The organism is Rhodovulum viride, assembly GCF_003265965.1.
Lineage (GTDB): Bacteria > Pseudomonadota > Alphaproteobacteria > Rhodobacterales > Rhodobacteraceae > Rhodovulum > Rhodovulum kholense.
Genome location: NZ_MUAV01000011.1, coordinates 1 through 112642, shown reverse-complemented (window position 1 = coordinate 112642; position 112642 = coordinate 1). Strand labels below are relative to the sequence as shown.

Sequence of the window (112642 nt, the reverse complement as noted above, 5' to 3'; positions counted from 1 at the left end):
TGACCGACAGACATGGCCTCATGACCGACAACCCCACCCCGCTGTCGAGCCGGTTCGGCTGGCCGCTGCTGAGCAATCGCAAACCCGATGTCGAGCTGGACAAGGTCCGCGATCACCCGCTGTCAGACGCGCTGAACCTGCCATTGCTGAGCCAGAAACAGGGCTCGTCGACCGAGCTGATGACCGACAGCCCCACCCCGTTTTCCAGCCGGTTCGGCTGGCCGCTGCTCAGCGGGCGCCGCTCCGACCTCGAGCTGATGACCGACAATCCGACGCCGTTCTCGGCCGCCCTGGGGCTGCCGCTTCTCAGCAAAAGCGAAACCGATGTCGGGACCGACCCGAAAGGCGGCAGCACCTCGCACCGGCCCTGGACCGCACGCCAGGGCTCCGGCTCGGACGGTCCGGTCGCGAAATTCTTCCGGCAGATCGTCACCGGCGAAGTCCAGAAGTGAAAGGCAGGCGATGCGGGGTTCAGCCCCGCTTCGCCTCGATCGCCTCCCAGATCCGGGCGGCGATATTGACCTTGTCGAAGCGCTCCAGCTCCTGGATGCCGGTGGGCGAGGTCACGTTGATCTCGGTCAGATGATCGCCGATCACGTCAATACCCACGAAAACCTGACCGGCCTCCTTCAGCGTCGGGCCGATGGCGGCACAGATCTCCAGATCGCGGGGCGTCAGATCCGCCCGTTCGGCACGGCCCCCCACATGCATGTTCGACCGGGTCTCGCCCTCGGCCGGGACCCGGTTGATGGCTCCGACTGGCGCGCCGTCGACCAGAATGACGCGCTTGTCGCCCTTGCGAACCGCAGGCAGGAATTTCTGCGCGATCAGCGGCTCGCGGCTTAATCCCGAGAAAAGCTCATGCAACGAGGCCAGGTTGCGATCGTCGGGGTCGAGCCGGAAGATCCCGGCCCCGCCATTGCCATAAAGCGGCTTGAGGATGATGTCTCCGTGCAGGTCCTTGAAGGCCCGCAGCGTTGCCAGATCGCGGGCGATCACGGTCGGGGGGATAAGCTCTGGAAAACGAAGAACCAGAAGCTTTTCCGGAAAATTGCGCACCCAGAACGGGTCGTTCACGACGAGGGTGCCAGGCGCCAGATGTTCCAGAAGATGCGTTGTGGTGATGTAGCCCATATCGAAGGGCGGGTCCTGCCGCAGCCAGACGACATCATAGGCGCCAAGATCGACCTCCTGCTCCGGCCCCAGTGTGAAATGATCACCCCGCACCCGGCGGACCTCCAGCGGCCAGCCCCGCGCCATGACGCGCCCGTCATTCCAGAAAAGCCGGTCTGGAGTATAGTAGAACAGGCTGTGCCCGCGTGCCTGCGCCTCTTCGGCAATCCGGAACGTGCTGTCCGCGTCGATATTGACGGCCCCGATCGGGTCCATCTGAATGGCAACCTTCAACGGCATCTGGTGCTCCCTCGCCCGGCCTTCCCCACCGCCGCCCGTCGCGCGGGCGCCACGGCGCCCGCTCTGGATGGCCGAGCCGCCAAGGATTTGCAACCGCGCTTAGGCGCAGAACGCGTTCTCGAGAATATCGACCTCGCCGATCCCGTTCACCAAAGCGACATCAAAGCGAATATCGGTGAGTTGCCCCTTCGGCTCGTCGGCCAGAAATTCCTGCGCGGCCGTCATCACCCGAACCATCTGCCGCCGCGTGATCCGCTCCGCCGCGCGAGCGAAGCTTCGGCTGGCCTTGACCTCGACGAAGACGAGACCGTCGCCGTCGCGCGCGATCAGATCGATCTCGCCGCCGCCACCGCGCCAGCGGCGCGCCACGATCGCCATGCCGCGCCGTTCATAGCCGCGGGCAACGCAATCTTCGGCCGAGACCCCAGAATGATAAGACACAGTTCCGCTCACAATCCGCCCTCCAGAGCTACGCCTTGGCCTCCCGGTCGAGGGCTGCGCGATAGACCTGCCGCCGGGGCAGGTCCAGCGACGCGGAAACCTCGGCCACCGCATCCTTGACCGAGAGCCGCGCCAGAGCCTCGTCAAGCGCGGCCTCAAGATCTGCGGCCTCGGCCTGGCGTGGCAAAGCCCGCCCGACCACAAGCACGATCTCGCCCTTGACCTCGCGCCCGGCAAAGGCCTGGGCAAGGTCCGCGAGCGTGCCGCGCGAGATTTCCTCGAACCGCTTGGTCAGTTCCCGACAGACCGCAGCCTCGCGATCCGGGCCGAGGGATACCACCATTTCCTCTAACAGTCGGCTAATGCGCCTGGGCGATTCGTAGAACACCAGCGTCGCTGGCACCGAAGCGAGATCGTCCAGCATCCGGGCGCGCGCTCCGGCCTGGGCGGGAGGAAAACCGGCAAAAAGCACCCTGTCGCTCGGCAGCCCCGCCACCACCAGCGCCGCCAGCATCGCCGAGGGCCCGGGCGCGGCATGCACCGCAACCCCGGCCGCGATGGCGGCGCGCGCCAGCGGAAAGCCGGGGTCCGACACCATCGGCGTCCCCGCCTCGCTGACGCAGGCGACCGACTTGCCAGAGGCCGCCATTCCGACCAGGCCATCCCGAACCGACGGCGCCGAATGGTCGTGATAGGCGATCAGCGGCCGGTCGCCCAGCGCAATCCCGTGGATCTGCATCAGGTGCCGCGCCGTGCGTGTGTCTTCGGCAGCAAGAACATCGGCCGAAGCCAGAATATCCAGCGCTTTCAGCGTGATATCGCGCGCGGCACCGATCGGCGTAGCGACGAAATAAAGCCCCGGGGGCAACGGATTGCGCAGGATTTCCAAGGATTCTTTTACCTGTCTGACGTTTACTTGCCCCGCCGATCCGCATAGGGTCGCCGTCGAGACCGCCCCAGTGAAGGAGAGGGTCATGATCGCCGTTTTTCGCGCCTGCCGCAAGCGGTTGGCTCCCGTCCTGGAACCGGTCCTGGCGCCGATCCTGGGCTTGGCCACCCTTGCTCTGGTCGCGGCCTGCCAGCCGTCAGGACTGGGAGGCGGCCCCTCGATCAATGCCTCGAAACCGGTTCCTGTGGCGCTTCTGGTGCCCCACGGGTCGGGCACATCGGGCGATGAGGTGGTCGCGCGCAGCCTTGAGAATGCGGCGCGGCTTGCGATTTCCGACCTCAAGGGCGTACAGATCGACCTTCGCGTCTACAATACCGCGGGCAATCCCGAAATCGCCGCGAAGGTCGCGGCCGAGGCCGCCTCGGACGGGGCCAAGATCATCCTCGGTCCGCTTTATGCCCAGTCGGCCAATGCCGCAGGCCTGGCCGTCGCCCGGCGCGGGATCAACGTGCTGAGCTTTTCCAACAATACCCAGATCGCCGGTGGCAACGTCTTCGTGCTGGGACCCACCTTCGAGAATACCGCCGACCGGCTGGCCCGCTATGCCATGGCCCAGGGCCGAAGCCAGGTCATGATCGTGCACGACCCTGACGTGGCGGGCGAGGCCGGGCGGGCGGCCATCGCCTCGGCCGTTGCGCGAAGCGGCGGCACGGTCGCGGCAACCGGCAGCTACGAGCTGTCGCAGAACGGCGTCGTGCAGGCCGTGCCCGGTCTGGCCCGCAAGGCCCGCGACTCGGGCGCCTCGGCGATCTTCTTCACTGCCAGCACCGCGGGCGCGCTGCCCCTTCTGGCGCAGCTCCTGCCGGAGAACCGCGTCGATCCCGCCGAGGTCAAGTTCATCGGGCTGACGCGCTGGGATATTCCGCCCTCGACGCTCGCGCTGCCGGGCCTTCAGGGCGGCTGGTTCGCCCTGCCCGATCCGGGCGTTTCGGACCGGTTCGAACGGCGCTACATGGCCGCCTATGGCGAGCCTGCCCATCCCGCCGCCGGCCTTGCCTATGACGGCATCGCCGCGATCGGCGCCCTTGCCAGCCAGGGCCGCAGCGATGCGCTGACGGTCTCAGGGCTGACACAGCCTTCGGGCTTTGTCGGTGTGAACGGCGTGTTCCGCCTGCGCTCCGACGGCACGAACGAGCGGGCCTTGGCCGTGGCCGAGATCCGCGACAACCAGGTGACCGTGATTGACCCCGCTCCAAGAAGTTTCGGCGGCGCAGGCTTCTAGCCCGTCCAGATCCCGCCGCGCAGACCCGGCGCCGGACAGCCTGATCTGTCCGGCGTCCGACATTTTCGACATGGCCTCCTTCGAGGCCGAACTGACCCGCCTGACCGCCGAGGGGGTCGACCCCAAGGCGCTGCGCGGTGCCGTGGTGCAGTATCTGGCCGAGGCCCGGCAGAAAGGCCGCGAGGTCATCGCCGCGGGCTTCGCCGAACGGCCCTTCGACGCGGGCCCGACCGTGCGCGCCTATACCTGGCTGACCGACTGTCTGCTGCGCGCGACGATGAAAGTCTCTTGCGAGGTCCTGCACCCGCGCCCCAACCCGACCGAGGGCGAGCGCCTCGCCGTCTTCTCGGTCGGCGGCTACGGCCGGGGCGAGATGGCGCCCCATTCCGATGTCGACCTGCTGTTCCTGACCCCCTACAAGCTGACCGCCTGGGCCGAGAGCGTGATCGAATCCATGCTCTACATGCTGTGGGACCTGCGACTGAAGGTCGGCCATGCCTCGCGCACGGTGAAGGATTGCGTCCGGCTGGGCCGCGAGGATTACACGATCCGCACGGCCTTGCTGGAAAACCGCTTTCTCGGCGGCCACGAGCCGCTGGACAAGGCCCTGAACACCGCGCTCTGGGACGATCTCTTCAAGGGCACCGCCGCCGAATTCATCGAGGCCAAGCTGGCCGAACGGTCCGAACGGCTGCGCAAGCAGGGCGGTCAGCGCTACGTGCTGGAACCCAACGTGAAAGAGGGCAAGGGCGGGCTGCGCGATCTGCAATCGCTCTACTGGATCGCGAAATACGTCTATCGCGTCGACCGCGCCTCGCAACTGGTCAAGCTTGGCTTCTTCACCAGCGACGAGTTCAACGGCTTCGTCGAGGCCGAGCGGTTTCTCTGGGCCGTCCGCTGCCATCTGCACCTGATCGCCGACCGGGCGATCGACCAGCTGACCTTCGACATGCAGGTCGAGGTGGCGGCGCGGATGGGCTATGCCGACCATGGCGGGCGCCGCGCGGTCGAACATTTCATGCAGGACTATTTCCGCCACGCCACCACGGTTGGCGACCTGACCCGGATCTTCCTGACCAAGCTCGAGGCGGCCCATGTCAAGAAAGAGCCCGCGCTGATCGGGCTGTTCCGGCGGCGCCGCAAGGTGCCGAAGGGCTACGAGATCGTGCAGAACCGCATGAACGTCTCGGACCCCAAGGCGTTTCTGGCCGATAAGCTGAACCTTCTGAAGATCTTCGAAGAGGCGCTGCGGACCGGCACGCTGCTGCACCCCGACGCGATGCGGCTGATCCAGGCCAATCTGCGGCTGATCGACGACGAGGTGCGCAGCGACCCCGAGGCCCAGCGGATCTTCCTCGATCTGCTGCTGAAACACGGCAACCCCGAACGCTCGCTGCGGCGAATGAACGAGCTGGGCGTGCTGTCGGCGCTGATCCCGGAATTCGAGCCCATCGTGGCGATGATGCAATTCAACGTCTATCACAGCTACACGGTGGACGAGCATACCATCCAGTGCATCTCGACGCTGGCCCAGATCGAGCGCGGCGAACTGGTCGAGGAACTGCCCATCGCCAGCCGCATCCTGAAGGACGGCGTGAACCGGCGCATCCTGTATGTCGCGCTGCTGCTGCACGATATCGGCAAGGGCCGGCCCGAGGATCATTCGGTACTGGGGGCGCAAATCGCGCGCAAGGTGGCGCCGCGGCTGGGGCTGAAGGCCGAGGAATGCGAGACCGTCGAATGGCTGGTGCGCTATCACCTGCTGATGTCGGACATGGCGCAAAAGCGCGACCTGTCCGATCCTCGGACGGTGCGCGACTTCGCCAAGGCGGTGAAGACCCGCAAGCGGCTCGATCTGCTGACGGTGCTGACGGTCTGCGATATCATCGGGGTGGGCCCGGGCACCTGGAACAACTGGAAGGCCCAGCTGATCCGCAGCCTTTACCGTGAGACCGTGACCGCGCTGGAAGGCGGGCTGGAGGACATCAACCGCGAACGCCGCGAGGCTGAATCGAAACGCGCGCTGCGCGAGGCGCTGGCGGGCTGGGATGCCAAGGAGCTTCGGCAGGAGACCGGGCGCCATTACGGGCCCTACTGGCAGGGCCTGCCGAGCGGTACCCATGTGGTGATGGCCAACCTCCTGCGCGGCATCAGCAATGACGAGATCCGGATCGACCTGGCCGAGGATGCCGACCGCGACGCCACCCGCGTCTGCTTTGCGCTGTCGGACCATCCGGGGATCTTTTCGCGGCTGGCGGGGGCGCTGGCGCTGGTCGGCGCCAATGTCGTCGACGCGCGCACCTATACCACCAAGGACGGCTACGCCACAGCCGCCTTCTGGGTCCAGGACGCGGACGGGTCGCCCTACGACTCCTCGCGGCTGTCCCGGCTCAGCCAGATGATCGAAAAGACCCTGATGGGCGAGGTGCGCCCGCGCGAAAAGCTTGCCGACCGCGACAAGGTCAAGAAGCGCGAGCGCGGATTCAAGTTCCCGACCTCGATCACCTTCGACAATGACGGGTCCGAGATCTACACAATCATCGAGGTCGATACCCGCGACCGGCCGGGGCTGCTGTACGACCTGACCCGGATCTTCGCGACCTCCAACATCTACATCGCCTCGGCGATGATCGCGACCTATGGCGCGCAGGTGGTCGACAGTTTCTATGTGAAGGACAGTTTCGGGCTGAAGCTCTATTCGAAATCCCGGCAGGAGTCGCTGGAACGCAAGCTGCGCGAGGCCATCGAGAAGGGCACCGAGAGGGCCTATAACTGATGCAGCCGATCCGGCTGGTGTCGGGCTTTCTGACCGTCGGCGTCTGGACCCTGGCCAGCCGCATCCTCGGTTTTGCCCGCGATATCCTGATCGCGGCCTATCTGGGCACCGGACCGGTGGCCGAGGCCTTTCTGGTGGCCTTCTCGCTGCCCAACATGTTCCGCCGCTTCTTCGCCGAGGGCGCGTTCAACATGGCCTTCGTGCCGCTCTTCTCGAAGAAGCTGGAACGGGACGAGGGCGCGCTCGACTTCGCGCGCGACGCCTTCACCGGGCTGGCGACGGTGCTGATCGGCTTTACGCTGCTGGCGCAACTGGCGATGCCCGTGCTTGTGCTGGCCATGGCGGGGGGCTTCGCGGCCGATGAGCGGTTCGACATCGCGGTGGTCTATGGCCGCATCGCCTTTCCCTATATCCTCTTCATTTCGCTGGCGGCTCTTCTGTCGGGCGTGCTGAACGCGACCGGCCGCTTTGTCGCTGCGGCCGCGGCCCCCGTCCTGCTGAACGTCCTGCTGGTCGGCGCCATGCTGCTGGCGGCCACGATGGGCTGGCCGGTGGGCGACGCGCTGGTCTGGACGGTGCCGCTGGCCGGGATCGCGCAGATGGCGCTGGTCTGGACCGCCGCTGCGAAGGCCGGGTTCCGGCTGACCCTCCGCCGCCCCCGCCTGACGCCCGAGTTGCGGCGGCTGGCCATCATCGCGGCCCCGGCGGCGCTGGCGGGGGGCGTGGTGCAGGTCAACCTGCTGATCGGACGGCAGGTCGCCAGCTTCTTCGAGGGCGCGGTGGCGTGGCTATCCTATGCCGACCGGCTGTACCAGTTGCCGCTGGGCGTGGTCGGCATTGCCATCGGTGTCGTGCTCTTGCCCGATCTCTCGCGCCGTCTGGGCGCGGGCGACACGGCGGGCGGGCGCGACGCCTTCAACCGCGCGGGCGAATTCGCGCTGGCCTTGACCGTGCCCGCCGCCGTCGCGCTGGCCACGATCCCCGGCCCCATCGTGGGCGTGCTGTTCAGGCGCGGCGCCTTCGATCAGGCGGATGTCGCGGCCACCGCGCTGGCGGTCGCGGTCTATGGCGCGGGGCTCCCGGCCTTCGTGATCCAGAAGGTGCTGCAACCGCTCTTCTTCGCGCGGGAGGATACGCGGCGGCCGTTCTATTACGCGCTTGGCGCTCTGGCGGTGAATGCGGGCGTCGCGATTGGGCTGGCCCCGGTCTTCGGCTATATCGCGGCGGCCTGGGGCACCACGCTGGCCGGCTGGGCGATGGTCGCGCTGCTTTGGTACGGATCGCGCCGCTATGGTGCGGCGGCCGAAATCGACGCGCGGCTCAGGCGCCGGGCCGGGCGGATCATGCTGGCCTCGGGGCTGATGGGGGCGCTGCTTTGGGGCGCGGCCCGCGCCGCCCAGCCCTGGCTGGCCGAGGGCGGGCTGCGCTATCCGGCGCTGGCCGGTCTGGTGGCGCTGGGGATCGTTTCGTATTTCGGGCTGGGCCACGCTTTGGGCGCGTTCCGCCTGTCCGAATTCCGCCGGGCGATGCGCCGTCAGCGGTGACGGATCTTCGCCCGCACCCGGGCCCAGCCGCCGGGGCTGACCAGGAAAGACAGCACGAACCCGGTGCAGAACCCGGCCAGATCGGCAACCCAGTCCATCGACCCGCCGAAAAGCAGGCTGAAGAGAAGCTGGATGCCCAGCAGCACCCCGATCAGCGTGAAGGCCCGGTATTGCGTGGCCCCTGTCCCCGCCAGCCGCACCCACATCAGGAAGGTGAAGGCGCCGATCAGCCCGTAGACCGCAGGATAGCCGCCGATCAGCGGCACCGGGCTGTCGATCAGAAGCCCATAGACCGCCGCCCCGACGATGGCCGCGCCGAAAAAGACGAAAAGCACGGCCCAGGCGCGGAACACCTCGCCCACCATCTTGCCCAGCGCGAGAATGAAGACCACGACGAAGACCGCATGGGTCACGCTGCCATGGATGAAGGGATAGGTCACAAAGCGCATCAACTGGTCGGCCGGAAACTGGCCGGTCTTCAGCATCCAGTCGAAGACCTGCCCCGAGAAGCCGTAATCGCGGATCGCCTCCATCCGCCAGCCGACCGCGCCCGGCCCGCCCGCAAGCCCGCGCTCGCCGAGGCTCAGCACCGCCTCCATCGCGATCACCGGCAGGGTCAAAAGCCAGACCACGGCGGGCAACGGGTTGATCGGCGGAGCGTTGGGATCGGACTGCATGCGACACGGGCCTCGGTTGACGCTGTTCCCCTGCATCGGTAAGCGAGCGGGGCGTGAAATTCCAGACGGAGATGAACCGATGGCCGAGGTGGTCCACACACCGCGAGTCTTTTCCGGCATCCAGCCCTCGGGCGGGCTGACGCTGGGCAACTACCTGGGCGCGCTCAAGCGCTTTGGCGAGACTCAGGACCGGGGCGACATGCCCACGATCTATTGCATCGTCGACATGCATGCGATCACCGTCTGGCAAGATCCCGAAAAGCTGAACCGCGCCACGCGCGAGCTGACCGCGGGCTTCATCGCCAGCGGCATCGACCCGACCAAGTCGATCCTGTTCAACCAGTCGGCGGTGCCGGGCCACGCCCAGCTGGGCTGGATCTTCAACTGCGTCGCCCGGCTGGGCTGGATGCAGCGCATGACCCAGTTCAAGGACAAGGCCGGCAAGAATTCCGAAAACGTGTCGCTGGGGCTGTTCGCTTATCCCGCGCTGATGGCGGCCGACATCCTCGTCTATCATGCCACCCATGTGCCGGTCGGCGAGGACCAGAAGCAGCATGTGGAACTGACCCGCGACATCGCGATCAAGTTCAACAATGACTATGGCACCGATTTCTTCCCGGTGCCGGAGCCGGTGATCGAGGGGGCCGCGACCCGGGTCATGTCCCTGCGCGACGGCACCAAGAAGATGTCGAAATCGGACCCGTCCGACATGAGCCGGATCAACCTGACCGACGACGCCGATGCCATCGCCAAGAAGATCAAGAAGGCCAAGACCGACCCCGAGCCCCTGCCCGAGACCCTCGAGGGGCTGGAGGGTCGGCCCGAGGCCCGCAACCTCGTCAACATCTATGCCGCTCTTTCCGGCAAGACCGCGGACGAGGTGGTGGCCGAGTATGCCGGTCAGCAATTCGGCACCTTCAAGCCCGCGCTTGCCGATCTGGCGGTCGAGCGGCTGTCGCCGATCTCTTCCGAGATGAGCCGCCTGATGCAGGACCCGGCCGAAATCGACCGCATCCTCGCCCATGGCGCCGAGCAGGCCAACGCCATCGCCGAACCCATCGTGCGGCGCGCCTATCAGATCGTCGGCATGGTCGGCGCCTGAGGCATTGCAAAATCGCACATACCGCGTGAGTTTCCATGCGGTACGTGCGCACCATGCGGGATGCTACCTTTCGACCCGAAAGGAGACACCCCATGCCCCCCATTCCGCCTGAAACCCGCATCGGCCATATCCATCTGAAGGTGGCCGATCTGGACCGTGCCATGGCCTTCTATTCCGGCGTGCTGGGTTTCGAGCTGCAACAGCGCTACGGCTCCGGCGCCGCGTTTCTCTCGGCCGGCGGCTATCACCACCATATCGGCCTGAACACCTGGGACAGCCTTGGCGCGACGCCGCCGCCCCCGGGCCATACCGGACTTTATCACACCGCGATCCTCTATCCCGACCGCAAGAGCCTCGGCACCGCGCTGGCGCGCGTGCTGGCAGCAGGTATCCCGATCGACGGCGCGGCCGATCACGGTGTCAGCGAGGCCATCTACCTGACCGATCCGGACGGCAACGGAGTCGAGCTTTACCGCGACAAGCCCGAGGCCGACTGGCCGCGGGACGCTGCGGGCAACCTGCGGATGGTCAATGACCGGCTGGACCTGCAGGCGCTGCTGGACGAGGCCGACCCGGTCCCCGGCGGCGAATTCACAAAACGGACTCCGGCCTGACACAAAACGGAATCGCTCGCCGCACAGGGTTGGGCGGTCGGGTTCCGCTACGGTACCGTTTATCCGGGGGCCGCCTCGTCATCCCCAAGTCCGGCGCATCCGCCCGTTGCGCCAGTGCCCGCGGACTGCGAGACCCGATCCGCCCCCGGCCGCCCCGCCGGGGGCGCGTCTTTTCTGCCGGGGCGTCCGCTTGGATGGTGGCGATGTTCTGCGGTCTGGACGCTCCCGCGGCCCGGGTCTAGGGTGCGCGACGAATTTCCGAAGAGGTACGCCATGGCCACAGGCACGAATATTCGCACATATTACAACGGGACCTGGCACCGGGGCGACATTCCGGTGATGTGCGCCGCCGATCACGGGTCCTGGCTGGGCACCACGGTCTTCGACGGCGCGCGCTATTTCGAGGGCATCGCCCCCGATCTTCAGGCCCATTGCGACCGGATCAACCGCTCGGCCGAGGCGCTGATGATCACCCCCACTATCGCCGGCGACGAGATGGCCGAGATCGTTTGGGAAGGGCTGAAGACCTACCCGGCCGATGCCGCCGTCTATATCCGGCCGATGTACTGGGCGCTTGAGGGCGACTCGCTGGGCGTCGCGCCGAAGCCCGGCGCCACCGGCTTTGCGATCTGCCTTGAGGAAATCCCGATGGCCGCGCCGGGCAGCGCCACGACAATGACGACGACGCGCTTCCGCCGCCCGACGCTGGACTGCGCCGTGGTCAATGCCAAGGCGGGCTGTCTCTATCCCAACAACGCGCGGATGCTGGCCGAGGCACGCGCCAAAGGCTTCGGCAATGCGCTGGTCGCGGATGCCCTGGGCAATGTCGCCGAGACCGCGACCGCGAATGTCTTCATCGTCAAGGATGGCGAGTTCTTCACCCCCATCGCCAACGGCACCTTCCTGGCCGGGCTGACCCGCAAACGGCATATCTCGAACCTGACGGCGGCGGGCTACAAGGTTCATGAAACCGTGCTGAGCTTTGACGATGTACGCCAGGCCGACGAGGTGTTCCTGTCGGGCAACATGATGAAGGTGACGCCGGTCAAGGCCTTCGACGATGTCCAATACCAGCCCGGGCCGCTGACCGCGAAGGTGCGCGAGCTGTATTGGGACTGGGCCCATTCGGCCGCCTGATCCCGGCCCCGGCGACGGGGAATAATGGGTATTTAGGCCAAGAAGAAATCAGCAGGTCAGGCCCGTCTCCCGCGGACGGGCCTGCGGCAGGAGGGGGGAGTTGCCAGCGCGCGGCCGGTCGGTCATGCTGAGGCGCGGTTCCCGGAGGAGGCCCCGATGCGCAAGTTTCTGGTGGTGCTGGACGACAGCCGCGAATGTCTGAACGCGATGCGCTTTGCCGCGCTCCGGGCCGCGAAGACGGGCGGCGGGGTTCAGATCCTGTCGGTGATCGCGCCCGAGGAGTTCAACCACTGGATCGGCGTCGGCGATCTGATGCGCGAAGAAGCCCGCGAACGGATCGAGGCGCATTTCGAGGTCTTCGCCAAATGGATGCGCGACCGGCAGGGGATCGACCCCGAACTGGTGATCCGCGAGGGCGAGGCGGTGCCCGAGATCCTGGCGCAGATCCGGGAGGATTCCGAGATCGGCGTGCTGGTTCTGGGCGCGGGCACTGACAGCAAGGGGCCGGGGCCGCTTGTCACCCAGCTGACCCGCGGGGCGGGAAGCCTGCCGATCCCGGTGACGATCGTGCCCGGCGGGCTGTCGAAGGAACGGCTGGAAGCGGTGTGCTAGGCACGCCCTCCGAGGCGCTCCAGAGACCGCGCAAAGCGGCCCGCAGTTGCACAAAAGTTGACAAATCAGCCTGTCGGGCGCATATCCGAGCGCAAAGCTAAGGAATAGGCACATGTTTATCCAGACCGAATCCACTCCGAACCCCGCCACGCTGAAGTTCCTGCCCGGGCAGGCGGTGCTGGAGGCGGGAACGGCGGACTTTCCCTCGGCCGAGACCTCCGGAGCCTCGCCGCTTGCGACAAGGATCTTCAGTGTCGAGGGCGTGCGCGGGGTCTTCTTCGGCACCGATTTCGTGACCGTGACCAAGGCCGAAACGGTCGACTGGGATCATATCAAGCCCGCGATCCTCGGCGCGATCATGGAGCATTTCCAGTCCGGCCAGCCGGTCATGACCGGCGAGAACGCCGAGGCGGGGCACGCCGACCATGACGGGCCGGATGGCGATATCGTGCGGCAGATCAAGCAGTTGCTCGATACGCGCGTGCGTCCGGCCGTGGCTCAGGACGGCGGCGACATCACCTTCCACGGCTTCGACCGGGGCGTTGTCTATCTGCACATGCAGGGTGCCTGCGCGGGCTGCCCGTCCTCGACGCTGACCCTCAAGATGGGCATCGAGAACCTGCTGCGGCACTACATCCCCGAGGTTACCGAGGTCCGTCCGGTCGCCGACGCGATGTGATGGGCCGCGCCCTCGCACCGATCCTCGCCTTCGACACGTCCGGCCCCTATTGTACCGCGGCCCTGCTGCGGGACGGGGTGGTCTGCTTGTCGCGGCACCGGGACATGGCGCGCGGCCAAGCCGAGGCGCTGATGCCGCTTCTGTGCGAGATGCTGGCCGAGGCCGGGCTGGGCTGGTCCGATCTGGGCGGACTCGGCGTCGGTGTCGGCCCGGGCAATTTCACCGGCATCCGCATATCGGTCGCCGCGGCGCGGGGGCTGGCGCTGGCATCAGGCGTGCCGGCCGTGGGCGTCTCGATGTTCGAAGTGCTGCGGCGCACCCAGCCCGACCCGGCCCCCGATCTGCTGAGCCTCGAGGCGCCGCGCGGATTGGCCTATGTCCAGCCGCGATCGCGCGGCGTGCCGGGCCCCGCCCGGATGATCGCGCCCGACACCCCCGACGAGGCGGCGCTGCTGGACGCCGCGGGCGCCCGTCATGTCACGGGCTTTGCCGCCCGCCAGATCGGCACCGCACTCGGCATCGGCTGGACCGAGGCCGCGCCCACCGAGATTGCGCCCCGGATCGCCCGTGCGGCCGCCGAAATCCTCGCGACCGGTGCGATGCCGATGCGTCCGGCGCCGCTTTATGTCCGTCCCGCCGATGCCGCGCCGCCCGCCGATCCGCCGCCGGTGATCCTGCCGTGATGCCCGATGCAAGCCGGGGCCTGAGTTCCGGCGCCCTTGCCGATCTGCATGCGCGGTGCTTCACGACGCCCCGCCCCTGGAGTGCCGCGGAATTCGACGACCTGCTGGCAACACCTGGGACCTTTCTTTGCGGCGATGCGCAGGGCTTCTCGATGGGCCGCGTGGCCGCTGGCGAGGCCGAGCTTCTGACCATTGCGGTCGCCCCCGAATGCCGCCGGACCGGCCTCGGCCGCGCCAGGCTGGACGGATTCGAGGCCGAGGCGCGGGCCCGCGGCGCGCAGGAAGCCTTTCTTGAGGTGGCGGTCGACAATGCGGCGGCCTGCGCGCTTTACACGGGCGCGGGGTTTGTGCTGGCCGGGCGGCGGCCGCGCTATTACGGCACGCCCGACGGCCGCCGCATCGATGCTTTGGTGATGCGCAAGGCGCTGCCCGCGAATTCCTAAAATCCGGTTGACGCCCGCCCTGGCGGGCGGCCTTAATCGGGGCGGGCAAACGGCCTCCCCGGGCGCGCAGGATCGCCCCCGAGGCCGGCCAACCAACCGGGAGAAATCTGGATGACGAACACGCAGAAGGTTCTGGGCGCCGCGGCCGCTCTGGCGCTGACCGGAGGCACCGCGCTGGCCGACCCGGCCCTGATCTACGATCTGGGCGGCAAGTACGACAAATCCTTCAACGAGGCGGCCTTCAATGGCGCCGAACGCTGGAAGGCGGAGACCGGCGGCACCTATCGCGAGATCGAGCTGCAATCCGAAGCCCAGCGCGAACAGGCGCTGCGCCGCTTTGCCGAGGCCGGGCTGAACCCGATCGCGATGACCGGCTTTGCCTTCAAGTCGGTTCTGGAAGAGGTCGCGGCCGATTATCCCGACACGAAATTCGAGATCATCGACGATCTGGTCGATGCGCCAAACGTGCGCTCGATTGTCTTTGCCGAACATGAGGGCAGCTATCTGGTCGGAATGATGGCCGCCATGGCGTCAAAATCGAACACCGTGGGATTCGTCGGCGGCATGGACATCCCGCTGATCCGGAAATTCGCCTGCGGTTATGCCCAGGGCGCGAAGGCGGTCGACCCCGAGACGACGGTTCTGCAGAACATGACCGGCACCACGGCCGAAGCCTGGGCCGATCCGGTCAAGGGCAGCGAACTGGCTCGCGCCCAGATCGGCCAGGGAGCCGACGTGATCTTTGCCGCAGCGGGCACCACCGGGCTTGGCGTGTTGCAGGCCGCCGCCGATGAGGGGATCCTGTCGATCGGGGTCGACAGCAATCAGAACCACCTGCATCCGGGGCAGGTTCTGACCTCGATGGTCAAGGGCGTCGATGTCGCCGTCTACAGCGCCTTCAAGGCGGGCGATGCGCTGGAAACCGGCATGTTCCGGCTTGGGCTGGCCGAAGACGGCGTCGGCTATGCGATGGACGACAACAACAAGGACCTGGTCACGCCCGAAATGATCGACGCGGTCGAGGCCGCCAAGGCCAGGATCATCTCGGGCGAAATCGCGGTGCATGACTACATGTCTGACAACACCTGCCCGGTGAAGTAGCCCGCATGGCAGGGGCAGCGGACGCCGGGGCCGACACATCCTCGGCCCCGGCCATCGAATTGCGGGGCATTTCCAAGGCGTTCGGGCCGGTCCGGGCGAACCGCGACATCTCGCTTGTGGTGCAGCGGGGCACGATCCATGGCATCGTCGGCGAGAACGGCGCGGGCAAGTCGACGCTGATGTCGATCCTTTACGGCTTCTACAAGGCAGATGCCGGCGAGATCCTGATCGGCGGGCGTCCGGTCCAGATCGGCGACAGTCAGGACGCGATCCGCGCGGGCATCGGCATGGTGTTCCAGCATTTCAAGCTGGTCGAGCCCTTCACCGTGCTGGAAAACGTGATCCTGGGGACCGAGGACGGGGCGCTTCTGAAACCCTCGCTGGCCAAGGCGCGCGGCACACTCCGCCAGCTGGCCGCCGATTACGAGCTTGAGGTTGATCCCGACGCGCGGATCGAGGATCTGGGCGTCGGCATGCGCCAGCGGGTCGAGATCCTGAAGGCGCTGTATCGGCAGGCGGATATCCTGATCCTCGACGAACCGACCGGGGTGCTGACACCCGCCGAGGCCGATCACCTTTTCCGGATATTGGAAAACCTCAAGTCGCAGGGCAAGACGATCATCCTCATCACCCACAAGCTGCGCGAGATCATGGCCGCAACCGATACGGTTTCCGTCATGCGGCGTGGGGAGATGACTGCCACCTTGCGGACCGCCAGCACGAACCCCGCCGAGCTGGCCGAGCTGATGGTCGGGCGAAAGGTCTTGTTGCGAATAGACAAGTCTCCGGCTCGGCCGGGCCGCACGGTGCTGGAGATCGAAAAGCTCTGCGTCACCGATGCGCAGGGCATCGCCCGGCTGTCCGACGTGTCGCTCAGCGTCCGGGCGGGCGAAATCCTCGGCCTTGCCGGGGTGGCCGGAAACGGCCAGTCGCATCTTCTGGAGGTGCTGGGCGGCATGCGGCCCGCGACCGGGCATGTCCGGATCGACGGCAAAGAGCTTGATCTGTCGGGGCCGGGCTGCGACGGGCGCTCGCGCCGCGCGGTGGGCATCGCCCATGTGCCCGAGGACCGCCAGCGCGAGGGGCTGATCATGCCGTTCCATGCCTGGGAGGATTCAGTCTTCGGCTATCACACCGACCCCGCTCTGCAGAGCGCGCCGGGTCTGATGGACAATGCCCGCATCCGCAGCCATGCCGAGGACCAGATGGCGCGGTTCGACGTGCGGCCGCCCAATCCCGATCTGGCAGCGCAAAGCTTTTCCGGCGGGAACCAGCAAAAGCTGGTTCTGGCGCGCGAAATCGAACGCAATCCCGACCTGTTGCTGGTCGGTCAGCCGACCCGCGGCGTCGATATCGGCGCCATCGAGTTCATCCACCGCCGCATCCTCGAGTTGCGCGATGCGGGCAAGGCGGTTCTGCTGGTCAGCGTCGAGCTGGACGAGATCCTGGGCCTTTCGGACCGGATCGCGGTCATGTGCGGCGGGCGGATCATGGGCGAGCGGCTGACCTCGGAAACCGACGAGACCGAACTGGGCCTGATGATGGCCGGAATGAAGGGAAAGGCCGCCTGAGATGAGCGCGATGCCGAAATGGGCCGATCTGGTCCTCATTCCGCTGATCAGCCTGTCTCTGGCCGCGCTGCTGTCGGCGCTGGTGATCCTCGGCATCGGCGAGGACCCGGTCGCGGCCGTCAGGATGATGGTCACCGGCGCGCTCGGCTCGACCTATGCCTGGGGCTACACGCTTTACTACGCGACCAATTTCATCTTCACCGGGCTTGCGGTCTCGGTCGCCTTCCATGCGCGGCTGTTCAATATCGGCGGCGAAGGGCAGGCAACGCTGGGCGGGCTGGGCGTGGCGCTCGTTTGCCTTGCGCTGCCCTGGCCGCATTGGGCGCTGGCCTTGCCGGCGGCGGCCCTTGGCGCGGCGCTGTTCGGCGCGGCTTGGGCGGCCATTCCGGCCTGGCTGCAGGCCCGGCGCGGCAGCCATATCGTCATCACCACGATCATGTTCAATTTCATCGCGGCCTCGCTTCTGAACTATCTGCTGGTCAACGTGCTGCGCCCGGTGGGCTCGATGGACCCGTCGACCGCGCGGTTCGGCGAGGGCACCCATCTGCCCACGCTGCATGACCTGCTGGCTCCGCTTGGCATCGCCTTCTCGAAGGCCGCGCCCGCCAATATCAGCTTTCTGCTGGCGCTGGTGGCCTGCGCCGCGGTCTGGATGCTGATCTGGCGGAGCCGCCTTGGCTATGAAATCCGCGCGCTCGGCCATTCCGAACCGGCCGCGATCTATGCCGGCATCAGGCCCGTGCGCACGGTGATGTGGGCGATGCTGATCTCGGGCGCGCTGGCCGGGCTGATGGCCGTCAACACCGTGATGGGCGAGGCCGAACGGCTGGTGCTGAACTCGGTCGAGGGGGCGGGCTTCATCGGCATCGCCGTCGCGCTGATGGGACGAAACCATCCCGCGGGCGTCTTTCTCGCCGCCATCCTTTTCGGCTTTCTCTATCAGGGCGGGGCCGAGCTGGCGCTTTGGACCGACATCCCGCGCGAGCTGATCGTGGTGATCCAGGCACTGGTGATCCTGTTTACCGGCGCGCTCGACAACATGGTGCGGATGCCGCTGGAACGGCTGTTCCTTTCGCTCCGGAAAGGGCGCGCGTGATGGATTTTCCGACGCTGCTGCAAGTGCTCGATTCCACCGTCCGGCTGGCCACGCCGCTGTTGCTGGCCTGCCTCGCGGGGCTCTTTTCGGAACGCTCGGGCATCTACGATATCGGGCTCGAGGGCAAGATGCTGGCCGCGGCCTTCTGCTCGGCCGCGACGGCGGCGGTGACGGGCTCGGTCTGGCTGGGGCTGATGGCCGGGATCGGCGGGTCGATGGCCCTGGCCGGGCTGCACGGGCTGTCGGCCATCACCTTCCGGGGCAACCAGCTGATTTCGGGCGTCGCCATCAACTTTCTGGCAGCCGGGCTGACGGTGGTGCTGGCGCAGGACTGGTTTCATCAGGGCGGGCGCACGCCCTCGCTGCTGGGCGGCGCGCGATTCGAGGCCATCGCCCTGCCCTTCGCCGAGACGCTGCGCCCGGTGCCGGTGCTGGGCCCCGTCTATGCCGAGCTGATCTCGGGTCACACGCTGCTGGTCTATGTCGCCGCCCTGCTGGTTCCGGCCAGCTGGTGGGTGCTGTACCGGACGCGCTTCGGACTGCGGCTGCGCGCGGTCGGCGAAAACCCCGAGGCGGTCGATACCGCGGGCGTCTCGGTCCAGGCCACGCGCTATGCGGCGGTGGCGATCTGTGGGCTTCTTTGCGGGCTGGCGGGGGCCTATCTGGCGACCGCGCTGCAGGCGGGCTTTTCCAGGGACATGACCGCCGGGCGGGGTTATATCGCGCTGGCAGCTCTGATCTTTGCGAAATGGCGGCCGTGGCAGGCTCTGGGCGCGACGCTTCTGTTCGGGCTGCTGCAGGCCATTGCGCTGCGCTATCAGAACATCGAGCTTGGCGGGGTCGGCCTGCCGGTCCAGGTGATGGATGCGCTGCCCTATATCCTGACCGTGGTAATCCTCGCGGGCTTCGTCGGACGCGCAATCCCTCCCCGCGCAGGCGGCGAGCCCTATGTGAAAGAGCGGTAAAATCTGACCCCGCCGGGCCGCGCATCCTTGCCAGGACCGGGAGAGGCGCTTTAGGGACCGGTCATGCAGATCTACCTACCCATCGCCGAGGTTTCCGTGAACGCCTTCGTCCTGCTGGGACTGGGCGGGATCGTCGGCATCCTGTCGGGGATGTTCGGCGTCGGCGGAGGGTTCCTGCTGACGCCCCTGCTGTTCTTCATCGGCATCCCCCCGGCAGTCGCGGTGGCGACCCAGGCGGCGCAGATCGTCGCCTCGTCGATCTCGGGCGTGCTGGCGCATTTCCGGCGCAAGACGGTCGATCTGCGCATGGGAACGGTGCTGCTGGCGGGCGGCATGTGCGGCGCGGTGCTGGGGGTCTGGATCTTCAACCTGATGCGCGGCATCGGCCAGGTCGATCTGCTGGTCAAGCTCTGCTACGTGGTCTTCCTGGGCGTGATCGGCGCCCTGATGTTCGTCGAGAGCCTTGCCGCCATCAACCGCACGCGCAAGGGCGTCGTGCGCAAGCGCAAGCAGCGGACCTGGTTCGACGCCCTGCCCTTCAAGATGAAGTTCCGCACCTCGGGGCTGTATCTCTCGGCGATCCCGCCGCTGATCGTGGGTGCCTTCGTGGGCGTGCTGTCGGCGATCATGGGCGTCGGCGGCGGCTTCATCATGGTGCCTGCGATGATCTACCTCTTGGGCATGCCGACCAAGGTGGTGATCGGCACCTCGCTGTTCCAGATCATCTTCGTCAGCGGTTTCACGACGATCCTGCATGCCACGACCAACCACACCGTCGATCTGGGGCTGGCGCTTCTGTTGCTGATCGGGGGCGTGGTCGGGGCCCAGATCGGCACCGGCATCGGGCTGAAGATGAAGGCCGAACAGTTGCGCATCTGGCTCGCGATCCTGGTGCTGGCGGTCTGCGGCAAGCTCGCGCTCGATCTGCTGATCGAACCGGCCGAGCTTTATTCGATTGCCGAGAGGGTGCGCTGATGGTCTGGCGTCTGATCGTCGTGCTGCTGCTGACCGCCCTGCCCGCCCGGGCCGAGCAGGTGGTGGCAGGACTCAGCCAGACCCGGGTGTCGATCACCACCAATTTCGCGGGCTCCGAGATCCTGATCTTCGGTGCCGTCAAGCGCGACGCCCCCGCCCCCGAAGGTCCCCCACTCGAGGTGGTGGTAACGGTGGCCGGGCCCTCGACGCCCGCCACCGTCCGCAAGAAGGACCGCCGCGTCGGGATCTGGGTCAATACCGAATCCGTCCGGATCGCGGCGGCGCCCAGCTTCTATGCGGTGGCCACGACCGCGCCGTTGGATCAGGCCCTGTCCCAGACCGAGGACCTGCGCCACAAGGTGTCGATCCCGCGCGCGATCCGGTCGGTGGGCGCCACCGAAGAGACCGCCGAAGCGCAAAGCTTCATCGACGCGCTGATCCGCATCCGGTCCGAGACGGGGCTTTATCAGGAGCTGCCCGGAGCGGTCGAACTGGACGAACAGACCCTGTTCCGCACCTCGATCGCGCTGCCCTCGAACCTGACCGAGGGGGACTATGCCACCCGGATCTTCCTGACCCGGGGCGGCGATGTGGTGGACGCCTTCGAGACCACCATCGGCGTGCACAAGGTCGGGCTTGAACGCTGGACTTACCTGCTGGCCCACCAGCATCCGCTGGCCTATGCGATACTGTCGCTCGGCATCGCCATCGCCGCGGGTTGGGGGGCCTCGGCCGCGTTCCGGATGATGAAAAGCTGATCAGCCGCGCCCGATATAGGGCATCGTCGTCGCCATCACCGTCATGAACTGCACATTGGCCTCGGGCGGCAGGTCGGCCATGTGCAGGACCGCACGCGCGGCATGGGCGACATCCATGGTGGGCTGCACCGGCCGGCCCTCGGCCCGCGCGCGTTCCGTCAGGTCCTCGACCAGCGCGGTGCGGGCATTGCCGATGTCGATCTGCCCGCAGGCGATCCCGAAAGGCCGCCCGTCGAGGCTGAGCGTCTTGGTCAGCCCGGTCACCGCATGCTTGGTCGTCGTGTAGCAGACCGAGCCCTCGCGCGGGACATGGGCCGAGAGCGAGCCGTTATTGACGATCCGCCCGCCCTGTGGGTCCTGCGCCCGCATCCGCGCGAAAGCCGCGCGCGCGGCCAGGAACATGCCGCCGACATTGACCGCCAGCACCTGCGCCCAGGCAGCCGGATCGATTTCGTCGATCGAACCCGAGGGGCCGAAGGTGCCCGCGTTGTTGAAGAGAACGTCCAGCCGCCCGGCCCAGACCATGAAGGCGTCGAAGGCGGCCTCGACCTCCCCGGCATCGGTCACGTCGGCGGGCAGCGGCAGCGCACCCTCGTGCCCCGCCGCGATCTCGTCCAGCAGATCGGCGCGGCGGGCCAGAAGCCCGACCCGCCAGCCATTGGCCAGAAACAGCTCGGCCGTGGCGCGGCCGATGCCGCTGCTGGCGCCGGTGATCATAATCGTCCTTGCGGTCATGGGCGCGCCTCCTCGGCGGTCAGGGTCAGGGGCGCGGGCGCGGCCACCAGATCGTCGGCCGTCAGCGCGCGGGTCGGTCGCGCCAGCCGGTAGCGCGTGACCCAAAGCAGGCGCTCCTCGGCGCGGGTGATCGCGACATAGGCCAGCCGCTTCCAGAGCGGCTGGCCCGCCTCGACCCGGCCCGCCCGAGCGGCCGCGTAAAGATCGGGGGCAAAGACCTGCACCGCAGGCCATTGCGACCCCTGCGCCTTGTGGATCGTCACCGCCGCCCCGTGCAGGAAGGCCGCACCCATGGTGGCGGCATAGGGGATGAAGGGTTCCTCTTCGTCGGGCAGTTCGATCTTGACGATCGAAGCCACCGACAAGCGCGGGTCCTCGGCGCCGATCACATGCATGATCGAGAAGCCCGGCTTGCGCCCCGCCCCCACATAGATCACCTGCGCGCCCTTGATCAGCCCGCGCGCCTCGAGGTCGATCCGTTTCTTGCGGTGTTTCAGCGGCAGCTCGATCCCGTCGCAGATCAGCGGCTCGCCCGGCAACAGCGCGTCCTCGGGCGCGCCATGGGCCTGGCGGAAGGCGTTGATCAGCCGGATGCGGGTGGCGTTTCGCCAGACCAGCACCGGCGAGCGCGCCATCAGGTCGGAATCGACCCGGGGCGCCAGCTCGATCCGGGGGTCGCGGGCGGCGGCGTCTTCGACCATCCGTTCAAACCGCTCGAAATCGACCTCGGGGTCGGCCAGCGCATGGGCAAGATCGAGGATCGGGTTGTCGTCCTCCTGCCGGTGGATGCGGTGCAGCTCCAGCGTCTGCGGCCCGGCCAGCCGGTCGAAGACCATCTTGCCCGACTGGTTGACCGGGGCGAGCTGCGCGGGATCGCCAAAGAGAACCAGCGCGGGGAAAAGTTCGCGCAGATCGTCGAACTGGCGTTCGTCGAGCATCGAGGCCTCATCGACGAACCCAATATCCAGCGGGTCTTCGCGCCGCTTCCAGCCTTTGATGAAATCGCTGCCCTTAAGCCCCGCCGCCGCCAGCGCCCCGGGGATCGAGGGCACCGAGGCATAGAAGGCCTGCGCCCGGTCGAGCGCCGCATCCGTCAGTTCCTCGATCTCGGGGCGGTCGCCCTCGCCGGTCAGCCATTCGGCGATCTTCTCGTATTCGGGATCATAAACGGGTGTGTAGATGATGCGGTGGATCGTGGTCGCGGGCACGCCGCGCTGGCGCAGCACGCTGGCGGCCTTGTTGGTCGGCGCCAGAACCGCCAGCGTCCGGCGGTCCTTGCGGCGCTTGCCCTCGTAGTCGCCCGAGACGATCTCGACCCCCGCCTCGACCGCGGCGCGCACCAGTTCCGCCAAAAGCAGCGTCTTGCCCGATCCGGCCTTGCCGGTGACTGCCAGAACGCCGGTCTTGCCCTCGGTGCGGGCGCAGAGAGTCGCGTCATCCAGATCGACGCCAAAGCCGCGCAGCATTCCCGCCACGCGATCATGGGCTTCGGCCTGGTCCTCGGAAAAGCGCAGCGCGGGCACGGTCATGGGCGCAGCCTACAGGCCGCGCCCGTCCGGTGCCAGCGCGTTCAGGCGACGGCGAGTTCCCGTTGCGCCGGGGTCGGCGCCGAGAACGAGGCGCGGAACCAGTCGAGCGAGGTCTCGCGCCCGATGCCGAGGCGCGCCAGGGTGCGGGGCCAGGCGGCCTCCTGCATTTCCCACAGGCCCACGCCGATGCGGTCGCGGCCCTCGCCCGAGGTGCCGATGACATCCGGCTCGACCCCCATCAGGCGGTAGATCCGTTCCATCCGCGGGTCGAAGACAGCGACGAAGTGGTCGACCGCGAACTGGGCCATCACCTCGCCCGCGCCAAGCACCAGCCCGGCCGAAACCTCGCGTCCCGCATCGGGTGCCAGACAGAACCGGGTGCATTCCCAGATCAGCGGGCTTTCGATGCGCGCGCCGCCGGTCACATGCAGGAAGTGTTCGTTCACCATCGTCCGCCCGGTCGTGGGAAGAAACCGCATCGAGCCGCCATGCCGTCCGTCGGGTTGTTCCCAGATCACGTAAAGCGGGTTCAGGGCGTCATACTGGTCGCGCTCTTCGCCCTTGTCGTTGACGCTGACAGCCCAGCCGAGACGGTCATGGAACTGAAGCGCGCGGTCCCTGAACATGGTGTCGCGCAGAAGCGGGAACTTGTGAAGGTCGACACCGTAGATGTAACGCAGCATGATTGGTAGCCCTCTGCCGATCACTTGATGGGCTCAGGCTACGGAGAGCTTGGTTACCAGCGCGCTAACCAAGCGCCCCCTAACGTCACGTCAGGGGAATATTTCTTTTCCTAACAGATAGTTAAGCCTAGACGACGATCAGACCGGCACTCAGGGCACGGGCCACCGCATGGGTCGTGTTCAGGGCTCCGAGCTTGTGGCGGGCGGTCTCGACATAGACCCGCAGCGTGTGTTCGGAGATCGAAAGCTCCTGCGCGGCCTGAGCCCGGCTCATGCCCTTGGCCAGAAGCGTCATCGCGCTGAGTTCGCGCGGCGACAGCGCAGCCCGCGGCCCCTGATCGGCCGATTGCTCGAATTCCAGCGCCTTCTTGTTGAAGTCATGGGCGATCAGGATCAGGTCGCGAAGATTGAGCTGTTTGAACATGTCCCAGGATACATCGGAACAACTGTCGTTCACGGTAAAGAGCGCGAACTGCCCCTTGGGTCCATGCAACGGGATAGACACACCCTGATTGCCAAGTCCGTGGGCGATGGCGTCTTCGAAGAAAGCGCGCGAGGCCTTGCTGGACCAGTCGAGCTCTTTCCAGTCGACCGGATGGAAGCGGCTGTAGCAGCCAAAGATCACCGGATCGATCATCAGGTAGTCGCGGTCGAGATAGCGGTCGACCCATTCGGTCGAGTAGGTGCCGGCGCCGTAGCGTTCGCCGACGCTGTTCACCCAGTGATAGACGACGTGGAAGACGCCGTAGCGGTCGCGCAGGTCTTCGGTGGCACGATACAGGTCCTCAAGCGTCGTTGCCCGTTGCAACCGGTCGAGGAACGATTCTAAGCCGCCTTGCATCACATGAATCTGCATCGCCCCACGTCGTCACCGACGACGCTCTTTCCCCAACCTGAGCCCGCGCACGGCCTGCCTCGAGGGACGAGATCTCGACAGCTGCCAGAGCCTGGCAGGTGAGGAGCTCCTCGGACAGAGCGGTCAACCCATTCTTTCTCGCATAGTTCTTGAGGTCGCCGAGAATGTCGATCAGCCACTCGTGCTTCATGGTCGTTGTCCTGTCTTAGTGGTTAATGAAACGTTAAAATTAGTCTAGCACAGGACAAAATTCGTCGAAATTCGCGAATTCTCCCTCCCCAGAAATGGGGAGGGGCCGCAAATGCAAGCTCTTGATTTCCGGTCGGAGGAGAAGCGATTCGCATCTGGAGGACAGATTCGCGAAGGGCACACGCTATGCGTGTGCCCTGAAATAAACCACAACTTTAGGGTCGAATCAAGCGACGGGACCAGCGTCCAGAACGTCGGCGAAAGTCCGCAGACCGGTGCGCGGCGCCTGCACCAGAACCGCCATGTTGCCCGGCTTGTGCTCGTTGCGAAGCATCTTCAGATGCGCCTGCGGGATCTCGTCCCAGGGGAAGACCTCGGACATGCAGGGATCGATCCGGCGCTGGACCATCAGCCGGTTTGCGGCGGCGGCCTGCTTGAGATGGGCGAAGTGGCTGCCCTGGATGCGCTTCTGGTGCATCCAGACATAGCGGGCATCCATCGTCAGGTTGAAGCCGCTGGTGCCCGCGCAGATCACCACCATGCCGCCGCGCTTGACCACGAAGGTCGAGACCGGGAAGGTCGCCTCGCCGGGATGCTCGAACACCATGTCGACATTGACGCCCTTGCCGGTGATATCCCAGATCGCCTTGCCGAACTTGCGGACTTCGCCGAACCACTCCTTGTATTCGGGCGTGTTGACCTTGGGCAGCTGGCCCCAGCACTTGAAATCCTTGCGGTTGATCACGCCCTTGGCGCCCAGATCCATGACGAAGTCGCGCTTGGACTCCTCCGAGATCACGCCGATCGCATTCGCGCCCGCGGTGTTGATCAGCTGGATCGCGAAGGACCCGAGCCCCCCCGAGGCGCCCCAGACCAGCACGTTCTGGCCGGGTTTCAGTTCATGCGGATGGTGACCGAACAGCATCCGGTAGGCGGTGGCCAGGGTCAGCGTGTAGCAGGCCGACTCCTCCCAGGTCAGGTGCCGCGGCCGTTCCAGCAATTGCTGCGCCTGCACACGGGTGAACTGGGCAAACGACCCGTCCGGGGTCTCGTAGCCCCAGATCCGCTGGCTGGGCGAGAACATCGGATCGCCGCCATTGCATTCCTCGTCGTCGCCGTCGTCCTGATTGCAGTGGATCACGACCTCGTCGCCCACTTTCCAAGTCTTCACCGCCGAGCCGACCGCCCAGACGATGCCCGACGCGTCCGAGCCGGCGATGTGATAGGGCGCCTTGTGGCCGTCGAAGGGCGAGACCGGGATGCCAAGCCCCGCCCAGATGCCGTTGTAGTTGACGCCCGCCGCCATCACCAGGACCAGCACTTCGTGGCTGTCGATGGCGGGCGTATCGACCACCTCGACCTGGAACGACTTGTCGGGCTCGCCATGGCGGTCGCGCCGGATCGCCCAAGCGTACATCTTCGGCGGAACGTAGCCCAGCGGGGGCATTTCGCCGATTTCGTAAAGCTCCTTCTCGGGCGCCTCATAGGGCGCGATCCCGGGATTCTGATCAAGGGCCATGGGTGCCTCCTCAAGAAATGCTGCGCCGCAGAGTCGCGCTATTCCCGAGGAGATACGGTCAGCCGTGAAACATTGCAACCCGATGCGCGCCCATCTTGAAACTTTATGTCCGAGAGGGCTGGGCTCTAGTTATAGGTGAAGGTGCCGATCTCGCAGACATTCACGCGCGGTTCGACCAGTTCGTCGCCATCCTCGAAGACGGCACGGAAGTCGAACAGGCAATAGCCCGACCCGTCATGGAAATTGACCATCACCGACTGGCCCGAATAGAGGATGTCGGGGCCCAGGATGTCTTCTTCCCAGGTGCTGGCGCCCGTGTTCGACCCATAGAATTCGACCAGCGCAAAGCCGGTGTTGTTGACGATCCTGACATTGCGGTCGAGCGCCGCAGCGGGACTCGCGACAAACGCGGCGACGGCCACGGCGAGGAAGGGGGAAACAAGGGTACGAACTGACATTGGCGCCTCCACAAGGATACATGATCGCGCCGCATACCATCGCAGCGTGTGCCACACCGTCGCCGCGATTTTGGACCATTGAAGGGAGAAAACGGGGCAAAAGCCGCGATTGACGTCGATGCCGCGCTGCGGCGAATTGACAGGGACATATTCTTTCGCATATTTGCATTTGCGTCGCAACATTATTGCGGCCAAGGCAGTTCAGTCACCAGCCAAGGGAGGTCCGTATGCCCAACGACACTCAAACCCCGGTCCGCGATCGGCCCTGGCTGTTCCGCACCTATGCCGGCCATTCGACCGCCGAGGCCTCGAATGCGCTTTACCGCGCCAACCTCGCCAAGGGGCAGACCGGGCTTTCGGTCGCCTTCGACCTGCCGACCCAGACCGGCTATGACAGCGATCACGAACTGGCGCGCGGCGAGGTCGGCAAGGTCGGCGTGCCGATCGACCATCTGGGCGACATGCGGACCCTGTTCGACCAGATCCCGCTGGAACAGATGAACACCTCGATGACCATCAACGCGCCCGCGCCCTGGCTGCTGGCGCTTTATATTGCCGTGGCCGAGGAACAGGGCGCCGATGTCTCGAAGCTTCAGGGCACGGTGCAGAACGACCTGATCAAGGAATATCTGAGCCGCGGCACCTATATCTGCCCGCCGAAGCCCAGCCTTCGCATGATCACCGATGTCGCGGCCTATACCCGCGAGCATCTGCCGAAATGGAACCCGATGAACGTCTGTTCCTATCACCTGCAGGAAGCGGGGGCGACGCCGGAACAGGAGCTGTCCTATGCGCTGGCGACCGCGACCGCGGTGCTGGACGATCTGCGCGGGAAGGTGGCGCCCGAGGACTTCCCGGGCATGGTCGGGCGGATCTCGTTCTTCGTGAATGCGGGCATCCGCTTCGTCACCGAGATGTGCAAGATGCGCGCCTTCGTCGAGCTCTGGGACGAGATCTGCCAGGACCGCTACGGCGTCGAGGACCCCAAGCACCGGCGGTTCCGCTACGGGGTGCAGGTCAACAGCCTCGGCCTGACCGAGCAGCAGCCCGAGAACAACGTCTACCGCATCCTGATCGAGATGCTGGCGGTGACGCTGTCGAAATCCGCCCGCGCCCGCGCCGTGCAACTTCCGGCCTGGAACGAGGCGCTGGGTCTGCCGCGCCCCTTCGACCAGCAATGGTCGATCCGGATGCAGCAGATCCTGGCCTACGAGACCGACCTTCTGGAATACGAGGACCTGTTCGAGGGCAACCCGGCGGTCACCGCGAAAGTGGAGGAGCTGAAGCGGAACGCCCGGGCCGAACTGGCACAGATCGACGCGATGGGCGGCGCGGTGGCCGCGATCGAGCACATGAAATCGCGGCTCGTCGAAAGCAATTCCGACCGCATCGGCCGGGTCGAGACCGGCGCCACGGTGGTGGTCGGCGTGAACCGCTGGGTCGATGGGGAGCCCTCACCGCTGACCTCGGGCGAGGACGCGATCATGGTGGTCGATCCCAGCGTCGAGGCCGACCAGATCGCCCGGCTGACCGCCTGGCGCGAGAACCGCGACAACGCGGCTGTCGAAGCCGCTCTGGCCGCGCTGCGCGAGGCGGCGGCGACGGGGGCGAACATCATGCCGCCCTCGATCGCGGCGGCCAGGGCCGGGGCCACGACCGGCGAATGGGGCGATGTGATGCGCGCGGTCTTCGGCCAGTACCGGGGGCCGACGGGCGTGTCGAAAAGCCCCTCGAACCGGACCGAGGGGCTGGACGAGATTCGGGCCGAGGTCGATGCGCTGGCCGGACGGCTCGGGCGGCGACCGAAGTTTCTGGTCGGCAAGCCCGGGCTCGACGGCCATTCGAACGGCGCCGAGCAGATCGCCGCCCGCGCCCGCGATTGCGGCATGGATATCTCCTATGAGGGGATTCGGCTTACCCCATCGGAAATCGTGGCTGCGGCCAAGGCCGAGGGGGTCGACATCGTCGGACTCTCGATCCTGTCGGGCAGCCACATGCCCCTGATGGAAAGCCTGATGCGGCTGATGAAGGAGCACGAGCTGACCCATATCCCGGTCGTGGTGGGCGGCATCATCCCCGACGAAGATGCCCGGCGGCTGCGGGCGATGGGCGTGGCCAAGGTCTATACGCCCAAGGATTTCGAACTGAACCGGATCATGTTCGACGTGGTCGGCCTGATCTCGCCCGAACGGGTGGCGGCGGAATAGCCAGCGGCTATAACGGGGTTCTCAGCGGTTGAGGAGACCCCCATGAGCCTTCATATCGGCGCGAAGCCCGGCGAGATCGCCGAGACCGTCCTGCTGCCCGGCGACCCGCTGCGCGCGGAATGGGCGGCCAAGACATTTCTGGACGACCCGGTCTGCATCAACCGGGTGCGCGGCATGCTGGGCTTTACCGGGTTCTGGCGCGGCCACCGGGTCACGATCCATGGCAGCGGCATGGGCATGCCCTCGCTGTCGATCTATGCCAACGAGCTGATCCGCGAGCATGGCGCAAGGACGCTGATCCGGATCGGATCGGCCGGCGCGATGCAGGAGCATGTCGCGCTGCGCGACATCGTGCTGGCGATGACGAGTTCCACGCTGTCGACGCCCTCGCGCGGCACCTTCCGCGAGCTGAATTTCGCGCCTTGCGCCGATTTCGGGCTGCTGGCGGCGGCGCATCGGGCGGCGCAGGCCAAGGGCGCCCGGACCCATGTCGGCGGCATCTATTCGGCCGATGTCTTCTATGACGAACGTCCCGACCTGAACGCCGAGTTGACCCGGCACGGCGTTCTCGCAGTCGAGATGGAAGCGGCCGAGCTTTACATTCTGGCCGCCCGGCACCGGGCGCGGGCGCTGGCGGTGTTGACGGTGTCGGACCATCTGCTGACCGGGGCGGCGCTTTCGCCCGAGGAACGCCAGACAGGGTTCGCCGAGATGGTCGAGATCGCGCTGGAGGCCGCGTTTTCCTGACCCCGGGACGGGGCAACCGACGGGCGTTGCGGCTTGGGTATTTAGGCCAAGAAGAAGATCAGAGCCCGTGCGAGCGGTCGTAGGGCGCGGGCGTGGGCGGGGTCCAGCCGTCGAGCGCGCCTGGGGCCGGAGCGAAGATCTCGACGCCCAGCGGATGGCAGCGCGCTTGGTCCGTCGAATTGCCGCTGCAATCGCCCCAGGGGCAGGCGCTGAGCGCGCAAAGCAGGTCGATCTCGGCGAAGAGATCAAGGTGGTCGCCCGGCCGGACAGGGCTTGCCTTGGTGAAATAGCGGTGGGTGTCGCGGGTGAAGCCCGTGCACATGAAGACGTTCAGAACGTCATGGACAAGCGGCTCGGCCTTCGCCGAATCGAGGCCGGTTTCGGCGGCAAGCGCCCGGATCAGGTTCGAATGGCAGCAGCGGTGGAAGGGCGCGCCGCCGAGGCGGCCATTGGTATAGGGATCGCAGCGTGTGCCGATCACGTCATGGACGCCCGCACCGTCGGCATCGAAGCCGTACCAGCCCAGACTGTCGGCGATGACGGTGGCCATCGGGCGCAGATGCGGGAAGCTCGACCAGAGCCGGTCGCCGGTGCCGACATGCGTGCCATGCAGCGCGCGGGTCTTGCCGGAATAGAACCGCTCGGACAGGTCATGGGCGTTCCAGAGGTTCAGATCGCCGACCTGCGGCCCCTCGATGCAGGAAATCCGCAGCACATGGCCCGCCGGAACGCGGAAGGCGCGGGCGTCGCGGGCAGGGATCTCGAGTTGTGCGACCCCGGTCATGCCGGCACGGAGCCGGTCATAAAGTGCCATCGGCGGCGCGGGCAGGCTTTCGGGCGGATAGCAGACGACCGGGGCGGCGGCCCGGCGGTCGGCGGCATCGGCGGGTTCGGTCGGCATCAGGGGCTCCTTATTCAACCGGGCGGCCGAGAAGCGCGATGACAAGCCCCAGCACGGCAAGGGCCGCAAAGCCCGCGGCGCGGCCGCCCTGCCCCGCCCGGCGCGCGGCCAGCGTCGCGATTACGGCTTCCAGCGCGTAATAAAGCGCGAAAGCCCGCGAGGCATAGGAGATGATCGCAAAGACATCCGCCGTCCAGGTCAGTCCGATGCCCGCCGCAACCAGAACCGCATAGGCCGCGCGGTTGCCGACAAGCCCTTTCGAGCGTTCCGCGACCAGCCCGCCCGCGCCGGTCGTGTCGGCGACCGAGGCGCTGAACTGGGCGGCCAGCGCCGCCACCGTCAGCACCAGCGGCAGAAGCGGCGAGACCGTCGCGGTCAGGCCGATGATGGCGGTATCGTCGAGCGCGCCCGTGCCCGGTGCAAAGCACAGAACCAGGAGCGTGACATAGACGAGATAGATCGCGGTCGAGACATATTGCGCGCCCCGCATGGATCGGATCCTGAGATCGGCGTCATATTCGGCGCCAAGATAGCGCGAGGTCTCGAAGCCCTGCACTGTCACGATCAGGCCGAAGAACAGCGTCAGCGCGGCCCATGGGCTCACGCTGGCGGGCGTGAGCACCGGGCCGGTGGTGGCGGCCGTCTCGCCGAAGAAGAGCCCGAGCCCGACCAGAAGCCCGCAGATTGCCGCAAGGTTCAGGCTGACCGCGTATTTCTCGAGCCCTTCCAGCGCCTCGAACCCTCGGGTCACGCCAACCCCGAGGATCAGCAGGAAGACCGCGGTGGTCACGATCCGGGCGTTGAGGGGCGCGTCGAAGGGCGTCAGGCGGACCGCGAAGGCGCCCAGAAGGTTCAGGTAATAGGCAACCGAGATGACGTAGGAAAACGCCAGCGTCCAGCCCGCCGCGGTTTCCGCGAGGGCGCCGAGGCGGCCGGGCGGGTTGCCATGGGCCCCGGCCGCGATGCTGTAGCGGATCGCGCCGCCGAAGCCCAGGGCGATCAGCGCCAAGGCCGCCATCGCCGCGGGCGACCAGATCCCGAGGCTCTGGTTCAGGATCGGTCCCAGCACCAGGAAGCCCGAGCCGATGATCGAGGCAAGCGGCGTCACCATCGCCCGCCAGAACCGCCAGCGCCGCATCGGCGGCGACAGGACCAGAAGCAGGCCTGCCGCCGCCGTGCCGAGGATCAGGATATCGCGCAGCACCGGGCGCGCGTCAGACCGTCCGCTCGACCATCATCTTCTTGATCGAGGCGATGGCCTTGGCCGGGTTCAGCCCCTTAGGGCAGGTCTTGGTGCAGTTCATGATGGTGTGGCAGCGATAAAGCTTGAACGGATCTTCCAGCGAATCCAGACGCTCGCCCGTAGCCTCGTCGCGGCTGTCGATGATCCAGCGATAGGCGTGCAGCAAGGCTGCCGGCCCCAGATACTTGTCGCCATTCCACCAGTAGGACGGGCAGGAGGTCGAGCAGCTGGCGCACATGATGCATTCGTAAAGCCCGTCGAGCTTCTTGCGGTCCTCGATGGACTGGCGCCATTCCTTGGCGGGCGTGTTCGACTTGGTTTCGAGCCAGGGCATGACGCTTGCATGCTGGGCATAGAAATGGGTGAGGTCGGGCACGAGGTCCTTGACCACCGGCATGTGCGGCAGCGGGTAGATCTTCACGTCGCCCGCGATTTCGTCCATGCCGCGGGTACAGGCCAGCGTGTTGACACCGTCAATATTCATCGCGCAGGACCCGCAGATGCCCTCGCGGCAGGACCGGCGGAAGGTCAGGGTCGGGTCGATCTCGTTCTTGATCTTGATCAGCGCGTCGAGAACCATCGGGCCGCAGGTGTCGAGATCGACGAAATAGGTGTCGACCCGCGGGTTCTCGCCGGTATCCGGGTCCCAGCGATAGATGCGGAAGGTGCGGATATTGGTGGCACCTTGCGGCTTCGGCCAGGTCTTGCCGGTCTTCACGACCGAATTCTTGGGAAGCGTGAGTTCAACCATGGGTTCAACCTTTCTTGGCTAGACGCACAGGCGTTCGGTCTGGGGACCGCCGCGCCGGGCAACGGGCGCAGGGCGGCCAACAAGGGGCATGGGGACCCGAGCCTTGGCCCCCGAACGCCGGATCGTGTCGGGCCGTACCGTCGGCGTAAGGCTCGGCCCGACCATCCCCCGGCTCAGTAGACGCGCGCCTTGGGCGCGATCTTCTTCAGGTCGATGCCGCCATCCTCGGTCCGGGTCAGCGGGTCCAGATGCACCGGCCGGTAGGTCAGATCGACCGACGCGCCGTCAACGCGCGACAGCGAGTGCTTGCGCCAGTTGGCATCGTCGCGATCGGGATAGTCCTCGTGGGCATGGGCGCCACGGCTTTCCTTGCGCGCCTCGGCCGCGACCACGGTGGCCAGCGCATTCGGCATCAGGTTGGTCAGCTCCAGCGTTTCCATCAGGTCCGAGTTCCAGATCATCGAGCGATCCGACACCTTGATGTCATCGAGCTTGCCCGCGACCGCGGTCATCTTCTCGACACCGTCGGCCAGCGACTTGTCGGTCCGGAAGACGGCCGCGTCGGCCTGCATCGTCTTCTGCATTTCCAGCCGCAGCTCGGCCGTCGTGACCGTGCCCTTCGCGTGGCGCAGCCCGTCCATCCGGCCCAGCGCCTTGTCGATCGAGGCCTTAGACGGCAGCGGCACCGCGGTCGAGGGATCGACGATCTGCCCCGCGCGGATCGCGGCCGCCCGGCCGAAGACCACGAGATCGATCAGCGAGTTCGACCCGAGCCGGTTCGCGCCATGGACAGAGGCGCAGCCCGCCTCGCCCACCGCCATCAGGCCCGGCGCCACGCGGTCGGGATCGCCCTCGACCGGGTTCAGCACCTCGCCCCAGTAGTTCGTGGGAATGCCGCCCATGTTGTAATGCACCGTCGGCAGAACCGGGATCGGCTCCTTGGTGACATCGACACCGGCGAAGATCTTGGCGCTTTCGGAGATGCCCGGCAGGCGCTCGGCAAGCGTCTCGGGCGGCAGGTGGCTGAGGTTCAGGTGGATATGATCCTTGTTCGCGCCCACACCCCGGCCCTCGCGGATCTCGATGGTCATGCAGCGCGACACGACATCACGCGAGGCCAGATCCTTGTAGGTCGGCGCGTAGCGTTCCATGAACCGCTCGCCTTCCGAGTTGGTCAGATAGCCGCCCTCGCCGCGCGCCCCCTCGGTGATGAGGCAGCCCGAACCGTAGATGCCGGTCGGGTGGAACTGCACGAACTCCATGTCCTGCAGCGGCAGACCGGCCCGCGCGACCATGCCGCCGCCATCGCCGGTGCAGGTATGCGCCGAGGTGGCCGAGAAATAGGCGCGCCCGTAGCCGCCGGTCGCCAACACCACCATCTTGGCGGCAAAGACATGCAGCGTGCCGTCATCGAGCTTCCAGGCCAGCACGCCCTGGCACTGCCCGTCCTCGGACATCAGAAGGTCGATGGCGAAGTATTCGATGAAGAACTCCGCCTTTTCCTTGAGGCTCTGGCCGTAAAGCGTGTGCAGGATCGCATGGCCGGTGCGGTCGGCCGCGGCACAGGTGCGCTGCACCGGCGGGCCTTCGCCGAATTCGGTGGTATGGCCGCCGAAGGGGCGCTGGTAGATCTTGCCCGCCTCGGTGCGCGAGAAGGGCACGCCGTAATGTTCCAGCTCGTAGACCGCCTTGGGCGCCTCGCGGACGAGATACTCCATCGCGTCGGTATCGCCCAGCCAGTCCGACCCCTTGACGGTGTCGTACATGTGCCATTGCCAGTTGTCGGGCCCCATGTTGCCCAGGCTTGCGGCGATGCCGCCCTGGGCTGCCACCGTATGCGACCGGGTCGGGAAGACCTTGGTCACGCAGGCGGTGCGGAGGCCCTGTTCGGCCATGCCCAGCGTGGCGCGCAGACCGGCGCCGCCGGCCCCAACAACCACCACGTCGTAGTCATGCGTCTCGTATTCGTAAGCGGCCATGAACCCTGCTCTCCGTTAGCTTCAGATCGCGATCCGGACGATCGCGTAAAGGCCCGCCGCCATCACCAGGTAGCTCAGGCAGATCACGGTCCACAGCATGACCTTGCGGGTCATGCCGCCCCAGTAGTCCTCGATCATCATCTGCGCGCCGCGGCGGAAATGCAGCATGCCGGCCGCGATGGTCAGACCCACGATCACCGCGGGGAACGGCTGCGACAGGGTGGCGACGACCTCTTCATAGGGCGCGCCCAGAGAGGTCCCGACGATGAAGACGAAGAACGGGATCAGAAGGGTCAGACCGACGCCGCTGACATTCATGTACCAGTGGTGTTCGGTGCCTGCCTTCGACGCGCCGAGCCCTTCGGCACGCTTTCGGTCGGTGAGATAGCGCATGTCGCGGGCCTCCTTCAGAAGATCCACAGGGTCAGGATGGTCAGGACGGTCAGCACGCCGGACCCGAAGATCACGATCCAGCCGAGCTTTTCGGCGGTTTCGAGTTCAAGCCCGTAGCCGTTGTCCCAGATGACGTGACGGATCCCGGCCAGCGTGTGATACCAGAGCGCCCAGAGCGAGCCGAACATCACCAGATTGCCCAGCCACGAGGTCAGCACCCAGTCCGCGCGGGCGAAGGCTTCGGGCCCGGTGCCGGCAGCGATCAGCCACCACACGATCAGCACCGCGCCGAGAATGAGCGCATTGCCGGTCACGCGGGTAAAGATCGACGTCACCGACGTGATCTGCGGACGGTAGATCTGAAGATGGGGGGAAAGCGGGCGGTTTCCCCGTTCGATGTCAGCCATGGGGTCCCTCTCGTGCTGGGGGTCTGCTGTGGGGCGATGTGATACCGTTTTTTGAGGCGGAGTCACGGTGTGAACGCCGAATTGCGCATGTTTTTCCGCTGCGACCGCGAAAAAATGATGTTTGTGATCACGGCTTGAGGGGTCGTGATCACGCTTTCAGATCGGTTCCTTGTGATCCGACAGGCGACGCCACCGAAAGCGGTACCCGACGCTTGGCACCTGCCGCACCAGCAGCAACCGGCAGATGTCGCCCCCGCTTTCGTAGCCGAGGAACTTGCCGCCCCCCAGCCGGTAGGCCTTTCCGTCGAAGACCAGGACGACATGCCCTGCCCCGTCGCTCTGGACCGCCGCTCTGGACCGTCAGCGGGATGGTCCGGCCGTCGCTGGCCTCGACCTCCCAGGTCTGAAGCGCGGGCAGGTCGAAGACGCCGAAACTCACATGGGCGATCACGGCGGTCGCGTCGTCCAGCGGCCGGGCCGCCACGGCCGCCACCCGCGTCGCCTCGGTCACGATGGCCGCCCGCGCCGCGGGGTCGGTCGTGTCGCCGACGATCCGGTCCATGCATTCGGCGATCCGGGTCAGCTGGGCCACGGCCTCTGCGGCGGTCCGGGGCACCGGGTCGTGCAGGACGTCGAAGCCCCCAAGCCCCAGAAGACCCATGCTCGCGGCACCGCCAACGAAGGTTCCGATCAATGCAAGCCTGTTCAACATCCGCGCAAAGCAAAACGAGGGCCAGAAGACCCTCGCAGCCTAGCACGAACCGGCGGTCTTCCCTAGACCGGCATCAGTGCCCAGTAATCGAGATCCAGCAGCACCTCGGGCCGGTACTTGCCATCCTCTCCGCGCAGCGCGCCCGGCACCCCGCCCGCCTTGACCGCCACCAGCCGCAACCGGATCGCGCCGACGCCCGGTGCCGACGTCTCGGCTTTGTCCAGCACCTCGGACCAGGCACGGACGGTATCGCCCGCGAAACAGGGGTTGGCGTGGGCCCCGCCGTTCAGCCCGACGATCATCTGCGCATTGGCCAGCCCGTTGAAGGACAGCGCACGCGCCAGGCTGATGACATGACCGCCATAGATCAGCCGCCTGCCATCCTCGCGGAACGTGGCGTCGAAATGCACCTTGGCGGTGTTCTGCCAGAGCCGGGTGGCCTGCATGTGTTCGGCCTCCTCGACGGTCACCCCGTCGACATGGTCGATGACCTCGCCGATCTCGTAATCGGCCAGCCGGTGCGGCTCGCCCGCCAGGGTGAAATCATAGCCGGTGAAATCGAGCCCCTCGGGCAGCACCAGATCGCTTGCCGCGACAACCTCGGCCAGGTCGGGCACGACGGTTTCGGGCGCCGGGGCGTCCGTGTCGCGCTTGCGCACCATCACCCAGCGCACATAGTCGAGCACCAGTTCGTCGCGCTGGTTCAGCCCCCGGGTCCTGACCCAGACCACGCCCGACTTGCCGTTCGAGTTCTGTTTGAGCCCGATCACCTCGGATTGCGACCGAAGCGTATCGCCCGCTCGCACGGGACGGTGCCAGCGCCCCTCGGCATAGCCCAGATTGGCCACCGCGTTCAGCGAGATATCGGGCACCGTCTTGCCAAAGACCGTATGAAACGCGATCAGATCGTCCAGCGGGGCCACGCCCAGACCGCAGGCGGCCGCGAAGGCATCCGAGGAATAAAGCGCATGCCGCGCCGGATACAGCGCGTGATACAGCGCGCGCTCGCCCCCCGACAGGGTGCGCGGCACGGCATGGGCGATCACTTGCCCCACCGCGTAATCCTCGAAGAAACGACCCGGATTGGTCTTGGCCATGGCTCAGAGCTCTCCCAGTTTCAGGTCGGGGGCGTAATCGCCCTCGACATCCTTCACCACCGCCTGGGCACAGCGCATCTTGCCGGTCGCGGGGTCGTGGGCATAGGCGGGCGAGCCGTAAAGCGCCCAGCCCTGCGCCAGAGCCGCTGTCACCTTGTGGCAAAAGGCCGAGGTATCCTCCTCGGTCAGCAGGCGGTAGGCTTGCATCACGACGCCATCGGCAGCGGCATCACGCCTGCCCAGATGTGCAGAAGGATGATGACGATATAAAGCGCGACCGCGATCCCCGCGAGCCGCAGGTCGCCTTTCAGCGTGCCGCCGGTATAGCGGGTGACACCCTTCTCGGTCTTGTTGATCAGCACGATCTCGGCCACCGCCCAGGCACCCAGACCGCCGAACAGGATGATCGAGGCAAGGTCCCAGTTGACCAGCAGATGCGCCACCGCCCAGGTGATGAAGCCATAGAGCATCGGATGGCGGAACCATTGCCGCGCGTGGCTTTTCGAACTGCCGACCCCGAAGAGCGCGACCGCACCCAGCATCAGCGTGTTGTTGACGTGGATCAGCCAGGACGGCCCGGCAAAGCGCTGCGGCAGCCCGGCGGACTGGTAGCCGATCACCATCAGCACGACCGAAACGACCAGCGGCACCGCGAACAGCGCCTTCGACGCCACGCCCAGCTTGTCGTCCAGCATCGCGCGGACGCCCGGGAAGAGCCGCTTGAAGAGATGCGCAAAGCTCCAGAGAGCCACGCCGAGAATAAGAAGAAACATCAGACCGCCTCCAGTTCTGCAATCGCGGCCGCCTTGGCCAGCGTCTCTCTGGCCGTAACGATATGCAGATTCTCGACAATGCGGCCATCCACCACGGCAACGCCCTGCCCGGCGCGCTCGGCCTCTTCGAAGGCGGCGATCTGGCGGCGGGCCAGGTCGATCTCGGACTCGGTGGGGGCGAAGGCGGCATTGGCGATGGCGACCTGCGCCGGGTGGATCAGGGTCTTGCCGTCGAAGCCCAGATCGCGGCCCTGATCGCATTCGGCCTGCAGCCCGGCCTCGTCCTTGAAGGCGTTGTAGACCCCGTCGACCGCGACGATGCCATGGGCGCGCGCGGCCAGCAGGCAGTGCGTCAGGCTGCCCATCAGCGCCAGCCGGTCGGGCCGGAACCGGCAGCCCAGCTCCTTGGCCAGATCGTTGGTGCCCATCACAAAGCCCTCGAGCCGCGGATGCGCGGCCAGCGCGGCGGCATTCAGGATGCCCTTGGGCGTCTCCATCATCGCCCAAAGCGGCACATCCGGGATCGCGGCGGCCAGATCGTCCAGCTGGGCCGTGGTCTCGACCTTGGGCAGCAGCACCGCATCGGCCCCGGCCCCCGCAATGGCGGCCACATCGTCCCGGCCCCAGGGCGTGTCGAAGCCATTCACTCGCACGATCTTGAACCGGCCGCCATAGCCGCCCGCCGTCAGCGTCTCGGCCAGCAGGGTCCGCGCCGCGGGTTTTTCCTCGACTGCGACGGCATCCTCGAGATCGAAGATGATCGCGTCGACCGGCAGGCCCCGCGCCTTCTCAAGCGCGCGGTCCTTGGAACCGGGAATATACAGCACCGAACGGAAGGGGCGGGCGCGCGGGTCCATTGATTCTCCTCCGGAGTCATTTTGTTGCGCAAACCAACACGCGAGAGTCAGAATGCGCAACCCCTTTTGCGCCGCACCGCAGAAAATGCAACGCGCGCCCCGCTAGGGCGGTCTTGGCGAAGCTCACGCAATCCTGTGCGCAAGCGAGTGTTTCCGTCCCAGCCCCAGCCCCAGCTTCCGCGAAAGGAGCCCGCCATGCGCGCCCCCCTGCCCCTTTGCCGTCCCCTGTCCGACCGCCCCGCACTTGCACTGGCGGCGGCACTGGTCGTCTGGCCCGTGCTTGCACTGCCCGTCCCGGCCGGGGCGCAAACCCAGGTTCAGTCCCAGGCCCAGCGCCAATGCGGCCCGCGCGAGGGCATCCTGTCCCAGCTGCGCGACCGCTATGGCGAGTCGCGTCAGGCGATAGGCCTGGCCGCCAACAATGCAGTGGTCGAGGTCTTCGCCAATACCCAGACCGGGACCTGGACCGTCACCGGCACCTTTGCCAACGGCCTGACCTGCCTGATCGCCAGCGGCGGGTCCTTCGAGGCGCTGGACGAGCCCTCGGGCCAGGGGCTTTAGATGCGGCGCCTCAGGTCAGTCCGTCCCACAGAAGCTTCGCCCCGGTCAGCGTCAGCGCGACATAGGTGATGCCGAAGAACCAGCGCTCCGGCACCAGCCGGTGCGCCCGGACCCCCAGCCAGACGCCCAGGATCGCGACCGGCGCCAGCAGCAGCACCGCGAGCCACGTATCGGCGGTGAAGATACCTAGAAAGGCGTAGGGCCCGAACTTCAGCAGGTTGATCGCCCAGAAGACCAGCACCGTGGTCGCCTGGAACGTGGTCTTGTCCAGCCGTTGCGACAGCAGGTAGACGGCGACCGGCGGCCCTCCGGCATGGCTGACGAAGCTGGTGAACCCGGCCACGGCACCTGAAATCGCCCCGGCAGGCCGCCCGAAGGGCTTTTCCCGCGCGGGGATCAGCTTCATCTTGACCGCCAGCTGGAACCCCACGAAGCCCAGCGCCACCAGCCCGATCAGCACCCGGAAGACATCCGGGTCGGTCAGGTGGAAGACCGCCGCCGCCAGCGCGATGCCCGGCACCGCGCCCAGGATCAGCACCCGCGCCGCCCCCCCGTCCCAGCGCCGCCAGTAGGGCCTCAGCGCGGTCACATCCATCAGCATCAAAAGCGGCAGCGTCACCCCCAGCGCCACCGCCGGGCCCAGAATCACGACCATCACCGCCGAACCGGCGAAAGCCACCCCGCCGCCGAAGCCGCCTTTCGAGAGGCCCGCGAACAGGATCGCCGGGATCGTCACGGCAAAGAAGAACGGATCGAACTCGATCACGGCAGGGACCTCCGGGCTTCGGAACAGGCAGGAACGGGTCTTGCCCGCCCTTCTTGCCCGCCGGTCTAGCCCATCGGCGCGCCCGGCGGAACCGTCTGGACAGGTCTGCTGCATTGCGGCAGCCTTGCGCCGAAGGCGCCAAAGGACTAGGCATCGCGCCGGAACCAACCAATCGGGGAACATTCAGACATGGCCAGACCCAAGATCGCTCTCATCGGCGCGGGGCAGATCGGCGGCACGCTCGCCCATCTCGCCGCGATCAAGGAACTGGGCGACGTCGTTCTTTTCGACATCGCCGATGGGGTGCCCCAGGGCAAGGCGCTCGACATCGCCGAATCCGGTCCCTCCGAAGGCTTCGATGCGGCGCTGAAGGGCACGACCGATTACGCCGACATCGCGGGCGCCGATGTCTGCATCGTGACCGCCGGCGTGCCGCGCAAGCCGGGCATGAGCCGCGACGACCTTCTGGGCATCAACCTCAAGGTCATGAAATCGGTCGGCGAAGGCATCCGTGACAACGCCCCGAACGCCTTCGTGATCTGCATCACCAACCCGCTCGACGCGATGGTCTGGGCGCTGCAGCAGTATTCGGGCCTTCCGGCCGAGAAGGTCGTCGGCATGGCCGGCGTTCTCGACAGCGCCCGTTTCCGCCACTTCCTCAGCCTCGAGTTCAATGTCTCGATGAAGGACGTGACCGCCTTCGTGCTGGGCGGCCATGGCGACACCATGGTGCCGCTGACCCGCTACTCGACCGTCGGCGGCGTCCCGCTGCCCGATCTGGTGCAGATGGGCTGGACCACCCAGGACAAGCTCGACGCGATCGTGCAGCGCACCCGTGACGGCGGCGCCGAAATCGTCGGCCTCCTGAAGACCGGGTCGGCCTATTACGCCCCCGCCACCTCGGCGATCGAGATGGCCGAGGCCTATCTGAAGGACCAGAAGCGCCTGCTGCCCTGCGCGGCCTGGGTCGACGGCGCCCTCGGGCTCAAGGGCCTTTACGTGGGCGTGCCGACCGTGATCGGTGCCGGCGGCATCGAACGCGTGGTCGACATCAAGCTCGACAAGCCCGAGCAGGAGATGTTCGATAAGTCGGTCGACGCCGTGCGCGGCCTGGTCGAGGCCTGCAAGGCCATCGATGACAGCCTCGCCTGAGCCTCTCGCCGCCGACTGGCGCACCGAGATCGACTACGCCGCAGATGACTGCGGCGTAGTTCTTTCTGCGTCGGGCGATGTCTATATCCGGCTTGCCGAACAGGCGGCGGCCTCGGTCCGGGCCACCAATCCCGGCCTGAGGGTCGATCTTTTCTGCGACGGCGAGGCCACGCCCGGCGTCTTCGACGAGGTGCATGTGCTCTCGCGGTCGTTCTTCCGGCCGAAATTCGAGGCAGCACTCAGGTCGCGGTTCCAGCGGACGCTGCTGATCGACGTCGACCTCGTGCTGACCGCCGATGTCAGCGACATGTTCTGGGTGCTGAACAAGTACGATCTGGCCGCCTGCCAGGTGCAGAACCGCAACCAGCGCTTTGCCAACCGGTTCTGGCGGCGCAGCTTTCCCAATGCTTTCCCGCAGATGAACGGCGGCGTCATCGCCTTCCGCCGCAACGAGAAGACCACGCGTTTCTTCGAGGACTGGCAATATCTGGTGGCCGAGGTCCGCAAGGGCGGCGCCGATCAGCCGGTGCTGCGCGAACTGCTGTGGGAAAGCGATCTGACGGTGCATGTGCTGCCCGAGGAATACAACCTCCGCAAGCACGAGCGGCTTTACACCAGCAACTGGACGGTCCCGGCGCCGCGTATCCTGCACAGCCAGCGCTTCGTGCGCAACGCCAAGGCGGGAAAGGATATTTCTCCGCGCGGCGTCTACGGCTGGCCGTTCATGGCGCTGCTGCGCAACCAGATCCGCGGCGACAAGCAGCTGACCTCGGACGGCGAGCGCGCCGAAACCCGCCTTGGCGCGGGCCTCCGCCGGCGTCTCTTCGGCGGGGCATCCCGTACGTCCTCCTGACCGGATCCGGCTCGCCGATCCGCGCACAGACCCTGTGAGCGGCTGCCGGATTACGGCGGCCGCCCCAGCCCCCATATCCCCGCCACAAATCCGCCGGAACACCTTCCTGCCGGCCTTTCCGGACCCACGAGCCAAGGGACAGCTCGGCGCAGGCCGCCCGCCCATGAGCCCCGGGATCCGTGCCCCGTTTGGCCGCTGTCCCCGAAGACCTGTAGCCGCCCGCACCGGTTCCTGACGCGCCCGGCCCCCTGCCATCGGTCCCGCGCCCCGTCGTCCGTTCCCAGACCATCCGTACAGAAAGGAGCCCCCGGATGCCGATCCTGATCCACGACAACATGAGCCGCGGCCGCACCCGGACGGGCTGGCTCGACGCCTTTCACAGCTTTTCCTTCGGCGGGTTCCGCGACCCGGCCCGGATGGGCTTCGGTCGGCTCCGCGTGGTGAACGAGGACCGGATCGTCCCCGGCGCGGGCTTCCCCCCCCATGACCATGCCGATATCGACATCCTGACGCTGGTGCTGTCGGGCCGGGTCCGCCATGCCGACAGCCTTGGCAACAGCTTCGAGATCGGACCGGGCGAGCTTCAGCTGATGCGCGCTGGCCGGGGCGTCACGCATTCCGAATCGAACCCCTCGCCCGACGATCCGGTCCATCTGCTGCAGATCTGGCTGATCCCCGACCGCACCGGCGGCACGCCTTCGTACCGGCGCATCGCATTGCCCGCGGCCGGGACCGAACCGGTGCTGCTGGCGGCGGGCCGCGATGGCGGGGCGCCGCTTGAGCTTGGGTCCGACAGCCGGGTGCTGTACGCCCGGCCGACGGCGGGGACCGGGACCCAAATCGCGGTCGAGCCGGGCCGCAAGGTCTTCGTGCAGCTGGTCGAAGGGCTCGCCGCCATCGACGGCGAAAGGCTCGTGGCCGGCGACGGGCTGCAACTTGAGGACACGCCGCCGCCGCTGACATGGCGGACCGACGGCGCGCTCCTGATCTTCGACATGGCCCCCTGAAAGGGGCAGGTCCGGGCGGCGCCTCGCTGGACGGCCCGAGATTCCACGGAATTTCGGAAACCTCGTCTTAAGTGTCGCAAGCTAAGACGGTCGCCGACAGCACCGCGGCAGAAACGCCGCGAGCGCCTCGCACCGCGAAGGACCGGAAATGACCTCGAACGCCGAAGCCGCGCAAGACGCCCCAGATTTCGCCACCGCCCTGTCCCAGGCTCTTGGCGCACAGATCCTCAACGATGCCTACGTGCTGAGCTTCGACATGGAGACGCGGTGCCTGGTCGCGGCCAGCGACGCCACGGTGTTCCTGCTGGAGCTGTCCGAGGACGCGCTTGAGGTGAACGATTTCGCCAGCCTCGTCGCCATCCCCGGTCAGACCTCGGACGATCTCTGGGACCGCGCCGTCGCCGGGACCGATCCGGTCTGGTCCGGCCGCTTCATCGGCAGCCGTTCGGGAAGCGCACATGCGATGCAGATGCGCAGCGTCGTCGTGGTCTGCGCCGATGGCAGCCTCCGGCTCTCGGTCATCGGTCATCCCACGCCCGAGGCGGCGGCGGACCCGGCCGGGCGCTGGTCGCCGCTCGAGGCCGCGGTCGGCCTCATTGCCTTCGATGCCGGCGGCACCGTGATCGAGGTCAACGACCGCGCCGCGGCGATTCTGGGCCAGACCGGCGCGGCGCTGGCCGGGCGGCCGCATCGCGACCTCTGGCCCGACGCCGCAACGGGCGCCCCCGGCTATGACGGCTTCTGGGCCCAGCTGCGCCAGGGCCAGATCGTCGAGGGGCGGTATCCGCATCGCACCGGAGCCGGCGGCACCGTCTGGCTGCGCTCGGCCTATGTGCCGGTCCGCGCTGCCGACGGGTCGATCGACCGGGTGCTGCAATGCCTGCTGGACGTCGATGCCGATGCCCGGACCGCCCGAGCCGAACGCGAAATCGCGACGCTGTGCGAAACCGGTCTCGCCACCGCGCGCTACGATGCCGAGGGACATCTGAAACAGGCTTCGGCCCCGATGTGCACGCTGCTGGGCCAGGAGGCCGAAGACCTTGTCGGCAAGCCTATGCGCCGTCTGGTCTCGAACGGCTTCTCACGCGGCAAGCCCTTTGCCGAAGCCTGGGCCGCGCTCGGCCGGGGCGAGCGCGTGGCGCTCGACATCCCGCGCCCCGTTCGCGGCCAGGACACGGTCTGGACGCGGTCGCAGCTGCTGCCCCTGACCGATTCCGAGGGCGGATTCGACGGAGCCTTCGAGATCGCAGTCGACATCACCCATGAAAAGCAGGATCTCGACCGGCTCGGCGCCCGTCAGGCTGCCCTCGACAGCCGCGTCGCCATCGCCGAATTTCGGTCCGACGGCAGGCTGATCGACGCCAGCAGCGGGTTCTGCAAGCTGCTGGGGATTGCGGCCTCCGATCTCGAATCGCGCAGCCACAAAAGCTTTGTGCCGTCCGACTGTGCCGACTCGCGCCGCCATGACGAATTCTGGGACCGTATCGTTCGCGGCGAGCCGGTTTCCGGCACCTTCCGGCGGCACGGTTCCGATGGACGCACGGTCTGGCTGTCATCCTGCTACTTGCCGCTGACCGACGCCGACGACGGCGAGGTGCAATCGGTGCTCTTCATCGGCCATGACGTGACCGACGCCCGCCAGGCCGAAGCAGAGGCCGAGGGAAAACTGCACGCGCTCGACCGCGCGATGATGGTCGTCGAATACGACCTGACCGGCCGCATCCTTGCCGCCAACGGCACCTTGCTCGACACGTTGGGCCACCGGATCGAGGATATCCGCGGCCGTGGCCTTGGCCTTTTCCTCGACCAGGACCGCGTGAAGGACGGCGCGGACAGCCGGTTCTGGGAGGATCTGCGCGAACGCGACGGGTTCACGGGCGAGGTTCTCTGGGTCGATGCCGACGGGCGCGAGGTCTGGCTGCAGACCGTTTTCCATACCGTGGCCGACCCCGACGGGCGCCCCGGGAGAGTGATCCAGATCGCCGTCGACATCACCGCGGCGAAACGCCGGATGCTTGATCTCGAGGGCAGATGGCAGGCTGCCCTGAACCACCAGGCGGTGGTCGAATTCGATCCCGAGGGCAAGATCCTTCAGGCCAACGAAGGATTCCTGCGGCTCGTCGGTCATTCGCTGCGCGAGGTGGCGGGCCAGTCGCACAGCTCGTTCTGCACAGGCGACTATATCCGTTCGCCCGCCTATACAGATTTCTGGATGGCGCTGCGCAAGGGCGAGCCGCAATCGGGCCGCTATCACCATATCGCGCGCTTCGACCGCGACCTCTTCCTGCTGGCCAATTACACACCGCTGAAGAACTGCCGGGGCGAGGTCGAGCGGATAGTCATGTGCGGCTACGACATCTCGGCCCAGGTCGCGCTGGAAACCGCGACCGCCGCCCAGGCCCGCGCCTTCGCCGACGAGATCGAAAGCCTGCGCAAGGTCAACGACACCCTGCGCGGCGATGCCGACCTGCTGACTCGCACCAACGAAAGGCTGCAGGACAGTGCCCAGAACGGCGACCGTCTGCTGGACAGCGCCCTGACCGAGATGCGCACCGCCCGCGAGGCCGCCGACAAGGTCACCGGCATCGTCGATCTGGTGGGCGACATCGCGGTCCAGACGAACCTGCTGGCCTTCAACGCAGCCATCGAGGCGGCGCGGGCCGGCGAACATGGGGCGGGGTTCTCGATCGTGGCCGACGAGGTGCGCAAGCTCGCCGAACGCAATGGCGAAGCTGCGCGCGAGATTTCCCGGCATATCGAACGCGCCAATGAAAGTATCCTGCGCTCGGCCGCCGGTACCGAACAGACGCTGGAACGGATCCGCGCCATCGGCAGCATGGCCGAAGAGGCCATCGGCGGGCTGACGCAGATGGTGGCTCATGCGGGGGCGGGCGAATCCGCCGCCGCCTCCCTGTCGCGCCTGGCCGGAGACCTCGGCCGGGCCACCGCAGAATGACCGAGCCCGCGCCCGTCACTGACAGCGCTCCCGACCGCGAGGCGACCTATGCGCTGATGGAGGTGGGCGGCGGGGTGATCGGCATCGACATCGCGCATCTGTCCGAGGTCTATCCGATCGACGCGCTTTCGCCGCTTCTGGTGGCGCATCCGGCGCTGATGGGCGCGATCCGCCTGCGCGGCCACATCATTCCGCTGGTCGATCCGCGGGCGGTCTCGGGGATCGGCCCGGTCGGCGGCCAGCCCGGTATTGCCGCGATCCTCACCCAAGGCGACCGCGTCGTCGCGCTGGCGGTGAACGCGATTACGGGCCTCGCACGGCTCCGCGGCGGCGACGTGCAGCGGCTAGCCTCGGGCGATGCCAACGCGCCCTTCTTCGTGGGCGGCTTCTTTCACGGCGGCAAGCTGGTGAATGTGGTCGACCCGGCGGCGATCTTTTCTTTGGCTGGCCTGCCCACCGCGACCCGGTTCCGCCGCGACGAACGCGACCGCGACGCGACCGGCGAAGGGCGTGCCTATCTGACCTTCCGGGCTGGGGGCGCCACCTTCGCCGCCCCGGCGGTCGAGGTGCATCGCACGCTTCCGCGCCAGGAGGTCGAACGCAACGCGCTGACCGGCGGCGACTGCCTCGGATCGGTCACCGTGAATGGCCTGCGCATCCCGGTGCTCGACGCCCCCGGCATTCTCGGGCTCGGCGCCGCGCGCGAACGGCCCAATCCGGAAATCGTCGTTTTCGGCTTCTCGGGCGACCGCCTGATCGGTCTCGCGGTCGATGTCATCAGCAATATCGCGACCTTCCGGCAGAAAGACCTGCAGGCCGCGCCTGCGCTTCTGGGCAGCGGCGCGGGCAGCGTCGCCGCCGTCGCCGTCGCCTCCGACGGGGCCCAGACCTACGTGGTCAGGGTCGAGCGTCTGCGCGAGATGAAAGGGCTGCAGGCCATTGCCGAGATGTCGGCGCCGGTGGCGCCGCAGGCCGTCCGGACAGCCTCGTCCGCCGCCGGCCCGGCCGCCGGCACGGAGCCCTCGGACCAGTCCGCCCCGCCCGAGGGCGAGGCAGAGACCGCGACCGTGGACGCAACCGGGATCGCGGCCGAAATCCTTCCGGAAACCGACGCGCCCCCCTCCCCCGACGCGCTGGTCCGGGACCGGCGCCGCTATCTGATCTTCCAGGCCGGAACCGCCCATGCCGCCCCGATCGAGTCGGTCGCGCGCATCATCGAGCCGCCCGCCGCGATCACGCCGATCGCCCATCCGTTCCCCGGGGTCCTCGGGTTCTTTTCGGTCGACGGGGCGACGACGACCCTGGTTTGCCTGTCGCGCTTTCTGGGCGCGGGCGCGCCGCGCAAGGGACAGCACCAAAGGGTGTTGCTGGTCGGATCGGGCGACCGCCGGATCGGCTTTCTGGTCCCCTCTGTCGAGGGGATCGAGGCCGCGACCTGGCGCGCGCTCAACACCGCCGCGGCGCCGTTCCGCGAACAGATGGTCAGCCTCGGCCGGGGCACCGATCTGCGGGTCCTGCCCTGCCTCGACATCTGCCGGCTGGCCGCCGACATCGCCGAGAGGTTCCACGACCACAACGTCTATGCCTGACCCGCACGCTCCCGGTGGGGTCGATCAGACCGGCCCGCGCGTCTCGATCCGGCTGCCGGCGGGGTCCTTGCGCACATAGAACCCGTTCGGGATCGCCTCCTGCACCAGCGGCACATGCGATATCAGCCCGACCGCGCGGGTGCGCCCGACCAGCGCGCCCAGCGCCTGCAGCACCCGGTCGAGCGTTCCGGCACCGTTCTCGGTATCGAGGCTGCCGAAGCCCTCGTCGATGAAGATCGTGTCGAGCCGAACCTTTCCGTTGGCGCTTTCCACCACGTCGGCCAACCCCAGCGCCAGAGCCAGCGCCGCGATGAAGGTTTCGCCCCCCGACAACGTGGCGGTCGGCCGTGCCTTGCCGGTGAACAGGTCGAAGACCTGCAGCCCCAGCCCGCGCCGCCCGCGCCCGCCGCCCTCGGTCTCGCGTTCCAGCCGGTAGCGCCCGGCGCTCATCGGCACCAACCGCCGGTTGGCCGCCGCCAGGACCCGGTCGAACATCGCGCCGATGGCGTAGGTCTCGAGGTCGAGCCCCTGCGGATTGCGCCCGTCAAACAGCGCGGCCAGCGACCGAAGCGGCCCCGAGGCGGTCTCTTCGGCCTCGAGCCGCCGCAGCGTGTCGGCCAGATCGTCCCGCAGCGCGGCAAGATGATCGCGGGCATGCCCTGCCCCGGACCGTTGCTCGGTCGCCGCCGACAGCCGCGCCTCGGCGGCCTCCAGTGCCGCGCGCAACGCCTCCAGATCCGGCCGGTCCCGGCCCGCGATCGCCTCGGCCGTGGCGCGGGCCCGTTCCTCGGCGACGGCCAGCGCGCGACCGTGGGCCTCGACCGCCGCGCGGTCTTCTTCGAGCCGGGCAATGGCGGGTTTCAGGTCCGCCAGATCCGCCGTCGACAACCCGCTTTCGGCCAGCCGCCCGGCAAAGGCCTGCCGCGCGGCCTCGTGCCGGGCGCGCGCCTCGGCCATCGCGCGCACCGCCGCCTCATGCGCGGCCCGCGCCGCCAACACCGCCTCGCGGCTGTCGGCTGCCGCCTGAACCGCCGAGGCGCGGGCCGCCTCGCGCGCCGCCAATGCCGCCTTCCGCGACCCAAGTGCCGCGGTCAGCGCCGGCTCGCTGCGCAGCGCCTGGGGGACCGGCGCCAGCATCGCCTCGATCCGCGCGGACTCGCGCAGCGCCACCGCCTCGCGCTCGGCGATGGCGTCGCGGCACCGGTCGCGCGCGGTTTCGGCCGCCGCCACCGCTGCATCGAGCCGCGCCAGCAGGCCCTCGGCCACGGCGATTTCGGTCTCGGCCCCAAGCGCGGCAAGCCCTTCATGCGTCGCCCTGATCCGGTCTTTCAGGGTGGCCGCATCGGTCCGGGGCCGGTCGAGCCCCGCCAGCCGGTCCTGCCGGTCGGCCAGCACGCCGCGTTCCGAGGCCAGCGCGCGCTCGGCCTCGCGCAGCACCCGGTCGGCCTCGTCCCAGGCGGCGCGCATGGCCTTCAGCACCGCCTCGGGTCCGGACGGATCGCCTGCCCCGGCAGCGGCGGGCGCCGGATGGTCGGTCGCGCCGCAAACCGGACAGGGCGCGCCGGGCCGCAGACCGGCGGCTAGCCGCATCGCCTGCGCCTGCGCCAGCCGGTGCTCGGCCCCGGTCAGGTCGTCGCGCGCGGCCCGGGCCCGGCGCGCCGCCGCCTCCTGCGCCGCCGCCAGCCGGGCTACGGTCTCGGTCGACTCGGCCACGTCGCGAAGCGCCGTCTCGAGCGCGCGGGCGGCCTTCATCTCGGCCTCGAGCGCCTGCAGCCGGGCCGACAGCAGCTCGCGATTGGCCGATGACTGCCGCGCCGCCTGCACCGCCTCGGCCGCCTTGCCGCGTTGCGCCATGCGCTGGGTCAGGGCGCCTTGCGCCGCGACAAGCTCGCCCTGCGCCGCCTCGGCCAGTGCACGCGCCTCCTGCGCTCGTCGTTGCAGGCCGGCCGCCGCGGACAGCGTCTCGGCATGGCGGGCCAGCGTTTCCACCTCGCGGCGGAGCGTCTCGGTCTCGGGCGCCCGGGCGGCTTCGGCCTCGGCCCGGACGGCGGCGCGCTTCGCGGCGGCTTCGGCGGTCTCGAGCCGCGCTTCGGCGGCGTCCCCCCGCGCGGTCGCCGACTGCGTGTCGCGCGCGGCCTCGGCCACCCGTGCCTCGATATCGACCAGCAGCCGCGCGCGGTCGGCGCGGCGGACCTGCTCGGCCAGGGCGGCCATCGCGGGCGCCGCCTCGCGGGCGTCGGCAAGGGCACGTTCGGCCGCTGCGGCAGCCTGAAAATGCGCCTCGGCCTGCTCGGCCGCGGCAAGCCCCGCGCGCGCCGCCGCCGCCTCGCCCAAAGCGGCCGCCTCGGCCGTCCGGGTTGCCGCAAGCCGCGCCTCGGCCTCGGCCAGACCCGCCTCCAGCGCCTCCATCCCGTCGAAGCCCTCGGCCGCGAGCCGCCCGTCGCAGACCGCGCGCGCCTCGCGAAGGGTGCGTTCCAGCATCTCGGCCTCGGCCTTCATCGCCTGCGCCAGCCGCCGGTACAGCGACACGTCGAACAGCTCGCGCAGGATCTCCAGCCGGTCGCGGGTGCGCGCGGCAAGGAAGGTCTCGAACCGGCCCTGGGGCAGCAGCACGATCTGGCGGAACTGCCCGGGCCCATAGCCCAGAAGCCCGGTCACCGCCGCCGCGACGGCGCCCACCTTCTTTTCGGCCAGCACCTTGCCGCGACCCGCAGGCCCGATCCGGTCGAGCGCGAGGCCGCTGGCGTCGAAAAGATAAGCCTCGTGCGGGTCGCGGGTGTCGCCGCTGCCGCGGGCCTTGGGGCGGGCCTGGTCGGGGCGGCGCAAGAGCACATAGCGTTTCTCGCCAAGATCGAAGACGAATTCGACCTCGGTCGGCATGTCGGGATCGGCATGATCGGCCCTCAGCGAGGGCGCGTCCTGTTCGGCCCGCGCCGCCTCGCCGAACAGCGCGAAGGTCATCGCGCTGAAGATCGTCGACTTGCCCGACCCGGTCTGGCCGTAGATCCCGAACAGCCCCGCCTCCACGGCGGCACGGAAATCGACCACCTCGCGGCCGGGAAACGGACCGAAGGCCTGCAGGGTCAGGCGAACCGGTCTCATGCCTCCTCCTCGCGGCCGCGAAGCCCGTCAAGCGTCGCGAGGATAGCCGCCAGTTCGGCCGCGTCCGGCCCCTCGCCGCGCAGCTGGGTCAGGAAATCGCCGATCACCGCCAGCGGATCGTCAAGCCCGCGCGGCGCCCCGCCCAGCGCCTTGACCTCGGGCGCCTGCATCTCGCGGGCGTAGGCCAGATCGCAGGCATTCGGAAAGACCGCGCGCAGCCGCCGCATCGCGTCGATCACCGGGGCGTCGTCGGTCAGGACCACGCGCAGGAAATCGGTCGACGGCGGCAGTTTCAGAAGATCGGCGTGGCGCCCCTCGATCACCCGCACGCCGCGGATCGGCCGGAACGGGATCGGCGCGATGCGGACCTCTCCGGCGCCGTCGATCTCGACCAGGCTCATGGATTTCTCTTCGCCCGCCTCGTCGAACCCGAAGGCCAGCGGCGCCCCGGCATAGCGGACCTCGGGGCGGCCCGCCGATTGCGGGCGGTGAAGATGGCCCAGCGCGACGTATTGGGCACCGTCGAAAAGCTCGGCCCCGACCGTCTCGACCCCGCCGATCCGTGCCAGCGGCCGTTCGGCCTCACTGACAGAGGCCCCCGCGACCGTGCCATGGGCTGCGATGACCCAGCGCGCGCCCTCGGGCAGCGCGGCCCGGGCGGCGGCGATCTGGGCGCGCATCACATCCTCGGGCGAAGCGAGGCTTTCGTCGCCGAAGGCCTCGCGCGCGGCATATTCCCAGGCGAAAGGCAGCGCCGAGATCGCGACCGGGCCATGCGCATCCTCAAGGATCAGCGGCGGTTCCTCGGCCGCGACCGTGCCCCGGATCAGCGCCCGCGCGGTGTCGGTCATCACCGACATGGCCTCGATCCGGTCGCCGGAATCGTGATTTCCCGCGATCATCACCACCGCCGCGCCGGTTTCGGCCCGGACCCGGGCGAGGAAGGCGTTGAATTGGCGCACGGCGCTGGCGGGCGGGGCCGCGCGGTCGAAGACGTCGCCCGCGATCACCAGCGCGTCGACCGCGTGCTCGGCCACCGCTGCCGCGATCTGGTCCAGCACGGCAGCATGGTCGGGCTCCAGCGAGATGCCGTTGAACTGGCGGCCAAGATGAAGGTCGGCGGTATGGAGAAGTCGCATGCCGGAAATCCGTTCCGCCAATCGGGACCGAAGTCTAGAAGCAGGGGCGAAGCCCGGTCAAGCGGGTGCGCCTCAGCGCATGAAGCGCGCGGCCTCGATCCAGTCGACCATGGCCATGTCGATCTGGTGCAGGATCTCGGCGGCGCGGTCGGGTTCGTTGCGGTTTTCCAGTGCATCCAGCGCCATATGCAGCGCTCGGTGCATCTGTTGCACCCCGTCGATCGCCTCGCGGCTGGCCACAGGTTTCATGCCCGCTCCTGTCTTGTCTCCGGTCCCGAAGGGCAGAGATGGACCGGAACCCCGGCCCGAGGCAAGACCCAAGCCAAGGGCTCAGCGCCAGATCGGGTTCGACCAGGCCCGCCGCCCCGCCGCGTCGATCACCGTCACCCGCAGCCAGGGCGAAGCCGCGCAGCGCCCCAGCGGCACCCGCGCGCGGGTCATCGCGGCGCCATGGCAGGCCACCGCCGCCGAGCCGCGCGCCTGCACGATCACCGTCGAGACCGCCGAACACGCGACCTCGACCGCGTCCCCGTCCAGCGCGATCCCGCGCAGCTCGGGTCCCTGGGTGGCATAGAACCGCCCGGCCTTCAGCGCGGCCAGCAACGCCTCGGGCGCGTTCTCTTCGGCCTTGACCATGACCCAGCCGCCGAAATGGTCGGGCTCGGTGAAATGCGCGTCGTCGGTCGCGATCAGGCTCAGCCGCCGGCCCTCGGTCAGTAGCAGATCGGCGATGCCGAACCCGTCGGCCCGGTCGCTGCCGACAGCGCAGCCGTGATTGTAGACCTCGACCGCATGGGCGGCCTCGATCCCGCGCGCATCGGCCAGCGTCAGCCCCGACCATTGCGGGTGGGCGATGGCCACGAACGCCCCGGCCGCAGCCGCCCGGGCAGCGATGGCGGCGCCGGTTTCCTGCCCCTCGACGGGGGCGAAATCGGGCGCATGGCCGGGCGCGAAATCGGCGGGCAGGCCCACGGCCAGGATATGCCACAGCTCGCCATTGGCCATCGCCCCCGAATGCAGTTCTGCCCCCAGAAGCGTGGTGAAGCCCGCGCCGCGATAGGGCCGGGTATCGGCCACCGGATAGCCGTAGAGCCCGATGAAATGGTCGGTCAGCGCGATGAAGTCGTAGCCCTGTGCGGCATAGCGGCGGCAGACCTCGGCCGGCGGCAGCACCCCGTCCGACAGGGTGGAATGGGTGTGCAGGTTGCCGCGAAAGAACCGCCCGGGCGCGGTAAAGGCATCGGTCATGTCGCTTGCTCCGCCGCGCGCCGCTCGCGCGCCTTCAGCGCGCCCCAGGCCAGCGCGAAAACGATTGTGGCCAGGATGAACAGGATCCCCAGCGCATTGATCGCGGGCGAAAGCCCGAAGCGCATGCGCGACCCGATCTCGGTCACCAGCGTATGCGCGCCGCCGATGGCGAACATCGTGGTGTTGTAGTTCTCGAAGCTCTGCAGAAAGGCGATGACGGCGGCGGTCAGGATCGTCGGGCGCAGGAACGGCAGGGTGATCCGGCGAAACGCCTGGAAGGGCGTCGCCCCGAGATCGAGCGCGGCCTCTTCCAGCGCGGTATCCTGGCGCTGCAGCCGGGCCATGAACATCAGCATGGTATAGGAGGCGATGAAGGTGGTCTGGGTGAGGATCGCGGTGAACAGCCCGGCCGAAACCTCGAGCCCGCGCCAGAAGATCACGGTCGAGATCCCGAGGATGATGCCGGGCGTCAGGAGCGGCGAGACCATGGCGGTGTAAAGCACCCCCGCCGCCCGGGTGCCGAGCCGCCCCAGCAAAAGCGCCCCGGCCAGCCCCATCGGCAGCGCCAGCGCGATCACCGCGCCCGCGATCAGCACCGAATTGGCCAGGCCCGACCACATCCGGTCGTCCTGCCAGAGCTCGACGAACCAGTGCAGGGTAAATCCCTTCCAGACCGTGACCGAGGGCGGCGAATAGGCGTTGAAGCCCGCCGCCACCATGATCCCGAGCGGCAGGAACATGTAGAGGAAGAAGACCCCCATATAGACCCGCAGAAGAAGGCCGCTGCCGGTCCGCGTCATTTCGCGATGTCCCTCAGCCGGACCTTCAGCAGGCGCATCATCAGGAAGACGAAGCCGGTGCAGACCGCCAGCAGGCTGACCGCATAGGCCGCGCCGACGTTCCAGTCCGACGCCTGAAAGAAGCGGTTATAGACAAGCTGCGCGAACCAGGGCGCCGCGGTGCCGCGGGTCATGATATAGGGCACCGAATAGGACCCGGCCGACAGCATGAAGGTCATGATGCAGCCGACCGCGATGCCGGGCCGGGCATGGGGCAGCACGATGCGGCGGTGGATTTGCCAGGTCTTCGCGCCCAGGTCGCGCGCCGCCTCGATCTGGTTCGTGTCGAGCGTTTCCAGCACGTTATAAAGCGGGAAGACCATGAACAGGATATAGGCATAGACCATCGCCACGAAGACGCCCGACCCGCTTTCCAGAAACGGCACCGGGCCGATCCCCAGCAACCCCAGCGCCGCGTTGAGCGGCCCGCCATAGTTCAGGATCATCTGCCAGGCGAAGACCCTGAGCAGCTCGTTGATGGCATAGGGGATGACGAGGGCCAGCATGATCAGCGCGGCCCGGCGCGGCGGTTCCAGCTTGGCGATGGCGAAGGCGATCGGATAGCAGACCGCGAAGGCGATGGCCGTGACCGCCAGCGAGGCAAGGATCGTCTTGGCGAAGATCCGCAGATGCGCCTGGCCCATCTGCGCATAGTTCGACAGGGTCCAGGTCTTGACCGGCGTGCGTTCGGCGGTTTCGAGATCGGCGATTTCAGCGGCAAGCGCCGCCCGCTCGGCGTCGATCTGCGCAAGTTTCGCCTCGGTCGCGGAAGGCGTGCTGAGCGTCCGCGCCGCCGCGCGATCGAGTGTCAGCATGTCCAGCCGGTTGTAAAGCCGGTCGATCTGCACCGACAGCTCGTCCGCGCCGGCCGGGCGGTCCATCTTCCACAGCGACTGCTCGATCATGATGACCTGCGGCGCGGCGATCAGGCCCAGCACCCAGATCCCGGTCAAAAGCACGATCAGCGCCGCCATCGGCGCGCCAAAGCTGCGCCTAAGCCGCGTCATCGGCGGTCTCGCCTGCGGGCAGGATCACGCCCGCGCTGTCGGCAAAGCCCAGCCGCAGCGGCCCGGCGGGCAGGCCGCCCGCCCCCGAATTGACCCGCTGCACGGTCAGCCGCCCGGCGCCGGTCTCGACGATCAGGGTCGAGAAGGCGCCCTCCATGTCGCGCCGCAGCAGATGGCCGTCGATCCCGTTGGCGGCGACCTCGCCCGGGCCCAGCAGATGCAGCCGCTCGGGGCGCAGGAACAGCACCGCCTCGGCGCCCGGGGCCAGCCCGCCCGGGTTCGGCGCCAGAAAGCTGCCGCCCGCGGTCGCGATCCGGGCGCGGTCTCCGGCAACGCTTTCGATCCGCCCGGGCAGGTGGTTCATCTCGCCGACGAAGGTGGCGACGAAGGCGGTGGCGGGGCGGTCATAGACGTCGTCGGCGCTGCCCACCTGCACGATCCGGCCCCGGTTCATCACCGCGACCCGGTCGGACATGGTCAGCGCCTCGCCCTGATCGTGGGTGATGTAGACGAAGGTGATCCCGGTCGCCTCCTGCAGCTGCTTCAGCTCGGCCCGCATATGCTGGCGCAGCTTCAGATCGAGCGCCGACAGCGGCTCGTCCAGCAACAGCACCGCCGGTTCAACGGCCAGCGCGCGGGCGATGGCGACCCGCTGGCGCTGTCCGCCCGAAAGCTCTGCCGGCAGCTTGTCGCCCTGCCCGTCCAGCGCCACCATCTCGAGTAACTCGAAGGCACGGGCGCGGCGCCGGGCCGTCTTCCAGCCGCGCATCTCAAGCCCGAAGGCCACGTTCTCCCAGACCGTCATCAGCGGAAACAGCGCGAGGTTCTGAAAGATCAGCGCGGTCGGCCGGTCGGACGGCCCGATCCCCGCCATCCGCTGCCCGCCGATCCGGACCTCGCCTTCGGACGGGTCGAGAAAGCCCGACAGAAGCCGCAGGATCGTGGTCTTGCCGCAGCCCGACGGCCCGAGGATCGAGAAGAACTCGCCCGCCTCGATGGTCAGGTCGGTGGGATGGACGGCCTGAAAGGTGCCAAAACGCACCGCAGCGCCCGAAAGCGCGATATCCATGCCGCTGGGGGTCGGGATCATGCCGGGTCGGTCCGTATGGAACGGGCGCGGGAGGATCGCCCCCCGCGCCTGGCCTGATGATCAGGCGTTGGTCAGCTTTTCGACATATTCCTCGCGCACCGCCGAGAACCACGGCGTGAACATCGGCCACCACCATAGATTGTCGATGGCATCGCCCGGATAGGCATAGGCGAAGGCTTCCTTGTTGGCGTCGCTCAGATGCTCGGCGGCGCCCATGGCGGCCGAATTGTAGCCGGTGGCGTTCGCAAACATGCCGCCCACTTCGGGCGTCAGCAGGAAGTTGAGGAATTCATAGGCCTGCTCGACGTTTTCGGCGCCCGACGGGATCGCGGCGGTGTCCATCCAGGCCAGCGCGCCTTCCTTCGGCGCGCCATAGCGCCATTTCGGATCGGTATCGGTATGCAGCTTGATGCCGGTCGTGTCCCAGGTCTGGCCGATGGTGCAGCCGCCATCGGTGAAGGCCGAGGTCGCCTCGGTCGCGTTGTTCCAGAAGGCACCGATATTGCCCTTGTGCGCCTTCACGAAGTCGATGCAGGCGTCGAAGATGCGGCGGTTGTCGGCCTCGGTCCTGTAGACATCCATGCCGCGGTTCGAGGGCAGCTCGCCTATGGCATCGAGATAGATCGCAAGGCTCGTCAGCACCGATTTCTGCCGCATCGCCACCTTGCCCGCCAGCCCGTCGGCCCAGAGATGGCCATAGGACAGCTCGCCCGGCGCGATGTCGATCGCGCTCGAATCCCAGGTGATGCCCTCGGTGCCCCAGTCGAAAGGCACCAGATAGCGCTTGCCGCGATGGGCCGCGCCCAGTTCCAGCGAGGACCGCCACAGCGCGGGCTGGATGCGTTCGACCTTCAGGCGGCTTTCGTCGATCTCGGCCAGCAGGCCGCCCTCGTCATAGTTCGGGCGGGTGTCGATCGACGGAAACAGGATGTCGAAGCCCTTGCCACCGGCGGCGCGCAGCTTCGAGGCGGCTTCCTCGTTCGACCCGTAGGTCGAGACGTTGACCTTGATGCCGGTGGCGTCGGTGAAGGCGGCCGGGATCTCGCCGTTCTGGAAGTAGTCGCCCCAGGCAAAGACATTGACCTCGCCCGACGAGGCCAGGGCGCGGCGCGCGACCAGGGGAGCGGCCAGCGCGGCAGCGCCGGTCGCCAGAACGACGCGGCGCGAGAGGGAAGGAACCGTCGATTTCATGTCGTATCTCCTGACAGGTCGCGGAAGGCGGCCGCGCAAACCGCAGCCGGTCGCGACGCCGTTAACCGCTGCATGTGACAGGCATATGTCGTCCGGCCCGGGGCGGCTGCGGCACCGGAACGCGGAAATTGCGCTCCGGTGCCGCCTTCTTCGCCCCTGGCGTGCGGCGTGGCGGAGGGGGGGGGACCGCCGCGCCGCGCTCAGTTCAGGGGCGCGCCGGATGCCCGCGCGCCAAGCGCGTCGAGCACCGTTTCCTGGGTCAGATCGAGCAGCGCATCGAGGTCGCGGCGAAAGCCGCGCATCGCCTCTTCGGTCGCGGCCCGGTCGAAGGGCTCGGCCGCGCCCCGCGCCACGACCTCGGCCCGCGCCGCCGCCACCGCGGCAAGCGCCGGGTCGATCCGGTCGCGCCGCGCCTCCAGCGCGCGGCGCAGGTCGCGGCGGATCTCGGCCGGGAAGACCACGCTTTGCGCGGCCCCGGCCTCGCCCAGCAATGCCGTCTTGACCCGCTGCAGTCTCAGCGCCCCGCCCAGCGCCACGGCATTGCCCAGAAGCGACAGCGCCAGCACCGCGACCAGCGCGACCCGTCCGGCGGACATGCCCCGAACTCTTGCCATCAGAACCCTCCGATCCCGGCCGAAAGATCCCCGAGCAGCGCCCAGAGGATCACCTCCTCGCCGCTGGCCCCGGGCAGCAGCGCATATCCCAGAGCCGCCGCCGCCAGCAGCAGCCCGCCGAAGCCCGCCGCCCAGGGCAGCGGCTCGGACAGCACCTCGCCCGCGCTCGACCCCAGTGCCGGGGGCGCGGCCAGCCGGCTCAGCACCGCGCGCGACAGCTCGGCGGTGTCCTCATCCTCCGGCCGGGCCAGCAGCCGGGCCAGATCGCTGTCGAACCGGGCGGGGTCCGGGCGGGCCGGTTCGGCCTCGGGGCGTTCGGGATCGCGGGTCATCTGTGGTCCTCCCTGTCGACTGTCGCCCGCAACGCGGCGCGGGCCCGTACCAGAAGCTGTTCGGCCGCCCCGGCGCTGATGCCGAGCGTCCGCGCGATTTCGGCGGTGCCGAGCCCGCCCGCGGCACGCAGCAGGATGGCCTGGCGCTGGCGCGCAGGCAGCCCCCGGATCGCGGTCCGAACCCGGGCCAGACGCTGGCGCGCCGCGACCGTGGCCTCGGCGCCTGGCGCCTCGTCCTCGGGTTCGGCGATGGCATCGATCCCGACGAACCGCCGGAACCGGCCGCGCCGGTTGCGGTCGATGCAGATCCGGACCGCGATCCGGTACAGCCAGGCCGCGACGCTGCCCCGGCCCGGATCGTACAGCCCAGCGCGGTGCCAGGCCCGCAGGAACACCTCCTGGGTCACGTCTTCCGCCTCCGATCCGACCGTCAGCGCCTGCGCGGCATAGCGCCGGAGCCCCGGTCCGAAAAGCGTCACCAGCCGGGCCAGCGCGCCGCGCTCGCCCCGGGTCAGCGCCGCCATCAGCGCCTCTGCCTCGTCCTGCCGCGGGTCCATGCCCGGCTGCCCCCGGCCCCCGATGCGGCGGATCGCGCCGCACCGGAGCGCCGCCCCTAGCGCGACACGGTCACGGTGCGAGACCGGTCGCGGGTCTGACCGTTCGACCCGGTCCGGTCGACCGTGGTGGTCGAGCTTCCAGGCTCGGAGGTCCGGAAGCGGGTCTTCGAGGCGGTTTGTCCGTTTGCCCCGGTCGCGGTTGTGGTGGTTTCGCAATTGGCCGCGCCATTGCCGCGCAGACAGGTGCGGTCCTTGCTGAGGGTACCGCCATTGGCGCCCGTCACGGTGACGCTCTGGCCAAGCGCGGGCAGCGCCACGCCAAGCGGCAGGGTCAGGGCAAGAACAAGGGTCAGGGATCTCATGGGATGTCTCCTTTCCGGTCAGTCGGGGATCAGCCGCGGCCGCGCGACAGCGCCCGGGCCAGGCGCGCCAGCTCGTCGCTGAACAGCACGCCGTCGCCATTGCGGTCGAGCTTGCCGAAGGCGCGGCCGGCGGCCACGAACTCGGCCTCGGTGACGACGCCATCGCCATTGGCGTCGCGGCTCATCGCCCGGCCGCCATCGCCACGGCCCTTGCCCGCGGCAGACAGCTCGGCCGCGTCGAGCCGGCCATCGCCATTGCCGTCGAGCCGGGCAAAGGCCTCTTTCTGCAGCGTTTCGAACTCGGTGCGCGACAGGGCGCCATCGCCGTTCCGGTCGTACGCGGCCAGCAGATCGGATTGCGCCAGCGCCGGGGCGGCAAGGCCTGCGGCACAGACCGCCGCCAAGGTCAGGGATCGCATCGGGGTCTCCTTCGATTGCGTCGTTCCCTTCCAATACGCAGGCCGCGCGCCCTTCCTACGCGGCGGTCCCGATTTTTTCCCAAGGCCGGGTCCCGGACCGGCACTCGGCGGGCTCTCGCCCGGCACGCCCGCTCCCGGCCAGGCGCCCTAGGCGCGGCCCTGCGGCCCGGCTATCCAGAGGCGAACAGGAACGCACCGCGCGGGAGGCCCGGACCATGACCATCGCAAGACGCCCGTTTTTGCTGGGCCTCGCCACCATGGCCCTGTCGGCCTGCAATGTCGGGCCCATTGCCGGAACGGCGCCGCGCGCGGTCGCCAATCCCGCCTTCGACGCCTGGCGCCGCAGCTTTCGGCCGCGCGCGGCAGCGGCGGGGATTTCGGCCGCCACGCTCGACCGGGCGCTGGGTCGCGCGGGCTATCTGCCCGAGGTCATCGAGAAAGACCGCAACCAGACCGAATTCACCCGCAGCCTCGAGGATTACCTGGCCATCGCCGCTTCGGACGAGCGGGCCTCGACCGGCCGGGCCATGCTGGCCCGCCATGCCCGGAGTCTTGCCGCGATCGAGGCGCGCTACGGCGTCGAGGCGCCGGTGGTGGCCGCCATCTGGGGGCTCGAAAGCCGCTATGGCGCGCGGCGCGGCGACATTCCCGTGGTGTCGGCGCTGGCGACGCTGGCCTTCGACGGGCGCCGGGGCCGGTTCTTCGAGGGTCAGCTGATCGCCGCGCTGAAGATCCTCGACCGGGGCGACGTCACCCCCGCCCGGATGACCGGAAGCTGGGCCGGCGCGATGGGTCATACGCAATTCATCCCGACCTCCTATCTGGCCTATGCGGTCGATTTCGACGGCGACGGGCGGCGCGACATCTGGTCGGAGGACCCGACCGACGCGCTGGCCTCGACCGCCGCCTATCTGCAGCGGTCGGGCTGGCGCCACGGCCAGCCCTGGGGGACCGAGGTCCGCCTGCCCGAAACGCTCGACCTGGCCCGAACCGGGCGTGGGCGCAAGCAGGAGGCCGGCGCCTGGTCGGCGCAGGGCGTGACGCGGGCCGATGGCCGACCGCTGCCCCGCGCGGGCGCCACCGCGATCCTGGCCCCGGCCGGGCGGCAGGGGCCGGCCTTTGCGCTGTTTCCCAATTTCGAGGTGATCCTGCGCTACAACAACGCGGTCAATTACGGCATCGGCATCGGCCATCTGTCAGACCGGCTGGCGGGCGGCCCGCCGCTGTCGCGGGCCTTCCCGCCCGATGCGACCGGCATGACGCTGGAAGACCGCAAGGATCTGCAACGGCGCCTGACCGCCGCCGGGTTCGACACCGAAGGCACCGACGGGGTGATCGGCCCGAAGACCGAGGAGGCGATCCGGGCCTATCAGGCGCGCAACGGGCTGCCGGTCACCGGCACCCCCTCGCCCGCGCTTCTGGCGCGGCTGCGCTAGGGACAGAAACGCCCGGCCAGAGGGCCGGGCGCCTCACTGTCGCGCCGGAACACCGGGCACTCGTCACGTCACTCCTTGCGGCGCTCGGTGATCTCGAGATCGGCGTTCAGGTCCATGTCGTACTGGCCATCGGCACAGAAAACGTCGTCAAGCTCGAAGCCTCCGTTGTCCTCGGCCTCGATATCGGCGGGGTCCATCTCGCATTGCATGTCGGCCAGCATCGCCGCGATCCGATCGGCGGTTTCGGCCGGGACGGCCTCGTCGGCCAGCGCCGGGGTCAGCGCGGCCGGGGCCAGCAGGGCGGCAAGAACAAGCGGTCTGATCATCGGGGTCTCCTCAGGGTCAACGGATGGCAAGGACGACGCGCTGGCTGTCGCCGCTGCTGCCGGGGATCTTCAGTTCGTAGCTGCCCGGCTTGATCGCGACGAAGGACAGCCGGACGGTTCCGGCGGCGTCGAATTCGAGGCTGTCGATGGCCATCGGACGCACCTCGATATCCTCGATGACGATCTCGTTCATCCAGATCGCGCGGAAGAAATCGGGGCCGTGCAAGGCCAGTTCGGCCGATCCGTCGGCGGTCACGTGCAACTCGTAATAGGCACCCGACTGCAACTCGACCGGGCCGTCGCCCGCGAAAAGCGGCTGGCCCGAAGCCAGCGTCAGCTCGATCGGCACGCCGCGGTTGCATTTGGCCAGAAGCCCGGCAAAGCCGAACTGGTCGCAAAGCGGCGCGGCAAAGCCGGGGGCCGCGGCCGGCGCCGCAGCCAGAACGGCCAGCGCGAAGGCGATGGGTCTCAAGTCTGTTCCTCCCTGTCTTGGTCTTCTTTCCTGTCAGTCCGGTGCGACCGCCACCCCCCAGGGTTGCTGGCCGACCTGAACCGACCGGATCACTTCCAGCGCGGCCACGTCAATGATCGAGACGTCGTTGGAATTGCCGTTGGTGGTGATCAGATGGCTCTGGTCGGGGGTGAAGGCCATCTGCCAGACGCGCTGGCCGACCAGCAGATAATCGAGCACCTCGTCTGTCGCCCCGTCGATCACCGCGACCCGGTTGGCGGGGCCCAGCGCCACGAAGACCCGCGCGGCGTCCGAGGTGATGGCGATGCCCACCGGCTGCAGCCATTCGGGCAGGACGCCCGGCACCTCGAAGTCGATCTTGCGGACGATGGCGGGCGGCTCGGCGGTCATGTCGATCACGCTGACCGTGCCGCCGATCTCGGCGCTGACGTAAAGCTTGGTGCCGTCCTCGGTGAAGGCGGCAAAGCGCGGGCGCTGGTCGACCAGCACGTTATGGACGATCTCGTAGGTTTCTGCGTCGATGAAATGCGCCATGTTGGTGGTTTCCGAGGTGTTGATCACCACGCGGGCGTCGGGGCTGATCGCCATCCCCTCGGGCTCGACCCCCACCGGCACCTCGGCCAGCACGGCATGGGTCTCGGTATCGACCACGGTCACCAGGTTGTCGTCCTCGTTGGCGATGTAAAGCGGGTTGCCCGACGGGTGCAGCACGAACAGTTCGGGGTCGGGGCCCGATGGCAGGGTGTGCGTCTCCTCGAAGGTCCGGGGATCGAAGACCCGCACCAGATCGTCGTCCGAGGCGCAAACGTAAAGCTCGCTGCCATCGGGGGCGATGGTGATGCCGCGCGGACGGTTGCCCGCGGGAAACTCGGCGATCACCTCCCAGGTCGCGCTGTCGAGCACGCTGACGGTGTTGCCCTTCTCGTTGGTCACGAAGACGTTGCCCGCGGCGGCAGGCAGGGTGGCGGCCGCGACGGAACCGGCGGCCAGAAGAGCGGCGCGAAACATCGGTATCCTCATTCCTTGAAGGCGGTGCAGGCGGATTCGGGCCGGTCGAGCCCCAGCGTGTCGAGCGACGAGACCTGATGCAGGAAGCCTTCCTGCGGCGAGACGCTGACGGTCATCCGCCCGGTCGCCAGCAGGATCGGCTGGCGCAACTGGCCGTTCCAGGGCCGAAAACTCACCGGCTGGCCCTTGAAGGCCGCGAGCGCAAAGGCGTCGCCCAGCGCATAGGCCCGGATCTTGGCCGGATCGGCCGAGCCGGTGCGGGTCACGGCCTCGCCGATCACCCGAAGCGCCAGCCAGGCCTGGTAGTCTTCCTCGCGCATCGGTCGGCCCGCGAGCTTTTCGAACCGGGTCTGCAACTGGGTCGCGCCCCAGGATTCATGCGTCGGCGCCCAGGTCAGGGGCCGCAGCCCCGCCGAGCCCGCGACCGGCGCGGGCGACCAGAGGTTAAAGGGCAGGTAGTCCGCGAAGTAATCGGTCGCGTCAGCGGCCAGCACCACGTCATGGGCGGGCAGGTCCTGGGTGAAGACCGGCAATTGCCGCTGCACCAGCACATGGCCCGAATCGGACACCCGCGAGCCGCCGGTATCCTCGAAGACCTTTTCCGCGACGATCTCGGCCCCGAACTTGGCGGCAGAGGCGCGATAGGCCTCGGCCAGCGCCCGGTCGGCCGGGTTCGAGCCCTCGATCAGCGCCCAGTCGGTCCATTTCTTCCAGACGAGGAACTGGGTCAGCGCATCGGCCCGCATCGCGTCGCTGGGCGCCACGTGCAGCAGGTTCGCGCGGCAAGCTTCGCTGCGCAGTGCCCGGTCGCCGTCCGTCGCATTGAAAAGCAGCGCATCAGGCGGCGCCGCATCTGCCAGCGCCAGCAATTCGGGTGTGCGCGCCATCACCACGAACAGCCGGACGCCGCGATCCAGAAGCCCGCGAAACGCCTCGTCCGCGTCCTCGGGCGGCACGCTCAGCGCCACCGTGTCGTAGCTTTGTCCCAGAAATCCGCCGGTTGTGGTGTTGTCCATGGTCGCAAGCTGCGCGCCCGCGAGCCCCAGATCGGGCACCGGCAGGTCGATCCGGGACAGCGGGAGGAGAGAGGGGTACTCGATCCTCAGCACGGCGGTACGCACCTCCTGCGCGGCGGCAGGGAGTGTCGCCGCTGCGGTCAGCAGGGCGAAGACCACCCCCCGCCACCGCAGGCACAGGTTAAAGAGGCAAGACCAACCTCCTGGTACGACCGCCATCCGTTCCCCCCTCATCTCCTCCTCTGTCTGGCTAGCACGGCCCGGCGCCGCCGTTCCTCCCCTTTCTGGCCGGGAAGATTCGGCAATCCCGGGGTCCGGTTTTCCCGCTTCGACCTTTGGGCAATCGACCGGAGCCGCGCGAGTCGCTATGCTTGGCGGATCAGGGAGGAGTGCGGATGGTGGATCGGCTGCACCTGCGCTGGCAGGTCGTGCTTTGTGTGGGTCTGATGCAGCTGGCAGCACTTGGGCTGGCGGCAAGCGTGCTGCTTTACAATGCGCGCCGGGCCGTCGACCTGGAAATGTCGGCTGCGGAATCCGGGGCGCGGGCCCAGGTGATCGCGGCCGTCGGCGCGGCCCTGCGCAGCCTCCCGCCGGATCAGGTTCTGGCTGGGCTGTCCGAGACGCTGGTCGAGCCGCGCCATGTGCGGATCGCCCTCTTCGACGCCCGCACTGGCGCGCTTCCGGTCACCCGGGCCGAGGTCCGCGACCAGCGCGGCGCCGAACCGGGCGCGCGCGCGGCGCCGCAGTGGTTCAGCGACCTGGTGATGCCGGCAGAGCAGGAAACCCGGCTGCCGGTCCTGGTCAACGGCACCGATTATGGCTTCGTCTCGATCACCGCCGCGCCCAGGGACGAAATCGACGAGGTCTGGGAAGACGCGGCGGCCTTGCTCTGGGCGCTGGGGATCGGCTTCGGGGTGACGGTCGTCGCGCTGGTGGTGCTGATCCGCCGGGCGCTCGGCCCCCTCGACACGCTGAACCGGGGCCTCGGCGCGCTGAGGGGCGGCGCGCTGACGACCCGGATTTCGGGCGTGCCCAGTCCCGATTTTCAGCCGCTGGTGGGCGGCTTCAACGACCTTGCCCGCAGCCTGGAGACCAGCGAGGCCGACCGGGCCGCGCTGGCCCGCAAGATCGTCGCGCTGAGTGACGCCGAACGCCGTTCGATCGCGATGGAGCTGCATGACGAATTCGGCCCCTGCCTTTTCGGTCTCAAGGTCAAGGCGGGCGCCATTGCTCGCGCAGCGCTGAAAAGCGGCGACGATACGCTGCTGCGCGACGCCCAGACCGTGACCGCCATCGTGGACCAGATCCAGAGCGCGAATACCCGGCTTCTGACCACGCTCCGGCCGATGACGGTCGGCCAGTTGCCGCTGGTCGAGGCACTGGGCGACATGATCGACGGGTTCCAGAGCACCCATACCGGGATCAAGTGGGACATCGCCCTGCCCGACCGCCTGCCCGAGACCGAGGAAATCGTCGATCTGACCGCCTATCGCTTCGTGCAGGAGGGCGTCACCAACGCGCTGCGCCATGGCCGCCCGCGCCGCGTCCGGGTCGAGGTGCAGCCGCATGAACTTCCCGGCCGGGTCGAGGTGCTGTATCTGACCGTCGAGGACGATGGCCTCGGCCTGTCCGAGCGCGCGGTCGAGGGCCGCGGCCTGACCGCGATGCGCGACCGGGTGCGGGCGCTGGGCGGAACGCTCGATCTGGGACGCCGCCAGGCCGGAGGGACACGGCTTTCGGCGATCCTGCCGCTGACCCGGCACCTGGCCGCCCGCGTCGAACCCGAGCCCGCCCGATGACGCGCTCCGCACTGATCGTCGACGATCACCCCGTGACCCATATCGGCTGCGGCCAGTTGCTGCGCGATCTGGGCTATGACGAGATCCTCGAGGCCCTGAACGAGCGCATCGCTTACCGTCTGGCCGAAACCTGCCGCCCCGGTCTGATCGTGCTCGACCTCGGCATGCCCGGCCCCGGCGGGCTGAACATGATCGGCCCGCTGCTGTCCCGCGCACCGGACGCCGCCATCCTCGTCTTCACGATGAACGAGCAGGCGGTTTTCGCGGCCAAGGCTTTGGAGGCCGGCGCGCGGGGCTATCTGTCTAAGAACTCGGCACCCGAGGACTTTCTCGAGGCGGTGCGGACGCTTGAACGGGGCGACATCTTCCTGCCGCACAGGCTGGCCGTTTCGGTCGCCTCGATGAAGATCGGCGGCAAGTCCGATCCGCTGAGCGCCCTGACCGAGCGCGAGCATCAGGTGCTGCGGCTGCTGGGCCGGGGCGAGGATCTGCAGTCGATCGCCAATGCGCTGTGCATCAGCTACAAGACCGCGGCGAACACCAGCTCGCAGCTCAAGCGCAAGCTCGGCCTGCGCAACACCACCGAACTGATCCGGCTGGCCATTGAAACGGGGCTGAGCTGACCCCCGCCGTCATGCCAGCGTCACAGCACGGCGGCAGGACGGTCGCATCGCAAGGCGCGAAGGACCGGTGGCCATGAGCGATACGACAGCGCCGGGCCGGGGCAACGCCGCCGAGGTCTTCGCGGTCTTCCTGCGGCTCGGGCTGACCTCGTTCGGCGGCCCCATCGCGCATCTGGGCTATTTCCGCGATGAATTCGTGGCGCGGCGCGGCTGGCTGGGCGATGCGGCCTATGCCGATCTGGTTGCACTCTGCCAGTTCCTGCCCGGCCCCGCCTCCAGCCAGGTCGGCTTCGCGCTCGGGCTCATGCGGGCGGGCTGGGCCGGGGCGCTGGCGGCCTTCGCGGGGTTCACCCTGCCCTCGGCGCTGATCCTCTTCGGCTTCGCGATGACCGCGACGCATGTCACCGGCCCGCTTGGTCAGGGCGCGCTTGACGGACTGAAGACGGTGGCGGTCGCCATCGTCGCGCAGGCGGTCTGGGGCATGAGCCGGACCCTGTGCCCCGACCGGCCGCGCGCGGCCATCGCGCTGGGGGCGGTGGCGGTCCTCGCGGCCCTGCCCGGCGCGGGCGGCATGGTGGCGGCCATCGTCCTTGGCGCGCTGGCGGGGCTTGGACTTGGCCGGGGCGCCCCCGGCGCGGCCGCCCCGGTCTCCTGCCGGGTCACCCCACGCCAGGGGGCCGCCGCGCTTGGGCTATTTGCGGGCCTTCTTTGCGGCCTGCCGCTGCTGGCAGGCCTCGCCCAGCCGCTGGCGGTCGCCGACAGCTTCTACCGGGCCGGGGCGCTGGTGTTCGGCGGCGGCCATGTGGTGCTGCCGCTTCTCGAGGCGGGCACCGTCGCCCCGGGTTGGGTCGGCCATGACGCCTTTCTGGCGGGCTATGGCGCGGCACAGGCGGTGCCGGGGCCGCTTTTCACCTTCGCGGCCTATCTCGGCGCGGTGCTCGGCCCCGAGCCGAACGGCTCTGTCGGCGCCCTGCTGGCGCTGGCGGCGCTGTTCCTGCCGGGCTTCCTGATCCTGATCGGCGTTCTGCCCTTCTGGGACGCCCTCCGCCGCCGGGTCCGGGCGCAATCTGCGATGCAAGGGGCGAACGCGGCCGTCGTCGGCGTGCTGGGGGCCGCGCTTTACGATCCGCTCTTCACCGGCGGGATCACCGATCTGCGCCATTTCGCGCTCGGGCTGGCCGGTTTTCTGGCCCTGACGCTCTGGCGCGCGCCGTCCTGGGCAGTCGTCCTGCTGGGGGCGGCAGGCGGGGCCGCGCTGGCGCTGGCGGGCTGAGCCGAGACCCGGTTTTCGCTGGCATCCCGTCGCCCAAGAGCCTAGTGCTGTGGCAAAATTGCATAGGAGTCCTGCCCGATGCCCGGCTTGCGTCCCGATGTCGATCCCGACGGCCTGAGCGAGTTTTCCGTCGTTTTCACCGACCGCTCGCTGAACCACATGTCGGCCAAGTTCCAGACCGCCATGCGCGACATCTCGGCGATGCTGCGCGAGGTCTATGGCGCGGCCGAAGTGGCCCTGGTGCCCGGCGGCGGCACTTTCGCGATGGAATCCGTCGCGCGCCAGTTCGCCACCGGACGCCGCGCGCTGATCGTCCGGAACGGCTGGTTCTCCTACCGCTGGACCCAGATCTTCGAGGCGGGCGGATTTGCCGGGGAAACCGAGGTGCTGATGGCTCGTCCCGCGGGCAATGCCGCCAAGGCGCCCTTCGCGCCCGCGCCCATCGAGGACGTGACCGCCAAGATCCGCGAAACCCGCCCCGATGTGGTCTTCGCCCCCCATGTCGAGACTTCGGCCGGGATCATCCTGCCCGACGACTACATCGCCGCCATGGCCGCGGCCGCCCATGAGGTCGGCGCGCTGATGGTTCTGGACTGCATCGCCTCGGGCTGCATCTGGGTCGACATGCAGGCAACCGGGGTCGACGTGCTGATCTCGGCGCCGCAGAAGGGCTGGTCGGCCTCGCCCTCGGCCGGGATGGTGATGCTGTCGGCCCGCGCCGCCGAGCGGCTGGCCGACACGGCCTCGAACTCCTTCGCCATGGACCTGAAGAAATGGCGGGCGATCATGAAAGCCTATGAAGACGGCGGGCATGCCTATCACACCACCATGCCGACCGACGCGCTTCTGGGGCTGCGCGACGCCATGGCCGAGACCCGCGAGATGGGCTTTGCGGCCGCCAAGGCGGCGCAGGCCGAGCTGGGCCGCAAGGTGCGCGAGATGCTGGCCGCGCGCGGCTTCGCCTCGGTCGCGGCGCCGGGCTTTGCCGCGCCGGGCGTCGTGGTCTGCTATACCGACGATCCCCAGATCCAGTCGGGCGCCCGGTTCCGCGCCGAGGGCATGCAGATCGCCTCGGGCACGCCGCTGCAGGTTGGCGAGGGGTCCGACTTCCGCACCTTCCGGATCGGGCTCTTCGGGCTCGACAAGCTCGCGGATACCGACGCTACGCTCGCCCGGCTGCAGGCGGTCGTCGACCGCGTGACCGCGCAGGGCGCGGCGTAACAGCCGCTCAGATGCCACTAGGTCCGCCCGGCGACACTGCGTTCGCCGGGCCGGCGCGGCCCTGCCGAGTCGCGCGCCTGCGGGCGGCATTGGCGCACCCGGACCGGTCGGAACGCGATGTTCCCGCTTCGTCCCGAGGCGCGCACCCCCGCCCCCTCAAGTGACCCAACGTCACGAAAAGCCCGGAAAGTTTTCATTAAGATTCGACTGATAGCCCTGAGCTCACGACAAGAAAGTCCCGTGTTTGTATGAGTTTACGGAGGCGTCATGGCGCATCCCGGCGTCGGTCAGGGCGACCAGCCCGAGACGGGCGAAGTGCCGTTCGCACTACAGGAGATCTTCTACTCCCGTACTGACTCGCGGGGGGTCATTCGCGCTGGTAACGCGGTGTTCAAGAGGATCTCCGGCCATGACTGGCCGGGACTGATCGGGGCACCGCATCGGATCATCCGCCACCCGGACATGCCGCGCGCGGTCTTCTGGCTCTTTTGGCAGACGATCCAGTCGGGTCGACCGATCGGGGCCTATGTCAAGAACCTCGCCAAGGACGGACGCTACTACTGGGTCTTCGCCGTGGTCATGCCGATGGACGACGGGTATCTTTCGGTCCGGATCAAGCCGTCCGGACCGCTGTTTCCGGCCGTCCAGGCCGAATACCGCGCGCTGCGTGCCCGCGAACTGGCCGACAAGCTCAGCCCCGAAGACAGCGCCGCGCTGCTGCTCGAGCGGCTGACTGCGCTGGGTTTCCCGAGCTACGAGGACTTCATGGCCCAGGCGCTGGGGCAGGAGCTTGCCCAGCGCGCCTCTGTCGGCAGCGATGGCGGCACCCGCCTGGCGGCGCTTGACAAGGTGATTGCCAGCCTGACCGCCGCGACCCGGGAACAGGGCGCGCTGATCCAGACCTTCGAGGCGTTGCAGTCGATCCCCACCAACATGCGCATCTTCGCCGCCCGGCTGGAACCGGTCGGGGGGCCGATCACCGCGATTTCGGACAATTACAAGGTCGCGTCGGCCGAGATCATCGCGCAGCTGCACAGCTTTGCCGGTCAGGACGGCAATCTGTGCGACCGTCTGGCCCGGGTCGTGGGCGATGCCGTCTTCATGCTGGCCGCCGCCGAGGTCCAATCCGACCTGCTGCGCCAGTTCCGCAACGAGAAGGAACCGCTCGGCCCGGCCGACCGGGACGAGGAACTGGCACTGCTGGGCGCGATGCAGGCGCGCTGCACCGCCAAGGCGCGGGCCGATCTGCACGAGGCGCTGGCCGCCGCGGCGACCATGTCCCAGACCAGCCGCGACCTGCGCCGCGTGGTGCTGGGGCTCGATTCGATCCGGGTCATGGGCCGGGTCGAATGCGGGCGCCTCGCGGCTGGCGGCGAAGGGCTTGCGGCCACCATCGACCAGCTCGAGACCTTCCATGCCGACATCCGCGCACGGCTGGAGGCACTGATCGAACTCAGCGAACAGATCCGCGCCGGAGCGACCCGCTACGCCGCCTGAGCCCCGGGCCTAGGCCCCCGCGATCTCGGCCTTCCGTTCCAGCCGCCGGGCATGCAGCACCGGCTCGGTATAGCCCGAGGGCTGGATACGGCCCTTGAAGACCAGATCGCAGGCGGCGCGGAAGGCCACGCCGTCGAAGTCCGGCGCCACCGGCCGGTAGGCCGGGTCGCCCTCGTTCTGGCGGTCGACCACCTCGGCCATGCGGCGCATCACCTCGGCCACCTCATCCTCGGTCACCACGCCATGATGCAGCCAGTTGGCGATATGCTGGGCCGAAATCCGGCAGGTAGCGCGGTCTTCCATCAGACCGATATCGTTGATGTCGGGCACCTTGGAACAGCCCACGCCCTGGTCGATCCAGCGTACCACATAGCCGAGGATCCCCTGGGCGTTGTTCTCGACCTCGCGGACGATCTGGGGCCGCGACCATTTGCGGAAGGTGGCCAGCGGAATGTCGAGGATGCCGTCGACATGGGCCCGCCGCCCGCCCGCCTTCAGGCTCGCCTGCACCGCGAAGACATCGACCTGGTGATAATGCAGCGCATGCAGCGTCGCGGCCGTGGGCGACGGCACCCAGGCGCAGGTGGCGCCGGCCTTGGGGTGTTCGATCTTCGTGGACAGCATCGCCGCCATCTTGTCGGGCATCGCCCACATGCCCTTGCCGATCTGGGCCTTGCCCGACAGTCCGCATTCGAGCCCGATATCGACGTTGAGGTTCTCGTAGGCCGTGATCCAGGACTTGCGCTTGATGAAGTCCTTGCGGCTGAAGGGCCCGGCCTCCATCGAGGTATGGATCTCGTCTCCGGTGCGGTCGAGGAAGCCCGTATTGATGAAGGCCACCCGGTGCTTCGCCGCGCGGATGCACGCCTTGAGATTGACCGAGGTGCGGCGCTCCTCGTCCATGATGCCGAGCTTGACGGTATAGCGCGGCAGGCCCAGCATCGCCTCGACCCGGGTGAAGGTCTCGTCGGCGAAGGCGACCTCGTCGGGGCCGTGCATCTTGGGCTTGACGACGTAGATCGAGCCCGCGACCGAGTTCCGCGCGCCGTCGGTCTTCTTCAGGTCATGCATCGCGATCAGAGTGGTGATGGCCGCGTCCATCAGCCCCTCGAAGATCTCCTGGCCCGCGCCGTCGCGGATCGCGGGGTTGGTCATCAGATGGCCGACATTGCGCACCAGCATCAACGCCCGGCCCTTGACCGCAAGCGGGCTGCCATCGGGCGCGATGAAGTCAAGATCGGGCGACAGCGCCCGGGTCAGCCGCTCGCCGCCCTTCACGAAATCGGTCGACAGATCGCCCCGCATCAGCCCCAGCCAGTTGCGATAGGCAACGGTCTTGTCGACGGCATCGACGCAGGCGACCGAATCCTCGCAATCCATGATCGCCGAAACGGCGCTTTCCAGCCGCATGTCCGCAAGCCCCGCCTGATCGCGGGCGCCGACCGGATGGGTGCGGTCGAAGACCAGCTCGACATGCAGGTTGTTGTTCTTCAGCAAGACCGCGTCGGGTGCACGCGGATGGCCGCGATAGCCCACGAATTTGGCCGGGTCTTCCAGCGGATGGTCGTCGACCAGCAGCGCGCCGCCCTGAACATGGTAGCGCCGGGCATCGGCATGGCTGGTGCCCGAGACCGGAAACGCCTCGTCCAGAAAGACCCGCGCCCGGGCCACCACGCGCGCGCCCCGGCCGCGGTCGTAGCCGCCCGCAGGGATCGGACCGCCCATCGCGTCGGTGCCGTAAAGCGCGTCGTAGAGGCTGCCCCAACGCGCATTGGCCGCGTTCAGCGCATAGCGCGCATTGGTGATCGGCACCACCAGCTGCGGTCCCGGCACCGAGGCGATCTCGGGGTCGAGCCCCTCGGTCTCGATCTCGAAATCCCCGCCCTCGGGCAGCAGATAGCCGATCTCTTCCAGAAAGGCCTTGTAGGCCTCGTGATCGTGCGGCGCACCGCGCCGGGCCTGATGCCAGGCGTCGATCTGCACCTGCAGCTTGTCGCGCGTCTCCAGCAGCGCCCGGTTCCTCGGCGTCAGGTCGTGCACAAGCCCGGCCAGCCCCTCCCAGAACCGGTCGGGCGCGACCCCGGTGCCCGGCAGGGCCGCCTCTTCGATGAAGGCGGCCAGTTCGGCCGCGACCTCAAGTCCGGCCTTCGATACATAGCCTTCGCGCGCGTGTTTCCCGGTCACGGCGGTCTCCTGTCCTGATGGTTCCCGTTGCGGTCAGACCAAGTCCGGCCGACTTTGGCAAGTCCCGATGGACCGACCCTATCCGGCAGGCCGATTCTGCGGTATGATCCTTGGCAGGGGCCTGCCGCGATCGGTTCCTGTTCAGCTGCCGGGCGTCGTCTCTGCCGGTCGCGGCCTGCCCCATCGGTTCCGGATCGACCGACCCCGACGGGGTCCGCCTGTCTCTCCCTTCAGCCCCCTGCCCCTTTGTGCCAGGCCTTCCGCCGCGTCGCCGGTGCCGGGCACCTGTCCCGGACGGCCGATCTGCGCTAAGCCGATGGGCGGATCGCTTGGACCGGAGACGCCCCGATGCCCTATCGCCCCTGCCCCGAGCCCGCCGCCGCCGCCACCACGCGCGAGGGGCCGCTGACCGGGCTTCGCGTGGTCGAGATGACGGGGCTTGGCCCCGCCCCCTATGCCGCGATGATCCTGGCCGATCTGGGCGCGCAGGTGATCCGCATCGACCGGCCCGGCGGCTATCCCGCGCCCGATCCGGCGCTTGACCCGGCCGCGGCCGGGCGCGCTGCGGTGACCTATCGCTCGCGCCCCCATGTCCGGGTCGACCTCAAGACCGACGCCGGCCGGGGGCTGGTTCTGCGTCTGGTGACCGAGGCCGACGCACTGATCGAGGGGTTCCGCCCCGGCACGATGGAGCGGCTGGGCCTCGGCCCAGAGCCCTGCCTCGCCGCCAATCCGGCCCTGGCCTATGTGCGCATGACCGGCTGGGGGCAGAACGGGCCGATGGCCGGAATGGCCGGGCATGACATGAACTTCACCGGGCTTTCGGGCGCGCTGTCGCTTTTCGGGCAGGACGGGCGGGTGCCCAAGGGCATGCCGCCCCTGATGGGCGACATGGGCGGCGGCGCGCTTTTCGCCGTCGTGGGCTGTCTCGCGGCGGTGATGAACGCCTGGCGCTGCGGCGAGGGCCAGGTGGTCGATGCCAGCATCCTCGACGGGTCGGCCAGCCTTTATGCGATGGTGTCGGGGATGGCGGCCCTTGGCCTGCACGACGCGCCCCCGGGCGGCAACATGCTGGACGGCGGGCGGCATTGCTATCGCACCTATGTCTGTGCCGATGGCGGAGCCGTCGTCGTGGCGGCGATCGAGCCCGCCTTCCGCAAGGTCCTGCTGGATCGGCTGGGGCTGGCGGACGACCCGCAATTCCTGTCCGGCCGGGCCGAGGACGAGGCCGATTGCACGGCACGCCTGGAGGCGATCTTCGCCAGCCGGCCGCGCGATCACTGGGCCGCGCTTTTCGACGGAAGCGACGGTTGCGTGACGCCGGTTCTCGACCTTGCCGAGGCGCCGGGATCGGCCCAGGCGCGGGCGCGTGGCCTGTTCGAGACCGTCGACGGCGTGGTGCAACCGGCCCCCGCGCCCCGCTTCGGCCGCACCCCGGGCCGGATCGCGCTCGGCCCCGAAAGCGCCAGCCGCCCGGCCCCCCGCGCACTTTGCGACTGGGGCCTGACGGAGGCCGAGATCGATGCGCTGATCGGCGCGGGCGTCCTGTCCGACGCGGACTGAGATCGCCGCCCAGTGCCGATGATCGGGCGCCGCGCCGCGCGTCAGGCCGCCGCCCGGCGCGCGGCATAGAGCCGTCGCACGCCCATGGCGATGGCGCCCTCGATGGGCAGCCAGGCCAGGCAATAGGCCCAGACCAGAAGTGCCGCAGTCCAGCCGATGGGGGTGACGAGCACCCCATAGACCGCGATCAGCGTGCCGATCACCTGGGTCGCCTCGGTGGTCGCAAAAAGCTTCCAGTCGGGCCAGGGCCGGGTCCAGAACCAGTTCTGGTTGCGGGTGACGTACAGCGTCATGTGGCCGGACACGAGGAGCTTGAGGAAGATCAGCGTCTGGATCGTCTCGCGCGGCAGGTGCATCACGCTGTCGACATACCAGAACAGCAGGAAGGTCTCGACCACGCCCATCACCCCCAGCGTCGACGCGATGGTGATGACGCGGCGCATGTCCCAGCGGACAGGTTTGGGCGACACGGCCACGTTGTCGAAGGCGATCATCATGATCGGGAAGTCGTTGAGCACGGCCAGCAGCACGATCATGATCGCGGTGACCGGGTAGACGTCATAGGCCAGGATCGCCAGCGCCATGAACAGCAGCACCCGGATCGTCTCGGCGATGCGGAAGGTCGCGTAGCTGGTCATCCGCTCGAAGATGCGGCGGGCCTCGGCGATGGCCTCGGTGATGATCGACAGGCCCTTTTCAGTCAGCACCAGATCGGCGGCGGCGCGCGCGGCGTCGGTCGCCCCGCTGACCGCGATCCCGGCATCGGCACGCTTCAGCGCGGGGGCGTCATTCACCCCGTCGCCGGTCATCGCGACGATGCTGCCGCCCTGCTGCAGCACCTCGACGATACGGAACTTGTGTTCGGGCAGAACGCGCGCAAAGCCGTCGGCCGCGCGCACCCGCGCCTCGACCTCGGCCGGGTCGCCCTCCAGAAGCTGGCCCGCCGGGTACATCGCCTGCCCAAGACCCAGTTGCCCCGCGATCTGGCGTGCGATGGCCTCGTGATCGCCGGTGATCATCTTGACGGTGACCCCCATCTCGCCGGCCTTCGCGATGGTCTCGGCGGCATCGGGCCGGGGCGGATCGAAGATCGGGATCAGCCCGAGGAACTGCCAGGCGCCCTCGCCTTCGGCCCGGGCCGCACCGATGGCGCGGAACCCCTGGGCCGCCAGGGCATCGACCTCGGCCTCGAGCGCGGTCCGCGCCACACCTTCAAGCCCCGCGAGATCTAGGATCACCTGCGGCGCGCCCTTGGCAAAGCGCCAAGTTTCGTCGCCGCGCCGGGCCTCGGCCAGCGTCCGTTTCGAAACCGGATCGAAGGGCGTGAAGGTCGAAAGCTTGTAATCGCGCCGCGCCTCGATCCCGTCGGCGGCGGCCAGCACCGCCTGGTCGATGGCGTCAGGCGCATTGGCATTGCAGGCAAGCGCCGCGGCCAGCAGCAGATCGTCTGCCGTCGCGCCCGCCGCGGGGCGCGGGGTTTCGACGGTCAGCTGGTTCAGGGTCAGCGTGCCGGTCTTGTCGGAACAGAGCACATCGACGCCCGCCATCTCCTCGATCGAGACCAGCCGCGAGACGATGGCCTTCATCCGCGCGAGCCGCTCGGCGCCCACCGCCATCGTCACCGACAGCACCGTGGGCAAAGCCACCGGAATGGCGGCAACCGTCAGGATCAGGGCGAATTGCACGGTCTGCCACAGCGGATTCTGGCGCCAGATCGAAACAATCAGGATGATGGTGACCAGCACCAGCGCGGCGACGATCAGGAAATTCCCGATCCGCATCACCGCCTGCTGGAAATGCGAGGGCCGCTCGGGACCCTGCACCAGCGCCGCGGTGCGGCCGAAATAGGTCCTCATGCCGGTCGCGGTGACCTCGCCCACCATCTCGCCCAGCCGCACGACCGAGCCCGAATAGGCGGTGTCGCCGACCGCCTTGTCGACCGGCAGCGATTCGCCCGTCAGCGCCGCCTCGTCGGCCGAGAGATACTGCCCCTCGGTCAGGCGCAGATCGGCCGGGATGATGTTGCCGATCTCGAGCCGCACCAGATCGCCCGGCACCAGGTCCTTGGCGGCGATCTCCTGCCAGCGGCCGTCGCGCAGCACCCGGGCGGCGGGGGCAAGCTTCTGCTTGAGCAGGGCGATGGCCGAGTCGGCCTTGTTTTCCTCGAAAAAGCCGACGCCCGCATTGACCAGCAGCATGGCCAGGATCACGCCGAAATCGGCCCAGTCCGACAGGACCAGCGACAGGATCGCCGCGATCTCGATCAGCCAGGGGATCGGTCCCCAGAAATAGCCGAAGATCCGTTTCAGAAGGCTCCGATGCTCCTCGGCCAGCGTGTTCGGGCCGAACCGCGCCAGCCGGGCCGCGGCCTCGGCCGTGCTCAGCCCCTTTTGCGGGTCGGTGGGGGGCAGCGTCTTGCCCTCTGGCTGGTCCTGTGCGTCCATCACTTGCCTCCCTGTTCCGCGATCCACTCCGCGATGCCCGGCCAGACATCCGTCAAGGTGTGCCGCCCCATGAAGAGCCCGATATGCCCGCCCTTGGCCAGCAGCTTGCGAATCTGCGCCTTCGGCGTGCCCAAAAGATCCTCGGCAGCGAAGACCTGTTCGCGGGTGGTGATGTCATCGCTTTCGCCCGCCAGCAGGAAGGCCGGGCAGGTCACGTCCTTCAGCGACAGCCGCCGTCCGAGACCCACGAATTCGCCCTTGGCGAAGAGGTTCTGCTTGAACAGCAGGTCGATGGCCTGAAGGTAATAACGCCCCGGCAGGTCCAGCGGGTTTTCGTACCAGCGTTCGAAGGTCTCGGTCCGCTCGATATAGTTGCGGTCCTCGATATGGGCATACAGGTCGAGGAACTTGCCCAGATACTGCTTTTCCGCATGCATGTTCTTCCAGCCGGTCAGCATCAGGCTGCCCGACATCCGGCCATCATGGGCGGCCACCATCTTCTGATAGGCCGCAAGCGGCGTCTCATGTGCCATCCGGCGGATCGGCCCGTCGCCGGCATCGGTGTCGATGGGCGAGCCCGCCAGCACCAGCGCCGCCACCTTGGAGGGAAAGCGGGCGGCGACCATCGCCGACATCCAGCCGCCCTGACACAGACCGACCAAGATCGCGCGCCCACCGACCTCGTCGATCGCCACGTTGATCTCGGCCAGATACTTGTCGATGTCGAAATCGCGCATCTCGGGCGTGGCCGGTTTCCAGTCGGTGACCAGCACCCGGCCAAGCCCTGAGGCCAGAAGCGTCGCGGCCAGGCTTTGCCCCGGCGCGAAATCGGCGATGGTGGCGGAATGACCCGCATAGGGCGCATCGACGATCACCGGAAGCCCGGTGCCGCCGCCCCCGAAATCGCGCAGCCGCATGGTGTCGAGATCGAGCAGAACCTTGTTCGGACTGGCCCAGTCAGGCTCGGGCGGGGCCGAGATTTCGGCCGCTTCCTCCACGAAGCGCAGCCCGTCGGCCATCGCCTGATAGCCGGCCTCCTGCCAGCCGAGGACGGCGGCCATCGGCCAGAACCACGGCACGGATTGTTCGATATCCTGCGGTCTGTCGGTCATGGCGCGGCTCCTTCTGCGGACTGGACGTCGCCAGTCCCGCGGCCGCGTCGACCCCTGCGAAGGGGCGGGGCATCGAGGGCTTCGGGACGGCTCCGGAACGGATCTTGTCCCCGATATAGGGGGCCCGAATGTCCCCAGCGTTATGCCCGGCTTGCAAATATGTAAAGTGACAATGCTGCGATGCAGCGTGACGGGCGCCCAGCAGTCCGGAACGGCCGACAGGCCGGCGGGTGCCCGCCGCCGGCCGAAGGCTCACTTGGTCAGGATCAGCTTGCCCGAGCGGGTGATCCGCAGCGTGTAGGCCACGCCGTCGAGCACGATCACCGCAGTATTGCCGCCGCCGGTCAGAATCCGCGCATCGTGTTGATTGCTTTCGCCGCTGCTGTGGCGGATCGCCTGGACAAGGGTCATCGGGGCGCCCTCCCCGCCGGGCTGGCGGCTCTGGTCACCATGGTCGTGCGGGCGTTGGGTCGCTCCATTCTGTCCCTCCATTCCATTGCGGATTCTGCCGCGCAGCTCTGGCCTTCCCTCCCGTCCTGTGCCGCCGTCTCCGGCCCTGGTCCCGGACAGGGCAAGCGTCGTGCGCCCGGGTTCAGACGGGGACAGGTCCGGAAAAAACCGGCGTGGATGGGGGAAATCGGCTGGAAGAGTCATCGCGCGTTTCTGTCTTGATCGGGCAGGGGACCGGGCGACGAGCTGGGGCCTGACAAGTGACTGTGATGCGGCGCGCAAGCATGCGTCGCGTACCTGAGCATTTCTATCAACTTTCAACGGCGAGGAAAAGGGGCCTTTGCACCGCTCATGCGGAGCGTTGCCGAAACCGCGGGCGCTGCGCCGTAAACGCCCGAAAAAGAAACGGCCGCGGGGCGACCGCGGCCGGGACCGGACCTTTTACGGGACCGGACGGGGTCAGACCGGACCCTGGCGGCGCGCCTGCAGCGCGGCATGGACCAGCATCGCCAGATAGATCAGGTCGAGCGTGACCAGCAAAAGCCAGATGCGGGTGAACATCAGTCCGACCGCCGCCACCGTCGCGAACATCATCAGCCCGACCAGCGCGCGCGGAATGCGCATCGCCTTGGGCGAAAAGGTCTTGATCCGCGAAATCATCAGAAGACCCACCAGCCCGATCCAGAAGGCCACCAGATGCGGCGTCGCCCGCAGATCGACGATGCCTGACAGCGCCAGAAACAGCGGCAGCAGCCCCAGCATCGCCCCGGCCGGGGCCGGCACCCCGAGAAAGTGATGGCTGGTCTGCGCCTCGTTCTCGTCGCGCATGACGTTGAAGCGGGCCAGCCGAAGGCAACAGGCGGCGGCAAAGACCAGCACGAAGATCCAGCCGAAATTGTTCGAGGGCTCGAGGAAATAGCGATAGACCAGAAGGCCCGGCGCAACCCCGAAGCAGAGGAAATCCGACAGCGAATCGAGCTCGGCCCCGAAATTCGAGGTGGCGTTCAGGCGCCGCGCCAGAAGCCCGTCGAGCCCGTCCATCAGCGCTGCCAGCAGGATCAGCAGCGCCGCCCCGTCATAGCGCCCGTCCATCGCAAAGCGGATCGAAGTCAACCCCAGGCACATGCCCGACAGCGTCACCAGATTGGGCAGAAGCTGCAGGAACGGCACCTGGTCGCGGTGCTGCGGGTCGCGGCGGATGAACTTCTTCATCATCAGCCCTCCATGCGCTCAGGCGCCAAGATCTGCGATGACGGTTTCGCCCGCCACCATGGTCTGGCCGATGGCAACCCGCGGCTCCACGCCTTCGGGCAGGTAGATATCGAGCCGCGAGCCGAAACGGATCAGGCCGAAACGCTCGCCGGTCGCAAGACTCTGGCCCTCAGCGGTCCAGCACAGGATGCGCCGCGCGACCAGCCCTGCGATCTGCACCACGCCATAGCGGCGCCCGTCGGCCAGCTCGACCGCCAGCCCGTTGCGCTCGTTATCCTCGGACGCCTTGTCGAGCGAGGCGTTCAGGAACTTGCCGGGCCGGTAGGCGACCTTTGTCACCCGTCCCGCCGCGGGCAGCCGGTTCACATGGCAGTTGAAGACCGACATGAAGACCGAAACCCGGGTCATCGGCGCCGCCCCCAGGCCCAGCTCGGCCGGAGGCACAGCGGGTTCCAGCAGCGACACGATCCCGTCGGCAGGCGAGACCATCAGCCCCGGCCGGACGGGCGTTACCCGTTCGGGGTCGCGGAAGAAGTAATAGACCCAGACTGTCAGCCCGAGGCCGATCCAGCCCAGAGGCGTCCAGATCAGGAACAGAAGAACCGTCAGCCCCGCCGCGATGGCGACGAAACGGCGCCCTTCGGGATGCATCGGCTTGACGAAGGTGGACAGCATCGAAACGGTCATGAGCCCCGCCGGATTGATTGGTTTTCCCGTGAATAGTCCTTTGCGCAGGCGATGCAAACCGCAGATCGGCGCGGCGTCGGGCAGGCCGTGCCGAAGCATCCGGAAATTGACAGGAGGCGCCGCGTCGCGTTTTCGGCCCAAAGACCTGAGTGCCGCGCAGACCGAAGCGCCCGCGGGATTTGGCCCGGAACCAGCTCGGACCTCCCGGCGACCGGCCCCGCGCCGGCCCCGGACGGATCGGGCCTGGCGTCTGTGTCACTTGACGCAGAGGCTGAACGTATTCGCCGGGGACAATCCCGACGATGCAGATCTCAGCCTGGCCGGACCCGGCCGGACAGTGCTGCACCTCGGCTTCGGCGCAGAGCAGCAGAAGCTCTTGGCCCAGCGTGCGGGCCCTTTTCGCCCCCCCTGGCCCGGACCCGCCGGAGCCGGAGGACATCGCCTTTCTGAGCCGATGCGGGCGGTCGAGCCGATCTGGCGTCACCTCGATCATGACATCGCCGTCATGATCGAACCGGGACAGGATGAAATCATCGACGTCCGCAGTTCTGGCGAAGAACGCGTCGGCGGGTTTGACACGCTCCCGACGCGGCGGGGGCATCGATGCGCAGCAGATAGGGGCGATTGCATCTCCGGAATCCCCCAAGTCAAGGCCGAGCGCCCCGCTCGAATGCCCGGCTTTCAGCGCCTGCGCCGGGGCGCGGCCCTTCCGGACCGGATTGACCGCGTCCAGAATGCTTGTCCCCGCTGCATTGCAGCCTTTTCGCGAAACGGGATCTGCCAGGTCCTCAGCGGTGGCCGGACCATTTTCCGAAGCGCGACATATGGATCGAACGAGGAGGTGCGCCACGGGCTATCGAGAAATGTCGGGATGGTGAAACCTGGATGCTGGTAAAAGACCCGTCCGTGCGTCCGATGATCCATCTCGATTCGAAGCGGGCCTGATACGTGGGGCGGGTGCTCGAACGTGCCGTCATGCGCAGGAGATTTATCTCTGCCCGCATCATTCGGAACAGCAAAGCCGTGTCATTTATAGCATTTCGCGCCCTCCACGACATCGAGCGCACGATTGCCGCGATTCATCACGAAATTCTCCTGCTCAAAGCGCCCCGCTTCCGAAGCGCGAATTCGGGCGACATCGTCCCGGAGATCGAGGACCCGCCGCCTTGCCCGATCGTTTTCGCCCTTCAGACGCCCGGCCAGAATCGCACCGGCCGTCGGAATACGTCCCTTGGAAATGTCATTCCGCGTTTTCTGGTCCGCGCTCTCGCAGGCGAATATCTGGTCATGACCGTGATACCGGGATTCGGCAGATATGCAGGCAAGATCCGTCGCCGGGCCGCCATCCGGCCAGAAACTCTCTCGACCGACACATTCGCCGTCAGTCCGAAGGCGCGGGGGAAACCCATGCAATCCGATCCAAAATCGGGGATGTCGGTCTTCACCAACAGGCACTGCCCCGCGTCGGAATAGGGATTGATTTGACATTCCTGGACTTTCCGGCTTCTCTGCTTTGGCGCGCTTTTTCGCCCCTCCTGGGAGCCGACCCGGCCCTCTCCCGCTCCTCTCACGGCCAAGCCCGCCGCGGTTGCGACGCTCGCGGCACCTGTCAGGGCACTCCCGGAATATTCCAAAAACACGAATCTTCCCCGGAAAATGCGAAATTCGCACCTTCCCGCATTTCCCCCTTTTGCCTTTGAGGCGTGCCCGCCCATTGGCCCGCAATCGATCGCGAAGCCTTTCACCCAACCAACATCGCATTGACAGGTGTTTCTTCGCGTCCCTAAATTCGATTTCACAAATGCAATCCGAAACAAGGAGCAGCCCATGCGCGAAGAGGACGGTCCGCCGCCAGAGGTGGAAAGAGATACCGCCCTCTCTGCCAGGGCAGGCCCATCGACCGGCGGTGCGACAGCCAGAGCTGTCGGCGCCGCCTCGGGGCTGTCGGCGGTCGAGGATCTGGCCGAAAAGCTGCGCGCTCTGATCGCCGCCGAGGGCCTGCGCGTCGGCGACAGCCTGCCCACCGAGCGCGAACTTTGCGACCGGTTCCAGGCCAGCCGCAACACCGTGCGCGAGGCGATGCGCATTCTCAAGGCCTATGGCATCGTCACCGTCCGCCCCAAGGTCGGGGCCACCATCGTCGACGACCGGATGGAACGCGCGCTGGAGCTGTTTTCCTTCAACACGCTCGAGGTCTCGCGGAAGACCTTTTCGGACATCCAGGGCTTTCGCGGCCTGCTCGAGATCGCCAGCGTCGATCTGATCTTCGACCGGGTCGCCCGGGCCGACATCGCCGAGCTGCGTGACATCAACGAGGGGCTGCGCCGGGCGGGCAGCTGCGACGAGGCGGCCGAGATCGACTTTCGCCTGCATACGCGGCTGATCGCGGTGATGGGCAACAAGGCGATCCTCGACGTCTACAAGATCATGAAGCCGGTGATCCTGCGGATCATGGCCATCGGAAAGACCCAGCAGATCTATGCCACCGACACGTTTGGCGAACATGCCGGCATCCTCGACGCGCTGGAGGCCCGCGACCGGCTGGCTTACCAGTACCGCATGCGCGCACATCTGCAGGCGGGGGTGGGGAATTTCGACCGCTGATCGGGTCCTGCCAGGCCCCGACGGGGACGGCGCGGAAGGCGACCGGCAGCCCAAAGGGGGCGCCGGGCGAAAGGATCGACCGGGCCCAACAAGGCCCGGGCCAGAACCGCCCTTGACCTGCGCCGCGAGGAGGCGGCCCGGCAACAGGGGGCAAAAAGGAGTGCGAAAGAGCACCGAGGGAGGAAGACATGACGGCTGTTCGCCTGATCGCCCCCGCGCTGGCAGAGGTCGTGCTGTCATCGGGTCTGGCTCTGGCCGGTCCGCAAAGCGTGACCGGACCGGGCGCCGACCCGGCCTGCTTCGCGCCCTGGAGCGCCGAGACCGGCTATCTGCAATGGGCCCCGCGCGAGGGACCCTACCGGATCGCCATCGTCAACGGCTTTGTCGGCAACGGCTGGCGCATCCAGATGATCAAGACCGCCAAGGCCTTCGCCCAAGACCCCTCGATCCGCGACCGGATCGCCGAATTCAAGGTGGTCTCGACCGGCACCGACGCCGCCGTGCAGCTGGGCGCGATCGAGGATTTCATCAATCAGGGCTATGACGCCATCGTCACCATCGCGGTGGCGCCGGACGGCTTCGACCGGGTGATCCGGCTGGCCAGCCGCAACGACGTGGTGCTGGTGCCCTTCGACAATGTGCTCGGCACCGACAAGGAGCTCGGCACCGACAAGGTGATGCAGGTCAACGAGGACCAGCTGGCGATGGGCCGGACCTGGGCAGGCTTCGTGCTGGATCAGCTGAAGGCCGAGGGCAAGACCTCGGGTCGCATCCTCGAGTTGCGCGGGCTGCCCGGAAACTCGGTCGACCGCGACCGCTCGCTGGGCATCAACCGGGTGCTCGACGAGTCGGGCGGCGACTGGCAGAGGGTCTCGGTGGTGGGCAACTGGGATGACGGCACGGCGCAGAAGGTGGTGGCCGACGCCATCGCGGTGCATGGCCATTTCGACGCCATCCTCGCCCAGGGCGGAACCACCGGTGTTGTTCAGGCGATGCTCGATTCCGGCCATCCGATGGTGCCGGTCGCGGGCGAATCCGAAAACGGGTTTCGCAAGCTCGTCGCCCAGCATGCCGACGAGGGTCTGAAGGGCATCTCGATCGGCCAGTCGCCGGGTCTGGTGGCCATCGCGATGAAGGCCGCGATCTCGGCGCTCGAGGGCAATCCGATGCCGCAGCTGATTTCGGTCCCGCTTCCGGTTGCCACCTACGACCAGTTGCAGGACGGCGTGAACTACTGGAGCGACCTGCCCGACAGCTTCTCCACCGTGAACGCGTTTCCGCCCTGCGGCGTGAACATCACCGGACCTGCGATCATGGCACAGTCCGAGGCCGACACGAACTGACCGCCCGCCCCTGCCGCCCGCATGAAAGCGCGGCGGAGGGCCCCTGCCCTTGCCCCGGTCCCTGCCCCGGCCCGCCGCCTCGGAGTGCCCGCCCAATGCCCATCCCAGAGCCCGCGATCCGACTGTCCGGCGTCTCGAAGGCCTTTGCCGGGACGCAGGCGCTCGATGCGGTCGATTTCGCCTGCGAGGCGGGCTCGATCCATGCGATCCTCGGCGAGAACGGGGCGGGCAAGTCGACACTGATCAAGATCCTCGCCGGGGTGCTGCGGCCCGATAGCGGCGAGATCCGCCTGGCCGGCCGGCCCGTGCGCTTTGCCTCGCCCGCCGAGGCGGCCGCTGCGGGCATCGTCTGCGTCTTTCAGGAACTGTCGCTGATCCCCGACCTGACGGTGGCCGAGAACATCTCGGTGGCCGATCCGCCGCGCCGCTTCGGGCTGATCGACGGCCGCGCCCAGCGGCAGCGGGCCAAGGCGGTGCTGGCGCGGATCGGCTGCAACGGGTTCGACCCCGAAATGCCTGTTCGCGACCTGTCGCTGTCGCGCCGCCAGATGGTCGAGATCGCCAAGGCCCTGGCGCGCGACCCGAAGGTGCTGATCCTCGACGAGGCGACCTCGGCGCTTGGCGCGCAGGATGTCGAGACGGTCTACCGGCTGCTGGCCGATCTGCGCGCGCGGGGGGTCAGCTGTCTTTTCATCTCGCACCGGATGCACGAGGTCGACCGGCTGTGCGACCGGCTGTCGGTCTTTCGCAACGGTCGCCATGTCGAAACCTTCGCCCGTGGCACGCGCAGCGCGCCCGAGATCGAGCGGATGATGATCGGGCGCGACATCGTCGCGCATTTTCCGCCAAAGCCCGCCCCGGCCCCGCGCGCGCCGCATCTGAAGATCGACGACCTGCGCTGGCCGCCGCGGCTGACCGGGGTCGATCTGGCCCTTGGCCGGGGCGAGATCCTCGGTCTGGGCGGGCTTGACGGGCAGGGCCAGAAGGAATTGCTGCTGGCGCTTTTCGGGGTGTTGCGCGGGGGTTCGGGGCCGGTCACGCTGGGCGGGCGCACGGGGCTTCCGGGCTCGCCGGCCGCGGCGCGGCGCCCGCCCGCCCGGATCGCGCTGGTGCCCGAGGACCGCAAGACCGAGGGGCTGATGCTGCCGATGTCGATTGCCGACAACCTGCTGGCGGCCTCCTACGACCGGGTCTCGCGCGAGGGCATAGTTTCGCCCGCGCGCGAGGCCGCTGCGGTGCGCGAGGCCATCGCCCACCTGCGGATCAAGGCCGCCCGCCCCGGCGACGCGGTCGCCACCCTGTCGGGCGGCAACCAGCAGAAGGTGGTGATCGCCCGCTGGCTGATGACCGATCCCGATGTGATCCTGCTGAACGATCCGACCCGGGGCATCGACATGGGCACCAAGCAGGAAATCTACGCGCTGATGCGCGTGCTCGCCGACCGCGGCAAGGCGATCCTGTTCTATTCGACCGACTATGCCGAACTGATCGGCTGCGCCGACCGGGTGGCGGTGATGGTTGACGGCCGGATCGCGGCCGAGCTGTCGGGCACCGGTCTGACCGAAGAAGCGTTGCTGAGTGCGGCGCTGAATATCGGCCCGGCCCGCCCCCCCGCCGAGGTGCCGGCATGAGCCCGGGCCTTCGCAGGCTTGGGGCCAGGGCCGGCCGCAAGGCCGCACCGCTGGGGGCGCTGGCGCTCTTTCTGCTGCTGTATCTCGTCTACAACATGCTGCATCCGCGCGGGTTTTCGGGGGCCGTGCTGATCCAGAACGCCAATGAAAGCGTGGCGCTGGTGTTTCTGGCCATCGCCCAGACCCTGCCCGTACTGCTGGGCGGGCTCGACCTGTCGGTCGGCGCGGAGATGACGCTGGCCAATTGTCTCGCCTCCGAGCTGGTGACCGGGCCGCCCTTGCAGGTCGCGCTGGGCATGGCCGCGACGCTTCTGGCGGGAACCGCCTTCGGCGCACTGAACGGGCTTGTTGTGGTCTATGGGCGGCTGCAGCCGATCATCGCCACGCTGGCGACCGGCGCCATTGCCATCGGGCTGGCGCTGATCCTGAGGCCCCGCCCCGGTGGCCGGGTCGATGCCGATCTGAGCTGGGCGCTGACCAACGATCTGGCCGAGCTTGTCGCGACCTGGAACCTTGCCGACCCCGAGGCGGCCTGGCTGCGGCCGGTGGCCTGGATTCCGGTGCCGATCCTGATCGTGCTGGTCGTGGCGCTCGGGGTCTGGCTGCCGTTCCGGCGCAGCCTGACCGGGCGCACCGTCTATGCCATCGGCTCGGCCGAACCCGCAGCCGTCCTGTCGGGGCTGCCCGTCGCCCGGGCCCGGATCGCGGCCTTCACGCTGGCGGGCTTCTTCGCCGCTTGCGGCGGGCTTTGTCTTGCGATCCAGACCTCCTCGGGCAATGCCGATATCGCCCAGGCGGGAACCTACACGCTCAATTCCATCGCCGCGGTGGTGCTTGGCGGCACCTCGCTGATGGGGGGCGTCGACGGCGCGCTCGGGTCCATCGTGGGGGCGCTTTTGGTGCGCACCCTGTCTTTCTATTTCCGCATCCTCTCGGTCGACCCGCTGTTGCAGCCGCTGATCGAGGGCGCGGTGCTGCTGGCCGCAGTCAGCCTCGGCGCGCTGCGCACGCTGAGGGTGCGCAACCGTCTCGAGCTTTTCCGGTAGCAGGACCATGGCGATGACGTTTTCCCAGATTCCCCCCGAGACCCGGCCGGTCCTGATCGTCTCGGGCTTCGTTCTGGCGATCCTGGTGCTGGGCACGGCCTATACGCTGGCCACGGCGGGCACCGCGCCCTTGCTGATGCCGGGATACCTGTTGCAGCAATTGCAGACCGGTGCCTTTCTGGGGATCGTCGCGGCGGGGATGATGATGGTGATCCTGCTGGGGCATATCGACCTCTCGGTGCCCTGGACGATGACCGCCGCGGCGATGGTCGCGACCGCGGTCGGCGGCCCCTGGGCGATCCCGGCCGGGGTGGCGGTCTGGCTGGCCGCGGGGCTTTTCAACGGGCTCAGCGTCGCGGTGCTGCGGATCCCCCCGATGATCTTCACGCTTGGCGTCGATTCCGTGCTGCGCGGGCTGATGGTGACCCAGACGGGGGGCTTTGCGCCCCAGGACCGCGCCACCGGCACGATGCGCCTGCTGGCCGCCGGTAAGGTCGCGGACGTTCCGGCCGCGATCTTCGTCTGGCTGGCGGTGTCGGTCGCGATCGCCGTCCTGTTGCGCCGCACCGCCTTCGGCCGCGAGATCTATGCCACCGGCACCAGCGAGGCCGCGGCCTATCTGGCGGGCATCCGCACCCGCCGGGTGATCGTCGGCGCCTTCGCCGCGTCGGGGCTTTGCGCGGCGCTCGCGGGCGTGTTGCTGGCGGGCTATTCGGCCAGGGCCTATCAGGGCATGGCCACGCCGTTCCTGCTGCCGGCCATCGCGGCGGTGGTGATCGGCGGCACCCGTATCCTGGGCGGTCAGGGCCGCTATGCCGGGACCTTCGCCGGAGTGGTGCTGATCGTGCTTCTCAATTCCGTGCTGTCGATCATGCAGATGCCCGAGCCCGGGCGGCAGGTGATCTATGGCAGCTTCATCCTGTGCATGTTGCTGGTCCATGGCCGCAGTGCGCGTTTCCCCTCGTGAGGCCCCATGACCGAGACCGCCCCGCTTTATGACATCCGCGACGCCCGCTTCGCGCGGCTGATCCACACCCAAGCCCGGCTCGACCGGCTCTGGACCGGCGGGCGCTGGTGCGAGGGACCGGCCTGGTTTCCGGCCGGAAAATACGCGATCTGGTCCGACATCCCCAATGACCGGGTGATGCGCTGGGACGCGACCGACGGGTCGGTGTCGGTCTTCGAAAGCCCGGCGCTGAACCAGAACGGCCATGCGGTCGACCGCGAAGGCCGCCTGATCCGCTGCGAACATCGCGGCCGCGCCGTGACCAGGATCGAGCCCGACGGGACGCGGACCGTACTGGCCGACCGCTATCGCGGCAGGCGTCTGAACTCGCCCAATGACGTGACCGTGCGCGCGGACGGGTCGGTCTGGTTCTCGGACCCGACCTACGGCATCGACAGCGACTATGAGGGCGCCGCCGCCGAAAGCGAGATCGGGGCCCAGAACGTCTACCGGATCGGACCCGACGGTGCGCTTAAGGCCGTGGTCGAGGATCTGCGGCAACCGAACGGGCTGGCCTTTTCGCCCGATGGCAGCGTGCTTTACGTGTCGGATACCGGCATCACCCACGACCCCGCCTGCCCGCCCGAGATCCGCGCCTATCCGGTCTCGAACGATGGCATGAGGGTCGGCGAGGGCGTGCCCTTCTGCCGCTGCGAAACCGGCGTCTTCGACGGCTTCCGGCTGGACCGGGCCGGCAACCTCTGGAGCTCGGCCGGCGACGGCGTGCATTGCTTCGCCCCCGACGGCACGATGCTGGGCCGGATCGCGGTGCCCGAGACGGTGGCCAATCTCTGCTTCATCGGCCCCGCCCGGAACCGGCTGCTGATCTGCGCCACCAGCTCGGTCTATGCGATCTACGTCAACGCGACCGGGCTTTGAGCCGGTCCGGCCTTAGCCCTTCTCCCAGATCCGGCTGACCGCGCGGTCGAGCCAGGCCAGACCCGCAAGTGCCAGACCGAGCCCGACGAAGGACGCGACCCGCACCAACCCGGACAGCCCCGACATGTCGATCAGAAACACCTTGGCCACGGTCAGCCCGACCCCGGCCATGGCCAGCCGCCGCAGCACATGCGAGCGCGTCAGGACGGCCGCGACCAGACCCAGACCCGAGGCCAGCAGCAGCGCCAGCGTATAGCTGTAAAGCTCGCCATCGCTGGGCCCCGGCAGCGACAGATCCGGCCCGCGCCAGAGCCGCCGGATTTCAAGCCAGCCCCAGATGCCCAGCGCCCCCGCGGACAGCCCAGCCAGCCCCGGCCGCAACAGCCGCGCGCCCGGCCGCCCCGGCTCGCCCAGCCAGCGCGCCCCTCCCGCCAGCACGAAGGCCAGTGGCCAGAGCGCCAGCGCGAGACTGTCGAACACCGGCGGCCCGGCCACGCGGCGACTGGCAAGGCCGGGGTCGAGAAGCTGCGCCAGATCGCTCAGCAGCAGCACGCCCGCCGTCAGCGCCGAGAAGCTCAGGAGCGCCGCGAAGACGATCCGCAGCGGGCGCAGCAGGCCCGGATCGTGCGGCAGCCGCCAGAGTTGCGCCAAGGCGGCCAGCGTCCAGACCGTGGCGGTCAGGCCCATGCCCCAATGGGTCTCGAAACCCTCGGGTCCGGCCCAGCGCCGCAGCGCCACGGTGGCGGCGATGGCCGCCGTCGTCACCAGCGCGGAGTCGGCCAGCGCCCGCACCGCGCCCCGGTCGGGCCGCGCCAGCACCCGCATCGCGGCAAAGGCCGCAAGCGGCCCCAGATGGGCCAGCGCCGCATCGAGCGGCCCCGCGATGTCGATGGCCCAGTCGACGCCCGGGTCGATCACCAGCCGGTAGCCGATCACCGCCGCCCCCAGCTGCGCAAGCCAGCCCAGTGGCTGCATCGGATGCCGCCGGTCGATGGCGACCGCCGCGACCATCATTGCCGACAGCGCCAGGGTCAGCGCGGTCTTGGTCAGCACGAGGAACAGCGCCAGCCCGATCAGGATCAGCGCCGAGGCCGCGAAAAGCCCCGTCTCGAAGGCCCGGCCCTCACCGCCCAGCGCCGAGCGCCGCTCGGCCAGCAGCACCATCAGCGCCGCCCCGGCCATCACCGCCAGCGCCCAGGGATAGGCGCCCGTCACCGCGGCCGGGGCCCAGAAGACCTCGAGGATCAGCAGCGTCGCCGGAAGCAGCACCGCCGCCCCCAGCGCCCAGAACCCGCGATGGTCCGGGCCGCCGGGCTTGGCCTGGCGGAGCCGCTGGAAGGCGATGACCGACAGGGCCGCGCCACCTGCCGCCAGCCACCAGACGGTCGTGGGCGCCGAGCTTTCGGGCAAACGGTCGATCCCGGCTCGGAAGGCGCCGTAAAGCGGGCCGTCGCCTGCCGCATGCAGCGCAAGCGCCAGAAGCGCCGCGCCCCCGGGCAGGATCGCCAGATCCTCGAAGGCGGGCGCCCGGGGCAGCCCCAACACCGCCCCCGCGAAGAGCACCAGAAGCAGCGCAAAGCCGATGGCGGCCTCGGTCGGGCGCAGGGCGTCCAGCACCAGCAAAAGCCCCGCCCCGGAGGCCAGCGCCAGCCCGGCCGCCGCCAGCCAGGTCGGGAAGGCGGGCCGCGCGCCGCCAAGGCCCTCGGTCACGGTCGGGCCATCGGCGGCGGGCCGCAGGCTGCGCGCCGGGATCAGCGCCGTGCCGGCCGCCAGTGCCAGCGCGGCCAGCGCCAGCCCGCGCGCGTCGGGCGCATGGAGCCATAACAGCCCCAGCGCCCCCGCGGGCAGCGCCAGCGCCAGAACCGACACCCAGGCCCAGCGCCGGAAGGTGTCGATGCCCAGCCCGGCAAGCCCCACCATCGCGAAATAGGGGTAAAGCAGAACCGCCTTGTCCGAGGACCCGCCGACGAAGAAGGGCGCCGCCGTGGCCCCCAGAAGCCCGATGGCCGACAGCACCGGCCCGTAAAGCCAGCCCAGCAGCATCGCCACCACCGAGACCGCCGCCATGCCCGCGAGCGCCGGAACCGATCCGATCAGCCCGTAAAGCGCATGCGCCGAGAGAATCGCGATGAACAGAACGACCGTGCCCGCGCCCGAGAAGGTCGAGGGCAGGTGGCGCAGGTTCGGCGCCGCGGTGTCGCCGTGGCGCCGCCGGATCGCCTCGCCGGCCGCAATCAGCGCGGCCCCCAACACCAGCGCCCCCAGCACCCGGAGCGGCGGGGTCAGCAGACCCTGCTCGACCCCGTATTGCACCATGAAGAGCCCGCCAAGGATCAGCGACAGCGCGGCCAGCGCCAGCGTCCAGTTTTCCCGCAGCCAGGTGCCAACACGGTCGGCGACCGCAGGCGTCGCGGGCAGGGTCCGGGCGGCGGCCGCCTCGGTCTCGGGCGCGGCCGGGAGCGGCATCGCTGGCGGCGCGGCGGGCTCGGGCGGCACTGCGGCCGGTTCGGGCAGGTCGCGCGCCGCGACCGGCGGCGGGACCGCCGGGGTTTCCGTCGCAGGCGCCTGTTGCGCCCCGTCGCGGCGCAGCACCGCGATGTCTTCGGCCAGGGCCGCGACCCGGGCTTCGAGCGCGCCGGTGGTCTGCCGCAGCCCCAGATAGGCCAGCAACAGCGCCGGCAGGCCGATCAGGACCAGAAGGCCGTAGACCACCCCGAACAAAACCCACAAGACTTCCATGGCACCCCTTCCCGCTTGCCCGGCGCGCAGTCTCGCCCCGAGCCCCGCCCGGCGCAAGGTCCCGCGCGAGAACCCGTGCGGCCGGATTCCGCCGCTTGGCTGCGGCCGCCCGACAGGCTAGGGTGTCGCCCCCTGACCCAGACTTCGGACCGCCATGACCGCCGATCTTGCCCCCCGCATCGCCCGCACCATCGCAACCGAAATCGGCGCCCAGCCGCATCAGGTCACCGCCGCGGTCGAACTGCTTGACGGCGGCGCCACGGTGCCCTTCGTCGCCCGCTATCGGAAAGAGGCGACCGGCGGGCTCGACGATACCCAATTGCGCGATCTGGCCGAACGGCTGGCCTATCTGCGCGAACTCGAGGCGCGGCGGGCGACGATCCTCGAGTCGGTGCGCGAGCAGGGCAAGCTGACCGAGACGCTTGAGGCCGAGATCCGGAAGGCCGAGACCAAGGCGGTGCTGGAGGACCTGTACCTGCCCTACAAGCCCAAGCGCCGGACCCGCGCGATGATCGCCCGCGAAAACGGGCTCGGCCCGCTGGCCGAGGCGATCCTTGGCGACCGCGGCGGCGCCCCCGAGGCGCTGGCCGAGGGCTATCTTTCCGAGGCCGTGCCCGACGTGAAGGCGGCGCTGGCGGGCGCGCGCGACATCCTTGCCGAGGGGCTTGCGGAAAATGCCGACCTGATCGGGCGGCTGCGCAGCTTCCTGCAGGACAGCGCGCTGGTCACGGCCAAGGTGGTCGAGGGGCAGGAACAGGCCGGCGCCAAGTTTTCGGACTATTTCGACCATTGCGAGCCCTGGGCCACGATGCCGAGCCATCGGGCGCTGGCGATCATGCGCGGGTCGAAAGAGGGCGTGCTGACGGTCGATATCGGCCCCGAACCCGAAGAGGGGCTGCCCCGGGTGCAGGCCATGGTGGCGGGCGCGCTCGACGTACGGGGCGACGGTCCCGGCGACCGCTGGCTGCGCGACGCGGCGGGCTGGACCTGGCGCACCAAGCTGAGCCTGTCGATGATGCTGGACCTGATGGGCGATCTCAGGACCCGCGCACAGGACGAGGCGATCCGGGTCTTTGCCCGAAATCTCAAGGACCTGCTGCTGGCAGCACCTGCGGGCGCAAAGGTCACGATGGGGATCGACCCCGGCATCCGCACGGGCTGCAAGGTGGCGGTGGTCGATGCGACCGGCAAGCTGCTGGACACCGCCACGATCTATCCCTTCCAGCCGAAGAACGACCTTCGGGGCGCACAGGCGACGCTGGCCACGCTGATCCGCACGCATGGGGTCGATCTGATCGCCATCGGCAACGGCACCGCGAGCCGCGAAAGCGAACGGATGGTGGCCGAGCTGCTGGGCGACCTGCCCGCGCCGAAACCGAAGAAGGTGATCGTCAGCGAGGCGGGCGCCTCGGTCTATTCGGCCTCGGAACTGGCGGCGAAGGAATTTCCCGGGCTCGACGTGTCGCTGCGGGGGGCCGTCTCGATCGCGCGGCGGCTGCAGGACCCGCTGGCGGAACTGGTCAAGATCGAGCCAAAGGCCATCGGCGTCGGCCAGTACCAGCACGATGTCGATCAGCACCGGCTGGCCCGGGCGCTGGACGGTGTGGTCGAGGATGCGGTGAACGCCGTCGGCGTCGATCTGAACATGGCCTCGCCCTCGCTACTCGCGCGGGTTTCGGGGCTGGGCGGGTCGCTGGCCGAGGCCATCGTCGCCCATCGCGACGCGAACGGCGCCTTTTCGAAACGCAAGGACCTGCTGAAGGTCGCGCGTCTCGGGCCCCGCGCCTTCGAGCAATGCGCGGGCTTCCTCAGGATCACCGGCGGCGACGAACCTCTCGATGCCTCGGCGGTCCACCCCGAGGCCTATGACGTCGCGCGCCGGATCGTGGCCAGCTGCGGGCGCGACCTGCGCGCGGTGATGGGCGACGAGGCCCGGCTGGGCGCGCTCGACCCGATGGAATTCGTCGATGACCGGTTCGGCCTGCCGACCGTCAGGGACATCCTGTCGGAACTGGCCAAACCCGGGCGCGACCCGCGGCCCGAATTCGTGACGGCAAGCTTCGCCGACGGCGTCGAGGACATCACCGACCTGCGCCCGGGGATGCTGCTGGAAGGCACGGTGACCAACGTCGCGGCCTTCGGTGCCTTCGTCGATATCGGCGTGCATCAGGACGGTCTGGTCCATGTCTCGCAACTGGCCGAACGGTTCGTGAAGGACCCCCACGAAGTCGTGAAGGCGGGCGACGTGGTGAAGGTCCGCGTGGTCGAGGTCGATGTGCCGCGCAAGCGGATCGGGCTGTCGATGCGCAAGGAGGGCGGGACCGAGGCGGCCCCCCGCGACGTCGCGCGCGGTGCGGCGGGCAAGGGGCCGGGACGCGGGCCGGGTCCGAAAGGATCGGGCAAGGGACCGGGGAAAGGCCCCCGAAACGGCCCGTCGCGGCACAGTTCGGGGCCTGGCGGCAAAGCCTCGGACGCCGCGCCCGGGGCCCTTGGCGCGGCGTTGCTGGACGCGATGAAGCGCCGCTAGGCCAGCGCCGCACCGGTCCGGGCGCGCCGCGTGCGGACGGCGGTCTTCTTCCGTCCGTCGCCAGATCGTCCCCCCGTCGCCGCACAGCGCATGGCCGGGCGAAACGCGCCTGCGCGAAAGCTCCGGCAGGCGGGCGGGCGGGAGGAGGCAGGCGGGCGGGAGAGCGCCCAGACCCCCGCCGCGACGCCGGTTCGATTGACGCGGCAGGGCCGATCTGCCATGCCGCCAGCGCTTGGGCTGCGAGGGCAAGATGCAAGACAAACCGCTCGAATCCATCGAACTGGACCTGCTGGCGATCATCCGCCAGATCCATGCCGAAGAAGGCCCCTTCGGGCGCGACCTGCTGCTGGTGCGGGCGCGCGGGCGGGGACTTGAGGTCTCGCGCCCGCTGGGACGGCTGAAGGCGCTGGGGCTGGTCGAAGAGATCCAGCGCAAGCCTTTCATTCTGCGCCGGGTGTTCGGCGCGAAGCCCGTCGCCCTGCTGCGCCCGACGGCCGCCGGTCTGGCCTTGGGCGAAACCGCTGCCGAGGAGAGCCCGGCCGAGGTGGCCGCCGAAACTCCGGCCAAACCGCCGGTGAAGGCTTCCGCCAGGACCGCCGCCGCCAAAGTCGCCAGCAAGCCCGAGGCCAGCAAGCCCGAGGCCAGGGATCCCGCGCCGGAAGCCCCGGCCAAGGTCGAACCCGCACAGCAACCGGCGCCTGTCCAGCAACCGGCCGATCCGTCCCCGGCAACCGAGCCCGCGCCCCAGACCCCGCCCGCCGATTTGCCGAAACCCGAAGCCGAAGCTCCCTCGCCGACACCGGCGGCCGACGATCTGCCCTTGCCGATGCCGCGCCGCGCCGCGCCGCGCAACGTGCGCGGCTATACCGAAGAGCTGGGTGGCAGCCCCGCTGCGGTGAAGACGGTGCCGCTGCGCCACAATGCCGACCCGGCCCTGATGGAGAACCTTCGCGAGGCGCTGGCGGTGATCGGGATCGAGATGACCTTTGCCGGAGAGGCCCTGATCGCCGACCGGATGGAGCATGGCGCCTCGATCGGCGAGGCGCTGTCGCAGGTCGTGCTTTTCGCCTTTGCCCATGCGGTGGCCGAGGATGCCCGCGAGGGCGGCCAGCTTCAGGCGATGGGCCTGACCGACTATGCGGTCGACGTGATCGCCGAATTCGAGCGGCTGCGCGATGCGGGCGAGATTTCCGGGGACCGTCTGGAAGAGGACATGCGTCGCCTCTGGACGCTGGTCGGCGACAGCCCCGAGCGGCTGAGCCTGGCCCAGGAACTGCTGGCCGACCCTGTGGGCGGGCTGACGCCGCCCGCGCTTCTGCCCGAGGACCTTCGCCCGGCCGAAGACGCCTGAACGGCACCTGTCGCCCGTCACGCAGCCCGGCGGGGCGGGCGCATGCGCGGCCCGGTATCAGGCCGCGCTGGTCTCGATCAGCGCATCATGGACCATGCGTTCGGTGAACGGCCGCAGCAACAGGCGCCACCCCTCGCCCATGACCCGTTCGACATCCTCGCCAAGGGTCAGAACCAGACGGGCGCCGTGCTTGGCAAGATGGGCCGCAAGGCCGCTGGACAGCGCATCGTCGACCCGCATCTCGAGAAACGCCGCATCGACCGCCCCGACGTCTTCGAGCGCAGGCGTCACCTGTTCGATCGACGAGAAATGCATCACGCGGCACGGCCCAAGGGATTCGATCGCCTGAATGAGGTCGGCCGAAATCAGGGCGTCCCTTTCAAGCACCACATAAGTCGGGCAGTACGTCGTGAAAGGCGCAGCCGCGTGCGGCATTGAGAGGCTCCGTTCCTGTCAGAGGGTACGTGAGCTTCGATCATAGACGGAAAGTCGCAGCAAGTGCATTAACAATGCAATTACCGATACTGTTCCCGCGGAAAGACGCCGGCTTCCCTTGGGGAAACCCTTAAGACCGCCTTAAAAACAGGCAATCTCTCGGATCACTTCGGCGGAATATTGTCCTTTTCCACGGGCTTTCGCGGGCCTGCCCCGCGCCAGGGGGCAGGCGCCACGGAAAAAGGGGCGCCCCGCCCTCCAGAGGACAGGGCGCCCGGATCTTGTGGCGGCCGCGTCAGTTGAACTTCGAGAGGAATTCGTCCACCTCGCGCTCGGCCTCTTCACGGGCCTTGCCGTAGCGTTCCTGGACGAGGCCGACCAGTTGTTCCCGGTCGCCTTCGGTGCGATCCAGTTCGTCATCGGTCAGCGCCCCCCAGGCTTCGCGCGCCCGGCCCTTGATCTGCTTCCATTTCCCTTGGATGATATCCGTATTCATCGAATTCCTCCTTTTCGGTTCCTGTCTGCCCAATCAACGTCCCAAGGCCGGAAAGGGTTCCGCAAGGCAACGCTGATACGTTCCGAGCGACCTCCTTTCCGGACCGCGCGGAACCGACGGAACCGCGCGCACCCGCGCGCGTTGACCGGCCATGACCGACCCCACATTCCGCATCGATCCGGCGTCCCGCACAGCCCTCATCATTCTGGCGGCAGTCGCGGGCTTTGCCGCGCTGAAACTGGCCGAAGACATCTTCGCCCCGCTCTGTCTGGCGCTGGTTGCGGGGATCATCCTGTCGCCACTGGCGGATTCGCTCGAACGGCGGCTGAAACTGCCGCGCACCCCGGTCGCGGCGGCGCTGCCTATGCTGGGTATCCTCGCGGTCGGGGCGCTGGCCTTCGCGCTGGAACCGCTGGTCGGTCGGCTGGTCGACCAATGGCCGACGATCCGCTGGGAATTGCGGGGCGTGGTCAACGATTTCCGCGGATTCGTGCAGAATCTGGGCCAGGTCGGCGACGAGGTCCAGCGCGCGCTGGGCGGCAGCGGCGCGGACGAGACCGCGGCCCCCTCGATCCCGACCCTGACCGACGCGCTGTTCGTGGCGCCCCGGATCGGCGCCCAGATCCTGATCTTCATCGCGGCGCTCTTCTTCTTTCTGCTGACCCGCTCCGAGGTCTATGCCTGGATCGCCAGCTTTGCCGGTCGGCGGCTGGGGCGCGAGGCCATCCTGACCCGGATCCGCACCGCCGAGCGTCTGGTGGCGGTCTATTTCCTGACCATCACGCTGATCAATGTCGGGCTCGGCGTCTCTCTGGCGGTGGCGCTGGGGGTGCTGGGCATGCCCGGAGCCATCGCCTGGGGCGCGGGCGCCGCGCTTTTGAACTTCGTGCTTTACGTGGGTCCCGCGACGATGGTGGCGGCGCTGCTTCTGGGCGGCCTGATCGTCTTCGACGGCTGGGCCTCGGTCTTGCCCGCCGCGATCTATCTGGTGCTGAACGGGATCGAGTCGCAGGTCGCAACGCCGACCTTCGTCGGCCGCCGGATCGCAGTGAACCCGCTGGCGATCTTCGTCTCTCTGGTCTTCTGGCTGTGGTTCTGGGGACCTCTCGGCGGGGTGATCGCGATCCCGGTTCTGGTGATCGTTCTGGCGATGCTCGACATCTTCGACGAGCCCGAACCGGACATGATGCCGGAACCCGAGCCCTCTGAAACCCTCTGACCCTGCCTCGGCCTTGGGTGACCGAGGCGGCTCGATCTGCAATCTCGCCCCTTGCAGACGGCAAACCTTGCAGACGGCAAACGGGGCGGGTCCGCCCCGCCCCGCCCCGCCCCCTGCAAAACCGGGACGACCGCCGCCGGCGCAGCGAATGCCGCGTCAGACTATTTCCGGCGGCACTCCTGGCACCGGCAGGCCCAGCTTGCGCGCGGGGTCGGAATCGTAATGCACCAGAAACCCCTCGCGCCGCTCGGGCCGCCGGCGACTGTTCAGATCGGCCAGCACCCGCCAGTGCTCGAACGCGGTCGCGGGGTCCAGGGCCTCCGGATCGACCTGACCGTCGGCATCGCGCGACAGCCAGTACCCCATGACCCGCTGCCGGATCTGTTCGACATGGCGGGCGGCGGTCAGCTCGATCCCCGCCTCGGTGTCCCAGCGCATCGACCGGCCGTTCAGGTTCGCCGAAGACAGGATCGCCGCGCGGTCGTCAAAGATCGACACCTTGGAATGGACATAGATGATCGGCGCGTCCTGCAGCGCCTCGCGGCCGTCGGCGTCGACAATCCGGCGCGGCTGCACCGGCGACAGCACCAGAACCCGGTCCGGACCGAAGGCATCGTACAGGAGGCCCAGGCAGCGGCTTTGCAGATGCTCGCCATAGCGCACGTCGAGCCCGCTGCTGTTCTCGAAGGCCACGTCCTCGGGGGCCGCGGGCAACACCAGGATGGCGCGCAGATCGGGGCGCGCCTCCGCCCGGCGGGCGAGCGCCTGAGCCAGCGGCAGATGCCGGAAGAACTGGGTTTCGAGATAGACCAGATGTTCGGCCGCGGCGATGCGCGACAGATGTGCCCGCTCGATCTCGGTCACCACCGGCATCGGCGAAAACCGGAACGGCGCGCGCCGCGCGGGCCGCGACAGCGTGCGCAGGAATCCCGGCGCGGCCGGACCCGGCGGGCGCTGGCCGGCCACGATCGAAAGAAAGCCCTCGAGATGGTCCTCGGCCGCGCTGACGACCGGCCCCCGCACCAGCGCATGGACGTCATGCCAGGTCCGCTCGGGCGCGCGACGGTGGCGGGGCGTGTCGTAGCGCCGCTCGTTCAGATCGAGACCGCCGATATACAGCAGACGTCCGTCGAACACCGCCATCTTCTGGTGATGGGTGGCCGGCGTCAGATCCGGCACGCCGGGCACCGCCACGATCCGGCCGTCGTGCCGGGTGCGGGTGATCCGGGCAAGCCCAGGGGCTTCTTCCAGAAACCGCGCGCGCGCGTCCCCGGAAAGGGCGTTCAGTTCGGCCAGCACCGCGCGCAGCTTGCCATGCGCGCCGGGCCAAAGTACCAGCCGCGCGCCAAGCCCGGCCCGCGCGCTGTGCAGGGCGCTGACCACCTCGAGGCTTCCCGCTCGGGCGATCTCGCAAGCGGCAATCAGCTTGCGCCGGGCGTTCCAGCTGAGCCGATGCAGGTCGGCTGCGCCGATCGGGTCGAAATCGGCCAGTATCAGCCGGACCCTGACCCCGCGTTCGAGCGTATGGACCAGAAGGTCGAACCAGTCTTCTCCCACCTCCCTGGCTTCGGGCGAGCGAAGCCGGGTCGACACATCGAAGATGCGGAAACTGGCCGAGATGGTGTGGCGCGCCTCCAGAAAGGCGCGCTCGAGTGCCGGATAGGCCTCGGCCGCGGTCAGAAGAAGCTCAAGCTCCTCGACCGGACCGGTTGCTGCGGCACGAGCCGCACTGCTTTCGGTGAATCCATGCATGGCGTTGGCTGCAGGCTTGTCCGGCCGGACCTCAGCGGATGACGGCGGAGCGCGGCCCCGCGATCAGCCAGATGATGAAGCCGATCAGCGGCAACAGCAGGATCAACAGGATCCAGAGCACCTTGTTGCCGGTCGCGACACCGGAATTCAGGACCGAGACGATGGCCCATATATCGAGAATGAGGACGAGAAGACCGCCGATCCCTGTGACTTCCATGACGGATGTTCCTTTTCTGATGGCCTGGTTCCGAGTGTCGTAAGCGATGTCCCGGGACAACGCCGGGCTCTGCCCTGCGGTTCCCTGACCGGCCCCTGCCGACGGCAGGCCGGTCCCGACAGAAGGCGCGGTCGCCCGATGCCGAACCGGGAGGGGCCGCGGACGCGCCCCGAATGGCAAATAGACCATAGTTCGGAACGGGCGCGTCGGAACGCACAGAAACCGGGCAGGTTCCCGAGATTTTCTGGCCTTTTTCTGGGCGCTTTCTGAAACCCGCAGGCCCCGACCACGTTGTCTGGCCATGGAAGCGGCGCCGGACCGGCACCGCCACACGAAGAAGGAGGTTCACAGATGAAACGTATTCTTGCGACCACCGCCCTTGCCACTCTCGTCGCCATGCCCGCCCTTGCCCAGAGCCAGGGCGGTCCGATTTCCGCTCCGGATGTCGATGTGGCCGGCCAGTCGATGAGCGCCGACACCCTGATCGGCAAACGCATCTATGTCGACACCGGCACGGATGAGGGCATGTCGATGACCGACCTTACCGACGCTCCCGACACTTGGAAGGACGTGGGCGAGATCGGCGACGTCTATATCGACGGCAATGGCTCGGTCGAAGCCGTGATCGCCGATATCGGCGGGTTTCTGGGCGTGGGCGAGCGCGAGGTTGCGCTCGACATGCAGAGCCTGAAATTCGCGCCGGACGCGGATGACGAGGGCGAATATTTCGTCGTGTTCCAGGGCGATGCGTCGACCCTTGAAGGCAAGGACGCCTATGACCGCGCCTCGATGGACAACGAGGGCGACTTCCTCGGCATGGAGACCAAGCAGGCCTCGAACGAAGACGGCATGAAAACCGAGCAGGCCAAGGCCGATGACAGCGGCATGGGTTCCGCGACAGACGCCGGTACGCCGCTTTCGGACAGCGAGCGGGCCGAGCTGACCGCCGAGGATCTGCAGGGTCAGCCGGTGATCGGCGCAGATGGCAAGAAGATCGGCGAAATCGGCGAGCTGGTGCTGACCGATAGCGGCAAGATCGACCGGGTGATCGTCGACGTGGGCGGTTTCCTCGGCATCGGCGAGAAGCAGGTCGAACTGGCCTATGGCGAGCTTGACATCTCGCATGGCGAGGACGGCGATCTGAAGGTCACGACCGTCCAGACCGAGGATACGCTGAAATCGCTGCCCGAGTGGACCGGCTGATCGCTCAGCACACCAGCAGGACAGGGGGCCGCCATCGCGCGGCCCCTTTTGCCGTCCGGCCTCCTGCGGCAGCGGGACCCGGGCGGCGTTAGCAAACCCTTCATCGGAGATAGCCATGCTTGGCCCGACTCGCCCGACCGGGCCGCTTTCGAGGAAGACATATCGATGAATGTTCAGGGAAACAGTGCCTTCGCCCAAAGCATCGCGAATTACACGCGCGTCAGCGGCACCGCCGGGGTCCGGTCGTCCGATTTCGCCAAGGCGGCGGAAGAAGCCTCCGGCTCCGCCGCCGCAAGCTCGGCAGCCTCCCCCCGCGGCCCCGATGCCATCGCCGACATTTTCGCCCGCTACGACATGGCCAACATCTCGCCGCGAGAGATCGACGCCATGGCCAGGGACCTACGCGATGCAGGCTTCGAGGATCACGATTTCCTGCTTCAACTCGAAATCCATGGCGAGACGTTCCAGTCGCATCTGGTCGACTGTCTGCGCGAGGCCGGAATGGATGTCAGAGCGCCGGATTTCACACAACCGATGGACGTGTTCTCGACGACGCGTGCGCAGATCAGCTATTCGCGCCTCGCCGGCCAACCGACCGCCTGGCTCGAAAGCTTCCTTGCCAAGCTCGAGACCTATCAGTCGCCCGTGCATGCGGATGCGGCCCGTGGCGCGGTCGCACAGAGCATGGTGCTCGGTCGGTCGACCTGACCCCGCCCCCTCGGCGAAGCACCTCACCGCCACGGGCGCTCCGGCTGGCCGCCGAAACCGCTGGACGGCGGCCCTGGTTCCGGCCAGACCGACTGGATGACCCAAAGCACCGACCGCATCCTGCCCGGCATCCTTCTGATGGTCGGCTTTACCGTGACCGCCCCGGTGATGGACAGCTTCGCCAAGCTCGCCTCGGCGGAGATCCCCGTGGGCCAGATCGCCGCCGCACGGTTCGGCGTGCAGGCCGCGATCCTGATGCCGCTGGCTGTCGCTCTGGGGCAAATCGCCTGGCCCTCGGCGCGCGAGGCGGCGCTGCATCTGGTGAGGGCCGGGCTGATCCTCTGTGCGACAACCGCGTTCTTCGCCGCGTTGCAGGCGATGCCGCTGGCCGATGCCATCGCGATCTTCTTTGTCGAGCCGTTCATCCTGACCCTGCTCGGCGCGCTCTTCCTGGGCGAGGCCGTGGGCTGGCGCCGGATCGTCGCCTCGGCGGTCGGGTTTTCAGGCGCGATGCTGGTGATCCGGCCGAGCTTTGCGGCCTTCGGCGCGGTGGCGCTGCTGCCGCTGGCCACCGCCTTCTGCTTTGCCGCCTACATGGTGCTGACGCGACAGATTGCGCGGCGGATGCCCACCGTGGCGCTGCAGGCCTGGACAGCGGTCGCGGCCAGCTTCATCGTGCTGCCGGTGTTGGTTCTTTGCGACGGCTCGGGGATCGGACCGCTCGACCCGGTCTGGCCGGGAGGCCCATTCTGGGTCTGGTTGGCCGGGGTCGGGATTGCGGCCACCGTCTCGCATCTTCTGATCAGCGGAGCCCTGCGGCTCGCGCCGACCGCCGCCATCGCCCTGCTGCAATATCTTGAAATCGTCGCGGCGGCGGCGCTGGGCTATCTGATCTTCGACGACCTGCCCGACCTCGAGGCGCTGACCGGGATCGCGCTCATCACCGGCTCGGGGTTTTACGTCTTCCTGCGCGAACGTCGGCTCAGCCTGACGCGGCCGCCGCCTCCGGCCCCATGAGCGCCGCGACCGCCGCGTCCAGCGCCTCGACCGGCAGGATCACCACCATGCCCGGCCGCTCCATCCGCAGTCGCACCGGACCCGAGACCCGGTTCGAGGTTCCGATCCGCCCGCCCGGGGCGAAATCGAGCCCGTCGATGGGCCAGTGCAGCCCCTTGCTGGTGCCGCGCACAGGCGCCATCGGAAAGAGCGAAAAGCGCGACCCCGGCGGCAGGTCCAGCGCCAGTTCCGGCGGGCAGTGAAAGCAAAGATCGTCGTCGCCGATCAGCAGACAGCGCCGGTCGGGATGGCGCACCAGCGCGTTCAGGGCCGCCAGGCCATGGTCGAACCGGTCGCCCAGGAACCCGATCCCCAGGATCAGCCGGGCCGCGACATGGCGCAGGCATTTCTCGAAATCGGTGCTGTCCTGTTCGGCCACCGGGTGCTGGCGCTCGGCCGGGATCGCCGCCCGCGCCGCTTCGGAGATAGAGTCGAAATCGCCAATCACCGCCTCGGGCATGCGTCCCGCCGCCAGCGCCGTATCCGCCCCGCCATCGGCCGCCACCAGGGCCGGCGCGATGACCAGCGCCCGACTCAAGAGCGCCGGATCGACCGAGGCGCCGCCAAGAAGCGTGATCTTGTCGGAATGATGGACGAATTGTGTCGGCATTCTGGCAACCTTTGGGAGAGATCGTGGCGGACAGTCCCGAAATGACGAAAAAACCTTGAAAATTCCGCTTTCTGTTCATTCTCTGGAACCGCACTATGGTAAACATAGGCGTGTAGTGTTCGGGGAGAAAGCGAGTTTCGGATGGTTGGTCCGACCAAGACCCTGACGGTTTCCTATGGGACCTTCTCCTGCAAGCTGGAGGGGTTCGAAGATTCCTTTGGCATGATGAAGGCCGTCACCGAGTATTTCCGGGACCTTGCGGCCGAAGACCGGTATTTCGGCGCCGAACCTCCGCCCCCCGATGCCGAAACCCTTCAACGCATCGCCGAACGCGAGGTGCGCCGCCGGGTCGAGGCCCGCGTCGAACTGGACGGGGTCGTGCTGCGCTCTGGCGAAAGCCCGGTCGCGGGGGCCGCGCAGGTATCGCATGCGGCGCCGGCACCGTCCAAGGTGCTGCCGCCGCGCGCCGACGAACCCGAATCCGTCGCCGCCAAACTGGCGCGCATTCGCGCGGCGGTGGAAACCGCCCATGCCACGGATGCCGAACTGGCCGGACCGGGTTTCGAGGACGAAACCGAAGACCTCGCGGCGCCCGCGCAGGGCCCGCAGCGCCCTTTCGCCCGACCGCCGGAGCGCCCGGCGGATCCGGGCAGGGCGGCCTCCCCTCTTCGACAGAAGGCGGGCCCTGAAAGCGACACAGGCGTCGCGGCCCGGCACAGCCACCGGCCAGATGCGCCCGCCCGGGCCTCGGCCGCCGAGGACCGCCCGCACACGGCAGCGACCTCCGGTCCCGAGTTGCGGCGTCGCCCGGAGGATCGCGGCCCGGCGGCCAATGCCGCGTCGCGCCCGGTTCCCGAGCCCGCAGAAGCCACCGCGGCATCGACCCGGCCCCAGCAGGCGCGCGCCCGGGTGCTGAAGCTGCGCCGGGACGATCTGACCGACGCATGGCCCGACACGCCCGAACGGCCGCTCGCCCCTCCGGCCGACCCCGACGCCCAGCTGCCGGAGTCCGACGAGGCCGACCTTCAGGCCGAACTGGCCGCCCTTCAGGCCGATGCCGCGCCGGTTCGGCTGGCCGATCCGCGCCCAGGCCCGCATCCCGCATCCGGCGATGCGGTCCCGGCCCGTCAGGGCCTGGCCGAGCGCACCCGGTCGGCCGATCTTGCCGATCACGAACTGGCGCTTCAACGACTGCTGGACGAGACCAATACCAAGCTGGCCGGCCCCGAACAGAAACGCCGCCAGGCCTCGATCGCGCATCTGAAGGCGGCGGTCGCCGCCACGGTGGCCGAGCGGCGGATCGGCAATCGCCTGCGCCGCGACGATGACGGCCCGACCCGTCCCTATCGCCAGGCGCTGGCAGAGGTGGTGCGCGGCGACCGCGAGACTTCGGCGGACGGGGATCGCGGCCGACTGGCGCCGCTGATCCTGGTGACCGAGCAGCGGATCGACGAACCGAAGGAAATTGCCCGTTCCGAAACGGCCGCCCCCGCCGAAAGCAGCGCGACCTTGCGGCTCGACACACCGGTCCTGCCCGCGACCGAGACCCGGCTGCGCGCCTTCGCCGCCGATCTCGGCGCGCATGACCCGACCGATCTTGCGGGGTTGCTGGAGGCCGGGGCCGCCTATCTGATGCGGCAGGAGGGTGTGGCCTATTTCACCCGGCCGCAGGTGATCGAACTGGCCCGCAGCATCGCGGGCGACGGCTTTCAGCGCGAGGACATGCTGCGGGCCTTCGGCATTCACCTGCGCGACGGGCGGTTCCGGCGGCTGAGACGCGGCCAGTTCGTGATGGACGACGTGGCGGGCGGCCGGGAAGACAGGTCCGCCAACCGCATCGCCTAAGGGACAAGACCGCCGTTCAGCCGTCGCGCCGCCCGGTTTTCTCGGCGGCTTCGTCCTTTCGCGGCGCGTCCGGGTCAGGCTGTCCGACGCCCCGGAACACAAAGCGGAAGGGCAGCGCCCAGACGATGCCGAGCGCCACATAGACCAGAAGCTCGACCAGGAAAGACGGGCGGCCGAGCGCGTTCATCACGCTCACGGCCACCACGATATAGGCGGGCAATCCGATCAGCAGGATCACCAGCGACCAGCGGCGGCGGGCTTTCCAGGACAACGCCATCAGTCGGAGAACGGATCGGTGACGAGGATGGTGTCGTCGCGCTCGGGCGAGGTCGACAAAAGCGCCACCGGACAGTCGATCAGCTCTTCGACCCGGCGCACATACTTGATGGCGTTGGCGGGCAGGTCAGCCCAGCTGCGCGCACCTTCGGTCGATTCCTGCCAGCCCGGCAATTCTTCGTAGATCGGCGTGCAGCGGGCCTGCTGATCGGCGGCGGTGGGCAAATGGTCGAGCCGGGTCCCGTCCAGGTCGTAACCCACGCAGACCTTCAGCGTCTCGAACCCGTCGAGCACGTCGAGCTTGGTCAGTGCGATGCCGGTCATGCCCGAGGTGGCGCAGGTCTGGCGCACCAGCACCGCGTCGAACCAGCCGCAGCGGCGCTTGCGTCCGGTCACGGTGCCGAATTCATGGCCGCGCGTGCCGAGACGCTCGCCGTCGTCGTCCTTCAGCTCGGTCGGGAACGGCCCCTCGCCCACGCGGGTGGTATAGGCCTTGACGATGCCCAGCACGAAGTTGACAGCCGCCGGGCCGATGCCGGTGCCGGTCGCGGCCTGACCGGCGATGGTGTTCGACGAGGTGACGAAGGGATAGGTGCCGAAGTCGATGTCCAGAAGCGCGCCCTGCGCGCCTTCGAACAGGATCCGCTTGCCGGCGCGGCGCTTCTCGTTCAGCACCTTCCAGACCGGGGCCGCGTATTTCAGGATCTCGGGCGCGATCTCGCGCAGGCTCGCCAGAAGCGCGTCGCGGTCGATCTCGGGCAGGCCCAGCCCCGCGCGCAGCGCGTTGTGGTGCACCAGGGCCCGGTCGACGCGCAGTTCCAGCGTCGCGGCGTCGGCCAGATCGGCGACCCGGATCACCCGGCGGCCGACCTTGTCCTCGTAGCAGGGGCCGATGCCCCGCCCGGTGGTGCCGATCTTGGCCAGGGTGTTCTGGCTTTCGCGGGCGCGGTCAAGTTCGCCATGGAAGGGCAGGATCAGCGGCGTGTTCTCGGCGATCATCAGCGTCTCGGGCGTGATATCGACGCCCTTCTCGCGGATCGTCTCGATCTCTTTCACCAGATGCCAGGGGTCGAGCACGACCCCGTTGCCGATCACGCTGAGCTTGCCGCCCCGGACCACGCCCGAGGGCAGCGCGTTCAGCTTGTAGACGGTTCCGTCGATCACCAGGGTATGGCCCGCGTTGTGCCCGCCCTGGAACCGCGCCACCACATCGGCGCGTTCGGACAGCCAGTCCACGATCTTGCCTTTTCCCTCGTCGCCCCACTGGGCGCCAACGACGACGACATTGGCCACGGCCAATTCCTTTCAAGCTGCTGCAATGCAAACCCGCGCAGGTATAAACGCCTGCGGCGACGAGGCAAGGCAAAAACTCGGCGACACCGCCGCCCGGATCGCTAGATTCGCCGCAGGACGCACGAAACACGAACGAACGGAGAGCCCGAAATGGCCGCATTGTTGCTTCGCTGGCTGGTCGCCTTCCTGCTGCTGGCCCTGACCTACAACCCCACCCCCTGGAATTACGTCCGCTGGGCGATCTCGGGCTGGGACAGCCAGACGCCGATGGTCGTGCTGGCGGGGCTTTTGCTGTTCACCGGCTACGCGATCTACCTGCGCGCCACGCTGCGCTCGATCGGGCCGTTCGGCATGGCGCTGGTGGCGGCACTCGTCGGAGCACTGCTCTGGGTGCTGGTCGACTGGAACGTGATCCGGCTGGACGATCCGGGGCTCAACACCTGGATCGGGCTGCTAGCGCTGTCGCTGGTTCTGGGGGTCGGACTGGGCTGGAGCATCATCCGGCGGAAGCTTTCGGGACAGGCCGATATCGACGACGTGGACGACTAGATCCGCGCGGGACATCGCGTCGCAGAGCCTTGACGGGCCCCGGATCGGCCCGGCCCTGCGACGATGAGGCCGCCCGAAAGTCGACGCATCCGCCCTAGGCCGCGTTAAACTCTTGTCGAGTCGGCACATCAAAATAATCACGGAGGAACATGAATGTCCGGATTCCTGCTTCGCTGGCTGGTCGCCTTCCTGCTGCTCGCCGCCACCTACAATCCGACCGACTATAACTACGTCACCTGGGCCCAGGACAATTACGCCACCGACAAACCGCTGGTCATCGGTATCGGCGTGATGCTGGCCCTGGCCCTGCTGATCTACCTCGTCGCCGCCGTCCGCACGCTCGGCGTTCTGGGGATCATCCTGCTGGTGATCATCCTCGGCCTTCTGGGCTACATCCTTGTCGGCAATGGCACACTCAGCATGGAAATGAGCAGCTTCAACGTCTGGGGCGGCGCGGTTCTGCTGTCGCTGATCCTCGGCGGCGCGATGAGCTGGCGCTCGCCCAGCAAGATCAAGGCGGCGAACGCCAAGAAAACCCGGTCGACCAGCAAGACCGCCGGCAAGACCGCCGGCGCCTGAGGGGTTGCGGGAGCGGCCCGTTCGGCATAGGTACGCGCCAAGTCAAAGCCGGGGCCGCTCCATATGGAAAACGTCATCCTCATCGTTCATCTGATCCTCGCCGTCTGCCTGATCGGCATTGTGCTGCTGCAGCGCAACGAAGGCGGCGGGCTCGGCATGGGTGGGGGTGGCACGATCACCGGCCGCGCCCCGACCACGCCGCTGGGCAAGCTGACCTGGTTCTTCGCGGTCTGCTTCATCTCCAGCTCGATCGCGCTGACCATCATCGCCGCTGAAAACGCCGCAGGCACCTCGGTCGTCGACCGGCTGGGCATCCCCGCCCCGGCCGCCCAGGACGAGACCGCGCCCGGCGATGCGCCCGCCACCGAGCCCGGGCTTCTGCCCCCCGCCCCGGTCGCGCCCAGCGACACGCCGGTTGCGCCGCCCCGCGCGGACTAGACCGCGCCCCGCCCCACCGCGCGGCCCGACCGGCCGGGACCGCGCGGCTGACACAAAATCACCACAACACATTGATTCGGGCCACAGACCCGCCCCAGCATCTTGCGGTCCGGTTGCGGCTCCGTCGCGAATCCGCTATAGTCCAAGTCCCGTGATGCTGGGGCGTGCGCGCCCCGAATCCAGCAGACCTTCGAGCATTAGTCACGGGAGACTCCAGCTACATGGCACGCTTCATTTTCATCACGGGCGGGGTTGTGTCGTCGTTGGGCAAGGGCCTGGCTTCGGCCGCGCTGGGGGCCCTGCTGCAGGCGCGCGGCTTTACCGTCCGGCTGCGCAAGCTGGACCCTTACCTGAACGTCGACCCCGGCACGATGAGCCCGTTCGAACATGGCGAGGTCTTCGTCACCGATGACGGGGCCGAAACCGACCTCGATCTGGGGCATTACGAACGCTTCACCGGGGTCGCGGCACGGTCTACGGATTCGATCTCGTCGGGGCGGATCTATTCCAACGTGCTGGAGAAAGAACGCCGCGGCGACTATCTGGGCAAGACCATTCAGGTCATTCCGCACGTCACCAACGAAATCAAGGACTTCATCGCCACCGGCGAGGACGAGGTCGATTTCATGCTGTGCGAGATCGGCGGCACGGTCGGCGATATCGAGGGCCTGCCCTTCTTCGAGGCGATCCGCCAGTTCAGCCAGGACAAGCCGCGCGGCCAGTGCATCTTCATGCATCTGACGCTGCTGCCCTACATCAAGGCCAGCGGCGAGCTGAAGACCAAGCCGACCCAGCACTCGGTCAAGGAGCTGCGCTCGATCGGCATTGCGCCCGACGTGCTGGTCTGCCGGTCCGAGGGACCGATCCCGGCCAAGGAACGCGAAAAGCTGGCGCTGTTCTGCAACGTGCGCCCCGACAGCGTGATCGCGGCGCAGGACCTCAAGTCGATCTACGAGGCGCCGCTGGCCTATCACCGCGAGGGGCTGGACCAGGCGGTGCTGGATGCGTTCCAGATCAACCCGGCGCCGAAGCCCGATCTTTCGAAATGGGAGGACGTGTCCGACCGGATCTTCAACGCCGAGGGCGAGGTGCGCGTCGCCATCGTGGGCAAGTATACCCAGCTGGAAGACGCCTACAAATCCATCGCCGAGGCGCTGACTCATGGCGGCATGGCCAACCGCGTCCGGGTCAAGGCAGAATGGATCGATGCCGAGATCTTCGAACGCGAGGACCCGGGTCCCTGGCTGGAAGGCTTCCACGCGATCCTCGTGCCCGGCGGCTTCGGCGAGCGCGGCACCGAGGGCAAGATGAAGGCAGCGGAATTCGCCCGCACCCGTGGCGTGCCCTATCTGGGGATCTGCCTCGGGATGCAGATGGCGGTGATCGAGGCGGCGCGGAACGTCGCCGAGCTGTCCGATGCCGGGTCGGAGGAATTCGACCACGAGGCCGGCAAGAAGCGATTCACCCCGGTCGTCTACCACCTCAAGGAATGGGTGCAGGGCAATGCGATGGTGAAACGCAAGCTCGGCGACGACAAGGGCGGCACCATGCGGCTGGGCGCCTACACCGCGCATCTGCTGAAGGATTCGAAGGTGGCCGACATCTACGGATCGACCGTGATCGAGGAACGCCACCGCCACCGCTACGAGGTCGACATCAAGTACCGCAAGCAGCTCGAAGCCTGCGGAATGGTGTTTTCCGGCATGTCGCCCGACGGCCGCCTGCCCGAGATCGTCGAGTGGAAGGACCATCCCTGGTTCATCGGCGTGCAGTTCCATCCCGAGCTGAAATCGAAGCCCTTCGCGCCGCATCCGCTGTTCGCCGATTTCGTGCGCGCCGCGGTCGAGGCCTCGCGGCTGGTCTGAGGACCGCGCGCGGGGCCGTCACGCCATGCTGTCCTATCAGCACATCTACCATGCGGGAAATCTGGCCGACGTACACAAGCACGCGTTGCTGTGTGCGATGCTCGACTACCTCACCCGCAAGGACAAGCCGCTGACCTATATCGAGACCCATGCCGGGCGGGGCCTCTACGATCTGGCCGCGGCGGAGGCGGTCCGGACCGGCGAGGCGGCCGCGGGCATCGGCGCGATGGAGCGGCAGCTGCCCGAGGTCCACCCGTACCGGCAGCGTCTGTCTGAGGTGCGTGCGCGCTTCGGCGCCAGCGCCTATCCGGGCTCGCCCTTGCTGGCGGCGCTGTCGCTGAGGCCCGGCGATGCGCTCCATCTGGCCGAACTGCACCCGCAGGAGGGCGCCGCACTGGAAGCGGCGATGGCCCCGTTCGGCGCGCATGTGCTGGCCCGGGACGGATTCGAGACGGCGCAGGCGCTGACCCCGCCAACGCCCCGGCGGGGCCTGATGCTGATCGACCCCAGCTATGAGGTGAAGACCGATTACGCTGCGATCCCCCGGCATATGGCGGCGCTCCATCGCAAATGGAACGTGGGCACGCTGGTGCTGTGGTATCCGATCCTGCCCGCGGGCGCCCATGCGCCGATGACGGCGGCCTTGCGCGTAGCCTTTCCCGAGGCGCTTGGCCACGAGGTGCGGTTTCCGCCCGCGCGTGACGGTCACGGGCTGATCGGTTCGGGACTCTTTGTGGTCAACCCGCCCTGGGGGCTCGAGGCCGAGGCGGCGGCCCTCGGCCGGCTGTTCTCGGCGCTCTCCGGCACGGCCGGCTGAGCCGCGCAGCCCGCAGGGGTGCAAAACGCCTTTCCCGGCGCGCGACACAGGCCTATATCCCCCCCATGTTCGCAGACTTCCTCAACCGCCTGATCGGCCCCGACCCCGACCGGCTCGACGATCCCGACGCCCGGCTGGCTCTGGCAGCCCTGCTGGTGCGAATCGCGCGAACCGATGGCGACTATGCCCGCGAGGAGGCCGAGCGGATCTCGCGCATTCTCGCGGCGCGCTATGCGCTGAGCCCCGACCAGGCGCTGGAGCTGCGCAGCCGCGCCGAAACGCTGGAGGCGCAGGCCCCCGATACCGTCCGCTTTACCCGCGCGATCAAGGACGCGGTGCCCTACGAGCACCGCGAGGGCGTGGTCGAGGCGCTGTGGGAGGTGGTTCTGGCCGATGGCGTGCGCGACGACGAGGAGGACGGCCTGCTGCGTCTGGTGGCAAACCTTCTCGGCGTCAACGACCGCGACAGCGCGCTGGCCCGCCAGCGGGCCGAGGCGAAACACGCCGGCTGAGGCCCGACCCCGGGCAGGCCGCGTCCGGCGCGCCGCAACCGCAACCCCTATGCGCGAACGGCTGGGACACATTGCCCAAATCCTGTGCGTTCGCCTGTCGGGGCGCCGTTTCCCCGTTGCAATCAGGTCCGAATTGCGCCCTAATCCGAGCCCGGACAATAACTTGGCAGCGGCTTTCGCGTGACTGAACCTACCCCGCCCGTTCTCGACATTCGCGATCTGCACAAGAGCTATGGGGATCTTGAGGTCCTGAAAGGCGTGTCGATCACCGCGCCGAAAGGGCATGTGGTCTCGCTGATCGGGTCCTCGGGCTCGGGCAAATCGACGCTTCTGCGCTGTGCCAACCTTCTGGAAGACAGCCAGCAGGGCGAGATCCTCTTCGAGGGCGAGCCGGTCAAGTGGCGCGGCACCGGCCCCGCGCGCCATCCCGCCGATCGCCATCAGGTGATCCGTATCCGCACCAACCTGTCGATGGTGTTCCAGCAGTTCAACCTCTGGTCCCACATGACGATCCTGCAGAACGTGATGGAGGCCCCCGTCACCGTGCTGGGCGAGGACCGGCACGAGGTCGAGGTCCGCGCGCGGTCTCTGCTCGACAAGGTCGGCATCGGCGACAAATGCGACGCCTTTCCCGCCCAGCTTTCGGGCGGCCAGCAGCAGCGGGCGGCCATCGCCCGGGCGCTGGCGATGCAGCCCCGCGCGCTGCTGTTCGACGAACCGACCTCGGCGCTCGATCCCGAGTTGCAGCAGGAAGTCGTTCGGGTCATCAAGGTGCTGGCGGAAGAGGGGCGCACGATGGTCCTGGTCACCCATGACATGCGACTGGCCGCAGATGTCTCGGATCACATCGTCTTCCTCCATCAGGGCCTGATCGAGGAACAGGGCCCGCCCGAGACCGTGTTCGGCGCGCCATCCTCGGCGCGTCTTCAGCAATTCCTGAGTGCAACGGCCGCCTGAACGGCCACATGTAAGACAACATGGGAGACTTCCGATGAAAAAGCTGATCCTTGGCACCGCCGCCCTGGCCCTTTCGGCCGGCATGGCGCTGGCGCAGGACGTGGTGCGTCTGGGCACCGAGGGCGCCTACCCTCCCTACAACTTCATCAACGATGCGGGCGAGGTCGACGGACTTGAACGCGAGCTGGGCGACGAGCTTTGCAAGCGCGCCGAACTGACCTGCACCTGGGTCACCAATGACTGGGATTCGATCATTCCGAACCTCGTCTCGGGCAACTACGACACCATCATCGCCGGCATGAGCATCACGCCCGAGCGCGAGGAAGTCGTCGCCTTCACCCAGCCCTACACGCCCCCCTCGCTGTCCTCCTATGCTGCGCTGAGCGACGAGGTCGATCTTGAAGGCGGCGTGATCTCGGCCCAGACCGGCACGATCCAGGCCAATCATGTGGTCGATACCGGCGCGACCCTGCTGGAATACCCCACGTCCGATGAATGCGTCGCGGCCGTCCGCAATGGCGAGGCCGATGCGGTGCTGGCCGACAAGGACGTCCTGGTGCCGATCGTGAACGAGGGCGACATGGTCTTCGTCGGCGAGGACACCCCGCTTGGCAACGGCATCGGCATGGCCTTCCGCAAGTCCGATCCCGAGCTGAAGGACAAGTTCGACGCCGCGATCCAGTCCATGAAGGATGACGGCACCATGAACGCGCTCATCATCAAGTGGTTGGGCGAAGACTCGCCCCGCTGGTAAGACAGATGCGGGCGGGGCGGCCGGTTCGCCCCGC

At 68.2% G+C, this 112642-nt stretch carries 108 protein-coding genes (1 of these 108 cut by a window edge); 54 read left to right on the top strand and 54 right to left on the bottom strand.

Features of this window, described 5'->3' with window-relative positions; translation table 11 throughout:
• Positions 1-452: the 3' portion of a hypothetical protein gene (locus BYZ73_RS11340; protein WP_112316035.1), read on the top strand. Its footprint begins 1 nt before the window's first position; the window shows 452 of its 453 coding nt (coding positions 2-453); only part of the start codon is in view: it crosses the left edge, with 2 bases visible at positions 1-2; the stop codon is at positions 450-452.
• Between the two features lie 19 nt (positions 453-471).
• Here BYZ73_RS11340 and gshB read toward each other — a convergent pair whose 3' ends face one another.
• From gshB to rsmI, 3 genes are all read right to left on the bottom strand, one after another.
• Entirely contained in the window at positions 472-1413 is a 942-nt protein-coding gene (gene gshB, locus BYZ73_RS11335; RefSeq protein WP_108027212.1) for a glutathione synthase, read from the bottom strand.
• Between the two features lie 99 nt (positions 1414-1512).
• Positions 1513-1866: a YraN family protein gene (locus tag BYZ73_RS11330; protein WP_112316034.1), complete on the bottom strand. Its 354-nt coding sequence runs from the start codon at positions 1864-1866 to the stop codon at positions 1513-1515.
• A 16-nt stretch (positions 1867-1882) separates the two neighbouring features.
• Positions 1883-2722 carry a 16S rRNA (cytidine(1402)-2'-O)-methyltransferase gene (rsmI, locus tag BYZ73_RS11325; RefSeq protein ID WP_245943120.1) on the bottom strand — a complete coding sequence of 280 codons (840 nt, stop codon included), beginning with the start codon at positions 2720-2722 and terminating at the stop codon, positions 1883-1885.
• A 106-nt stretch (positions 2723-2828) separates the two neighbouring features.
• Here rsmI and BYZ73_RS11320 point away from each other — a divergent pair, with 106 nt between their 5' ends.
• From BYZ73_RS11320 to murJ, 3 genes are read left to right on the top strand one after another with little or no spacing between them, the layout of a single operon-like run.
• A complete protein-coding gene (locus tag BYZ73_RS11320) occupies positions 2829-4025 on the top strand; it encodes a penicillin-binding protein activator (RefSeq protein WP_112316032.1) in 1197 nt (398 codons plus the stop codon).
• Positions 3985-6801 carry a [protein-PII] uridylyltransferase gene (locus BYZ73_RS11315; protein ID WP_112316031.1) on the top strand — a complete coding sequence of 939 codons (2817 nt, stop codon included), beginning with the start codon at positions 3985-3987 and terminating at the stop codon, positions 6799-6801. The genes BYZ73_RS11320 and BYZ73_RS11315 overlap by 41 nt, the downstream gene beginning before the upstream one ends.
• Positions 6801-8345 carry a murein biosynthesis integral membrane protein MurJ gene (murJ, locus tag BYZ73_RS11310; protein WP_112316030.1) on the top strand — a complete coding sequence of 515 codons (1545 nt, stop codon included), beginning with the start codon at positions 6801-6803 and terminating at the stop codon, positions 8343-8345. The genes BYZ73_RS11315 and murJ overlap by 1 nt, the downstream gene beginning before the upstream one ends.
• Here murJ and BYZ73_RS11305 read toward each other — a convergent pair.
• Entirely contained in the window at positions 8336-9022 is a 687-nt protein-coding gene (locus tag BYZ73_RS11305) for a rhomboid family intramembrane serine protease (RefSeq protein ID WP_112316029.1), read from the bottom strand. The genes murJ and BYZ73_RS11305 overlap by 10 nt on opposite strands.
• 79 nt (positions 9023-9101) lie before the next feature.
• On the opposite strand from BYZ73_RS11305, the gene trpS reads away from it, so the two are divergent.
• The 13 genes from trpS to BYZ73_RS11240 all read left to right on the top strand — a co-directional run bounded on the left by trpS (position 9102) and on the right by BYZ73_RS11240 (position 20758).
• Positions 9102-10124 carry a tryptophan--tRNA ligase gene (trpS, locus tag BYZ73_RS11300; RefSeq protein ID WP_112316028.1) on the top strand — a complete coding sequence of 341 codons (1023 nt, stop codon included), beginning with the start codon at positions 9102-9104 and terminating at the stop codon, positions 10122-10124.
• A 92-nt stretch (positions 10125-10216) separates the two neighbouring features.
• The gene (locus BYZ73_RS11295) at positions 10217-10738 is read left to right on the top strand and encodes a VOC family protein (protein ID WP_112316027.1); all 522 of its coding nucleotides are present in this window, start codon (positions 10217-10219) and stop codon (positions 10736-10738) included.
• Positions 10739-11011: 273 nt separating this feature from the next.
• Positions 11012-11875, top strand: coding sequence for a branched-chain amino acid aminotransferase (locus BYZ73_RS11290; RefSeq protein WP_112316026.1), 864 nt, complete (start codon positions 11012-11014; stop codon positions 11873-11875).
• Positions 11876-12031: 156 nt separating this feature from the next.
• The gene (locus BYZ73_RS11285; RefSeq protein WP_075786663.1) at positions 12032-12487 is read left to right on the top strand and encodes a universal stress protein; all 456 of its coding nucleotides are present in this window, start codon (positions 12032-12034) and stop codon (positions 12485-12487) included.
• A 112-nt stretch (positions 12488-12599) separates the two neighbouring features.
• A complete protein-coding gene (locus BYZ73_RS11280; protein ID WP_108027222.1) occupies positions 12600-13166 on the top strand; it encodes a NifU family protein in 567 nt (188 codons plus the stop codon).
• Positions 13166-13849: a tRNA (adenosine(37)-N6)-threonylcarbamoyltransferase complex dimerization subunit type 1 TsaB gene (gene tsaB / locus BYZ73_RS11275; RefSeq protein ID WP_112316025.1), complete on the top strand. Its 684-nt coding sequence runs from the start codon at positions 13166-13168 to the stop codon at positions 13847-13849. Before BYZ73_RS11280 ends, tsaB begins: the two co-directional genes overlap by 1 nt.
• A complete protein-coding gene (locus BYZ73_RS11270) occupies positions 13849-14292 on the top strand; it encodes a GNAT family N-acetyltransferase (protein ID WP_112316024.1) in 444 nt (147 codons plus the stop codon). Before tsaB ends, BYZ73_RS11270 begins: the two co-directional genes overlap by 1 nt.
• A 111-nt stretch (positions 14293-14403) precedes the next feature.
• Complete coding sequence (locus BYZ73_RS11265) at positions 14404-15393, top strand: BMP family lipoprotein (RefSeq protein WP_112316023.1); 990 nt, start codon at positions 14404-14406, stop codon at positions 15391-15393.
• A gap of 5 nt (positions 15394-15398) precedes the next feature.
• Positions 15399-16964: an ABC transporter ATP-binding protein gene (locus BYZ73_RS11260; protein ID WP_112316022.1), complete on the top strand. Its 1566-nt coding sequence runs from the start codon at positions 15399-15401 to the stop codon at positions 16962-16964.
• A gap of 1 nt (position 16965) precedes the next feature.
• A complete protein-coding gene (locus BYZ73_RS11255; protein ID WP_112316021.1) occupies positions 16966-18060 on the top strand; it encodes an ABC transporter permease in 1095 nt (364 codons plus the stop codon).
• Positions 18060-19025: an ABC transporter permease gene (locus BYZ73_RS11250; RefSeq protein ID WP_112316020.1), complete on the top strand. Its 966-nt coding sequence runs from the start codon at positions 18060-18062 to the stop codon at positions 19023-19025. The genes BYZ73_RS11255 and BYZ73_RS11250 overlap by 1 nt, the downstream gene beginning before the upstream one ends.
• 63 nt (positions 19026-19088) lie before the next feature.
• On the top strand, positions 19089-20000 hold the full coding sequence (locus tag BYZ73_RS11245) for a sulfite exporter TauE/SafE family protein (protein WP_112316019.1): 912 nt from the start codon (positions 19089-19091) through the stop codon (positions 19998-20000).
• Complete coding sequence (locus BYZ73_RS11240) at positions 20000-20758, top strand: TIGR02186 family protein (RefSeq protein WP_112316018.1); 759 nt, start codon at positions 20000-20002, stop codon at positions 20756-20758. Before BYZ73_RS11245 ends, BYZ73_RS11240 begins: the two co-directional genes overlap by 1 nt.
• On the opposite strand, the gene BYZ73_RS11235 is transcribed toward BYZ73_RS11240, so the two are convergent.
• The 7 genes from BYZ73_RS11235 to BYZ73_RS11210 all read right to left on the bottom strand — a co-directional run bounded on the left by BYZ73_RS11235 (position 20759) and on the right by BYZ73_RS11210 (position 26727).
• On the bottom strand, positions 20759-21493 hold the full coding sequence (locus tag BYZ73_RS11235; RefSeq protein WP_112316017.1) for an SDR family oxidoreductase: 735 nt from the start codon (positions 21491-21493) through the stop codon (positions 20759-20761).
• Entirely contained in the window at positions 21490-23022 is a 1533-nt protein-coding gene (locus BYZ73_RS11230; protein ID WP_112316016.1) for an ATP-dependent DNA helicase, read from the bottom strand. The genes BYZ73_RS11235 and BYZ73_RS11230 overlap by 4 nt, the downstream gene beginning before the upstream one ends.
• Before the next feature lie 41 nt (positions 23023-23063).
• Positions 23064-23705, bottom strand: a complete 642-nt coding sequence (locus BYZ73_RS11225) for an acyl-homoserine-lactone synthase (RefSeq protein ID WP_112316015.1) — start codon at positions 23703-23705, stop codon at positions 23064-23066.
• A 127-nt stretch (positions 23706-23832) separates the two neighbouring features.
• Positions 23833-24546 (bottom strand): helix-turn-helix transcriptional regulator, encoded by a 714-nt coding sequence (locus tag BYZ73_RS11220; RefSeq protein WP_108027320.1) that lies wholly within the window; start codon positions 24544-24546, stop codon positions 23833-23835.
• Positions 24491-24751 carry a hypothetical protein gene (locus BYZ73_RS22750; protein ID WP_181498030.1) on the bottom strand — a complete coding sequence of 87 codons (261 nt, stop codon included), beginning with the start codon at positions 24749-24751 and terminating at the stop codon, positions 24491-24493. Before BYZ73_RS22750 ends, BYZ73_RS11220 begins: the two co-directional genes overlap by 56 nt.
• A gap of 225 nt (positions 24752-24976) precedes the next feature.
• The gene (gene ccrA, locus BYZ73_RS11215) at positions 24977-26269 is read right to left on the bottom strand and encodes a crotonyl-CoA carboxylase/reductase (protein ID WP_108027234.1); all 1293 of its coding nucleotides are present in this window, start codon (positions 26267-26269) and stop codon (positions 24977-24979) included.
• 125 nt (positions 26270-26394) lie between these two features.
• Positions 26395-26727: a hypothetical protein gene (locus tag BYZ73_RS11210; protein ID WP_112316014.1), complete on the bottom strand. Its 333-nt coding sequence runs from the start codon at positions 26725-26727 to the stop codon at positions 26395-26397.
• Between the two features lie 227 nt (positions 26728-26954).
• Between BYZ73_RS11210 and BYZ73_RS11205 the strand changes: the two genes are divergently transcribed.
• Positions 26955-28934 carry a protein meaA gene (locus BYZ73_RS11205; RefSeq protein WP_112316013.1) on the top strand — a complete coding sequence of 660 codons (1980 nt, stop codon included), beginning with the start codon at positions 26955-26957 and terminating at the stop codon, positions 28932-28934.
• 42 nt (positions 28935-28976) lie between these two features.
• Positions 28977-29681: a purine-nucleoside phosphorylase gene (gene deoD, locus BYZ73_RS11200; protein ID WP_112316012.1), complete on the top strand. Its 705-nt coding sequence runs from the start codon at positions 28977-28979 to the stop codon at positions 29679-29681.
• Positions 29682-29739: 58 nt separating this feature from the next.
• Here deoD and BYZ73_RS11195 read toward each other — a convergent pair whose 3' ends face one another.
• The 11 genes from BYZ73_RS11195 to BYZ73_RS11145 all read right to left on the bottom strand — a co-directional run bounded on the left by BYZ73_RS11195 (position 29740) and on the right by BYZ73_RS11145 (position 38794).
• Positions 29740-30582, bottom strand: a complete 843-nt coding sequence (locus BYZ73_RS11195) for an urea carboxylase-associated family protein (RefSeq protein WP_112316011.1) — start codon at positions 30580-30582, stop codon at positions 29740-29742.
• 10 nt (positions 30583-30592) lie between these two features.
• Positions 30593-31786 carry a hypothetical protein gene (locus tag BYZ73_RS11190; RefSeq protein WP_112316010.1) on the bottom strand — a complete coding sequence of 398 codons (1194 nt, stop codon included), beginning with the start codon at positions 31784-31786 and terminating at the stop codon, positions 30593-30595.
• A 10-nt stretch (positions 31787-31796) separates the two neighbouring features.
• A complete protein-coding gene (locus BYZ73_RS11185) occupies positions 31797-32576 on the bottom strand; it encodes a succinate dehydrogenase iron-sulfur subunit (protein WP_112316009.1) in 780 nt (259 codons plus the stop codon).
• A 173-nt stretch (positions 32577-32749) separates the two neighbouring features.
• Positions 32750-34555, bottom strand: coding sequence for a succinate dehydrogenase flavoprotein subunit (gene sdhA / locus BYZ73_RS11180; protein WP_108027240.1), 1806 nt, complete (start codon positions 34553-34555; stop codon positions 32750-32752).
• Between the two features lie 21 nt (positions 34556-34576).
• Positions 34577-34948 carry a succinate dehydrogenase, hydrophobic membrane anchor protein gene (sdhD, locus tag BYZ73_RS11175; RefSeq protein WP_108027241.1) on the bottom strand — a complete coding sequence of 124 codons (372 nt, stop codon included), beginning with the start codon at positions 34946-34948 and terminating at the stop codon, positions 34577-34579.
• 14 nt (positions 34949-34962) lie between these two features.
• A complete protein-coding gene (gene sdhC, locus BYZ73_RS11170; RefSeq protein ID WP_112316008.1) occupies positions 34963-35355 on the bottom strand; it encodes a succinate dehydrogenase, cytochrome b556 subunit in 393 nt (130 codons plus the stop codon).
• Between the two features lie 148 nt (positions 35356-35503).
• Positions 35504-36049 carry a hypothetical protein gene (locus BYZ73_RS11165; protein WP_146746288.1) on the bottom strand — a complete coding sequence of 182 codons (546 nt, stop codon included), beginning with the start codon at positions 36047-36049 and terminating at the stop codon, positions 35504-35506.
• An 80-nt stretch (positions 36050-36129) separates the two neighbouring features.
• Positions 36130-37164, bottom strand: a complete 1035-nt coding sequence (locus tag BYZ73_RS11160; protein ID WP_112316006.1) for a MaoC family dehydratase — start codon at positions 37162-37164, stop codon at positions 36130-36132.
• Between the two features lie 3 nt (positions 37165-37167).
• Complete coding sequence (locus tag BYZ73_RS11155) at positions 37168-37371, bottom strand: DUF1737 domain-containing protein (RefSeq protein WP_108027244.1); 204 nt, start codon at positions 37369-37371, stop codon at positions 37168-37170.
• Entirely contained in the window at positions 37371-37937 is a 567-nt protein-coding gene (locus tag BYZ73_RS11150; protein WP_112316005.1) for an NnrU family protein, read from the bottom strand. Before BYZ73_RS11150 ends, BYZ73_RS11155 begins: the two co-directional genes overlap by 1 nt.
• The gene (locus BYZ73_RS11145) at positions 37937-38794 is read right to left on the bottom strand and encodes an HpcH/HpaI aldolase/citrate lyase family protein (RefSeq protein ID WP_112316004.1); all 858 of its coding nucleotides are present in this window, start codon (positions 38792-38794) and stop codon (positions 37937-37939) included. The genes BYZ73_RS11150 and BYZ73_RS11145 overlap by 1 nt, the downstream gene beginning before the upstream one ends.
• A 195-nt stretch (positions 38795-38989) precedes the next feature.
• On the opposite strand from BYZ73_RS11145, the gene BYZ73_RS11140 reads away from it, so the two are divergent.
• Positions 38990-39355: a hypothetical protein gene (locus BYZ73_RS11140; RefSeq protein ID WP_108027247.1), complete on the top strand. Its 366-nt coding sequence runs from the start codon at positions 38990-38992 to the stop codon at positions 39353-39355.
• Positions 39356-39365: 10 nt separating this feature from the next.
• Here BYZ73_RS11140 and BYZ73_RS11135 read toward each other — a convergent pair whose 3' ends face one another.
• Positions 39366-40121 (bottom strand): sulfite exporter TauE/SafE family protein, encoded by a 756-nt coding sequence (locus tag BYZ73_RS11135; protein ID WP_425451077.1) that lies wholly within the window; start codon positions 40119-40121, stop codon positions 39366-39368.
• Between the two features lie 189 nt (positions 40122-40310).
• Here BYZ73_RS11135 and mdh point away from each other — a divergent pair, with 189 nt between their 5' ends.
• From mdh to BYZ73_RS11110, 5 genes are all read left to right on the top strand, one after another.
• A complete protein-coding gene (gene mdh, locus BYZ73_RS11130) occupies positions 40311-41273 on the top strand; it encodes a malate dehydrogenase (RefSeq protein ID WP_108027249.1) in 963 nt (320 codons plus the stop codon).
• Entirely contained in the window at positions 41257-42126 is an 870-nt protein-coding gene (locus tag BYZ73_RS11125) for a putative nucleotide-diphospho-sugar transferase (RefSeq protein WP_112316002.1), read from the top strand. The genes mdh and BYZ73_RS11125 overlap by 17 nt, the downstream gene beginning before the upstream one ends.
• Positions 42127-42437: 311 nt before the next feature.
• A complete protein-coding gene (locus BYZ73_RS11120) occupies positions 42438-43133 on the top strand; it encodes a pirin family protein (RefSeq protein WP_112316001.1) in 696 nt (231 codons plus the stop codon).
• 148 nt (positions 43134-43281) lie between these two features.
• Entirely contained in the window at positions 43282-46089 is a 2808-nt protein-coding gene (locus BYZ73_RS11115) for a methyl-accepting chemotaxis protein (protein ID WP_112316000.1), read from the top strand.
• Positions 46086-47678: a chemotaxis protein CheW gene (locus BYZ73_RS11110; protein ID WP_112315999.1), complete on the top strand. Its 1593-nt coding sequence runs from the start codon at positions 46086-46088 to the stop codon at positions 47676-47678. Before BYZ73_RS11115 ends, BYZ73_RS11110 begins: the two co-directional genes overlap by 4 nt.
• A 24-nt stretch (positions 47679-47702) precedes the next feature.
• On the opposite strand, the gene BYZ73_RS11105 is transcribed toward BYZ73_RS11110, so the two are convergent.
• The 13 genes from BYZ73_RS11105 to BYZ73_RS11050 form a co-directional block, all read right to left on the bottom strand.
• Positions 47703-50780 carry an AAA family ATPase gene (locus tag BYZ73_RS11105; RefSeq protein ID WP_112315998.1) on the bottom strand — a complete coding sequence of 1026 codons (3078 nt, stop codon included), beginning with the start codon at positions 50778-50780 and terminating at the stop codon, positions 47703-47705.
• Positions 50777-51919, bottom strand: coding sequence for an exonuclease SbcCD subunit D (locus tag BYZ73_RS11100; protein WP_112315997.1), 1143 nt, complete (start codon positions 51917-51919; stop codon positions 50777-50779). The genes BYZ73_RS11105 and BYZ73_RS11100 overlap by 4 nt, the downstream gene beginning before the upstream one ends.
• Positions 51920-51991: 72 nt before the next feature.
• Entirely contained in the window at positions 51992-52168 is a 177-nt protein-coding gene (locus BYZ73_RS22745; RefSeq protein WP_181498025.1) for a hypothetical protein, read from the bottom strand.
• A gap of 81 nt (positions 52169-52249) precedes the next feature.
• Positions 52250-53167 carry a CehA/McbA family metallohydrolase gene (locus BYZ73_RS11095; RefSeq protein WP_112315996.1) on the bottom strand — a complete coding sequence of 306 codons (918 nt, stop codon included), beginning with the start codon at positions 53165-53167 and terminating at the stop codon, positions 52250-52252.
• Positions 53164-53967 carry an ABC transporter permease gene (locus BYZ73_RS11090; protein WP_112315995.1) on the bottom strand — a complete coding sequence of 268 codons (804 nt, stop codon included), beginning with the start codon at positions 53965-53967 and terminating at the stop codon, positions 53164-53166. Before BYZ73_RS11090 ends, BYZ73_RS11095 begins: the two co-directional genes overlap by 4 nt.
• Positions 53964-55013, bottom strand: coding sequence for an ABC transporter permease (locus tag BYZ73_RS11085; RefSeq protein ID WP_112315994.1), 1050 nt, complete (start codon positions 55011-55013; stop codon positions 53964-53966). The genes BYZ73_RS11090 and BYZ73_RS11085 overlap by 4 nt, the downstream gene beginning before the upstream one ends.
• Positions 55000-56103, bottom strand: coding sequence for an ABC transporter ATP-binding protein (locus BYZ73_RS11080; protein WP_425451076.1), 1104 nt, complete (start codon positions 56101-56103; stop codon positions 55000-55002). Before BYZ73_RS11080 ends, BYZ73_RS11085 begins: the two co-directional genes overlap by 14 nt.
• A 60-nt stretch (positions 56104-56163) precedes the next feature.
• Positions 56164-57294 carry an extracellular solute-binding protein gene (locus tag BYZ73_RS11075; protein WP_181498024.1) on the bottom strand — a complete coding sequence of 377 codons (1131 nt, stop codon included), beginning with the start codon at positions 57292-57294 and terminating at the stop codon, positions 56164-56166.
• A 200-nt stretch (positions 57295-57494) separates the two neighbouring features.
• Positions 57495-57890 carry a hypothetical protein gene (locus tag BYZ73_RS11070; protein WP_112315993.1) on the bottom strand — a complete coding sequence of 132 codons (396 nt, stop codon included), beginning with the start codon at positions 57888-57890 and terminating at the stop codon, positions 57495-57497.
• Between the two features lie 17 nt (positions 57891-57907).
• Positions 57908-58240, bottom strand: coding sequence for a hypothetical protein (locus BYZ73_RS11065; RefSeq protein ID WP_112315992.1), 333 nt, complete (start codon positions 58238-58240; stop codon positions 57908-57910).
• The gene (locus BYZ73_RS11060) at positions 58237-58797 is read right to left on the bottom strand and encodes an RNA polymerase sigma factor (RefSeq protein WP_108027261.1); all 561 of its coding nucleotides are present in this window, start codon (positions 58795-58797) and stop codon (positions 58237-58239) included. Before BYZ73_RS11060 ends, BYZ73_RS11065 begins: the two co-directional genes overlap by 4 nt.
• A gap of 56 nt (positions 58798-58853) precedes the next feature.
• On the bottom strand, positions 58854-59159 hold the full coding sequence (locus BYZ73_RS11055) for a hypothetical protein (protein ID WP_112315991.1): 306 nt from the start codon (positions 59157-59159) through the stop codon (positions 58854-58856).
• 29 nt (positions 59160-59188) lie between these two features.
• A complete protein-coding gene (locus BYZ73_RS11050; RefSeq protein ID WP_112315990.1) occupies positions 59189-59578 on the bottom strand; it encodes an EF-hand domain-containing protein in 390 nt (129 codons plus the stop codon).
• 215 nt (positions 59579-59793) lie between these two features.
• On the opposite strand from BYZ73_RS11050, the gene BYZ73_RS11045 reads away from it, so the two are divergent.
• Positions 59794-61014 (top strand): lytic murein transglycosylase, encoded by a 1221-nt coding sequence (locus tag BYZ73_RS11045; RefSeq protein ID WP_112315989.1) that lies wholly within the window; start codon positions 59794-59796, stop codon positions 61012-61014.
• Positions 61015-61082: 68 nt separating this feature from the next.
• Here the strand turns inward: BYZ73_RS11045 and BYZ73_RS11040 are convergent, their stop codons facing one another.
• The 4 genes from BYZ73_RS11040 to BYZ73_RS11025 are packed head-to-tail and all read right to left on the bottom strand — an operon-like array spanning position 61083 to position 63995.
• Positions 61083-61340, bottom strand: a complete 258-nt coding sequence (locus BYZ73_RS11040) for a hypothetical protein (protein ID WP_108027265.1) — start codon at positions 61338-61340, stop codon at positions 61083-61085.
• A 16-nt stretch (positions 61341-61356) separates the two neighbouring features.
• Positions 61357-61812, bottom strand: a complete 456-nt coding sequence (locus tag BYZ73_RS11035; protein ID WP_425451075.1) for a cupredoxin domain-containing protein — start codon at positions 61810-61812, stop codon at positions 61357-61359.
• A 33-nt stretch (positions 61813-61845) separates the two neighbouring features.
• On the bottom strand, positions 61846-62820 hold the full coding sequence (locus BYZ73_RS11030) for a YVTN family beta-propeller repeat protein (protein WP_112315988.1): 975 nt from the start codon (positions 62818-62820) through the stop codon (positions 61846-61848).
• Between the two features lie 8 nt (positions 62821-62828).
• Positions 62829-63995 (bottom strand): ABC transporter substrate-binding protein, encoded by a 1167-nt coding sequence (locus BYZ73_RS11025; RefSeq protein WP_245895683.1) that lies wholly within the window; start codon positions 63993-63995, stop codon positions 62829-62831.
• 236 nt (positions 63996-64231) lie between these two features.
• Between BYZ73_RS11025 and BYZ73_RS11020 the strand changes: the two genes are divergently transcribed.
• From BYZ73_RS11020 to BYZ73_RS24015, 5 genes are all read left to right on the top strand, one after another.
• Complete coding sequence (locus BYZ73_RS11020) at positions 64232-65635, top strand: ATP-binding protein (RefSeq protein WP_112315987.1); 1404 nt, start codon at positions 64232-64234, stop codon at positions 65633-65635.
• Positions 65632-66258: a response regulator gene (locus tag BYZ73_RS11015; RefSeq protein WP_112315986.1), complete on the top strand. Its 627-nt coding sequence runs from the start codon at positions 65632-65634 to the stop codon at positions 66256-66258. Before BYZ73_RS11020 ends, BYZ73_RS11015 begins: the two co-directional genes overlap by 4 nt.
• A gap of 73 nt (positions 66259-66331) precedes the next feature.
• On the top strand, positions 66332-67531 hold the full coding sequence (chrA, locus tag BYZ73_RS11010) for a chromate efflux transporter (RefSeq protein WP_112315985.1): 1200 nt from the start codon (positions 66332-66334) through the stop codon (positions 67529-67531).
• 78 nt (positions 67532-67609) lie between these two features.
• A complete protein-coding gene (locus BYZ73_RS11005; RefSeq protein ID WP_112315984.1) occupies positions 67610-68752 on the top strand; it encodes an aminotransferase class V-fold PLP-dependent enzyme in 1143 nt (380 codons plus the stop codon).
• 267 nt (positions 68753-69019) lie between these two features.
• A complete protein-coding gene (locus BYZ73_RS24015) occupies positions 69020-70249 on the top strand; it encodes a PAS domain-containing protein (protein ID WP_108027272.1) in 1230 nt (409 codons plus the stop codon).
• A gap of 9 nt (positions 70250-70258) precedes the next feature.
• On the opposite strand, the gene BYZ73_RS10995 is transcribed toward BYZ73_RS24015, so the two are convergent.
• On the bottom strand, positions 70259-72433 hold the full coding sequence (locus BYZ73_RS10995) for a malate synthase G (protein ID WP_112315983.1): 2175 nt from the start codon (positions 72431-72433) through the stop codon (positions 70259-70261).
• A gap of 348 nt (positions 72434-72781) precedes the next feature.
• Between BYZ73_RS10995 and BYZ73_RS10990 the strand changes: the two genes are divergently transcribed.
• Positions 72782-73996: a CaiB/BaiF CoA transferase family protein gene (locus BYZ73_RS10990; protein ID WP_112315982.1), complete on the top strand. Its 1215-nt coding sequence runs from the start codon at positions 72782-72784 to the stop codon at positions 73994-73996.
• A gap of 41 nt (positions 73997-74037) precedes the next feature.
• Here BYZ73_RS10990 and BYZ73_RS10985 read toward each other — a convergent pair whose 3' ends face one another.
• From BYZ73_RS10985 to BYZ73_RS10965, 5 genes are all read right to left on the bottom strand, one after another.
• Positions 74038-76440: a plasma-membrane proton-efflux P-type ATPase gene (locus BYZ73_RS10985; protein WP_112315981.1), complete on the bottom strand. Its 2403-nt coding sequence runs from the start codon at positions 76438-76440 to the stop codon at positions 74038-74040.
• The gene (locus BYZ73_RS10980) at positions 76440-77552 is read right to left on the bottom strand and encodes an alpha/beta fold hydrolase (protein ID WP_112315980.1); all 1113 of its coding nucleotides are present in this window, start codon (positions 77550-77552) and stop codon (positions 76440-76442) included. The genes BYZ73_RS10985 and BYZ73_RS10980 overlap by 1 nt, the downstream gene beginning before the upstream one ends.
• A 252-nt stretch (positions 77553-77804) precedes the next feature.
• Complete coding sequence (gene hemP / locus BYZ73_RS10975; protein WP_075786720.1) at positions 77805-77963, bottom strand: hemin uptake protein HemP; 159 nt, start codon at positions 77961-77963, stop codon at positions 77805-77807.
• A 498-nt stretch (positions 77964-78461) separates the two neighbouring features.
• The gene (pssA, locus tag BYZ73_RS10970) at positions 78462-79214 is read right to left on the bottom strand and encodes a CDP-diacylglycerol--serine O-phosphatidyltransferase (RefSeq protein ID WP_112316052.1); all 753 of its coding nucleotides are present in this window, start codon (positions 79212-79214) and stop codon (positions 78462-78464) included.
• 18 nt (positions 79215-79232) lie between these two features.
• On the bottom strand, positions 79233-79901 hold the full coding sequence (locus BYZ73_RS10965; RefSeq protein WP_112315979.1) for a phosphatidylserine decarboxylase: 669 nt from the start codon (positions 79899-79901) through the stop codon (positions 79233-79235).
• Positions 79902-80876: 975 nt separating this feature from the next.
• On the opposite strand from BYZ73_RS10965, the gene BYZ73_RS22385 reads away from it, so the two are divergent.
• The 7 genes from BYZ73_RS22385 to BYZ73_RS10935 all read left to right on the top strand — a co-directional run bounded on the left by BYZ73_RS22385 (position 80877) and on the right by BYZ73_RS10935 (position 88410).
• Positions 80877-81374, top strand: coding sequence for a hypothetical protein (locus BYZ73_RS22385; protein WP_181498023.1), 498 nt, complete (start codon positions 80877-80879; stop codon positions 81372-81374).
• Positions 81375-81728: 354 nt separating this feature from the next.
• On the top strand, positions 81729-82505 hold the full coding sequence (locus tag BYZ73_RS10960) for a FadR/GntR family transcriptional regulator (protein ID WP_108027278.1): 777 nt from the start codon (positions 81729-81731) through the stop codon (positions 82503-82505).
• Between the two features lie 188 nt (positions 82506-82693).
• Complete coding sequence (locus BYZ73_RS10955; protein WP_112315978.1) at positions 82694-83848, top strand: sugar ABC transporter substrate-binding protein; 1155 nt, start codon at positions 82694-82696, stop codon at positions 83846-83848.
• 95 nt (positions 83849-83943) lie between these two features.
• Entirely contained in the window at positions 83944-85479 is a 1536-nt protein-coding gene (locus BYZ73_RS10950; protein WP_112315977.1) for a sugar ABC transporter ATP-binding protein, read from the top strand.
• The gene (locus BYZ73_RS10945) at positions 85476-86525 is read left to right on the top strand and encodes an ABC transporter permease (protein WP_112315976.1); all 1050 of its coding nucleotides are present in this window, start codon (positions 85476-85478) and stop codon (positions 86523-86525) included. Before BYZ73_RS10950 ends, BYZ73_RS10945 begins: the two co-directional genes overlap by 4 nt.
• A gap of 13 nt (positions 86526-86538) precedes the next feature.
• Entirely contained in the window at positions 86539-87492 is a 954-nt protein-coding gene (locus BYZ73_RS10940; protein ID WP_245943118.1) for an ABC transporter permease, read from the top strand.
• Between the two features lie 6 nt (positions 87493-87498).
• Positions 87499-88410 carry an SMP-30/gluconolactonase/LRE family protein gene (locus BYZ73_RS10935; RefSeq protein ID WP_112315974.1) on the top strand — a complete coding sequence of 304 codons (912 nt, stop codon included), beginning with the start codon at positions 87499-87501 and terminating at the stop codon, positions 88408-88410.
• 12 nt (positions 88411-88422) lie between these two features.
• Here the strand turns inward: BYZ73_RS10935 and BYZ73_RS10930 are convergent, their stop codons facing one another.
• Entirely contained in the window at positions 88423-91149 is a 2727-nt protein-coding gene (locus tag BYZ73_RS10930) for a DUF2339 domain-containing protein (protein ID WP_112315973.1), read from the bottom strand.
• A gap of 154 nt (positions 91150-91303) precedes the next feature.
• Here BYZ73_RS10930 and BYZ73_RS10925 point away from each other — a divergent pair, with 154 nt between their 5' ends.
• Both BYZ73_RS10925 and BYZ73_RS10920 read left to right on the top strand, forming a co-directional pair.
• Positions 91304-93676 carry a Tex family protein gene (locus BYZ73_RS10925; protein ID WP_112315972.1) on the top strand — a complete coding sequence of 791 codons (2373 nt, stop codon included), beginning with the start codon at positions 91304-91306 and terminating at the stop codon, positions 93674-93676.
• Positions 93677-93926: 250 nt separating this feature from the next.
• A complete protein-coding gene (locus BYZ73_RS10920; protein WP_146746285.1) occupies positions 93927-95027 on the top strand; it encodes a hypothetical protein in 1101 nt (366 codons plus the stop codon).
• A 57-nt stretch (positions 95028-95084) separates the two neighbouring features.
• Here BYZ73_RS10920 and BYZ73_RS10915 read toward each other — a convergent pair whose 3' ends face one another.
• Both BYZ73_RS10915 and BYZ73_RS10910 read right to left on the bottom strand, forming a co-directional pair.
• A complete protein-coding gene (locus BYZ73_RS10915; protein WP_181498022.1) occupies positions 95085-95414 on the bottom strand; it encodes a hypothetical protein in 330 nt (109 codons plus the stop codon).
• A gap of 343 nt (positions 95415-95757) precedes the next feature.
• Positions 95758-95958 carry a CsbD family protein gene (locus BYZ73_RS10910; RefSeq protein WP_108027288.1) on the bottom strand — a complete coding sequence of 67 codons (201 nt, stop codon included), beginning with the start codon at positions 95956-95958 and terminating at the stop codon, positions 95758-95760.
• Between the two features lie 151 nt (positions 95959-96109).
• On the opposite strand from BYZ73_RS10910, the gene BYZ73_RS10905 reads away from it, so the two are divergent.
• Positions 96110-97177 (top strand): AI-2E family transporter, encoded by a 1068-nt coding sequence (locus BYZ73_RS10905; protein ID WP_108027289.1) that lies wholly within the window; start codon positions 96110-96112, stop codon positions 97175-97177.
• A 156-nt stretch (positions 97178-97333) separates the two neighbouring features.
• Here the strand turns inward: BYZ73_RS10905 and BYZ73_RS10900 are convergent, their stop codons facing one another.
• Complete coding sequence (locus tag BYZ73_RS10900) at positions 97334-98929, bottom strand: phospholipase D family protein (protein WP_112315969.1); 1596 nt, start codon at positions 98927-98929, stop codon at positions 97334-97336.
• Between the two features lie 31 nt (positions 98930-98960).
• Positions 98961-99146, bottom strand: a complete 186-nt coding sequence (locus BYZ73_RS10895) for a PLDc N-terminal domain-containing protein (RefSeq protein ID WP_075786729.1) — start codon at positions 99144-99146, stop codon at positions 98961-98963.
• A gap of 351 nt (positions 99147-99497) precedes the next feature.
• Here BYZ73_RS10895 and BYZ73_RS10890 point away from each other — a divergent pair, with 351 nt between their 5' ends.
• From BYZ73_RS10890 to BYZ73_RS10880, 3 genes are all read left to right on the top strand, one after another.
• Positions 99498-100349: a PRC-barrel domain-containing protein gene (locus tag BYZ73_RS10890; RefSeq protein ID WP_112315968.1), complete on the top strand. Its 852-nt coding sequence runs from the start codon at positions 99498-99500 to the stop codon at positions 100347-100349.
• A 48-nt stretch (positions 100350-100397) separates the two neighbouring features.
• The gene (locus BYZ73_RS10885) at positions 100398-101057 is read left to right on the top strand and encodes a hypothetical protein (RefSeq protein WP_146746284.1); all 660 of its coding nucleotides are present in this window, start codon (positions 100398-100400) and stop codon (positions 101055-101057) included.
• A gap of 96 nt (positions 101058-101153) precedes the next feature.
• Positions 101154-102074, top strand: a complete 921-nt coding sequence (locus tag BYZ73_RS10880) for a DMT family transporter (protein WP_112315966.1) — start codon at positions 101154-101156, stop codon at positions 102072-102074.
• Here BYZ73_RS10880 and BYZ73_RS10875 read toward each other — a convergent pair.
• Positions 102040-102723, bottom strand: coding sequence for a thiamine diphosphokinase (locus BYZ73_RS10875; protein ID WP_112315965.1), 684 nt, complete (start codon positions 102721-102723; stop codon positions 102040-102042). The genes BYZ73_RS10880 and BYZ73_RS10875 overlap by 35 nt on opposite strands.
• A 141-nt stretch (positions 102724-102864) precedes the next feature.
• Here BYZ73_RS10875 and BYZ73_RS10870 point away from each other — a divergent pair, with 141 nt between their 5' ends.
• Positions 102865-104568, top strand: coding sequence for a hypothetical protein (locus BYZ73_RS10870; protein WP_112315964.1), 1704 nt, complete (start codon positions 102865-102867; stop codon positions 104566-104568).
• A 16-nt stretch (positions 104569-104584) separates the two neighbouring features.
• On the opposite strand, the gene BYZ73_RS10865 is transcribed toward BYZ73_RS10870, so the two are convergent.
• Positions 104585-104845 carry a DUF2842 domain-containing protein gene (locus BYZ73_RS10865; RefSeq protein WP_112315963.1) on the bottom strand — a complete coding sequence of 87 codons (261 nt, stop codon included), beginning with the start codon at positions 104843-104845 and terminating at the stop codon, positions 104585-104587.
• Positions 104845-106137: an adenylosuccinate synthase gene (locus tag BYZ73_RS10860; protein WP_112315962.1), complete on the bottom strand. Its 1293-nt coding sequence runs from the start codon at positions 106135-106137 to the stop codon at positions 104845-104847. The genes BYZ73_RS10865 and BYZ73_RS10860 overlap by 1 nt, the downstream gene beginning before the upstream one ends.
• Before the next feature lie 150 nt (positions 106138-106287).
• Between BYZ73_RS10860 and BYZ73_RS10855 the strand changes: the two genes are divergently transcribed.
• The 8 genes from BYZ73_RS10855 to BYZ73_RS10820 all read left to right on the top strand — a co-directional run bounded on the left by BYZ73_RS10855 (position 106288) and on the right by BYZ73_RS10820 (position 112608).
• Positions 106288-106686, top strand: coding sequence for a DUF6524 family protein (locus BYZ73_RS10855; RefSeq protein WP_108027297.1), 399 nt, complete (start codon positions 106288-106290; stop codon positions 106684-106686).
• Positions 106687-106839: 153 nt separating this feature from the next.
• On the top strand, positions 106840-107265 hold the full coding sequence (locus tag BYZ73_RS10850; protein ID WP_112315961.1) for a DUF6524 family protein: 426 nt from the start codon (positions 106840-106842) through the stop codon (positions 107263-107265).
• Between the two features lie 63 nt (positions 107266-107328).
• Positions 107329-107703, top strand: coding sequence for a preprotein translocase subunit SecG (secG, locus tag BYZ73_RS10845; RefSeq protein WP_108027299.1), 375 nt, complete (start codon positions 107329-107331; stop codon positions 107701-107703).
• A gap of 221 nt (positions 107704-107924) precedes the next feature.
• Positions 107925-109568: a CTP synthase gene (locus BYZ73_RS10840; RefSeq protein ID WP_108027300.1), complete on the top strand. Its 1644-nt coding sequence runs from the start codon at positions 107925-107927 to the stop codon at positions 109566-109568.
• A 25-nt stretch (positions 109569-109593) separates the two neighbouring features.
• Positions 109594-110385: a 23S rRNA (adenine(2030)-N(6))-methyltransferase RlmJ gene (locus tag BYZ73_RS10835; protein WP_112315960.1), complete on the top strand. Its 792-nt coding sequence runs from the start codon at positions 109594-109596 to the stop codon at positions 110383-110385.
• A gap of 65 nt (positions 110386-110450) precedes the next feature.
• Positions 110451-110897 (top strand): tellurite resistance TerB family protein, encoded by a 447-nt coding sequence (locus tag BYZ73_RS10830; RefSeq protein ID WP_108027302.1) that lies wholly within the window; start codon positions 110451-110453, stop codon positions 110895-110897.
• A 180-nt stretch (positions 110898-111077) separates the two neighbouring features.
• On the top strand, positions 111078-111854 hold the full coding sequence (locus BYZ73_RS10825) for an ABC transporter ATP-binding protein (RefSeq protein ID WP_112315959.1): 777 nt from the start codon (positions 111078-111080) through the stop codon (positions 111852-111854).
• Positions 111855-111888: 34 nt separating this feature from the next.
• Complete coding sequence (locus BYZ73_RS10820; RefSeq protein ID WP_108027304.1) at positions 111889-112608, top strand: transporter substrate-binding domain-containing protein; 720 nt, start codon at positions 111889-111891, stop codon at positions 112606-112608.
• Positions 112609-112642: the final 34 nt, after the last annotated feature.

Coding starts and splice junctions, on each gene's coding strand:
- gshB (WP_108027212.1), bottom strand. CDS start 1,413: ATGCCGTTGAAGGTTGCCATTCAGATGGACCCGATCGGGGCCGTCAAT.
- BYZ73_RS11320 (WP_112316032.1), top strand. CDS start 2,829: ATGATCGCCGTTTTTCGCGCCTGCCGCAAGCGGTTGGCTCCCGTCCTG.
- murJ (WP_112316030.1), top strand. CDS start 6,801: ATGCAGCCGATCCGGCTGGTGTCGGGCTTTCTGACCGTCGGCGTCTGG.
- BYZ73_RS11305 (WP_112316029.1), bottom strand. CDS start 9,022: ATGCAGTCCGATCCCAACGCTCCGCCGATCAACCCGTTGCCCGCCGTG.
- trpS (WP_112316028.1), top strand. CDS start 9,102: ATGGCCGAGGTGGTCCACACACCGCGAGTCTTTTCCGGCATCCAGCCC.
- BYZ73_RS11295 (WP_112316027.1), top strand. CDS start 10,217: ATGCCCCCCATTCCGCCTGAAACCCGCATCGGCCATATCCATCTGAAG.
- BYZ73_RS11290 (WP_112316026.1), top strand. CDS start 11,012: ATGGCCACAGGCACGAATATTCGCACATATTACAACGGGACCTGGCAC.
- BYZ73_RS11285 (WP_075786663.1), top strand. CDS start 12,032: ATGCGCAAGTTTCTGGTGGTGCTGGACGACAGCCGCGAATGTCTGAAC.
- BYZ73_RS11280 (WP_108027222.1), top strand. CDS start 12,600: ATGTTTATCCAGACCGAATCCACTCCGAACCCCGCCACGCTGAAGTTC.
- tsaB (WP_112316025.1), top strand. CDS start 13,166: ATGGGCCGCGCCCTCGCACCGATCCTCGCCTTCGACACGTCCGGCCCC.
- BYZ73_RS11270 (WP_112316024.1), top strand. CDS start 13,849: ATGCCCGATGCAAGCCGGGGCCTGAGTTCCGGCGCCCTTGCCGATCTG.
- BYZ73_RS11265 (WP_112316023.1), top strand. CDS start 14,404: ATGACGAACACGCAGAAGGTTCTGGGCGCCGCGGCCGCTCTGGCGCTG.
- BYZ73_RS11260 (WP_112316022.1), top strand. CDS start 15,399: ATGGCAGGGGCAGCGGACGCCGGGGCCGACACATCCTCGGCCCCGGCC.
- BYZ73_RS11255 (WP_112316021.1), top strand. CDS start 16,966: ATGAGCGCGATGCCGAAATGGGCCGATCTGGTCCTCATTCCGCTGATC.
- BYZ73_RS11250 (WP_112316020.1), top strand. CDS start 18,060: ATGGATTTTCCGACGCTGCTGCAAGTGCTCGATTCCACCGTCCGGCTG.
- BYZ73_RS11245 (WP_112316019.1), top strand. CDS start 19,089: ATGCAGATCTACCTACCCATCGCCGAGGTTTCCGTGAACGCCTTCGTC.
- BYZ73_RS11240 (WP_112316018.1), top strand. CDS start 20,000: ATGGTCTGGCGTCTGATCGTCGTGCTGCTGCTGACCGCCCTGCCCGCC.
- BYZ73_RS11235 (WP_112316017.1), bottom strand. CDS start 21,493: ATGACCGCAAGGACGATTATGATCACCGGCGCCAGCAGCGGCATCGGC.
- BYZ73_RS11230 (WP_112316016.1), bottom strand. CDS start 23,022: ATGACCGTGCCCGCGCTGCGCTTTTCCGAGGACCAGGCCGAAGCCCAT.
- BYZ73_RS11225 (WP_112316015.1), bottom strand. CDS start 23,705: ATGCTGCGTTACATCTACGGTGTCGACCTTCACAAGTTCCCGCTTCTG.
- BYZ73_RS11220 (WP_108027320.1), bottom strand. CDS start 24,546: ATGCAAGGCGGCTTAGAATCGTTCCTCGACCGGTTGCAACGGGCAACG.
- BYZ73_RS22750 (WP_181498030.1), bottom strand. CDS start 24,751: ATGAAGCACGAGTGGCTGATCGACATTCTCGGCGACCTCAAGAACTAT.
- ccrA (WP_108027234.1), bottom strand. CDS start 26,269: ATGGCCCTTGATCAGAATCCCGGGATCGCGCCCTATGAGGCGCCCGAG.
- BYZ73_RS11210 (WP_112316014.1), bottom strand. CDS start 26,727: ATGTCAGTTCGTACCCTTGTTTCCCCCTTCCTCGCCGTGGCCGTCGCC.
- BYZ73_RS11205 (WP_112316013.1), top strand. CDS start 26,955: ATGCCCAACGACACTCAAACCCCGGTCCGCGATCGGCCCTGGCTGTTC.
- deoD (WP_112316012.1), top strand. CDS start 28,977: ATGAGCCTTCATATCGGCGCGAAGCCCGGCGAGATCGCCGAGACCGTC.
- BYZ73_RS11195 (WP_112316011.1), bottom strand. CDS start 30,582: ATGCCGACCGAACCCGCCGATGCCGCCGACCGCCGGGCCGCCGCCCCG.
- BYZ73_RS11185 (WP_112316009.1), bottom strand. CDS start 32,576: ATGGTTGAACTCACGCTTCCCAAGAATTCGGTCGTGAAGACCGGCAAG.
- sdhA (WP_108027240.1), bottom strand. CDS start 34,555: ATGGCCGCTTACGAATACGAGACGCATGACTACGACGTGGTGGTTGTT.
- sdhD (WP_108027241.1), bottom strand. CDS start 34,948: ATGCGCTATCTCACCGACCGAAAGCGTGCCGAAGGGCTCGGCGCGTCG.
- sdhC (WP_112316008.1), bottom strand. CDS start 35,355: ATGGCTGACATCGAACGGGGAAACCGCCCGCTTTCCCCCCATCTTCAG.
- BYZ73_RS11160 (WP_112316006.1), bottom strand. CDS start 37,164: ATGGCCAAGACCAATCCGGGTCGTTTCTTCGAGGATTACGCGGTGGGG.
- BYZ73_RS11155 (WP_108027244.1), bottom strand. CDS start 37,371: ATGCAAGCCTACCGCCTGCTGACCGAGGAGGATACCTCGGCCTTTTGC.
- BYZ73_RS11150 (WP_112316005.1), bottom strand. CDS start 37,937: ATGTTTCTTCTTATTCTCGGCGTGGCTCTCTGGAGCTTTGCGCATCTC.
- BYZ73_RS11145 (WP_112316004.1), bottom strand. CDS start 38,794: ATGGACCCGCGCGCCCGCCCCTTCCGTTCGGTGCTGTATATTCCCGGT.
- BYZ73_RS11140 (WP_108027247.1), top strand. CDS start 38,990: ATGCGCGCCCCCCTGCCCCTTTGCCGTCCCCTGTCCGACCGCCCCGCA.
- mdh (WP_108027249.1), top strand. CDS start 40,311: ATGGCCAGACCCAAGATCGCTCTCATCGGCGCGGGGCAGATCGGCGGC.
- BYZ73_RS11125 (WP_112316002.1), top strand. CDS start 41,257: ATGACAGCCTCGCCTGAGCCTCTCGCCGCCGACTGGCGCACCGAGATC.
- BYZ73_RS11120 (WP_112316001.1), top strand. CDS start 42,438: ATGCCGATCCTGATCCACGACAACATGAGCCGCGGCCGCACCCGGACG.
- BYZ73_RS11115 (WP_112316000.1), top strand. CDS start 43,282: ATGACCTCGAACGCCGAAGCCGCGCAAGACGCCCCAGATTTCGCCACC.
- BYZ73_RS11110 (WP_112315999.1), top strand. CDS start 46,086: ATGACCGAGCCCGCGCCCGTCACTGACAGCGCTCCCGACCGCGAGGCG.
- BYZ73_RS11105 (WP_112315998.1), bottom strand. CDS start 50,780: ATGAGACCGGTTCGCCTGACCCTGCAGGCCTTCGGTCCGTTTCCCGGC.
- BYZ73_RS11100 (WP_112315997.1), bottom strand. CDS start 51,919: ATGCGACTTCTCCATACCGCCGACCTTCATCTTGGCCGCCAGTTCAAC.
- BYZ73_RS22745 (WP_181498025.1), bottom strand. CDS start 52,168: ATGAAACCTGTGGCCAGCCGCGAGGCGATCGACGGGGTGCAACAGATG.
- BYZ73_RS11095 (WP_112315996.1), bottom strand. CDS start 53,167: ATGACCGATGCCTTTACCGCGCCCGGGCGGTTCTTTCGCGGCAACCTG.
- BYZ73_RS11090 (WP_112315995.1), bottom strand. CDS start 53,967: ATGACGCGGACCGGCAGCGGCCTTCTTCTGCGGGTCTATATGGGGGTC.
- BYZ73_RS11085 (WP_112315994.1), bottom strand. CDS start 55,013: ATGACGCGGCTTAGGCGCAGCTTTGGCGCGCCGATGGCGGCGCTGATC.
- BYZ73_RS11080 (WP_425451076.1), bottom strand. CDS start 56,103: ATGATCCCGACCCCCAGCGGCATGGATATCGCGCTTTCGGGCGCTGCG.
- BYZ73_RS11075 (WP_181498024.1), bottom strand. CDS start 57,294: ATGAAATCGACGGTTCCTTCCCTCTCGCGCCGCGTCGTTCTGGCGACC.
- BYZ73_RS11070 (WP_112315993.1), bottom strand. CDS start 57,890: ATGTCCGCCGGACGGGTCGCGCTGGTCGCGGTGCTGGCGCTGTCGCTT.
- BYZ73_RS11065 (WP_112315992.1), bottom strand. CDS start 58,240: ATGACCCGCGATCCCGAACGCCCCGAGGCCGAACCGGCCCGCCCGGAC.
- BYZ73_RS11060 (WP_108027261.1), bottom strand. CDS start 58,797: ATGGACCCGCGGCAGGACGAGGCAGAGGCGCTGATGGCGGCGCTGACC.
- BYZ73_RS11055 (WP_112315991.1), bottom strand. CDS start 59,159: ATGAGATCCCTGACCCTTGTTCTTGCCCTGACCCTGCCGCTTGGCGTG.
- BYZ73_RS11050 (WP_112315990.1), bottom strand. CDS start 59,578: ATGCGATCCCTGACCTTGGCGGCGGTCTGTGCCGCAGGCCTTGCCGCC.
- BYZ73_RS11045 (WP_112315989.1), top strand. CDS start 59,794: ATGACCATCGCAAGACGCCCGTTTTTGCTGGGCCTCGCCACCATGGCC.
- BYZ73_RS11040 (WP_108027265.1), bottom strand. CDS start 61,340: ATGATCAGACCGCTTGTTCTTGCCGCCCTGCTGGCCCCGGCCGCGCTG.
- BYZ73_RS11030 (WP_112315988.1), bottom strand. CDS start 62,820: ATGTTTCGCGCCGCTCTTCTGGCCGCCGGTTCCGTCGCGGCCGCCACC.
- BYZ73_RS11020 (WP_112315987.1), top strand. CDS start 64,232: ATGGTGGATCGGCTGCACCTGCGCTGGCAGGTCGTGCTTTGTGTGGGT.
- BYZ73_RS11015 (WP_112315986.1), top strand. CDS start 65,632: ATGACGCGCTCCGCACTGATCGTCGACGATCACCCCGTGACCCATATC.
- chrA (WP_112315985.1), top strand. CDS start 66,332: ATGAGCGATACGACAGCGCCGGGCCGGGGCAACGCCGCCGAGGTCTTC.
- BYZ73_RS11005 (WP_112315984.1), top strand. CDS start 67,610: ATGCCCGGCTTGCGTCCCGATGTCGATCCCGACGGCCTGAGCGAGTTT.
- BYZ73_RS24015 (WP_108027272.1), top strand. CDS start 69,020: ATGGCGCATCCCGGCGTCGGTCAGGGCGACCAGCCCGAGACGGGCGAA.
- BYZ73_RS10990 (WP_112315982.1), top strand. CDS start 72,782: ATGCCCTATCGCCCCTGCCCCGAGCCCGCCGCCGCCGCCACCACGCGC.
- BYZ73_RS10985 (WP_112315981.1), bottom strand. CDS start 76,440: ATGGACGCACAGGACCAGCCAGAGGGCAAGACGCTGCCCCCCACCGAC.
- BYZ73_RS10980 (WP_112315980.1), bottom strand. CDS start 77,552: ATGACCGACAGACCGCAGGATATCGAACAATCCGTGCCGTGGTTCTGG.
- hemP (WP_075786720.1), bottom strand. CDS start 77,963: ATGACCCTTGTCCAGGCGATCCGCCACAGCAGCGGCGAAAGCAATCAA.
- pssA (WP_112316052.1), bottom strand. CDS start 79,214: ATGAAGAAGTTCATCCGCCGCGACCCGCAGCACCGCGACCAGGTGCCG.
- BYZ73_RS10965 (WP_112315979.1), bottom strand. CDS start 79,901: ATGACCGTTTCGATGCTGTCCACCTTCGTCAAGCCGATGCATCCCGAA.
- BYZ73_RS22385 (WP_181498023.1), top strand. CDS start 80,877: ATGCGCAGGAGATTTATCTCTGCCCGCATCATTCGGAACAGCAAAGCC.
- BYZ73_RS10960 (WP_108027278.1), top strand. CDS start 81,729: ATGCGCGAAGAGGACGGTCCGCCGCCAGAGGTGGAAAGAGATACCGCC.
- BYZ73_RS10955 (WP_112315978.1), top strand. CDS start 82,694: ATGACGGCTGTTCGCCTGATCGCCCCCGCGCTGGCAGAGGTCGTGCTG.
- BYZ73_RS10950 (WP_112315977.1), top strand. CDS start 83,944: ATGCCCATCCCAGAGCCCGCGATCCGACTGTCCGGCGTCTCGAAGGCC.
- BYZ73_RS10945 (WP_112315976.1), top strand. CDS start 85,476: ATGAGCCCGGGCCTTCGCAGGCTTGGGGCCAGGGCCGGCCGCAAGGCC.
- BYZ73_RS10940 (WP_245943118.1), top strand. CDS start 86,539: ATGACGTTTTCCCAGATTCCCCCCGAGACCCGGCCGGTCCTGATCGTC.
- BYZ73_RS10935 (WP_112315974.1), top strand. CDS start 87,499: ATGACCGAGACCGCCCCGCTTTATGACATCCGCGACGCCCGCTTCGCG.
- BYZ73_RS10930 (WP_112315973.1), bottom strand. CDS start 91,149: ATGGAAGTCTTGTGGGTTTTGTTCGGGGTGGTCTACGGCCTTCTGGTC.
- BYZ73_RS10925 (WP_112315972.1), top strand. CDS start 91,304: ATGACCGCCGATCTTGCCCCCCGCATCGCCCGCACCATCGCAACCGAA.
- BYZ73_RS10920 (WP_146746285.1), top strand. CDS start 93,927: ATGCAAGACAAACCGCTCGAATCCATCGAACTGGACCTGCTGGCGATC.
- BYZ73_RS10910 (WP_108027288.1), bottom strand. CDS start 95,958: ATGAATACGGATATCATCCAAGGGAAATGGAAGCAGATCAAGGGCCGG.
- BYZ73_RS10905 (WP_108027289.1), top strand. CDS start 96,110: ATGACCGACCCCACATTCCGCATCGATCCGGCGTCCCGCACAGCCCTC.
- BYZ73_RS10900 (WP_112315969.1), bottom strand. CDS start 98,929: ATGCATGGATTCACCGAAAGCAGTGCGGCTCGTGCCGCAGCAACCGGT.
- BYZ73_RS10895 (WP_075786729.1), bottom strand. CDS start 99,146: ATGGAAGTCACAGGGATCGGCGGTCTTCTCGTCCTCATTCTCGATATA.
- BYZ73_RS10890 (WP_112315968.1), top strand. CDS start 99,498: ATGAAACGTATTCTTGCGACCACCGCCCTTGCCACTCTCGTCGCCATG.
- BYZ73_RS10880 (WP_112315966.1), top strand. CDS start 101,154: ATGACCCAAAGCACCGACCGCATCCTGCCCGGCATCCTTCTGATGGTC.
- BYZ73_RS10875 (WP_112315965.1), bottom strand. CDS start 102,723: ATGCCGACACAATTCGTCCATCATTCCGACAAGATCACGCTTCTTGGC.
- BYZ73_RS10870 (WP_112315964.1), top strand. CDS start 102,865: ATGGTTGGTCCGACCAAGACCCTGACGGTTTCCTATGGGACCTTCTCC.
- BYZ73_RS10865 (WP_112315963.1), bottom strand. CDS start 104,845: ATGGCGTTGTCCTGGAAAGCCCGCCGCCGCTGGTCGCTGGTGATCCTG.
- BYZ73_RS10855 (WP_108027297.1), top strand. CDS start 106,288: ATGGCCGCATTGTTGCTTCGCTGGCTGGTCGCCTTCCTGCTGCTGGCC.
- BYZ73_RS10850 (WP_112315961.1), top strand. CDS start 106,840: ATGTCCGGATTCCTGCTTCGCTGGCTGGTCGCCTTCCTGCTGCTCGCC.
- secG (WP_108027299.1), top strand. CDS start 107,329: ATGGAAAACGTCATCCTCATCGTTCATCTGATCCTCGCCGTCTGCCTG.
- BYZ73_RS10840 (WP_108027300.1), top strand. CDS start 107,925: ATGGCACGCTTCATTTTCATCACGGGCGGGGTTGTGTCGTCGTTGGGC.
- BYZ73_RS10835 (WP_112315960.1), top strand. CDS start 109,594: ATGCTGTCCTATCAGCACATCTACCATGCGGGAAATCTGGCCGACGTA.
- BYZ73_RS10830 (WP_108027302.1), top strand. CDS start 110,451: ATGTTCGCAGACTTCCTCAACCGCCTGATCGGCCCCGACCCCGACCGG.
- BYZ73_RS10820 (WP_108027304.1), top strand. CDS start 111,889: ATGAAAAAGCTGATCCTTGGCACCGCCGCCCTGGCCCTTTCGGCCGGC.